Source organism: Kaistia sp. UC242_56, from assembly GCF_044452255.1.
GTDB classification, from domain to species: Bacteria; Pseudomonadota; Alphaproteobacteria; order Rhizobiales; family Kaistiaceae; genus Kaistia; species Kaistia defluvii_A.
Genome location: NZ_JBIOAN010000002.1, coordinates 302,741 through 414,181, shown reverse-complemented (window position 1 = coordinate 414,181; position 111,441 = coordinate 302,741). Strand labels below are relative to the sequence as shown.

Below are 111,441 nucleotides of genomic sequence, written 5' to 3'. Positions count from 1 at the left end.
GACGAGTTCATCGTCGAATGGCGGGCGCTGACGGTCGCCCTGCTCGACCGCACGGCGGCGCTGATCCGCGAGACGCTCGGAAGCGATGCCGAGACGCTGCCGCTGGCCAAGGTGCTGGAAGGCGGCACCTGGGCGGCCGGGCGGCGGATCGCGCGGGAAAAGCGCGCCGATGGCGGCCCGCCGCTGATGATCGAGAGCGACGGGACGGTGTTTTAGGGGAGACTTCACCTCTCCCATGGGGAGAGGTCGACGGCCGCAGGCCGGCGGGTGAGGGGTTCAGGCTCACCTTGGAGATCGCAACCCCTCACCCGGAGCTCCGCTCCGACCTCTCCCTGTGGGAGAGGTGAAAGGCACTGCCGTTTGGCCGAACTCAGCCCTTCTTGCCCGGCTGCAGCAGATAGACCCAGGCGAGCAGGATCGGGCCGAGGGTCAGGGCCACGTCGGCGAGGTTGAAGACGAAGAAGCCGCGCTCGTTCCAGTGCAGATACAGGAAATCGATGACGTGGCCGTGCCAGATGCGGTCGATCAGATTGCCGATCGCGCCGCCGGCGATCAGCGCGAAGCCGGTGGCGGCGGTGCGGCCGCCCTCGGTCGAGCCGCGCCAGACCCAGAACACCACCCCCGTCACGATCGCGGTCAGGACGATCAGAACCAGGCTGTCGGCGCTGTTGCCGAGCGAGAAGGCGATGCCGGTATTGTTGATGCGGTAGAGCGCCAGGACCGGCAGCACCGCGATGCCCTGCTGGTAGACCAGATAGGCGTCGGCGATCCACTTCGAGAGCTGGTCGACGAGGATGGTCAGCGCCATGATCGAAAGACCCAGCGCCGAGAACGGGCCGGGAATGCGGGCCGCCGCCGGGGCGGCCGTGGTGTCCGTCTCTGGCGTCATCGCATCCATGCCTAGAGCTTCAGCTTGTCGCGGCGGATCTCGTAGAGCATCACGCCGGTGGCAATCGCGAGGTTCAGCGAGTCCGCCCGGCCCGCCTGCGGGATCTTGACGAGGTGGTCGCAGATCCCGGCGAGATCGTCCGGCAGGCCGGATTGCTCATTGCCCATGAACAGCATGACCGGCCGGTCGTAATCGATGGTGCGATAATCCGACTTGCCGGAAAGATGCGTGCCGACGACGATGCCGGGCCAGCCTTTCCGCCAGGACTTGAATTCTTCGACGCTCATGCGGGCGAGCTTCATGTGGAAGATCGAGCCCATTGTGGCGCGCACCGCCTCGACCCCGAACGGATCGACCGTGTCGCCAACCAGGATCACTCCCTCGGCGCCGACGGCATCGGCGGTGCGGATGATGGTGCCGAGATTGCCGGGGTCCTTGATGCCTTCGAGCGCCACCCAGACGCCGGCGGGGCCGGGCTGGATCTCGCTCTTCGGCGTCAGCTTCTGCTCGAACACGCCGACGACCATCTGCGGATTGTCGCGGCGCGTTATTTTTGAAAGCACGGCCTCGGAGACTTCGAGAACGTCGCCGCCGCGCGCATGCGCCGTCGTCGCGACGCGCTTGACCACCGGGTGGTCAGCGACCTTCGCGCCGTAAACAAGAATCTTGATCGGCCAGTCTTCCTCGACCGCGTCGGCGACCAGCTTCATGCCCTCGGTGACGAACAGGCCGCTTTCCTTGCGGTTCTTCGGCAAAGCGAGGCCGCGAATGTCCTTGATCGTCGGATTGGTCAAGCTGGTGATGGTCTTGACCGCGCCGGGCGCGGCAATCGGGGAATGATCAGCCATCGCGGGACCACCGGGAAAAGAGCGACGTGGAAAGGGTGCGGCCTTCGCCTTCCTCGCGGATCAGCAACTCGCCGGATTCGAGCGTGCCCGGCAGGCCGGAAAGCGCCTCGGCCGAGGTCTCGTGGATCGCCATGAAGGAAGCGCGGATCGAATAGGCGGAAAGGCAGAGGAACAGCGCGTCGTCGGCGAGCAGCTGGCGGCAAAGCCCCATCATCTCGGGCAGGCGCTCGAAGATGTCCCAGACCTCGCCATTCGGGCCACGGCCGAATTTTGGCGGGTCGAGGATGATGCCGTCATATTTCGAGCCGCGGCGCACTTCGCGCTGCACGAACTTCATCGCGTCATCGACGATCCAGCGCACCGGCAGATCGGCGATGCCCGACATGGTCTGGTTATCGCGGGCCCAGCCGATCGCCTTCTTCGAGGCGTCGACATGCGTCACCTGCGCGCCGGCCATGGCCGCGACGAAGGAGGCGATGCCGGTATAGCCGAAGAGGTTCAGCACCTTGGGCTGGCGTTTCGGATCGGCATATTTCGCGTCGCGGATCTTTTGGCCGAACCAGGCCCAGTGCATTTCCTGCTCGGGGAAGAAGCCGACATGGCGGAAGGCGGTGAAGCGGCCGAGAAAGCGCACCTCGCCCTCGCCGACCGCGCGCGGCAGCGGCCAGGCCATCGGCCAGGTTTCGCCGAGCGGCTTCCTGTATTTCCAGCGGCCGTCCGAATCCTCGTCCTTGGCCCCGGTGAAGATCGCGTCGGCGCGATCCCATTCCTCGGCGGAGAGGCGCGGCGTCCACAGCGCCTGCGCCTCGGGCCGCACGATGCGGTAGGGACCATAGCGCTCGAGCTTCCGGCCATGGCCGGAATCGATCAGCGCATAATCGGGCCAGCCCTCTGTCGTCAGCATCACCGGCCAGCGGGAGGCCGGTGTCTGGGGAGCGCGGGCGGCGGGGGAAATCTCGGAAGCAGTCGTCATGGTCGGTTCATAGCGTTCGCCGCGCCGAAAGCCAATCGATGCCGGCAACGAAGGCGCCGCCCGTCTTGCCGACTCCGGGGCTCCATCCAAAATAAAACAGAGGAGACCGACCCGCGCGCCCTCGCGCGGAAGACGGCGACAGGCGGATTGGCCCGGCGCCGGCTGACGAGGACGACAGCCATGGAGATGACGGGCGAATACCGCATCCCCGCCCGTCGTGACGAAGTCTGGCGGGCCCTGAGCGATCCGGAGGTGCTGCGGGCCTGCATTCCCGGCTGCGAGACGCTGTCGCGAACGGCAAAGGATGCGATCAGCGCCACGATCGCCGCCAAGGTCGGGCCGATCCAGGCGCATTTCGTCATCCGCCTGGCTTTTGCCAATGTGCAGCCGCCCGAGCGCTGCACGATCCGCGGCGAAGCGAAGGGCGGCGTCGCCGGCTTTGCCACCGGCCGGGCCGATCTCAAGCTCGCCGAGGCTGGCGATGCGACGATCCTGACCTATGATGCGAGCGGCGACGTCGGCGGCAAGCTGGCGCAACTGGGCACAAGACTGATAGACAGCACAACCAAGAAGATAGCCGACGCCTTTGTCGGCGCTATTGCCAACCGCCTTTCTGGAGACGAGCCGACGATGGCCTCCCTCACGCCGACCACCCCGCCCGATGCCGAGCCCGTCAAGCTGGAGCCCGCCAATCTGGAGCCCGCCGATGCGGCGGCGACCGACGAGCTGACCGACCGCATCGAGCACAAGATCGACGACGAAGCGCTCGATCTCGGCGAAGTCGCGGAAGAGATCGAGGAAGAAGTCGAGGTCGCGGCGGCGCGCGGCTTCCTCGGCGGCCCCTATGTCTGGGGCCTGCTGGCGCTGATCGTCGTGATCCTGTTCCTCGCGGTCGTCAGCCGCTAGGCTCCAGCCAACGAATACGCTCTTCCGCTTCTGCGGCCTCTCCCGGCCGGCGGAGCGGAGGGGCCATACCTACTTCCGGGAAGCGGGCGGAGGATCGATGCGGTCATCGAAACGCCCCGTTTGCGGCAAAAGAAGCGATCGAAAGCGGCCCGGCAGCCCGCGCCATGCGCGGGCTCGCCCTCTCTCTCCGCCGGTCAGCCGGCTGGCGGGCGCGGACGCGAAGGCCTATCTCTGGTAAAACGGAAGCCCACGGAGGCAACCTCCCCTGCCATGATCGTCTGTTCCTGCAATTTCCTCACCAAGGCCCGCATTCTCGAAGCCGCCGAACGGCTGGCGCGCGAGACCCCCGGCCGACCGCTCACCCCCGCACGCGTCTATCGCGCCCTCGGCATGAAGGCGCAGTGCACCGTCTGCTTCATCCTGGTGCGCAAGCTGCTGGCGGAATCGGGCGCCATCGTCACCTGTCCGGAACCGCTCGGCAGCAGTTCCGAGGAATCCGACGACATCGCCGTCTACGGCTAAGTCCTTCCACAAGCCCGGAATCGGCGTTTGACGATCGCCGCGGCCCACCCTATTCTCGGATTAGAACAATTCCAGAAAAGGATGCCGCCATGAAGGGCGATGCCAAGGTCATCGAGTATCTCAACCGCGCGCTGCGTCTCGAGCTGACGGCAGTCAATCAATACTGGCTGCATTACCGGCTGACCGAGGATTGGGGCTACACCAAGCTCGCCAAGAAGGAGCGGGCCGAATCGATCGAGGAGATGCACCACGCCGACAAGCTGATCGCGCGCATCATCTTCCTCGACGGCTTCCCCAACCTGCAGGTGCTCGACCCGCTCGAAATCGGCCAGAACGTCAAGGAAGTGCTTGAGGCGGATCTGCGCGGCGAATACACGGCGCGGAACTACTACAAGGAAGGCCGCGACGTCTGCCACGCCGCCGGCGACTACGTCTCCATGGCCCTGTTCGAAGAGCTGATGAAGGACGAGGAAGGCCATATCGACTTCCTCGAGACCCAGCTCGGCCTGCTGAACGATCTCGGCAAGGAGTTCTACTACCAGCTCCAGGCCGCGCCCAGCAACGAAGCCGAATAGGCGCGAGCGCCAACAAGTTCGCACAGCCTCGGGGATCCCCCGGGGCTTTCCGGCGCCGCCGCGGGTCACCACACCGCGGCGGCGCCGGATTCATTTTGGGCCCCCTCAACGCGGGCCGCGCAAGCCCATTTCGCCGCCGCGACTGTCCTGATCCTGTCACACACCCTGCTCTATGCATGTCCTGCATGGCGCCGCGTGGCGCCTCCGGATGGCAGCGGGGGCCGGAGAATGGCAGAGCGGGACATCGCTTCACGCAACGGTGCAGCCCGGGACGGCACGGCCCCGGCCCGTGGCTCAGCCGACCCGCTTTCGCTGACGCCGCTCTATGGGGCGCTGGCCGGCCTCGCCGCGATCTCACTGCTCCTCACGGCCTTTCCCGCCCTCGACCTCCGCTTCGCCGCGCTGTTCCATGCCGATGGCGCCTTTCCCGCATCGCGCCTTCCCGGGCTCGTGACCTTGCGCCTGCTCGGCAGGGATCTGGTCGTGCTGGTATGCCTCGCCCTGCTCGCGAGCCTCGGCGCCAAGCTGGCACGCCCGCTGCGCCCCATGCCGATCCGAGCCAGCCACATCTGGTTCCTGTTCTCGACGTTGGCGCTCGGACCCGGCCTGATCGTCAATGGCGTGCTCAAGAGCTTTTGGGGCCGGCCCCGCCCGATCCAGGTCGATCTGTTTGGCGGCGCCGCGCCCTTCGAACCCGCCTGGAAGATCGGCGGGGCCTGCCTTTCCAATTGCTCCTTCGTTTCCGGCGAGGCGGCCTCGGCCATGTGGCTCCTCGCCCTCGCCATGCTGGCGCCGCCGCGCTACCGGCCCGCCCTTACCGGGGCCATCGGCGCGCTCGCCTTCGCCCTGTCGCTGAACCGGACCGCCTTTGGCGGCCATTTCCTTTCCGACGTGCTGATCGCCTGGGGCATCACGCTCGTCATCCTGCTTGGCCTGCATCGCGTCCTGGTTGCAGGCCCCTTCAGTGCTCGCATCGATGCTGCGACCGAAGGTGCGCTGGCGAAGATCGCGCTTGCAGCGGCTTTTATCCTCGGGCGTATTGCGCGGGGTGGCCCGTGGGACCACCGCAGCAACGGACTTGGCAGAGTTGACCGATCGAACTGAAACGGGGACGGCCGCGTCGCCCTTTGCAGACCAAAGCGCCGTGCTTCTGGTCGTCCTGCTCGCGGCCATCACGCTCGGGCGGCTGCTGGCGCTGCGATACTCGGTCACCGATCTGCAGGTCGACGAGGCGCAATACTGGGACTGGTCGCAGCATTTCGCCTTCGGCTATTTTTCCAAGCCGCCGCTGATTGCCTGGACCATCGCCGCCGCCAACGCGGTCTGCGGCACCGGCGTCGCCTGCGTACGGGCGCCTTCGCCGCTGTTCTATTTCGGCACCTCGCTGCTGATCTACGCGACGGGCCGCGCGCTCTATGGTCCGCGCATCGGCTTCTGGGCCGCGCTCGGCTTCGCGCTGGCGCCGGGCGTCGCCTTCTCCGCGGCGATCCTGTCGACAGACGTGCTGCTGCTGTTCTTCTGGGCGCTGTCGCTCTACGCCTTCGTGCGGCTGCGCGCCGGCGGCGGCTATCGCTGGAGCCTGCTGCTGGGCCTCGGGATTGGGTTCGGCCTGCTGGCGAAATACGCGATGGCCTATTTCATCGGCTGCGCACTGATCGCCGCCCTGATCGACCCGCTATCGCGCGCCGTCATCCGTTCCGGCCGGTTCTGGCTGGCGGTCGCGATCGGGCTGCTGCTGCTTTCGCCCAACATCGTCTGGAACCTCAACAACGGCCTGGTCACGCTGCGCCACACCAACGAGAACATCTCCGGCGATGGTCTGCGGATCAGCCTCGGCAACGCCATCGGATTCCTCGCCGCACAGTTCGGCATCATCGGGCCGTTCCTGATGGGCGGCGCCTTCGCCGCCGCGATCGCCGCCTGGCGCAAGGGCCTGCCCGGCGAGGACCGGATGCTGCTCGCCTTCGCGCTGCCGGTGATCCTGGTCGTCACGATCGCCAGCGTGCTGACGATCACCAACGCCAACTGGGCCGCCTCCGGCCTCGTCGCCACCGCCCTTGTCGGCACCTCGTTCCTGATCCGCAGCGACCGCTTCCGCCTGGTCCAGGCCGGGCTCGCCATCGGCATTGTCGCGCAGCTGGTGCTGTTCGTCGGTAACGCCGTCGCCGACCGGGTGACGCTGCCGCTGCTCAAGCATGGCGACATCTACAAGCAGGTGCTGGGCTGGAGCCGGCTCGGCGACGCGGTGCGGGCCGAGACGAAGACCTCCGGCGCGAGCATGGTGGTGGCGCTCAGCCGGGCCGACGCGGCCGCCCTCGTCTACAATCTTCGCGACGATCCCCTGGTCGTTACGGTGTGGCCGGACGATCCCGGCCCCGACAACCAGTTCGAACTGACACGCAGCCTCCTCGACCACGCGCCGACGGGCCCGGCGCTGCTGGTCGCCGGCTGCGCCGAGCCCGCGCGGCTCGCCCGCTTCTTCGGCGAGGTCGAGGACAAGGGCCGGCTGACGGTCGCCAGCGGTCCGAGTTCGAGCCGGCAATATCATCTGTTCCGGCTCGACCGGCCGATCGCGCCGCTCGCCCCGGTGCCGCTCTGCGGCGACGACACGGACTAACGCCCGCGCCGCTGCGGTTGCTGGCGGGGAACGCGCATACTATAAGCGCTGCCATCCTTCATCTTCGCGGAAACGGCCTCACAATGTCCGACGTCAAGAAGGTCGTCCTCGCCTATTCCGGCGGGCTCGACACCTCCATCATCCTGAAGTGGCTCCAGCTGGAATACGGCGCGGAAGTCGTCACCTTCACGGCCGATCTCGGCCAGGGCGAAGAGCTCGAGCCGGCCCGCAAGAAGGCCGAGATGATGGGGATCCAGCAGATCTACATCGAGGATGTGCGCGAGGAATTCGTCCGCGACTTCGTGTTCCCGATGTTCCGCGCCAATGCGCTGTACGAAGGCACCTACCTGCTCGGCACCTCGATCGCACGGCCGCTGATCGCCAAGCGCCTGGTCGAGATCGCGCGCGAAGTCGGCGCGGACGCCATCGCGCATGGCGCCACCGGCAAGGGCAACGACCAGGTCCGCTTCGAGCTTTCCGCCTATGCGCTGAACCCGAACATCAAGGTCATCGCTCCCTGGCGCGAGTGGGACTTCAAGTCGCGCACCGACCTGCTCGACTTCGCCGAGAAGAACCAGATCCCGGTTCCCAAGGACAAGCGCGGCGAGGCGCCGTTCTCCGTCGATGCCAACCTGCTGCACTCGTCTTCCGAGGGCAAGGTTCTGGAAGACCCGTCGCAGGAAGCCCCGCCCTACGTCTTCATGCGCACCGTGGCGCCGGAAGACGCGCCCGATGTCGCGACCTATGTCGAGATCGGCTTCGAGAAGGGTGACGCGGTTTCGATCGACGGCGTGCACATGTCGCCGGCCACCATCCTGACCAAGCTCAACGACCTTGGCCGCGACAACGGCATCGGCCGTCTCGACCTGGTCGAGAACCGCTTCGTCGGCATGAAGTCGCGCGGCATCTACGAGACGCCGGGCGGCACCATCCTGCTCGCCGGGCACCGCGCGATGGAAAGCCTGACGCTCGACCGCGAGGCCGCGCATTTGAAGGATTCGATCATGCCCCGCTATGCGGAGCTGATCTATTACGGCTTCTGGTTCTCGCCCGAGCGCGAGATGCTGCAGGCGCTGATCGACAAGAGCCAGGAGCATGTCGAAGGCACGGTGCGGCTGAAGCTCTACAAGGGCAACGCCATCGTCGTCGGCCGCTCGTCGCCGAAGTCGCTCTATTCCGACGCGCTCGTCACCTTCGAGGACGATCGCGGCGCCTATGACCAGAAGGACGCGGCCGGCTTCATCCGCCTGAACGCGCTCCGTCTGCGTACGCTGGCGGCGCGCGACCAGCGCGGCTGAGACTCTGGGAAGCGAGGCAACAGGCCGTTTTCATTGGTCTGTTGCTAAAGCTTCATTTTAGAGTTAGGTTATTCGGACTGACCCAGCCTTTCCGGGCGGGGTCAGTTTGTCGCTCGAACGCCAAGATACGGACAGACCGCAAATGCGTATGGATCTCGTCAGAAAAGCAACCCGCACAGCCGACAAGAAGGCTTCGGAAGTGCGCGTCATGCTGCGGACGGCGGGCCTGCGTCCGACGCGCCAGCGTCTGGCCCTGGCCGAGATCCTGTTCGAGCGCGGCAACCGCCACATCTCGGCCGAAGGGCTGCATGAAGAGGCGATGAGCCACCGCGTGCCGGTGTCGCTCGCCACCGTCTACAACACGCTGCACCAGTTCACCGAAGCCGGCCTGCTGCGCGAAGTCGCGGTCGACGGTTCGAAGACCTATTTCGACACCAATGTCGACGACCACCACCACTTCTTCGTCGAAGGCGAAAACCGCGTGCTCGACATTCCGATGTCGACCCTGCGCGTCGAGGACGTCCCCGTCCCGCCGGAAGGCATGGAAATCACCCGCGTCGACATCGTCGTGCGCCTCCGCCGCATCGGCAGCTGATTTCCGGTTTTTTTTGGGTTTCAAGAACGCCGCCCGGCCCAGCCGCGCGGCGTTTTTTTTGTTTTGGGGTCCAGAGGCGCGCCTGGTCGCCTGCCCCAAGAGAGAGGTGAAGCGAGGCGTCAAGTCCCGACTTCCCAAACTCGACCCTCATCCTGAGGTGCCCGGCGCAGCCGGGCCTCGAAGGAGGGTCCAGGGGATACGTCTGGCGAGCCGCGGGGATTTCGCCGAATCGAGTTCCGCTGGACCCCTCCTTCGAGGCTTCGCTTGCGCGAAGCGCCTCAGGATGATGGCGGCGCGAGGCGGAGGCCCGCTGAGGCAGGATGGTGGCGGTGCGGCGCGTACGCCTCCCGGAGGCGCGCCGAGCCCCCTCCCAAGAGAGAGGGGAAGCGAGGCCTTAAGTCCCGACATGCCCAACTCGACCCTCATCCTGAGGCGCCCGGCGAAGCCGGGCCTCGAAGGAGGGTCCAGGGAATACGCTGGCAGGCTGCGCGGAGCTTTTTTTGTTTTGGCGCGGGATGAAGGGAAAGCGCCGTCGCCTAAGCTCGTCGCCCCGGCGAAGGCCGGGGCCCATAGACGCCGATCAAGCGAGATATGGCCAGCCCTCCGTCCGCAGGACGGTGTGTCTGGATCCCGGCCTCCGCCGGGATGACGCCCGAGTGATCCCGGGCCTCGCATTCAACAAGGGCATGCGCAGGCCTTTGAGGGCAAACGGAAGGACCGAGTGCGGAAGTACAGCGAAGCAAGCCCTACCCTCCCGCGAGCGGGCGAGGGTTTCTGGCCGGCGGCCGTCATAGATATTCAGGCTCACCTGCAAGCGCAGGCGATCCCCTCTCCCGCCCGCAACAGAGGGTTGGGGGGAGCGTCTTGCTCCTTAACCCCCTCAAAGCCCCTCAGTCGATATCCTCGTCGGGATAGACGCCCCAGAGGTTGGTCTGCTTGATCCAGCCGCGGAAGCGCTTGTCGACCAGGCGGCACCAGCCGCCGGCGCAATTGGTCACCGACGAGACGACCTTGGGCTGCAGATAGGCGGTGATCTCGGCCGTATCGGTCGGATCGGCGCGGATCGGCAGCGGGTCGCCATCCTGCCAGGGCGCGACCACGGCGGTGCGCTTGCCGACGAGGAGGCTGTGGAAAACCCAACCCTCCGTGCCGTCGGAATCGCGGATGCGGCGCCAATTGTCGAATTCCTGCACGATCTCGACCGGCAGACCGGAGCGGGTGAACACCCAGGAAACCTTGTAGCCCTGGCCGGGACCGACGCGGACATTCACGCGGCCGGCCTTGAGCGAGACGAATCGGGGCAAGGGCAAGCCGCTCGGCCCGAGCTTCGGCGCAGCGCCGGCCGCGCCCTGGGCGCTGGCGGGAGCGGTGGGCTGGGCGACGAGGACGAGGGCGGCGACCGTGGCAATGGTCAGCGCCGAGGATAACAAGCGCCCGTCGCGCAGCCGACGGGACATTCCCAGGATCGCAGCCAAAACCATCGCGTAGACACCCCTCTTTACCGCCCGTTGCTGCGACCGGAGGTTCTTTCCCGACCGCCCGACTACCGAACCATTTGTGATCGCCGGACTGTCTGGTAGAGGATCGAGATACGCAGCGACGGGGTATACCAGCCGACGCGTATAGTTTGACGCTCCATGGTTAAGGAGCTCTCAACGGAGAGGCCGCCGCGATGAAGAAGAAGCCGCTTGTCATCGTCACACGCCGCCTGCCCGACGCGGTCGAGACGCGCATGCGCGAACTGTTCGACACGCAGCTCAACATCGACGACCGTCCGATGTCGCCGGCCCAGCTGGTCGAGGCGGTCAAGATCGCCGACGTGCTGGTGCCGACCGTCACCGACCGCATCGACGGCGCCATCCTGGCGGAAGCTGGCGAGCAGTTGAAGGTCATCGCCTCCTTCTCGAACGGCTTCGACCATATCGACGTCGAAAAGGCGCTGGCGCGCGGCATCACCGTCACCAACACGCCCGGCGTGCTGACCGAGGACACGGCCGACATGACGATGGCGCTGATCCTCGCCGTGCCGCGCCGGCTGGTCGAGGGCGCGCGCGTGCTGACGCCCGACCATGACTGGGCCGGCTGGTCGCCGACCTGGATGCTGGGCCGGCGCATGGCCGGCAAGCGGCTCGGCATCGTCGGCATGGGGCGCATCGGCCAGGCCGTGGCCCGCCGCGCCAAGGCGTTCGGCCTGTCGATCCACTATCACAACCGCCACCGCCTCTCGACGGAGATCGAGGAAGGGCTGGAAGCGACCTATTGGGACAGCCTGGACCAGATGCTGGCCCGGATGGACATCATCTCGGTCAATTGCCCGCGCACGCCCGGCACCTTCCATTTGCTTTCCGAACGCCGGCTGAAGCTGCTGCGGCCAGAGGCCTATGTGGTGAACACCTCGCGCGGCGACGTGATCGACGAGAATGCGCTGGCGAAGCTGCTCGAATCGGGCGCCATCGCCGGCGCCGGGCTCGACGTGTTCGAGCACGAGCCGACGGTCAACCCGAAGCTGCTCCGCCTCGCCGCCAAGGGCAAGGCGGTGCTGCTGCCGCATATGGGCTCGGCGACGATCGAGGGCCGCATCGCCATGGGCGAGAAGGTGCTGATCAACATCCGCGCCTATTTCGACGGCCACAAGCCGCCGGATCGCGTCCTACCCTCGATGCTCTGAGTCGGCTAAGCGCCGGAGCTAAGCCGGATTCGGATTTTTGGGAACTGCTCGAGACAGGCGCCTTCACCTCTCCCTGAGGGAGAGGTCGACGGCCGCAGGTCGGCGGGTGAGGGTTTACGGCGTTGCCGGTGTGTCTCCACCGTCCTGGCGTTCTGATCGGAGGGTTTCCTAAACCCTCACCCGGAGCTTCGCTCCGACCTCTCCCTCAGGGAGAGGTGAAGATGGAGTCGGCTCCGCAGGCGACGCAGCGCTCATAAGCAAGACCCTCACCCTACCCTCTCCCGCAAGCGGGCGAGGGTTCGGTCCGAGATCTTCATCGACTGTACGCCAATGCCTCCACTCGCTCGAAAGAGCCCCCTCGCCCGCTTGCGGGAGAGGGTTGGGGTGAGGGTGCTATCGCGGCGGGGCGGTGGACGAGCGCTCGATCAGTTCCACCTCGAGCCGTTCGCGGTGCGGCTTGACGATGCCCTTCAGGATCATTTCCGCCGCCTGGCGGCCCATCGCGGCGATCGGCTGGGCGACTGTGGTGAGCGGCGGCTCCGAGGTCTCGCCCTCTGGCACGCCGTCAAAGCCGATGACCGAGACGTCGCCCGGCACCGCAATGCCGCGCAGCCGCAGCCAGTCGAGCGCGATCAGCGCGACGCGGTCGGACATGCAAAGCAGGGCGGTCGGCGGATGGGCGGCGCCAAACAGGCTTTGCAGCGCATCGTGGATGCTGGCCGTGGTGTGGTCGGTCTCGTAGACCGGCACGGAGGCCGGATCGATCCCGAACTCGGCCAGCGCCGCGCGATAGCCGCCGATGCGCTCGACGGTGCCGGAATAAACACCGGCCTCGATCTGCGCCTCGCTGAGCAGGCCGACATGACCTTCGTCCAGCTCCAGCGCCAGGATGGCGACATGGCGATGGCCAAGCCCCAGCACATGGCGGCCGGCCGCGCGAGCACTCTCGAATTCGTCGATGCCGATGGCGGAGATCGTCTCGTCGACCCCCACCAGCTGCAGCGCGATGAAGGGCAGGCCGCGCTCGCGGGTCAATTCCACCAGCCGCTCGCCGCCCTCGACGCAGAACAGGATGAAGCCATCGACAATCGCGCTCTGGATGTTCCAGGCGAGCTTTTCGTCGCTGGCGGCCGAGACCAGCGAAATGCCGGCGCCATGCTCGTCGCAGGCCTCCGAAATGGCGGCCATCAGGCTGCGGGCATAGGGATCGTCGAAGAAATAGCCGAGCGGCGAGGTGGTGGCGACGCCGATGGCGTTGACCTTGCCGGCGCGCAGCAGCCGCCCCTTGGGATCGGGCCCGGCATAGCCGAGCTCGCGCGCCGCCGCCTCGACCTTTTCGCGGACTTCCGCCCGTACGATCTCCGGCCGGTTGAAGGCGTTCGACGCCGTGCCCTGCGACACACCGGCGGCCTTGGCGACGTCGGAAAGCTTGATGACCCGTTTCATGCGAGAGTCTTACGTGCCGGCTGCATGTTCGTCCACTCTCCTCGCCCGGGACCGGTTGCCGCCAACGAAATGCCGGCCCGGCTGGGCCGACCCGATGGTGCAAGGCCGGGGCCAATCTTCCGCCTCTCTTGTATCGGTTCAATTTTCACTTGACCAGTAGGGAAGCAGGGCCTATTCTTGAACCGGTTCAAGACGGATGTCATTTCTAACTTGAATCGATTCATATTGCTAACTGGAGGTCGGGCCATGATCCCTGCCAGCTATCTGTTCAAAACCCTGTACCAGGACCGCTTCGAGCGGGAGCGCGCGCCGGCAGAGACGCGCAACGCCGAGACGCCGCCGCAGGACGGCCTGAGCGGCGCGCATCACCCCACGGTTCCCTACCTGGCGCTGCTGGGCCTGTTCGGCCTCGCCCGCTAGCGCGTCATGCCTTGCGCTTGTAGCGGATCGTCTCGAAGCGCATCGACAGCGCGTCGACCAGCAGCAGGCGGCCGACCAGCGACTCGCCAATGCCGAGGATGAGCTTCAGCACCTCGGTCGCCTGCAGGCTGCCCAATATCCCCGTCAGCGCGCCCAGAATGCCGGCCTCGGCACAGCTTGGCACCAGGCCGGGTGGCGGCGGCGCCGGGAACAGGTCGCGATACCCAGGGTTCGGCACGCCCTGCGTCGTCTCCCATGGGAGCAGCGTGGTCAGCGAGCCGTCGAAGCGGCCGACGGCGGCGGTCACCAGCGGCCGGCGCAAAGCGGCGCAGCGATCGGCGGCGAGAAAGCGGGTCTCGAAATTGTCGGTGCCGTCCGCGACGATGTCATAGGCGGAAAGCAGTGCATCGGCATTCTCGGCGTCGAGTCGGACCGCATGCGTCTCGACGCCGACATGCGGATTGAGACGGGCAACCGCCTCCCGCGCGCTCTCGACCTTGAGCCGGCCGACGGTCGGCGTCGCGTGGATCACCTGGCGCTGCAGATTGGACAGCGCCACGACATCGTCATCGACGATGCCGATCGTGCCGACGCCCGCCGCCGCCAAATACTGGATCAAGGGCGCGCCGAGGCCGCCCGCCCCCAGCACCAGCACCCGCGCCGCCCGCAATTTCTGCTGTCCGGGCCCGCCCACCTCCGCCAGGAGCAAGTGGCGGGAATAGCGCTCGATTTCATCGGAGGTAAACGTCATGCCTCGATCCTATCCGCTGCGCTTTTACAAGGCGAGATCACCCGCGAAACTGCCTAAAATTCGGCCAAAACGCTACGGAACACTTTCCCGCACTGCGGCATTATGTGGTCAAATCCCTTTTCCGTGGAGTTAGCTGGCCATGCATATCCGCATCGGATTCGACATTGCTTTCGAATGCGCCCAACCCACTCCGATGCTGATGATGCTTCGGGCCCATCCGAGCCTCGGCAGCCGTCTGGTCCAGCAGGACTATCTGGTGTCGGATCCGGTCGTGGCGATCGACACCTACATCGACGGCTTCGGCAATCTGGCCAGCCGGACCGTGCTACCGGCAGGACGCACCCGCATCTGGACCGAGGGCGTGGTCTATAATGACGGCGAGCCTGATCCGGTCGTGCCGGATGCCCGCATCCTGCCGGTGCAGGAACTGCCGGAAGAATGCCTCGTCTACCTGCTGGGCAGCCGCTATTGCGAAACCGACCATCTGGGCTTCGTCGCCTGGCCGCTGTTCGGCCACCTGCCGGAAAACTGGTCGCGCGTGCAGGCGATCGTCGACTACGTCCACAATCACCTGACCTTCAGCTATCCGCTGGCCCGGCCGACGCGCACGGCGCTCGAGGCGCATAATGAGCGCTTCGCCGTCTGCCGCGACTTCGCCCATCTCGCCATCGCGCTCTGCCGCGCCATGAACATCCCGGCGCGTTATTGCACCGGCTATCTCGGCGATATCGGCGTGCCCTACGATCCCGCGCCGATGGATTTCTCGGCCTGGTTCGAGGCCTATATCGGCGATCGCTGGTACACGTTCGACGCGCGCCACAACAAGCCGCGCATCGGCCGCATCGTCATGGCCCGCGGCCGCGACGCCACCGACGTGGCGCTGACCAACGCCTTCGGCAACGCCATGCTGGTGAACTTCACCGTGCACACCGAGGAGATCGTGTGGCCACGGGCCGGCGAACAGGCGGGCGCGCAGGCCAACCCGAACCCCGGCCAGCAGGACCCGGCCTCACTTGGTGCCGTACATCCGGTCGCCGGCGTCGCCTAGGCCCGGCACGATGTAACCGTGATCGTCGATCTTCTTGTCGATCGAGGCGGTGTAGATCGGGATCGTCGGGTGAACGGCGTGGAAATTGGCGATGCCTTCGGGCGTCGCCAGCAGGCAGAGGAAGCGGATATCCTTGGCGCCGCGTTCCATCAGCCGGTCGACGGCGGCGACGGCCGAATTGCCGGTCGCCAGCATCGGATCGACGACGATGGTCAGCCGCTCGTCCAGGCTGTCGGGCGCCTTGAAGTAATATTCGACCGCCTGCAGCGTCTTGGGGTCGCGATAAAGCCCGACATGGGCGACGCGCGCCGCTGGCACGAGATCGAGCATGCCTTCCAGCAGGCCGTTGCCGGCGCGCAGCACCGAGGCGAAGACCAGCTTCTTGCCGGCGAGCGTCGGCGCTTCCATCTCGGTGATCGGCGTCTCGATCGTCGTCGTGGTCATTTCGAGGTCGCGCGTCACTTCATAGCAAAGCAGCGTCGAGATCTCGCGCAGCAGCCGGCGGAAACCCGCCGTCGACGTGTGCTTGTCGCGCATGATGGTGAGCTTGTGCTGCACCAGGGGGTGGTTGATCACCGTCACGCCGTTCATTCTTGGCCTCGCTTGTCTTCGGTTGCGCCTACCGTAGCCTGCCAGCTTCCCGCTGGAAACTGCGCCGCTGCGTCATGCGGCGATGGCGCCCTCGATTGTCCCCACGCAACGGCCTGCTTGTGACGAGAGGCCCGCCCGGCCTATCCTGTACCCCCTCGCACAGGTTGTCGCTCCATGCCGCGCGCCGCTCTGATTGTTCTCGATTCCGTCGGCATCGGCGGCGCTCCCGATGCGACAGCCTATGGCGACGCAGGCGCGAACACGCTCGGACACATCGCGCAGGCCTGCGCGACCGGTGACGGCGATCGCACGGGCCTGCGGTCGGGCCCGCTGCGCCTGCCGCATCTCGGGCGCCTGGGCCTCGGCGCGGCGGCGCAGGGCGCCAGCGGCGAATGGCCGGGCACCCTGCCCGCGCCGGGCGCGACCGCAATCCATGGCCATGCGGCCGAGGTTTCGAACGGCAAGGACACGCCGTCCGGCCATTGGGAAATCGCCGGCGTGCCGGTTCCGTTCGACTGGGGCTATTTTCCGGAAACCGAGCCCTGCTTCCCCAAGGAACTCACCGACGCGATCATCCGCGAGGCCGGGCTGCCGGGCATCCTCGGCAACAAGCACGCCTCCGGCACCACCATCCTGGCCGAGCTTGGCGAGGAGCATATCCGCACCGGCAAGCCGATCCTCTACACCTCGGCCGATTCCGTGCTGCAGATCGCCGCGCACGAAACCCATTTCGGCCTCGACCGGCTCTATGCGCTGTGCGAGACGGCGCGTCGCCTGCTCAAGCCCTACACGATCGGCCGCGTCATCGCCCGGCCCTTCCTGGGCGAGACGGCGGAGACCTTCGAGCGCACTGCCAACCGCCACGACTATGCCCTGCCGCCGCCGGAGCCGACGATCCTCGACCGGGTGATCGCCGCCGGCGGCCGCACGCACGCCATCGGCAAGATCGGCGACATCTTCGCGCATCAGGGCATCAGCGACCTCACCAAGGCCTCGGGTAATGCGGCGCTGACCGACGCAACGCTGGCGGCGATCGAAAGCGCCGGGGATGGCGACCTGGTGTTTGCCAATCTGGTCGACTTCGACATGCTCTATGGCCACCGCCGCGACGTCGCCGGCTATGCCGCCGCTCTGGAGGCATTCGACGCCCGCGTGCCGGAAATCGAGGCGGCGCTTCGGCCGGGCGATCTCGTCATCATCACCGCCGACCATGGCTGCGACCCGACCTGGCGCGGCACGGACCACACCCGCGAGCAGGTGCCGATCCTCGCCTTCGGCCCTGGCCTGCCGGGAAAAGACATTGGCGCGCGACGGAGTTTTGCCGATATCGGCGAAACCATCGCCGCCCATCTCGGGCTGGCGCCCGGACGACACGGACGGAGTTTTCTCTAATGGTTTCCCATATCCCCAAGGCCGAGCTGCATTGCCATGTCGAGGGCGCAGCCTCGCCCGACCTCGTGCGCAAGGTCGGCGCGCGGCACGGCGTCGACCTCACCGGCCTGTTCGACGCCAAAGGCGATTTCGCCTGGCACGACTTCACCTCGTTCCTCAATGCCTATGACCGCGCCGCCGCCGTCTTCCGCACGCCGGAGGACTATCGCGACCTGACCTTCAGCTATTTCTCCAGTCTGGCCGCCGAGGGCGCGATCTATGGCGAGGTGTTCATCTCGTCCGACCACGCGCTCGCCTCCGGCCTCAGCTATCGCGATTATGTCGAGGGACTGGCGCAGGGCATCCGCGATGCCGAAGCCGCGACCGGCATTGTCGGGCGCATGATCGCCACCGGCGTGCGCCATTACGGACCGGACCGCATCCTCGCCGCTGCCGAGACGGTCGCCAACGAGCCGCACCCGCTGGTGACGGGCTTCGGCGTCGCCGGCGACGAGCGCATGCACCACCCGCGCGATTTCGCCGACGCGTTCCGCATCGCCGGCGAGGCCGGACTGGGGCTCACCGTGCATGCCGGCGAATTCGGCGGGCCGCAGAGCGTGCGCGACGCGCTCGACCATCTCGGCGTCAGCCGCATCGGCCATGGCGTGCGCGCGATCGAGGATGCCGGCCTCGTCCAGCGCATCGTCGAGGAAGGCATCGTGCTGGAGCTCTGCCCGGGCTCGAACGTGGCGCTCGGGCTCTATCCGGACGTCGCCAGCCATCCGTTCCGCAAACTCGGCGATGCCGGGGTCCGCGTCACGGTCAGTTCCGACGATCCGCCCTATTTCGGCTCCTCGATCGGCGCGGAATATGGCTGGCTGTCCGAAGATCTCGGCCTTTCCGACGCCGCGCTGATCGCCACCACCCGCACCTCGCTCGAGGCGGCTTTCGTCGATGAGGCGACCCGTGCCCGCCTGCTCGCCAGCCTGCCCGCATAGGAGAAGACGATGCGCCGGATCGCCGCCTGCCTGGCCCTCCTGATCGCCCTCGCCTCGCCCGCCTGGGCGAGTTGGCGCGACGATATCGGCACGCTGCGCGTCGGCTTCATCGCCGGCGACAATCCGGCCTATGAGGTGGCGCGGCTGGAGAAATTCCGCTGGCGGCTGCAATACGCGCTCGCGGTCCCCGTCGAACTGTTCCCGGCCCGCACCTATGACGCGCTGATCGAGGCGCAGGCGACCGGCCGCGTCCAGTACACCGTGCTGTCGTCGCTGGCCTATTTGGCGCTCGACCAGCGCTGCGATTGCGCGGAGCCGCTTGTGCAGCCGACGACCGCCGATCACGCGCGCGGGTTCCGCGCGCTGCTGGTGGCGAAGAGCGACGGCCCCGTCGAGACCTTGGCCGATGCCCGCAACATGCGGCTTGCCGTCGGCGCCAAGGATTCGCTCTCCGGCCGCCGCGCCGCCTTTGCCGGACTGGCGAAGGAGGGCATTGACCCGCCGGGCTACTTCCTGCGCATCGTCGAAACGCCGGACAGCGAGGCGGCGCTGGGCGAACTGGCGGCCGGCGAGGCCGACCTCGCCACGGCCTGGTCCTCGGCGCCCGACCCGCTTTCGACGGCGATCGGTTCCGGACCGTTCGCCCGGCTTGCCAGCGACGGGGTGCTGTCGCCCTCGACGCTCCGGGTTGTGTGGCAATCCGAACTGATCCCGTTCGGGCCGCATGTCGTGCGCAAGGACTTGCCGGAGATGGCGAAATCGAACCTGCTGCAGGCGCTGATCGAGATGCAGCAAACCGCGCCGGAAGCCTATGACGCGATCGAGCGGGGCTATCCCGGCGGCTTCGTCGCCGCCGACCCCACGCTCTACCGCCGGCTGGCCGAGTTCCTGAACGTCGCGAAGCGGAAGGATTAGGGCCGTCGGCGCGGGTCTGACGGGCGCTGTTTTGGCTTGAGGCGGGACCGCGACCTCGCCTCTCGGCTGAAGAACAAGCAAGCCCCTCACCCCACCCTCTCCCGCAAGCGGGCGAGGGCTTTTCGGCCACGGCCTTCATCGAGCGGGAGGCCGCTACGGCGCTGGCCGGCGAGGTTTCCTCGGCCCATTGAGCCACTTCGAGGCGGGCTCCGATGGCCTGCGACAGGCGCGGTCGAGCCCCCTCTCCCGCCTGCGGGAGAAGGTTGGGGTGAGGATCTTTCCTAAGCCATCCCCAGCGAACCAACCTCAGGGCCCGTCCGCTACCGGCCTGCGAGCCCCGATCGATCCGGAAGAGCCGACGATCCCGCGCCCGCCCAACAAAAAAGCCCATGCCGGCGACGGCATGGGCTTTCGAAGCTGGAACCCGAAACGCGCCTCAGGCGACCATGTCTTCACTGGCCAGGATGTTGTCCTGCATCTTCAGCAGCGTCAGGCGCATCGTCTCGGTCAGGGCCGGATCGATGCCGCGCTCGGCCTCCTCGCGCACCGATTTGCCGATCGCGCGGATGCGCCGCACGATGCTGGCGGCATTCGGCGTCAGCCGGATCAGCTTGGCGCGGCGGTCGGCCGGATCCTGCATGCGCTCGACCAAAGTGGCGGCTTCCAGCCGGTCGAGGAACCCGACCAGCGTCATCGGCTCGACGCAGAGTTCCTCGGCGAGCGTCGATTGCCGGAGACCGGGATGACGACTGACAAAGGCGAGCGTTCGCGCTTCGGCAACCGTCAATCCGAGGCCAGCGTTTTCCAGCGCCTTCTCAAAGCGGCGCCGCAGCAAACGGGCCACATCGACGAGTACAAAGCCCAGCGGATCTTCGGTGGTGGCTGCCAAAAGCTGACTCTCCCATGTATAATAAGAATTCCATATTATAAACAAATCTTGCCGGGAAAGTCAAGGATCCCCTAGGTTAGCGCGGTTTCACGTGCAGACCTGCCGTTACGGCATATATCTTACATTCCGCTACGTCATTCGAGGTGTCGGATCGGAGGTTGCGTTTTGCGGCCTTTTCGATCATTTTGCGCCGCAAAACATGCTGGCCGTCTCGAGGCACCTGTCCGACGCCGCCGCGCCTTTTCGGATTCGCAAATGACACTTCGCAATATCGCCATCATCGCGCACGTCGATCATGGCAAGACAACACTCGTGGACAAGCTGCTTCAGCAGTCCGGTTCGTTCCGTGACAACCAGCGCGTGGCCGAACGTGTCATGGATTCGAACGACATCGAGAAAGAGCGCGGCATCACGATTCTGGCCAAGGCGACCTCGATCACCTGGCACGACGCCCGCATCAACATCGTCGATACCCCCGGCCACGCCGATTTCGGCGGCGAGGTCGAGCGCATCCTGAACATGGTCGATGGCGTGATCGTGCTGGTCGACGCCGCCGAAGGCCCGATGCCGCAGACCAAGTTCGTGGTCGGCAAGGCGCTGAAGCTCGGCCTGAAGCCGATCGTCGCGATCAACAAGGTCGACAAGGCCGACGCGCGCATCCAGGAAGTCGTGAACGAGGTGTTCGACCTCTTCGCCGCCCTCGACGCCACCGACGAGCAGCTCGACTTCCCGATCCTGTACGGATCCGGCAAGAATGGCTGGATGGGCAATTCGCCCGACGCCTCGCATGAAGAAGGCATGGCGCCGCTGTTCGACCTGGTGCTGAAGCATGTGCCGGCGCCGCATGTCGAGGACGGCCCGTTCCGCATGATCGGCACCCTGCTCGAGTCCAACCCCTATCTGGGCCGCCTGATCACTGGCCGCATCACGTCGGGCAACGTCAAGCCGAACCAGACGCTCAAGGTGCTGGCCCAGGACGGCTCGACCGTCGAGCAGTTCCGCGTCTCCAAGATCATGGCGTTCCGCGGCATCGAGCGCCAGCCGATCGAGGAAGGCGTCGCAGGCGACATCATCGCGCTGGCCGGCATGACCAAGGGCACCGTCGCCGACACGTTCTGCGATCCGGCCGTCACCGAGGCGATCAAGGCGCAGCCGATCGATCCGCCGACCGTGTCGATGACCTTCATGGTCAATGACAGCCCGCTCGCCGGCACCGAAGGCGACAAGGTCACCAGCCGCATGATCCGCGACCGCCTGATGAAGGAAGCGGAAGGCAATGTCGCGCTGAAGATCGAGGAGTCGGCCGGCAAGGACGCCTTCATCGTATCCGGCCGCGGCGAGCTTCTGCTGGCCATCCTGATCGAGAACATGCGCCGCGAAGGCTACGAGCTGGGCGTTTCGCGTCCGCGCGTGGTTTTCCAGAAGGACCTTTCGGGCCAGACGCTGGAGCCGATCGAGGAAGTCATCATCGACGTCGATGAGGAGCATTCCGGCATCGTCGTGCAGAAGATGTCCGAGCGGAAGGCCGACATGGTCGAGCTGCGCCCCTCCGGCGGCGACCGCCTGCGCCTGGTCTTCCACGCGCCGACGCGCGGACTGATCGGCTACCAGGGCGAACTGCTGACCGACACGCGCGGCACGGCGATCATGAACCGCCTGTTCCACTCCTATGCCCCGCACAAGGGCGAGATCGTCGGCCGCCGCAACGGCGTCATGATCTCGAACGAGTCGGGCGAGGCCGTCGCCTTCGCACTGTGGAACCTGGAAGATCGCGGCCCGATGATGATCGAGCCCGGCTGGAAGGTCTATGAGGGCATGATCGTCGGCGAGCACACGCGCGACAACGATCTCGAAGTGAACGTGCTCAAGGGCAAGAAGCTCTCGAACGTTCGTTCGGCCAACAAGGACGAAGCCGTCCGCCTGACGCCGCCGATCCGCATGACCTTGGAGCGTTCGCTCTCCTGGATCTCGGACGACGAGCTGGTGGAAGTGACGCCGAAGTCGATCCGCCTGCGCAAGGCGATCCTCGATCCCGTCGAGCGCAAGCGCGCCGACCGTTCGAGCAAGAGCGCCTAAGCAGCGCCGGCTTGGCCTGAGCGGCAGAATTCAACGGCGGCGCCCCAGGGCGCCGCCGTTTGCTTTTGCAGCCGGCCCGGCACTCTTTCCGCCGGGCGCCGCATCGCGTTTCTCGCCCCTCCGGCATTCGTCCCGGCGTGACCGCTTCGTCACGCTGTGGCGAACTCGCGCAGCCATGCGATAAACCCCCTTCCCCGATGCGATTGGCGGACATATCTTGGTCGGCATGAGCACTCTGTCGATCGGTGTCCGTCGCGCAGAAGCCAGTGACGCGGAAGCAATCACCGCGGTTCACGACAGCGCTTGGCGTCAGGCGTATGATGGGTTGATCCCGGCCCGGGAACTGGGCCGGATGATCACGCGGCGGGGTGCTGCGTGGTGGAGCCGCGCGATACGCCGCGGCACCGGCATCGTCGTCATCGATGTCGGCGGCACCGTGGTCGGCTATGCCACCTTCGGGCCCAACCGGGCGCGCAACCTGGTCCAGCGCGGCGAAATCTACGAGATCTACATGCGGCCGGAATATCAGGGCGTCGGCCTCGGCACCCGGCTGTTCCTCGCGGCCCGGCGCGAGCTTCTGCGCCACGGCTTCGATTCCGCCGTGGTCTGGGCGCTGGCCGAGAATGAAGGCGCCTGCCGCTTCTACAAGAATGCCGGCGGCCGCAAGGTGGCGCGCGGCAGCGAGCGCTTCGGCGACACGGTGCTGGCCAAGGTCGCCTTCGCCTTCGCGCGCGGCTGAGTCGCCCTTTCCTCCCGATCCGGATCGTCCTTCCCGGCGCGGCTTGCTGCGTTGCGGCGAATTCGGGCTTGCGGGCCGGGATGGCGCCCCGTAAAGGGAAGCGCCCATTTCACTCGAGGTACCGCCATGAACATCGATGCTGTTCCGATCGGCAAGAATCCCCCGCACGACGTCAATGTCATCATCGAAGTTCCGGTCGGCGGCGAGCCGATCAAGTACGAGATGGACAAGGAAGCCGGCGCGCTCTACGTCGACCGCTTCCTCTATACGCCGATGCGCTATCCCGGCAATTACGGCTTCGTCCCGCACACGCTCTGCGGCGACGGCGACCCGATCGACGTGCTGGTCGCCAACCAGCGCGCCATCGTCCCCGGCGCGATCATGAACTGCCGCCCGGTCGGCGTTCTCAAGATGCGCGATGAGGGCGGCGAGGACGAGAAGATCCTGGCCGTGCCGTCGACCAAGCTGACGCGCCGCTACGAGAACGTGAAGTCCTACAAGGACCTGCCCGAGATCACGCTGCAGCAGATCGAGCACTTCTTCCGCCACTACAAGGATCTCGAAAACGGCAAGTGGGTCGAGATCACCGGCTGGGGCGACCTCGACGAGGCGCAGCAGCTGATCGTCGACGCCATCGAACGCGCCAAGAAGGGCTGACCGCGATGTCGCCCACGCGGCGCGGCGTCGCGCAATTTCTGCTGGCGGCCGTGCTCGGCGTGGGCCTCGTCCCGACAAACATGGGAACGTCGGCTGCCGCCGACGATCCCGAGGCCTTCGTGGCGGCGATCTATGCGCGCTACGAGAACGGCGGCGAAGGCGTGCCGCTCGACAATGCCGAGACCGTACGCGCGCTGTTCGAGCCGCGCCTGGCCGAGCGGATGATCGCCGACAGCGACGAGGCCGCCGCCGCGGGCGAGGTCGGCAAGCTGGACGGCGACCCCTTCGTCAACGCGCAGGACTGGGACATTTCCGATCTTCGCGTCGATGTCGAAGCCGGGACGCCCGACACGGCCGAGGGCCATGTCACCTTCCTGAATTTTGGCGAGCCGAAGCGGATCGAGCTGCGGCTGGTCCAGATCGACCAGGGCTGGCGCATCCGCGACGTGTTCTGGGACGAAGGATCCCTGCGCGGGCTCTACACCCACTGAGCGGGAACGGGGTGGCGCGCGTATCGCGCGGACCGTCCGTTCAGCCGGTGAGCCGGCGCAGCCGCTCGATCAGGTCTGAAACCTCGCCATCGATGCGCAGGCCCTTCAGCCGCGCCGTATGGCCCGTGATCAGCGACACGGCCGAGCGGGGGACGCCGACGGCCTTGGCCAGCAGCGCCTCCAGCGCCGCATTGGCCGCGCCCTTGTCCGGCGCCGCCCGCACCCGCGCCAGCACGACCTTGCGACCATCCGCCAGTTCGCCGAGGCCGTCGATGCGATCGCTGCCGCCCTTGGGCGTCAGGCGCACCTGAACCACGACATGGCCATCGCCGGTGCGGACGAAGCCGTTATCGCTCAAAACACGTTCGGGTAGACGTAGCGGATGATGACCTGCTGGATCAGGATGATGCCGAGGAGCAGGATGATCGGCGAGATGTCGATGGCGCCGAGGCTCGGCATGAAGGCGCGGATGCGCCGCAGCGCCGGCTCGGTCGCCTGGTACAGGAACTTGCCGATGGAAGCCACGACCTGATTGCGCGGATTGACCACGCCGAAAGCGTAGAGCCAGCTGAACAGGGCGCTGGCGATCACGATCCACCAATAGAGGTTGAGGGCGATCATAACGACGTCAAGGATAGCGCGCATGGGTTTCCCGGAATGGTCGCGGAAGAAATCAGGACGTCCTGATGTAGCGATCGCCCGCCACGACCGCAACCCGCGCCTGCGGCGCGCGCCAAAGCGGCCCCTCCGCCCTCGTGCCAACCGAGCCGCCTGACCACCGCCCGAGAACAGCCCGGCGGGCAGGAAGGCGTGCCTTCGCAGGAATCCGGAGGAGCGCCCGTCCCATCGCGGCAGGCACGACGGCCTGTCGTTTCGGCCTTGCTGGCGCGACGTTCCGGAGGTGCTTGACAGCCTTCGGCGCCCCCCTCTAAATGGCCGCGTCGCGATGCGACGGGGCCGTAGCTCAGATGGGAGAGCGCTGCAATCGCACTGCAGAGGTCAGGGGTTCGATTCCCCTCGGCTCCACCAACTTTTCCGTTGGTCGGAATAGTTTAGTCCAGCTGCTAGCCTGCCTGCCGCCCCCCCCCCCCCCGGAGGCCGCGGATCCATGGCTCGCTCCAGCAAGATCCTGTCCGCCGACTGAACCGCTCTCGACACGGCTCGGGATCGCCACCGGCCTAAAGCGGGACGGACCGCGCAGCTTTCCCCTGGATCCAGATCGCGGAGTTGGCGGTCTCCCGCCGGCACCTCGCCGCGACGCCACGCGAAACTGCGCCAGCCCAGATCGCAGTGCAATTTCCCCGTGGCGGCGCCACCGCGTAGCCACCGAGATCATCGCCACAACGGATTGCCTTGCAGGACCAAATCCGATAGCTATCATTTCAATATCTCTTGAGAGGTTGAAATGGACGAGACACAGGCCCTGAACGCCTTTTCGGCACTGTCGCAGGAGACGAGGCTCCAGATTGTCCGGCTGCTGGTGAAGGCCGGGCCAGACGGTCTGGCGGCTGGCGTCATCGGCGAGGCGGTCGGCGCGTCGTCGTCCAAGGCCTCGTTCCATCTGAGCCATCTGGAACAGGCGGGACTGATCACCTCCCGGCGCGAATCCCGTTCGATCCTCTACAGCGCCGCCTATCCGGCCCTGGCCGGCCTGGTCGGCTTCCTGATGCGCGACTGCTGCCAGGGCCACCCCGAAGTGTGCGAGCCCGCCATGGCGGCGCTAGCCGCCTGCAACTGCTAGCCAGAAAGACGAAGAAATGATGGACCGGATCTACAATGTCCTGTTCCTCTGCACGGGCAACTCGGCGCGCTCGATCCTTGCTGAGTCCATTCTCAACAAGGACGGCGCAGGCCGCTTCAGGGCCTTCTCGGCCGGCAGTCAGCCCAAGGGCAGCGTCAATCCACTCGCGCTTCGTATATTGGAGAGCTTTGGATATCCCGCCGCGGGCTTCCGCTCAAAACCCTGGGATGAATTCGCCGCGCCCGGCGCGCCGACGATGGACTTCGTGTTCACCGTCTGTGACAGCGCCGCTGGCGAAGCCTGCCCGGTATGGCCGGGGCAGCCCATGACCGCGCATTGGGGCATCGAAGACCCTGCGGGCGTGGTTGGCAGCGACTACGAAATGGAGAGGGCGTTCGTCACAGCTTTCGGATTGCTGAAGACGCGCATCTCCCTGTTCACGGCGTTGCCGTTCAAGCGCCTCGATACCATCGCGCTGGGAGTGAAGCTCTCCGAAATCGGCCAGATCGAGGGTGCCAGCTCGCCCCGGAAGATTGGAGCCTAGGCGTCCATGACCTTCGTCCTCTACCACAACCCCGATTGCGGCACCTCGCGCAACACGCTCGCCTTGCTGCGCAGCGTGGGGGTCGAGCCGCGCGTCGTCGAATATCTCAAGACCCCGCCGAGCCGCGCGGAACTCGCCGATCTGATCGACCGGATGGGCCTCGCGGTGCGCGACGCGATCCGCCAGAAGGGCACGCCCTATGCCGCGCTCGGCCTCGACGATCCAGCCTTGGGCGACGACGCCCTGCTCGATGCGATGATCGCGCATCCCATCCTGATCAACCGGCCGATCGTGGTCGGCCCGCCCGGCGTAAGGCTATGCCGGCCGTCCGACATCGTGTTCGACCTGCTGCCGACCGGCGTCACGACCGCCCTTCTCAAGGAGGAGGGCGTGCCTTTCCTGGTCGACGCAGGGATAGCGGGGAACGACCCCGGGCTCGTCGGCGCCCTGCAATCCGCTGGCCTTCCCGTCGACGATCTCCTGGAGCCGGGACGAACCTTCTTCGCCTACCGGACGCCGGCCGGCGATCTCGTCGGCTTCGGCGGCTACGAGGCTCTCGGCGACAACGCGCTGCTGCGGTCCATCGTCGTCCTGCCCGCGTGGCGCGCCCAGGCGCTGGGCCGCAACCTCGTGGCGCTCCTGCAGCGGCGCGCCTTTGACGCGGGCGCCCGCCGCGCCTGGGTGCTCACAAGCTCGGCCGCACCCTTCTTCGAAAAAATCGGCTTCAAGCCTGTCGCGCGGGACGATGCGCCTTCCACCGTCCTCGCGACCCGTCAGGCCAGCAGCCTGTGCCCGGCCGACACCGCCCTTCTCGCCCGCACCATCCGCTTCTAGGGCCTTTCACCGTTTCTCCGAAACGGCGCAACGCTCTAACTCCTTGTGGGATCACGTTTCTTCACGCGAACCGGTACCCATTTCGCTCGAAAACGCTTCTAGAGGCCCGCCCGTGTCCATCTTCGAACGCTATCTCACCCTGTGGGTAGCCCTCTGCATCGTCGCCGGCATCGCCCTCGGCCATGTCATGCCGGGTGTCTTCCAGGCCATCGGCGCAGCCGAAATCGCCAAGGTCAATCTGCCGGTCGCCATCCTGATCTGGCTCATGGTCATTCCCATGCTGCTGCGGATCGACTTCTCGGCGCTCGGCCAGGTCGGCCGGCACTGGCGCGGCATCGGCGTTACCCTGTTCATCAACTGGGCCATCAAGCCCTTTTCCATGGCGCTGCTCGGCTGGCTGTTCATCGGCTGGCTGTTTCGCCCACTGCTGCCGGCCGACCAGATCGACAGCTACATCGCCGGCCTCATCATCCTCGCCGCCGCGCCCTGCACAGCCATGGTGTTCGTCTGGTCGAACCTGACCAAGGGCGAACCCCTCTTCACCCTGTCGCAGGTGGCGCTCAACGACGCCATCATGGTCGTGGCTTTCGCGCCCATCGTCGGCCTGCTGCTGGGACTGTCGGCCATCACCGTCCCCTGGGGCACGCTTCTGCTCTCGGTCGCGCTCTACATCGTCGTGCCGGTGCTGCTCGCCCAGATCGCCCGTCGCCGGCTGATCGCCACGGGCGGGCAAGCCGCGCTGGCGAAGGCCCTGCGACGGCTGGGTCCGGTCTCCCTGGTGGCGCTGCTCACCACGCTGGTGCTGCTGTTCGGCTTCCAGGGCGAACAGATCATCGCGCAGCCCCTGATCATCGGCCTGCTCGCGGTTCCGATCCTGATCCAGGTCTATTTCAACGCCGGCCTCGCCTACCTCCTGAACCGGGTCACGGGCGAAGCGCATTGCGTCGCCGGCCCCTCCGCCCTGATCGGCGCGTCCAACTTCTTCGAGCTCGCCGTCGCCGCCGCCATCAGCCTGTTCGGCTTTCACTCGGGCGCGGCGCTGGCAACCGTCGTCGGCGTGCTGATCGAGGTGCCGGTCATGCTCTCCGTGGTGTGGATCGTGAACCGGTCCAAGGGCTGGTACGAGCGCGGCCCTCTTGTCCGCCCCACTCTTGAGGAGACGCGGACATGATTCCCGCACTGCCCAACGTCGCCGCCGACCTGCTCCAAGCTCCCGAATCGGACAAGCTGCGGAAGACGGCCTCGACGCATCGTCCACGCATCCTGCTGCTCTACGGCTCGCTGCGCGAGCGCTCCTACAGCCGCTTCCTGACCCTGGAGGCCGAACGGCTGCTGCAGCATTTCGGCGCGGAAACGCGGGTGTTCGATCCGCACGGCCTGCCGCTGCCGGACGCAACGGCCGCCGACCACCCCAAGGTCCAGGAACTGCGCGAACTGGCGCTCTGGTCGGAGGGGCAGGTCTGGACCAGCCCCGAGCGCCACGGCGCGATGAGCGCGGTCATGAAGGCGCAGATCGACTGGATCCCGCTTTCGGTCGGTGCCGTGAGGCCAACGCAGGGACGGACGCTCGCGGTAATGCAGGTGTCGGGCGGCTCGCAATCGTTCAATGCCGTCAACCAGCTCCGCGTGCTCGGGCGCTGGATGCGCATGATCACCATTCCGAACCAGTCCTCGGTCGCCAAGGCGTTCCAGGAGTTCGACGAGGCCGGGCGCATGCGACCGTCGAGCTACTATGACCGGGTCGTCGACGTGATGGAGGAACTGGTCAAGTTCACGCTGCTGACGCGGGATGTCTCGCCCTACCTCACCGACCGCTACAGCGAGCGCAAGGAGGCCGCCGAGGCCCTCGAAGCCCGCCTCTCGCTTGCCGCAGCCGTGCGATGACCGCAACCGCTTCCGCTGACGAGGCTGCATACGCCGCTCGATGCTACGGCAAAAGCGTCTGGCTTCAGCCGATCGATGCACCCGTCATGGCCTCGGAAACCCGCCAAAGCCGCTCGGCCAGGTCGGGGTCAGCGGCCCATGGGGCAACGCCCTTGCGGCCGGCTTCGCCCGTGTGGATGGGGGCAACGTCACAGTCTTCCAGGTAAAGACCTCCAAGGTCCGCCAGCAGCGGACTGGTGGCGGCCCATACCGACGTCGCGGCCGCCTGAGGAACCGTCTTCATGCCGCGGGCGGGGTCGACCCGAGGCCTGCCCTGCTCATCCCGCGCGTCGAAGCTGGCAATCTCCGCCTCCGAAAGATGCCGCGCCAGACCGGTCAGGACCTGGCCGGGATGCAGGGAGAAGGCCCGCACGCCGCTTTCCCTGCCACGCTTGTCCAGCGCCATGGCGAAAAGGGCATTGGCGGTCTTGGACTGGCCATAGGCCACCCATTTGTCATAGGGGCGCGAGAGGAAGTCGATATCGTCGAAATCCACGCCCGCGATCTGGTGGCCCCGCGAGGACACGCTGATGACGCGGGCATCGCCGCTCCGGGTCAGCGCGGGCCACAGCGCCACGGTCAGCCGGAAATGGCCGAGATGGTTGGTGGCGAACTGGCTCTCATGGCCCTCGGCATCGCGCCACAGGGGCGCCGCCATGATGCCAGCGCTGTTGATAAGCATGTCGAGAGCCCGGCCGCCTGCCACCACATGCGCGCCAAAAGCCGCGATCGACGCAGGATCCGTCAGGTCGATCGGATCGACCTCGACATTGGCGATCCCAGCCAGGGCCGCTCTGGCCTGGTCCGGGTCGCGCGCCGGAACGAGAACCCGCGCACCCGCCTCGGCCAGGGCGCGGACCGTTTCGATGCCAAGGCCGGAGTGGCCGCCGGTGACGATGGCGTTCTTGCCGGACAGGTCGATGCCGCGGATCACGTCGGCAGCCGTGCTGGCAGCGGAAAAGGGCGAGCCGATCGGATGTTGCTGGGTCATGTCTTGTCTCCACTGGTGAGGTCTCCAGATATCGCCTATCTCGATGGACAATCCAGACACCCAAGTCCGAGATAGTATCGTGATCGTCCAAACCATGCCCGGCGACGCCCTGTCCGCGATTCTCACCACCATCCATGCCGTGGCGCAGTGCTCGATCAGCCTGCAGGCAGGCGGCGAATGGGGCGTCCGCTTCTCGGCGCCCGCCAACATCAAGTTCAACGTGGTGCGTCGCGGCACCTGCTGGCTGCTCGCCGAGGGCCAGACACCGGTGCAGCTCGCGGCCGGCGATTGCTTCGTCGTCGCCCACACGCCCTTCGACCTGGCCAGCACGCCAGACGCCCGGATGAAGGCGGCCCGCGACGTCTTCACAGACTCTGGCATGGCCGCCAAACTCGGGGATGGCGCCGATTTTGCCATTCTAGGCGGCAGCGTGCGGCTCGATACCATTGACGGCGTAGTGCTTTCCGGCGCGCTGCCGCCGATTCTGGTGATCCAGGGAGGTGCGGCGGCGCCGATCACATGGCTGCTCGACCAGCTCGATCGCGAATGGGATTCGGGCGCGCCCGGGGCCCAACTGATGTGCAACGACCTGTTGCGCCTCGCCTTTGTCCACGTGCTGCGCGCCCATCTGGCGCAGGGCGCCGCCGACGCGGCCGGCTGGCTGGGCGGGCTGACGGACCGGCACATTGCCCCCGTCCTGCAGGCGGTGCATTCCGAACCGGAGCGCAACTGGACCCTGGCCGAGCTGTCACGCCTTGCCGGCCAGTCCCGGTCCAGCTTTGCCGCGCGGTTCAAGCAGCGTGTCGGCGTCGCCCCGCTGGACTATCTGACACGCTGGCGCATGCGGGTGGCAGCCGGCAGATTGCGGCGCGGGAACGAGCCGGTGTCCAGCATCGGCGCGGCGCTCGGCTACCGCTCCGACAGCGCCTTCGGCGCCAGCTTTCGCCGCATCTACCGCACCTCGCCGGCGCGCTATCGCAGTGATCACCGGCAGAACGCGTCGACCCCGGGGCTCGACATGGCTTAAAGCCCGCAGCGCTGAGCGGCGGTCAGCGCCCGGTTCCGGGGCCCTCGTCGTCATCATCCAGGAGGATGCGCTGGGCGGCGCCGTCGAGGTCGTCATATTGGGCGCTGCGAAGCGACCAGAGGAAGACGACGAGCGCGACCAAGCCGAACAGCAGCGCGAGCGGCACCAGAAAGATCAGGCTGTCCATGGCTGCCCCTGCGCGACCGGGGGCCGGCGTGCTTCCGCCTCCGGGCGCCGCGCCGGGACGGCGGGCCGGGCTTCCGCCTCGTCCTTGCCGCTGCCGGCCTTGAGGCGGAGCGCATTGGCGACGACGAGGATCGACGACAGCGACATGGCCAGCGCCGCGATCAGCGGCGTGACGAACCCGGCGATCGCGACGGGAAGCGCGATCAAATTGTAGGCGATGGCGAGGCCGAAGTTCTGGCGGATGAGCCGCCCGGCCTCGATCGACACGCGATAGGCCAGCGGCACGGCCTTGAGGCTGTCGCGCAGGAAGACGAAGTCGGCGGCGTTGCGGCCGATGTCGGCGGCGCTCGCCGGCGCCATCGAAACATGGGCGGCCGTCAGGACCGGCGCGTCGTTGAGCCCGTCGCCCACCATCAGCGTCTTGCGTCCCTCGGCCGCCAGCGCGCGGACCCGGGCAACCTTGTCGGCGGGCAGCGCCGCCGCGGTGACGTCGTCGATACCCAGTTCGGCGGCGGTCGCTTGAACCGGCTCCATGCGGTCGCCGGAAAGGATCAGCGTGCGAAGGCCCGCCTGGCGCAAGGCCTGGACCGCGGGGCGCGCATCGGGCCGCAGTTCGTCCGTGCAGGCGAAGGCGGCGAGACAACGGCCATCGACGCTCAGGACGGTGCCGCTGGTCTCGCCGGGCTCGTCCAGCGCCCACTCGGCCCGGCCGAGCCGATAGGTCCGTCCGGAAAGCGCCGCCTCGACGCCATGGCCGGGAATTTCGGTCAGCCGTTCGAAGGGCACATCGCCGCCGCCAAACCGCGCCGCGATGGCGCGCGAGACGGGATGGTTCGAGAACGCGGCCATGGCGGCGGCGATCGCCGCATGGGCCGGCTCGATCCGTTCGGCATCGATGAGTTGCAGCTTGCCTCGCGTGAGGGTGCCGGTCTTGTCGAAGGCGACCGTGTCGATTTCGACCAGGCGCTCCATGGCGGAGCCGTCCTTGACCATGACGCCGTTCTCGAACAGCCGCCGGGCCGCCATCACCTGAACGATCGGCACAGCGAGGCCCAACGCGCAGGGACAGGTGATGATAAGAACGGCGATGGCGATGGTGATCGAGCGGTGCCAGTCGCCGGTCGCGGCGACCCAGCCGACCAGGGTCAGCAAAGCTGTCGCATGGACGACCGGCGAATAGAGCTGCGAGGCGCGGTCGGCAAGCCGCCGGTAGCGGGCCTTGCCGCCTTCCGCCGCTTCCATCAGCCGGACCATCTCGGCCAGGAACGAATCCTGCGCCCGGGCGGTCGCCGTGACGACGAGCCCGCCGGTCAGGTTCAGCATGCCGGCCTTGAGCGCCGACCCGGCCTCGACCGGCTGCGGCAGGCTCTCGCCGGACACGACCGAGCAATCCAGCTCCGACGCGCCGCTGGAGACGGTGCCATCGACCGGCACGCGGTCGCCCGCCGCGACGAGCAGGGTCATGCCCGGCTCGATTTCCGCGACCGGCAGATAGTCGCTTCTGCCGTCGGCGCCAAGCACGGTGGCGCCGCGCGGCGCGAGGCGTACCAGCCCGCTGACCGCCTGGCGCGCCCGCTCCCGCATCATGTGGTCGAGCGTGCGGCCGATCAGCAGGAAGAAGACCAGCGAGGTCGCCGCGTCGAAATAGGCGTGCGCGCCGTTCTGGAACGTCTCGTAGACGCTGATGCCGAAGGCGAGGCTGATGCCGATCGAGATCGGCACGTCCATGTTGGTGCGCCCGTGCTGGAGCGCGTTCCAGGCCGAGCGGAAGAAGACCAGACCGGAATAGAACAGCGCCGGCAGGGCAAGCAGGGCCGAAATCCAGTGGAACGCCTGCCGGGTCTCCGGCCCGGCGCCCGACCAGACCGACACCGACAGCAGCATGATGTTCATCGAGGAGAAGCCGGCGACGGCCAGCGCGCGGATCAGCTGGTTGAGCTGGGGATCGCTCGCCGCCTCGGCCGTGTCATAGAGATGCGAGGGATAACCAAGCCCCGACAGCGTCTCGATCAGAGGCGGCACCTCGCCGCGCCACGTCACACTGGCGCGGCGCGTCGAGAAATTGACGCGGGCCTGGGTGACGCCTGGAAGCGCGGCGAGCCCGCGCTCGACCTTGCGGATGCAATCGGCGCAATGCATGTCCGGTACGGCGAGATCGATCTGGCGCAGCCCGTCGCCGAGATCGCGGCTGGCGAGCCGCAGTTCCTCGTCGGAAGCGCTGGCCTGGACCGTCCGAGCCAGGTCGGCGGCCCCGCCAGCGCAGCAGCTCATTTCATCGCCTCGTAGCTATGCCAAGTCGCGTGGCCGAGCAGCGGAAACACGACGATCAGCCCGAGCAGGCCGGTTGCCACGCAGAGCGCGAAGAGGACGAGCACGATCGCGCCCCAGGCCAGCATCACCGGCAGGTTGTTCCAGACCAGCGAGATGCTGGTGCCCATGGCCGTGAACGCGTCGGTCTTCTCGTCGAGCAGCATCGGGATCGCGAAGGTGCTGATGGCGAAGGAGAACGCGGCGAACAGCGCGCCGACGACCGTTCCAACCAGCAGCATCGCAAGACCGACCGGCGTGGTGAACAGCATGGTCGCGACATTTTCGAGCCCTGGGAACGGCCGCAGGCCGAAGAACAGCGCATAGATGAGCACCGCGGCGCGCATCCAGACCAGCATGAGCAGGCAGAGGATGGCGCCCGTGAACCAGACCTGCGCGCCGGATTCCGACTTGACCAGGATCATGCGCGCCAGGGAAACCGGCCGGCGCTTTGCGATGTCGCGGCTCTTGGCATAGAGACCGATGGCGACGAACGGCCCGACCACCATGAAGCCGGCGAGCGCCGGAAACAGGATGTAATCAAGGCCGAGAGCAAACAGGCTCCAGATCACGACGCCCGAGATCGCGAAGACGACGAGGCCGTAGACGAGGCTGGTCGCCGGGCGGACGAGCAGGTCGCGCCAGCCGGCCGCGAGCCAGCCCAGCGCGGCGCTAGGCGCCAGATCGCGCCGGCGCGACGGCACCAGCGGCGGCTCGATGGCGGGGGATGCGTTTGTGGACGTGGCCATGATTGTCTCCTGCCTCAGCACGCCGACTTGGCGGCACGGAAGCCGTCACCGGTATCGGACGCATCGCGTGCATGCGGAACGCAGTCCGGCTGCGAGCGCAGCGCGACATAGACGAGATGCACATTGGCGCCGACCAGGACGGCGACGCCGATCGAGGCGATCGCGATCGAGATCCACTTCCAGTTGGGGCGCCTTGGCCGCGCCCCGGGCAGCGATGGAGCCAGGCTCATTTCGCCTCCCCCTCCAGCGTGTGGACGTAGAGCGCCAGGATCTTCATGTCGATCGGGCTCAGTCGCTCGCCCCAATGCGGCATGTGTCCCTGCCGCCCGCCATGCACCGTGCTGAAGATCGACTGGGCGTCGCCGCCATAGATCCAGGCGGCATCGGTCAGGTCGGGCGCGCCCACCTCGGGATTGCCCTTGCCGGCCTCGCCGTGACAGGCGACGCAATTGGCGGCGAAGACTTCCCTGCCCGCTGCGACGCGGGCGGGATCAAGCTGTCCCACCGGAGCCGTTCCCGACAGCGAGCGGACATAGGCGACGACATCGCTCACCTGCTTGCGATCGAGAATGCCATCGCGTCCGAAAGCCAGCATCTGCGATACGCGCGTATCGCCATGGGTCGAGTTGATGCCGACGCGGATGGTCGCGGCGATCGCTTCCGGCGTGCCGCCCCAGAGCCAGCTCTTGGCGCGAAGATTGGGGAAGCCGGGGCCGCCCCGCGCGTCGACGCCGTGGCAGGCGGCGCAATTGTCGACGAACAGCGTTCGCCCGGTTTCGCGGACCGACTGCATCAGCGGCGTATCGGCCTCGATCGCGGCATAGTCCATAGACGCGACGCGGTCGGTCCAGCCGGCGCGGGCGGTGGCGGCATCCGCCACTTCGCGGGTCACGATCTGGCGCTGGTCGATGCCGAGCAGGCCCTTGGTATAGGTCCAGCCCAGCGGCCAGGCCGGCATCAGCACCCAGTAGACGATCGAAAACAGGATGCCGGCGGCGAGGAAGAACAGAACGACGCGCGGTATCGGCGAGTCGAGTTCCTCGATGCCGTTCCATTCATGCCCGGTCGTCAGCCGTCCGGTGACGGGGTCGCGCTTGCCTAGTTCCACGGCTTGTCGTCCTTGTCGAGAATGCTCTTCTTCGCCTGGTCGAAGCCCTTCTTGTTCCGCGGCCAGAAGGTGTAGACCAGCACGCCGATGGAGAGCGCGATCAGGTAGAACAGGCCCCAGCTCTTGGAGAAGGCAACGACGGATTGATAGTCGAAGTCCATCGCGCTCAGCCTCCCCTGGCCACGGCGGCAGATGCATCCGCCTTGGTCGCTTCCGCCTTCGGGACTTCGACCTTGGGGGCTTCAGCTTTGGGCGCCTCAGCCTTGGGCGCGTCGGTGTTCGGCGCCTCGGTCGGGGGCAGCGTGGCCTCGGTCGAGGCGGCGTCGGTCAGCTTGCCCAGGATCTGCAGATAGGCGACCAGCGCATCCATCTCCGTCAGCCGCGAGGGATCGCCGTCAAAGGCGCGGATGTTCGTCGCCGCGCCATAGCGCTCGCCGACCCCGGTCGCGAAGGCCGTGTCGGGCGCCGCCTGGCCGTAGGCGTCGGCCGGCGCGTTGTCGATCATCGCCTGTGTATAGGGCACGCCGACGCGGCTCATCGCCAGCAGGTGATCGCCGAGGTCGTCGGTGCGCAGCGTCGTCTCTTCCAGCCAGCCATATCTCGGCATGACGGATTCGGGCACCACGTCGCGCGGATTGCGCAGATGCGCCGTCTGCCACATGTCGGAATACTTGCCGCCGATACGAGCCAGATCCGGCCCGGTGCGCTTCGAGCCCCAGAGCATGGGATGGTCGTATTGCGACTCGACCGCCAGCGAATAGGGACCGTAGCGCTCCACCTCGTCGCGCAGGGTGCGGATCATCTGCGAGTGGCAGGCATAGCAGCCTTCGCGCAGATAGATGTTGCGCCCCGCCAGTTCGAGCGGCGTGTAGACGCGCATGTCCGGCGCCTTCTCGACCGTCTCGTGGATGGTGAAGAGCGGCGCGATCTCGACGAACCCGCCAATCGCCGAGACGCCGACGATGGCCAGCACGAAGCCGATGGCGCTGCGTTCGAGCTTGCGATGAAAACTCGGCATGTCGGCTACTCTCCGGCCTGAAGGGCGGGTTGGGTCGCAAGGTGCGGCTCGTCCGCCTCCCCCGCCTTGGCGGCGAGCGCGGTTCCGGGCTGACGGATGGTCATCCAGATGTTGTAGGAGCCGAGGATCGCGCCGATCAGGAACAGCAGGCCGCCAAAGGCCCGGGCGATGTAATAGGGATGCATCGCGACCAGGGAATCGACGAAGGAATAGGCGAGCGTCCCGCTTTCATTGTAGGTCCGCCACATCAGCCCCTGGATGATGCCCGAATTCCACATCGCGAAGACGTAGACGACGGTTCCCGCCAACGCCAACCAGAAGTGCCACTCGATCAGCTTGGGCGAATACATGCGCTCGCGCTTCCACATCCACGGCACCAGCGCGTAGATCGAGCCGAAGGAGATCATCGCCACCCAGCCGAGCGCGCCGGCATGGACATGGCCGATGGTCCAGTCGGTGTAATGGCTGAGCGAATTGACGGCGCGGATCGCCATGAACGAGCCTTCGAAGGTCGAGAGGCCGTAGAAGACGGCGGCGACCATCATGAAGCGCAGCGTGGCGTCGTCGCGCACCTTGTGCCAGGCACCGTTCAGCGTCGCCAGCGCATTGCCGGCGGAGGCCCAGGACGGCACCAGCAGCACGATCGAGAAGGTCATGCCAAGTGTCTGCACCCATTGCGGCAGGGCCGTGTAGTGCAGGTGGTGCGAGCCCGCCCACATATACATGAAGGTGATGCCCCAGAAGCTGATGATCGACAGCCGGTAGGAGAAGATCGGCCGGCCGGCGCGCTTCGGGAGGTAGTAATACATCATGCCGAGGAAGCCGGCGGTCAGGAAGAACGCCACCGCATTGTGGCCGTACCACCACTGGGTCATCGCATCCTGCACGCCGGAGAACAGCGAATAGCTCTTGGCGTGGCCCAACGAGACCGGCACGGCGAGGTTGTTGACGATGTGCAGCACCGCCACGACCAGGATGAACGCCATGTAGTACCAGTTGGCGACGTAGATATGCGGTTCCTTGCGCCGCTGCAGGGTCCGTATGTAGATCAGGAAATACACGACCCAGACGATGACGAGCCAGATGTCGGCATACCATTCCGGTTCGGCATATTCCTTGGACTGGGTGATGCCGATGAAATAGCCGCTGACCGCGATGACGCAGAACAGGTTGTAGCCGAGCAGCACGAACCACGGGCTGATCTGGTCCGGCAGCCGCGCCCGCGTGGTGCGCTGGAGCACGTGGAAGGAGGTCGCGATCAGCGCGTTGCCGCCAAAGCCGAAGATGACGCTGGTCGTGTGCACCGGGCGGATGCGGCCGAAGCTCGCCCAGGCGGCGTTGAAGGTTAGGTCCGGCCAGGCCAGCAGCGCTGCGACCCACACGCCGAAGGCGAGGCCGAACACGGCCCAGGCCATGGCGAGCACGATGCCGACCTTGGTCGGGTCGTCGTAATAGCGCGAGAGCCGCGAGCTGTCCGGCTCGGGCCCATAATAGCCTGCGATCACGAAGAAGCTCACGCCGAGGGCGTAGAGCAGAATGACGAAACCATGGGTCCCGATCGGATCGCCGCGGCCTATGGCGGCGAGCGCCAAGCCGCAAAGCGCGACCATAATCGAGATCGCGAGCGCGACCTGCCGATCGCCCCTGCTTAGTCCCGCAACCATATCCGAGCCCTCAAATTCCAGAAACAAAGCCGCTGCGCCGCCTTGGCGAAAAGGTTGCGTGCGGCAGGACTTTCCCGGAATTCGGCGAGTTCGTATTTGTTCTAGATCAAAGAGAGCCGCGAAAAGCACGGCGGGGCGGGCTTCTCCCCCATATCCGGACTCCGCAGGGCGCAGATTGTCGCCATACCTTGCCGCCGCGCAACGAGCGGCACGCCGACATGGGCCCTAATCGCATCCGTTCGGCAAGGGAGCGATGACGATGAAGACGGCACTCGAGACGATGTCGATGGACTCGATCATGCGACGATGGCCGGAAACCATCCCCCTGATACTTCGGCATCACATGCTGTGCGTCGGGTGTCCGCTGGCCCCCTTCCAGACGGTCGCCGAAGCCTGCCGGGACCATGGCGTCGACGAGGCGCGCTTCGTCGAGGACATTCGGTCCGTGATCGGGACGAAGGACAGCCCCGGCTAGCTCAGTCCTTGCCGGCCTTGCCTTCGGCGAGCAGCATCAGGCGATGCGGCGCGACGACCGTCACGCGCTGGCGGCCGCTCTCGACCACGCCCTTGGCCTCCCACGCGGTGAGCAGCCGGCTGACCGTGTGCAGCGTCGTCCCGGTCATTTCGGCGATATCCTGGCGCGAGATCGGGAAATCGATCCGGATTCCCACCTCGGTCTTTTTTCCAGTCTGGTTCGCCAGCCGCAGCAAGGCATTGGCAACGCGCTGCTCGACCCGCTCGGTCGCCATTTCGACGAGACGGGTCTGCACCTCCTGCAGGCGGGTGCCGATGGTCTTGTAGGTGTTGGTGGCGAAGCCCGGAATCCGCTGGGTGAACTCGCTCCAGAGCCCGCCCGGCCAGGCCAGCACGACGCAATCGACCGCCGCGATCGCGCTGGCGGGATAGGTCGAGCGCCCCAAAGCGTGGGCGATGCCCAGCAATTCGCCGGGGCTGATATAGCGCACAATCACCTGGTCGCCATCCGGCGTCGTCTTGACGACGCGAACATGCCCATCCAGCAGCAGGAAGAAGGAATGCGCCGCCCCCTCCTGCTCGAAAACCACCGCATCCTTGGCAATGCGCAACGAACGGGCACTGGACAGGACGACGTCGAGGTCCGCCGACGAGGCAGTCTCGAAGGGCGGCAGCCCGATGATCAGGGAGCGATCCAGCTGGCTCATGGTTCCTCTCAGCGCGACGGCCGCTTCCGGGGGTCGTGCGAGCGCGGCGGCAATTTCCCATTCCACCGGGCAAATCGCAAGCGCCGTTGCCCTCCGTCGCCAAACCCGATCCTTCGCTTCTTTGCGCTGCAACAAATCCAGCCGTCGCAGGGGCGTCTATAGGGATGGCGACAACAACGATCATTCCCACCGGAACGAAGGAACGCATGATGAAACGGGCAATGGCATTCGCGGCGACAGTCCTTGCAATCGCCATGGCGAGCGGCGCGCATGCCGCGGACCATCAGGTCCAGATGCTGAACAAGGGCGAGAAGGGCGCCATGGTCTTCCAGCCGGATTTCATCACCGCGGCGCCCGGCGATACCGTCACCTTCCTGCCGACCGACAAGTCCCATGACGCCGAGTCCGTCAAGGGGATGCTTCCCGCCGGCGCAGAGCCCTTCAAGGGCAAGATGAGCGAGAAGATCACCGTGACCGTCGACGCAGAAGGCGTCTATGGCGTGAAGTGCACGCCCCACTACGGCATGGGAATGGTGGCGCTGATCGTCGTCGGCAAGCCGACTAACCTGGCCGAGGCCCAGGCGGTGAAGCACCCCGGCAAAGCCAAGAAGGCCTTTGATGCCCTGCTGGCGCAGGTTCCCGCCAACTGACCCTCGCCTGACCATCGGGCCGGACTCCCTCCGGCCCCCACCGGGACTTTTCTGAATGGCCATTCCCCGCACCCGGTCGGGTCGCTATCCCGCCATTCTTTCCTATGGCTTCCGGCCGTTCTTCGGACTCGGCGCCGTCTTTGCCGGCCTGTCCATCCTGTTCTGGTTGCCGCTCCTGCATGGCCACCTAACCACGTCGAGCCTGTTCGTCCCGGTCGACCGGCATGCGCACGAACTGCTGTTCGGCTACCTGGCCGCGGTGCTGACCGGCTTTCTCCTGACCGCCATCCCAAACTGGACCGGGCGCCTGCCGGTGCAGGGTCGGCCACTGCTGGCGCTGGTGCTGCTCTGGATCGCCGGCCGAATTGCCGTGTTCTATTCGGCCGGGACGGGGTGGTGGGTGGCCGCGCTGGTTGATTGCGCCTTCCTGCTGGCCGTCGCCGGCGCCGCCGTCGTCGAAATCGTGGCGGGTCGCAACTGGCGCAATCTCAAGGTTCTTCTGCCGGTGCTGGTTCTCCTGGCAGCCAATGTCCTTTTCCATATCGAGGCGCATGTCGAAGGCCTATCGGACGTCGCCCGGAGGCTGGCGATCGGTGCGGCGATCGTGCTGGTAATGGTGATCGGCGGCCGCCTGATCCCGAGCTTTACCCGCAATTGGCTGGCGCGGGAAAATCCCGGCCGCCTTCCGGTGCCCCCCAACCGCTTCGACATGGCGGCCCTTCTGCTGACCGCATCCGCCTTAGCGGCATGGACCTTCTGGCCACAGCGCGCTGAGACCGGAGCAGCCCTGCTCATCGCTGCCGTCCTCAATGCCGTTCGCCTGGGCCGCTGGGCCGGCGACCGCACGCTGCGCGACCCGCTCGTCTGGATCCTGCACGTCGCCTACGCCTTCGTGCCGGTGGGCCTGCTGCTGGCGGCGCTCGCCATCCTCTTGCCGGATAAGGTCGCCCCGGTCGCCGGGCTTCACGCCCTGGGCGTCGGCGCCATCGGCACGATGACGCTCGCCGTCATGGTGCGCGCCACGCTCGGCCATACCGGCCATCCCCTGCGCGCCGGCAAGGCGGGCGCCTTCGTCTTCGCTTCCATCCTGATCGCGGCATCGGCCCGGATCGCCGCGGCGCTCGGCCTGCCCGGCAACGAACTCCTTCCCCTCTCCGCCGGCGCCTGGGCGGCCGCGTTCCTGGGCTTTGCCGTCCTCTATGGCGGCATGCTTTGCGGGCCGCGTCGATCGAAGGACGACACGCCGCGGAAATCGTAGTCGATCGCGCTTCTCCTTGCGTTTCGGCAAAGAAGGAAAGTACCGGCCCGCTATTTTCAACCTGTTCCTTTCCTTCTCTGAGCAACATTGGAGAGATCCATGCTCGATCTGCAGAAATCGACAGGCGAAATTCTTGTGAAGGCACCGAGAGGCGACCCGCCCCAAATTCCCTCAGGGTTTCGGCGCCTGTGGGTGGCAATGGCGGCGACCTTCGCCTTGATGTTGCTATCGCCGGCCTACGCGCAAAGCCACCAGCACGGCGCAGCAACGGCCGAAGTGGCACAGCCGCAGGCGAAGACGGCAGCCCCCGCCGCGGCCGAGAAGACGCCGCCGCCGGCATCGGGCGCCGTGGCGACGGCCTCGGTCAGCTATCACAACCCCACCACCTTCACGCTTCGCACCGGCATCGCCACGGGGCGCATGGTCTATATCGGGGTCGGCGGCGACATAGACGGCAAGATCAATCCGACCCTGATGGTGCATGAGGGCGAGCTAGTCCAGATCAACCTCATCAATGGCGAAGGCGCCGAGCATGACGTGGTCATCGACCAATATGCAGCGCGTTCTTCTGTCGTGGTTGGCAAGAACGCCTCCTCCACCTTCGCGTTCACGGCCAGCAAGGTCGGCGAATTTGCCTATTTCTGCTCGATCGCCGGACATCGCCAGGCCGGCATGGAGGGCTTGATCCAGGTCATGGCCGGCCCGCGCGAGGCGATGGCGTCGGATGCTGCCGATGTCGTTCGCGACCCCGCCGATCTGCCTGGCCCGATCGGACAGCGTGGCTCGAAGGTGGTCCGGGTGGATCTGGAGACGGTCGAACTTGTCGGCAGGCTCGATGACAGCTCGACCTATACCTACTGGACGTTCAACGCCAAGGTTCCCGGCCCATTCATCCGCGTGCGCGTCGGCGATACGGTCGAAGTCCACCTTAAGAATCCGGAAGGCAGCGTCATGGCCCATTCCGTCGATTTCCACGCGGCAACGGGCCCCGGCGGCGGCGCCCATGCGACCCAGACGGACCCGGGCAACGAGTCGGTCGTGACCTTCAAGGCGCTCAAGCCCGGCATCTTCGTCTATCATTGCGCGACGCCGAGCGTTGCCCACCACATCACCAGCGGCATGTACGGCATGATCCTGGTGGAGCCGGAGGGCGGCCTGCCGCAGGTCGATCGTGAATTCTACGTCATGCAGGGCGAACTCTATACCGTCGAACCCTTCGGCACGAACGGCGCGCTGGAGATGGACTATGACAAGCTGATCTCCGAGCGGCCGGAATACTTCCTGTTCAATGGCGCGGTCGGATCGCTGACCAAGACCCATCCGCTTTATGCCACCGTCGGCGAAACGGTGCGCATCTTCTTCGGCGTCGGCGGACCTAACTTCACCTCGTCGTTCCACGTCATCGGCGAGATCTTCGACAGCGTCTATGCCATGGGCAGCGTCGGCTCCCCGCCGCTGACGGGCGTGCAGACGGTCACCGTGCCGCCGGGCGGCGCCACCATCGTCGACTTCAAGATCGATCGCGGCGGCCACTACGTTCTGGTTGACCACGCCCTGTCCCGCGCCGAGCGCGGCCTGGCCGGCTATCTGATCGTCGACGGACCGGAGGACGACGACATCATGCATGCCGGTCCGGCCGACGCGCCGGCCCCGTAATTACGCGCAGCATGGGGGGCGCGGGGACCAGGCACCCGCGCCCCACCAATCTTGCGGATCGCGGTCCCGTTGCGATTTCGCGTCTTAGGCTTACTAGAATCGCTCGAGGAGGAGGCTCACCAGCGCCATCAGGCCGAAGGCGATGAGGACCGCCCCGGAGGCCCAGCGGACCCAGCGCGCGAAGCCTTCCGGCAGACGGCGGTGCGCGATTGCCACCGAGCCGCTCAGCACGATCCACCAGGCGAGGGAGCCCAGAAACACGCCCGCCACCACGGTGAGCGCGTCCGCTCCTTCCTCCGCCAGGCCGAGCCCGGCGAACATCGCTGCGAAGGAGAGGATCGTCATCGGATTGGCGAGGGTCAGCGCGAAGGTCGCCACCGAGGTGCCGAGGAGGTCCCGCGCGCCGACACTGGCCACGCCCGGAGACGATTTCGATTGCAGGCTCTTCCAGCCGAGCCAGATCAGAAACAGGCCGCCGACCAGGCGCATCGGGCCGCTGATCTCGCTCAAAACAGCGGAAAAGGCGGCAAAGCCGAGCGCCGCGAGGCTCGCATAGAAGCCGTCAGCGAGCGCGGTGCCGAGCCCGCCGGCCATGCCGGCCCAAAAGCCCCGTTCGAGCGTGCGGCTGATGCAGAGCGCGCCGATAGGTCCGAGCGGGGCGGCGACCGCGAGACCGAGCAGCAGGCTTTTGCCGAACAGCGCGAGATCAATCACGCCGGACCTCCGTCGGGTCGAAAGGTCCATCGACGACGGAGGACAGCGCAATCACCGTTTCGCTGCGCGCGATGAACCGGGCGGCTTTCAGCTCCGAAAGAAAGGCCTCGAGATCGGCGAGCGAGCCGACATGCACCTTCACGAGATAGGACCAGGGTCCCGTCACATGGTGGCATTCGGCAATCGTCGGCTGCGACCGGGCATAGGCCCGGAACGCCGCCTCGTCGGCCTCGGCGGCCAGCGCGACCCATACAAAGGCCAGGACAGGCCGGCCGAAGGCGGCGGGATCAGCGTCGACCGTGAACTTGCGGATCGCGCCGCTGGCCGCGAGGCGCCGGATCCGCTCATTCACGGCGGAAGCCGAAAGCCCCACGACGGCGCCGATATCGGCGAGCGAGCGGCGCGCGTCTTCGGCGAGGAGATTTGATATTTTGCGGTCTATTTCATCCATGACCGCAAAATCGTCTGATTCAGCACTCTATGTCAACATATTATGCGAAGCTATGGACCGCGCCACGGGAGGCCATCACGCCGGATGCTCCACCCCGTCCTCGTCGCCGAAGCGCCGCAACGCCTCGGCGTTCAGGATCGTGATCGAACCATAGCGGGTCGTCAGCCATCCCTTGGCGGCAAACCGCTTCAGGGCGGCATTGACCTGGCGGCGGGATGCCGAGGCCATCGTGCCGACCTCGGCCTGCGTCAGCAGAACCTGCTTGCTGCTCCACGTCATGCGCTGCAGCACGGAGGCGATCCTGCGGTCGGGGTCCGGCTTCTGCAGATCGTGGATGATGCGGATCAGCACATCGACGCCATGCAGCAGGTTCTTGCAGAAGCGGCGGCTGACCGAGGGATCGGCGGCAGTCATCTGGGTCATCTGGTCCAGCGGCAGGTGCATCACCCACAGCTCGGTCAGGGCGCGCAGTTCCAGCCGGCGCGGCTGCCGTATCAGATAGCTGTCTTCCCCCGTCCAGGAACCCGGCACGCCCATATGGACCAGTTGCGGCGCATCGACCTGCGGGGCCGTATTGACGGCGACCACGCCGCTCACCAGGCCATAGATACCGCCGAGGTCATCGCCAAAGTGATAGATCACTTCATTCGGCGCATAACGCAGCAGGATGGAGCGTCGCAGCACCTCGTCCGCAAAGGCTTCCGGTTCCCTGGATAGCCATCCGTTCTCCCGAAGGATGGCTTCGGCGGTGGCTCGCTTGATCAAAGTCGCGCTCATGATTCCCCATGGGCCTGAAACCGGGAAGGGCTCCGCCGAAGCGGGCTGGCTCAGTCGTCCTGCGTTGAAAAGAGCCGCAGCTTCTCGGCGTTGAGGATGGTGATCGACCGATAGCGGGTCTTCACCCAGCCCTGATCCGCAAACCGCTTCAAGGCGGCATTGACCTGCCGGCGCGAAGCGCGGGCCATGGTGCCGATCTCGGCCTGGGTCAGTGGGAGAGGATGCTCGCCGATCCAGCGGGCCCGCTGGAGCACGGCGGCAATCCGGCGGTCGGGATCGATCCGCTGCAGATCATGGATCACGCGGATGAGCGCATCGACGCTGGCCATGATGATCTGGCCGAAATTGTGGGCGACCATCGGGTCGGCCTCGGCCATTTCATCCATCTGCTCGAGCGGCAGGTACATGGCCCAGGTCCCGACCAGCGCGCGCAGCTCGAAGCTCCGCGGCTGTCGTGTCAGGAAGCAGCCCTCTCCGGCCCAGGCGCCCGGCGCGCCGACATTGATCAGCTGCGGAATGTGGTTGGCCGGCGCGGTATTGATCATCACGCCGCCGCTCACCAGGCCATAGATGCCGGCCGGCTCGTCGCCAGAGCCGAAGATCCGCTCGCCCGGCGCAAAGTGCACGAGAATCGAGCGTCGCAGGACTTCCTTCTGGAAGGCCTCCGGCTGATGGAACAGCCAGCCATTCTGCAGGAGAATGGCCTCGGCCTCGTCGCGTTTGATCAGGTTCGGGCTCATATTGAGCGGATAGCACATTCAAAATTCCAAATTGTTCCCACGGAACAGTCTGGCTCCGCGTTTCTCCGCATTTCTTGTCGCGAGAGAATCAACCATCGGAGCCTGTCCCTTGCGATCCGCCCTTGCCGTCGCGGCCTTCCTGCTCACCTGTGCGTCGCCCCTGGCCGCCGATCTCGCCTCCAAGCCGCCGGTACCGCCGCTGCCATCGGTCGGACCGAGCTTTTCCTTCACCGGCTATGGATGGGCGTCGGCGATCGACGGACGGGGCTCGACCTTGCCGCCGCTGCCGGCGGCCGACCTCGATCTCAGCTTCGGCGATATCCTCAAGAACATGAACGGCGCCCTGATGGGTTCCGCCGAGATGCGCATGGGGAACTGGAGCTTCCTGGCCGACGCAATGTTCTCGCAGGTGACGCCCGGCGGTTCCCTGCCGGGTCCGTACTTCTCGTCGGCAGAGGTCCGTACGCGCACGCTGACGCTGCAGAGCGGGGTGCTCTACCGCCTCCATAGCGACGAGACCTTCGATCTCGATGTCGGCGCGGGCCTTCGCTTCTGGAACCTCGACAACGAACTGAAGATCTCGCCGGGATCGCTCAACCGCGAGATCGACTACAGCCACTCCGAGAACTGGCTCGACCCGGTGCTCGCGGCCCGCATGACCGCGAGGCTCAGCGGCCCCTGGAGCGTCACGGTCGCCGGCGATATTGGCGGCTTCAACATCGGGTCCAAGCTGACCTGGCAGGCGGTCGGCACGGTCAACTACCAGTGGAACCAGAACTGGGAGTTCCGGACGGGCTACCGCGCCCTCTATGTCGACTATCGCAAGGACGATTTCCTCTACGACACGACGATGCACGGCCCGATCCTCGCCGCGACCTATCGGTTCTGAATCACCCGATTGCGCGATCCGGACAGTCTTCCTCGCCATACCCGCTATGGCTGTGTTCGAATCGCGAACGCACTCGCGATCCGGACACGGGGATGGAAAGGCAGGCGATGCAGGCCGAGGCGGCGCAGAGGGAAGGGTCCGGGGAGCGAGGACGCGAGGGCATGGTGTTCGTGCCGGGCGGAAGCTTCTGGATGGGATCCGATCATCATTATCCGGAAGAGAAGCCGGCCCATCGCGTCCAAGTCGACGGCTTTTTGATCGACGAGACCCCCGTCACCAATGCCGAGTTCGCCGCTTTCGTCGCCGCCACCGGCCATCGGACCTTCGCCGAATTCGCGCCGGACCCGCGCGACTATCCCGGCATCCTGCCGGAAATGCTCTATGCCGGCTCGCTCGTCTTCCGCGAGCCGACCGGGCGGGTCGATCTGCGCGACTGGTCGCAATGGTGGACCTTCCTGAAGGGCGCCAACTGGCGCCAGCCCTATGGGCCACGCAGCAGCCTGGCCGGCATGGACGATCATCCCGTCGTCCATGTCACCTATGACGACGCCATGGCCTATGCCCGCTGGAAGGGAAAGGATCTGCCGACCGAGGCGGAATGGGAATTCGCCGCCCGCGGGGGACTCGACCGGGCGGAATATGCTTGGGGCTCGGAACTGACCCCCGAGGGCCGCTACATGGCCAATACCTGGCAAGGATCGTTTCCGACGGTCAATCGCCAGCTCGACGGATACGCCCGCACTTCCCCGGCGCGGGCGTATCCTCCCAATGGTTACGGCCTCCACGACATGATCGGGAACGTCTGGGAGTGGACCTCCGACTGGTTCGCCTCGAAGCACGAGGCGGATACCGGGAAGGCCTGCTGCATCCCCCGGAACCCGCGCGGCGGGCTCGAGTCCGCCAGCTACGACCCCTGCCTCCCCGACATAAAAATCCCGCGGAAGGTGCTGAAGGGCGGGTCGCATCTCTGCGCGCCGAACTACTGCCGCCGCTACCGACCTGCAGCGCGACATGCCGAGGCGATCGATACGTCGACCAGCCATGTCGGGTTCAGATGTGTTGTTCGAAATGAAGTTTAGAGGAAATCCGGTTCTGGACAGCGCGAAAACTGTCGGCACCGAGTGGAAATCGTTGGCTCTGAGGAAAACAGGTCGGATGCGTAGATCCTTGAATTTAATGGCCGCGTTTATAACGAGCTTCGCATTGCTGGCTGGCTCAGCGGTGGCGCAAGAAAATCCCGTCACGGCCATAGACATCGCGCTGGAACCAGACGCAGCTATGCTTCAACACGCGGAGGCGACCAATGCCCGCCTGCGCGCGGCTTTCCCAGAGGGCTACGCTCTGGATGCAACACACCGCCCGCATATCACGATCCTGCAGCGGTTCGTCGACACGGCAGCGCTCGACGAGGTCTACGCCGCGGTCGGTGCGGTCCTTGCCGCCGAAAACCCGGCCGAATGGACGCTGAAGACGCTCAAATACGACTTCATTGTCTCGGACCAGACCGGCGTGACAGCGCTTCTCGTCGAGCCGACGGACCAACTCATCCGGTTCCAGCAAAAACTCATCGACGCAGTTGCTCCCTTTACCGTGGAGACGGGAACGACGGCTGCGTTCTTCACCACGGCGGAAGAACCCGACATCAACCAGCCAACAATTGACTATGTGAATCGCTACGTGCCGCACTCGAGTGGCAAGAAGTTCATGCCACACGTCACAGTCGGTGTGGCCCCCCCAGATTATCTCCAGAAGATGATCGCCGAACCGTTCGACGCATTCACATTCTCGCCCGCAGCGCTGTCAGTTTACCAGCTCGGAAACTTCGGAACGGCGCGGAATAAACTGCAGGCGTGGCAGCTGAAACCATAATTACGACCCTCCCGTCTAGCTCGTGCCCCATGTTGACCACGAGAACGGCGCCGGGAGGAAGGTTGAGATGCCCACGGCAAAGGAGCCGTCCCGCAAGGGCTGCGGGAGGGGCGCTAAAGAGTTTCACGAAACGGAGAATCGCATGAAACGGCTTCCTAGACACCCGTTCAGAGCTCGCTGGCTGGGGGTCGGCACGACGCTCCTAATGCTGGGATCCCCCGTGGTAGCCCAGGAGGCGCTGCCGTTTCCGCCAAAGCCCTCGGGCAGCAAGGCCGGACCGACGATCGCGGAATCGACCTACAGCCCCCTGCCTGCGCAGTCCCATCTCCCCGCCGACGCGCCGAACATCGTCGTGATCATGCTCGACGACGTCGGTCCGGCGCTTCCGAGCACCTTTGGCGGCGTCATCGAGACGCGCACGCTGAGCCGCGTCGCCGGCGACGGCATCACCTATAACCGCTTCCACAATGCCGCGATGTGCTCCCCGACCCGGGCGGCGCTGCTGACCGGGCGCAACCACCACCGCGTCGGCTATGGCCAGATCGCGGAGCTTGCAAACGACTGGGACGGCTATTCCGGCCTGATCCCCCGCACCTCGGCCACCGCAGCCAAGGTGCTCGGCTACTATGGCTACGCGACCGGAGCGTTTGGCAAATGGCACAACACGCCGGCCAACGAGACCACGGCCGTCGGTCCCTATACAAACTGGCCGGCGGGACAGGGAGTCGGATTCGACTATTTCTACGGCTTCCTGGCGGGTGAATCCTCGCAATGGGAGCCTGCGGTCGTCGAAAACACGGTCCGGCTGAATCCATCCGAAGGGAAGGACGAGTATCACTTCACTGAGGACATGACCGACAAGGCCGTCTCATGGATGAAGCAGGTCCATGCGCTGACGCCGGATCGGCCCTTCTTCATGTACTGGGCCCCCGGCGCTTCGCATGGTCCCCATCACATCTTCAAGGACTGGGCGGACAAGTATAACGGGAAGTTCGACGACGGCTGGGACGTCATGCGCGAGCGCGTCTTCGCCCGCCAGAAGGAACTCGGCTGGATCCCGCAGGATACGGAGCTCACGCCGCGGCCGAAGACGCTCGCTGCATGGGCCGACATTCCCGAGGACGAAAAGCCGTTCCAGCGCCGCCTCATGGAAGTGTTCGCCGGATATACCGAACACGCGGACGCGCAGGCTGGCCGGCTGATCGATGCATTGGACGAGCTCGGCATCCGCGACAACACGCTCGTCTTCTATATCTGGGGCGATAACGGCTCGAGTGCTGAAGGCCAGAACGGCACGATCAGCGAGCTCCTGGCGCAGAATAACATTCCTTCCGACATCAAGGACCATATCCGAACCATGAACGAGCTGGGCGGCCTGGATGTTCTGGGCTCGTCCAAGGTCGACAACATGTACCATGCCGGCTGGGCCTGGGCCGGCTCGACGCCCTACCGTTCGACGAAGCTGATCGCCGCGCATTTCGGCGGAACGCGCACGCCGCTCGCGGTGTCCTGGCCAACAAAGATTAAGGCGGACAAAACGCCACGTCCGCAGTTCCATCACGTCAACGATATTGTGCCGACGATCTACGACATCCTGGACATCACGCCGCCCAAGCTCGTCGATGGCATCAGCCAGGATCAGTTCGACGGCACCAGCATGACCTATTCCTTCGCCTCGCCGACGGCGCCGGATACCAAGAAGGAGCAGTATTTTGAGGTCATGGGCAGCCGCTCCTACTACAAGGACGGATGGATCGCCTCGGCATTTGGGCCGCGAGTGCCCTGGCAGACGGGCGTCGATCCCGCGATCCTGAAATGGTCGCCGAAGGACGATGTCTGGGAGCTCTATGATCTCTCCAAGGACTTCTCGCAGGCGATGGACGTCGCCGCCGCCAATCCCGAAAAGCTCAAGGAGCTGAAGAGCGCGTTCGACGCAAGCGCGACCGACAACAAGGTCAACCCGGTCGGCGGCGGCCTCTGGTCCGCGGTCTTCCACCCGGAAGACGCGCCGTCCAATCCCGCCAGGACGTTCAACTACACGCAGGACGTCGTCGGCGTTCCCGAGTTCACCGCACCGCGGCTCGGATCTCGCAGCAGCCTTGTCACCATCGATGTGGATTTGCAGCCTGACTCGAAGGGTGTGCTCTACGCGCTCGGCGCGGTCTCGGGCGGTGTCGCGCTGTGGGTCGAGAACGGTAAGCTCAACTTCGAGTACAATCTGTTCGAGATCGAACGGACGCAGCTGGCAACCTCCGCCCCGCTCCCGACCGGACAGGTCAAGATCGAGGTAGAGACGCGCAAGGTCGACGGCGCCCGCCCTGCGCCGCTAGACATTGTCATCCGCGTGGATGGCCAGGAGGTCAGCAAGGGGCGGGTTCCACGCTCGACGTCGCTTGCCTTCACCGCCAATGACGCCTTCGACGTCGGCCGGGACAGCTATTCCCCTGTCTCGCTCGCGTATTTCGACCGCAAGCCCTTCGCCTTCAACGGCAAGATCCGCCACCTGAAGGTCGATTACCTGGACTAAGCGCCGATCCGTCGGGGCGGCGGGCGAGACCCTCGCCGCCCCGACGAGCCCGGGCCGGAGCTTTCCAATCCGGCCCTCCTTTTTCTCAGGGTCGGCCGATCGCCGGCCCGGATTCCCCACCCTGCGGCAAGCCCCCTAGACGCGTCGCGCATAAGGGGTGGACGACGGTGGTTTTGAGATTGGTGTCGAGCGCCGCGCGGGTGTACTAGGCGGAAGCTTCAACCGACCTTGGCCGGCACCAATTTCCGGCCCCAAGACCTTCTGCGACATGAGCAACACGTTCACGACGATCGCGGTGGTGCTGGCACTCGCCTTCGTCCTCTACCGTCTCCGACGGGGCTATCTGCGGGCGCATCGCTGCCGGGTTCGGCTGCGCGCCGAAAAGATCGGCTGGCCGCTCGTGGTGGCGAGCCTGTTCGGCATGTGGCTCGGGATCACAGCCCATCTGCCGTCGATGCTGACGCAGGAACTGCTGGTCGCGCTCGGCGCCGCTTCGCTCGCCGTCGCCGCGACCATCGATCTCTGCTGCCGGCAATATCTGGGCGCCGCGCCGCTGACGATCTGGCGCTATATCCCGGTTTCGAGCGCCGGCCTCTCCGCCCCCGCGCTGGCCTCGACCTATCTCCGGGCCTTCCTACCCAGGGGCTTCGTGCTGGCGATGACCGCGCTGTTCGGGGCGACCGCGGCGCTCGCGCACGGGCTGGCCGGCACCGGCGCGCTCTCCCTGGGCACTGCCTTTCTTCTTCTCGTGGCGGCGCTGCTCGGCTGGGTCGTGCTGGAAAGGATGCAGGCCCGGCCGAGCCTGTCGAAGGACGCGCTGGCCTTCCTGCTCGCCGAACCCGACGTCGCGGGCAACGACCTCAGCCCGCAGGCGCTCTATGCCGCCGACCGTTCGAACGGCTTCCAGCTCGAGCGGTCCGCGCCGGCGATGCCGGAAACGATCCTCCTGATCCTCAATGAATCCGCCGGCAACTTTCTGCCCTCCAGCGACGGGGAAACGTCCCTCGCCCAGCGTATCCGCAGCCTCAGCGGCAATCCGGACGAATGGTTCGCGCCGCGCAACGTCGTCACCAATTCCTGCTGCACCGAGATCAGCTTCCCCTCGATCCTGACGGGCACGGGCTCGCATGAGGACATCGACACGCTGCACCGCCTGCCCTTCGTGTTCGACCTGGCCAAGGCGCGCGGCTATCGCACGGCGCTGCTGATGTCCTCGACGCTGCAGTGGCTGAATCTCGACCGCTTCTTTTCGGCAGCCCCGCTCGACGAGCTGAGCAGCGCCGAGACGAGCGGCCAGCCGCTTGTCAACGACCTCGGCATCGACGATGCCTTCACGGTCGAGCGGTTCGAGCGGATGATCGAGACCGCCCGAGGGCCGGTTTTCGCGGTCGTCTTCCTCAATGCGCTGCATGTGCCGTTCCAGTCGGAAAGCCGGCTTCCCGTCGCTCCAGGCTTGAAGGACAGGCGCTCCCGGGCGCTCGCGATCGCCGAAAGCGCGCATCAGCGCCTGTTCGAAGCCTTGAAGCGAGCGGGACGATATGACGACGCGCTGATCGCCTCGATCGGCGATCACGGCGAACTGCCGGGCCACCGGGACACCCCGCGCGCGACCATTCCGCGGCAGGAGAATGTCAGCGACTGGGTGCTGCGGCCGCTGTTCCTGCTGAAGCCGCCGCGCGGCCTGCCGGGGCCGATGGCCGAGGCCCTGCATGGCAATGCCGACAGCCTGATCGCCAATGTCGATATCGCGCCGACGCTGGCCCATCTCCTGGGCACGACCCTGTCGGACGGTCTCGCCTATACCGGTCACAGCCTATTCGAACCCATCCCGCCGGAACGCATCGCCGTCGCCACCAGCGCCAATGCATGGCGCCCCTGGCACGGCGCGGCGGTTGCGCTGGCGCGCGGCCGGGAGCGGCTGACCTGCGACCGGTACGATTTCCTGCAATATGAGAGCGGCGACGGTGTGGATGCGGCAACGGCCTCGCTGCGGCGCCAGCAACTTCTCGACGCGGCCATGCAGGTCGAAACCGTGCGCCAGAACATCGCCCACATCTACCGTGCTGGCGCGGGCCGGTAGTCCGGGCGTCTTGATCTGGAACGGGGACGGCCGGCGCGGAGCCCTGTGCCCTTCAGTGTGAGGATGGCTAAATGTCGGGCCGCTTGCGGCACGCTGGCACCGCCCTCGCCTGTGAGTATGATCTTTTGTACTAGACATCATACGATACTTCCCCTTAGCCTCGCGCAACACAGGGTTGTCGAGAGGGGCGAGGGATGCGTGGCGTTTGGGTCGGAGTGCTGCTGGGAATCGCGGCGGCGTGCATGCCTCTCTCGGGCGCTCTCGCACAAACCCTGAACTTCTCCTGGCCGTCCAATGTCGGCCCGCTCGACCCGCACGGCTATGCGCCCAACCAGATGTTCGCGCAGGGCATGGTCTACGAATCCCTGGTCAAGTATCAGCCGGACGGAACCGTCGCGCCCTGGCTCGCGACCGCGTGGACCACCTCCGAGGACGGCCGCACCTACACGTTCACGCTCCGCGACGGGGTCACGTTCTCGAATGGCGAGCCGTTCGACGCCGCCGCCGTGGTCGCCAATCTGGAGTCGGTAATCGCCGACCGCCGGACCCATGACTGGCTCGAACTGATCAACCAGTTGCAATCAGCCAAGGCGCTCGACGGGAGGACCGTCGAGCTGCGGCTGAAGGACCCCTACTACCCGCTCCTGCAGGAATTGGCGCTGGTTCGCCCCGTGCGCTTCATTGCGCCGTCGCAACTCCAGGCCCCCGTCGGCGCCCGGGCGCCGATCGGCACGGGTCCCTGGAAGCTCGTCGAAACGCGGCTCGGCGAATATGACCTCTTCGAGCGCAATGACGGCTACTGGGGCGACAAGCCAGCCTATCAGAAGGTCGTCGTCAAGGTGATCGCGGACAGCAATACGCGGGCCGTCGCGCTGGAGACGGGCGACATCGACCTGATCTATGGCGACGAGGGACCGATCACGCCCGACACCTTCGCCCGCCTGAAGGCGCAGGGCTACGCGGCCGAGATCTCGCCGCCGCTGGGGACCCAGGTGCTTGCCCTCAACACCAACAAGGGGCCGACCCGCGACCTCGCCGTGCGACAGGCCATCAACCACGCCGTCGACAAGGACACGCTGATTTCAGCGATCTATCACGGCACGCAGACCAAGGCCGACACCCTGTTCGCGCCGTCCGCGCCCTATTCGGATGTCGGGCTGAAGCCCTATGGCTACGATCCGGCGCTGGCGGCGAGCCTGCTCGACAAGGCCGGCTGGCGTCTCGCGCCCGGCGCCCGCTTCCGCGCCAAGGACGGCCAGCCGCTGCAGGTGGAGCTCGCCTATATCGGCACCGACGCGGTGATGAAGTCGATGGCGGAGGTGCTGCAGGCGGATCTCGCCAGGGTCGGCATCGAGGTCCGGCTGCTCGGCGAGGAGGCCAATTCCTTCTATGCCCGCCAGACCGACGGCAATTTCGGTATGATCTTCGGCAACACGTGGGGCGCGCCCTACGATCCGCACGCCTTTGTCAGCTCGATGCGGGTACCGGCGCATGCCGATTACCAGGCCCAGCTCGGCCTCGCCGACAAGGCCGAGATCGACGCGAAGATCGGCCAGGCGCTGACAAGCACCGACGCGACGAAGCGCCAGGCGCTCTATGCCGACATCCTGACCCGCCTGCATGACGAGGCGGTCTACCTGCCCCTCACCTTCTCGACGGCCATGCTGGTGGCGCGCGACACGGTCGGCAATCTCGGCTTCGGCGCGACGCAGTTCGACTATCCCTTCGCCGCCCTGAAGCCGAAGGAGTGAGCGCGCCATGGCCGGCTTCATCCTGCGCAGGCTGCTGCTCCTGATCCCCATCCTGCTGGGCGTATCCATCCTGATGTTCGTGATCCTGCGGATGGCGCCCGGCGACCCGGCCGTGGCCTATCTCAAGCTCTCGAGCATCCCGCCCACGCCCAGCGCCGTGGCCGAGGCGCGGCAGACGCTCGGGCTGGACCGGCCGATCCTCGCCCAATATGTCAGCTGGCTCAGCAATGCAGTCCAGGGCGACTTCGGCGTCTCGCACGTCACGCGGCGGCCGGTGATCGACGACATCCTTCACTACCTGCCGGCGACGCTGCAGCTCGCGGGTGCGGCGCTGCTCTTCACGCTCATCGTCTCCGTTCCGCTCGGCATCTGGTCGGCGCGCTACAAGGATCGATGGCCCGATCAGCTGGTGCGCGCCTTCGCCTTTGTCGGCGTCTCCACGCCCAACTTCTGGCTCGGCTTCCTGCTGGTGCTGCTGTTCTCGCTGACGCTGAAATGGCTGCCGCCCATGGGCAAGGGCGGCTGGCAGCACATGATCATGCCGGTCCTCGCCGTCTCGTTCATGTCGCTCGCGATCAACGCCCGGCTGCTGCGCGCCAGCATGCTAGAGACGGCGAGCGCCCGGCACGTGCTCTATGCCCGGCTGCGCGGCCTCGGCGACCGGCAGGTGGAGCGGTCGCACATCCTGCGCAACGCGCTGCTGCCGATCGTGACGGCGACCGGCATGCATGTCGGCGAGCTGCTGGGCGGCACGCTGGTGATCGAAAGCGTATTCGGCTGGCCCGGCATCGGCCGCTATGCCGTCTCGGCGATCTACAGCCGGGATTTTCCCGTCATCCAGTGCTTCACGCTGTTCCTGGTCACCATTTTCGTCGTCTGCAATCTGCTCGTCGACATCCTCTATGCGTGGCTCGATCCGCGCATCCGCCTCAATGCGGAGGCCGCGATATGAGCGTCGCCAGCCTCGACGCGCGCGCCGCGCGACGCCGGATGTCGCGCCTGCCGATCCGCGACAGCTGGGCGGTGCGCATCGCCCTCCTCATCGTGGCCCTCCTGGCGATCGCCGCCATCGCGGCGCCGTGGATCGCGCCTTACGATCCCGATGCCGTGGACCTGGCCCAGCGGCTGCAAGGGCCGAGCCTCGCCCATTGGCTCGGCACCGACCATCTCGGGCGGGACGAGCTTTCGCGGCTGATCTACGGCACCCGCGTTTCGCTCGGCTCGGTCGCCCTCAGCATCGTGCTGATCCTGGCGCTGGCCATCGCCGTCGGCGGCCTCTCCGGCTATATGGGCGGTCGGGTCGATCAGGCGATCATGCGGTTCTGCGATTGCTTCCTCGCCTTTCCGACCATCGTGCTGGCGCTGTTCCTGATCGGCATCCTCGGCACCGGCATGGTCAACGTCATCATCGCCATCGCGCTGTCGCACTTCGCCTGGTATGCGCGCATGGTTCGCGGCCTTGTGCTGTCCTTCCGGCAGCGCGATTTCGTGCTGGGCTCGCGCGCCGCCGGCGCCAGCCGCGTGCGGGTGTTCTTCGAGCACCTGTTCCCGGCGATCATGGCGCAGATGATCGTGCTGGCGACCCTCGACATCGGCCACATGATGCTGCACGTGGCCGGGCTTTCCTTCCTCGGGCTCGGCGTGCAGCCGCCCACGGCGGAATGGGGCGTGATGATCGGCGACGCGCGCCAGTTCGTCTGGTCGATGCCGATGCTGATCCTATGGCCGGGCCTCGCGCTTCTCCTCAGCGTCATGGCCTTCAACATTCTGGGCGATGCGGTCCGCGACCGGCTCGACCCGAGCCTGCACGGGGACCACCAGCATTGAGCGAGACCCTGACGATCGAAAACCTGCATGTCGCGGCGCGGCACGGCCATCACGACCATGTGCTGGTCCACGGCGTCAGCCTGACGCTTCGCCGGGGCCGCATCCTCGCACTGGTGGGCGCCAGCGGCTGTGGCAAGTCGATGACCTGCAGCGGCGCGCAGGGCGTGCTGCCGCCGGGTGTACGGGTCACGCAGGGGCGCGTGCTGCATGACGGCAGGACCGTCACGCCGGAACAACTGCGCGGCCGGATCGTCGCGACGATCCTGCAGAACCCGCGCAGCGCCTTCAACCCGATCCGCACCATGGCGGATCATGCACGGGAAACGCTGCGCGCCGTCGGCAGGCTCGAGGGCGACTGGCGGAACCGGACGCTCGAGGCCTTCGCAACCGCGGGGCTCGAGGACGCCGAAAGCGTGCTGCCGCTGCACGCCTTCGAGATGAGCGGCGGCATGCTGCAACGGGCCATGATCGCGCTCGCCCTGCTTTCGGATGCGCCGTTCCTGTTCGCGGACGAGCCGACGACCGATCTCGACCTGATCGTGCAGGCCCGCATCCTCGACCTGCTCGACGAGCTGGCGCGGCAGCGCAATCTGGGCGTGCTCCTGATCACGCATGACATGGGCGTGGTCGCGCGCCTCGCCGATACGGTGGCGGTGATGGAGAATGGGCGGATCATCGAAACGGCAACCACCCGGGAGATCTTCGACAACCCGCAGCGCATTGCGACGCGCGAACTGGTCGAGGCGCACATGTCGCTCTATCCGGAGGTCGCATGAGCGTCATCCTCGCCGCCCGCTCGGTCTCGAAATCCTATTCCAGCTATTCCCTCACCGGCCGGTCTGCCCCGAAGACGGTGCTCCGGGACGTGTCGCTGGATATCGCAGCCGGCGAGAGCATCGCCCTGCTCGGCCGCAGCGGATCCGGCAAGAGCACGCTCGGCCGGCTGCTGCTGGGTTTCGAGCGGCCGGATGGGGGCAGCGTGGCGTTCGAAGGCGAAAGCGTGAGCGGCCTTTCGGGCGAGCGGTACCGGCACTATCGGCGTTCGGTGCAGGTGGTGTTCCAGGATTCGCTCGGCGCCGTGAACCCGCGCCATAGCATCGGCCGGATCATCGCCGAACCGCTTCGCCATCTCACCGATCTGACCGAGGACGCGCGAACCGAAAGGGTTCGCTCGCTGCTGGCGCAGGTGGGCCTGGGTCCCGACGACGCCCGCAAGCTGCCCTCGCAGATGAGCGGCGGCCAGCTGCAGCGCGTCTGCATCGCCCGCGCCATCGCGCCGGCGCCGCGGCTGCTGGTGCTGGACGAGGCGGTGTCCAATCTAGATCTCGTGCTGCAGATGCAGATGATCGCGCTGCTGAGGGATCTTCAGGCCCGGCTGAAAATGGCCGTGCTGTTCATCACGCACGACCTTCGGCTGGTGCAGCTGTTCTGCAGCCGCGTCATCGTGCTCGCGCAAGGCGTCATCCAGGAAGACGCTCCGGTGACGCGGGGGCTGGCGCTGCGCTCGGCCGAGGGTCGGCTGTTGCAGGACGCCATCCTGCCGGCCCGGCCCGTCCATCGGGCGCCGGCCTTCTGCGACTGAACTGACCGCGCGGCAGACAATAGAGTTGGGCCGGCCTCGCCCCACGGTGGGATAGGCCGGCCCCTTTGTTTCCGTCGCCGCCTCAGCGCGGCGCGAGATCCGGCGCGAGGAGGCCTTCTGCGACAAGGTCGGCCCAGAGTGCATCCGGGATCGCCACGTCCATCGCCGCCATGTTGCGATCGAGATTGCGCTTGCTGCTGACGCCGATCAGCACCGACGCCACGGCCGGATGGCTGAGCGGGAAGCGCTGCGCCGCGACCGCCAGCGGCACGCCGTGGCTGCGGCAGATGCGCTCCAGCCGGTTGACGCGCTCCACGATCTCCGCCGGCGGTTCGGCATAGTTGTAATGCGCGCCCGGCACGGCGCCGGTCGCCAGGATGCCGGAATTGAACACGCCGCCGATCACCAGGCTGGTGCCGCGCGCAACGCAAGCCTCGAGCAGCGGCCGCGCGCCCTCCTGCTCCAGCAGCGTGAAGCGGCCGGCGAGCAGGAACGCGTCGATCTCGGCATGATCGAGCGCCTGAAGGCAGACCTCGACCTCGTTGACGCCGAGGCCGATCGCCTTGACGTCGCCGCTGGCGCGCAATTCCTGCATCGCCTTCAGGCCGCCCGACATGGCGACGGGGAAATATTCCGCGTTCTGTTCGACGCCATGCGTGTCGACGCCGATATCGTGCATGTAGAGCACGTCGATGCGGTCGAGGCCCAGGCGATGCAGGCTCGCCTCATGCGAGCGCAGGATGCCGTCATAGGAATAGTCATATTCCTGCTCGAACGGCAGCACGTCGACGAAGCCATAGAACCCCATCTCGCGGCCGCGCAGCGGCGTCAGGATGCGGCCGGCCTTGGTCGAGAGCACATAGCTGTCGCGCGGCTTGGAGCGCAGGAAGTCGCCGAGGCGGCGTTCGCTCAGGCCGTGGCCATAGCGGGGCGCCGTATCGAAGAAGCGGATGCCGGCATCCCAGGCCGCCTGCAGCACCTCATGGGCGGCCTCGTCGGAGACCGCCTGGTAGAGATTTCCGATTCCGGCGCCGCCGAAGCTGATCGTCGTGACATCCAGTCCGCTCCGACCGAGCGGGCGCGTGGCGATGGTCATGTCAGCCTCCGAACTCGTTGGCGGCGATCGATTCCGCCTTCATCTCGATCGAGAAGCCGGGGAGCTTGGGCGGCATGTAGGCGGCGTTGCGGATGTCGCAGGGCTCGACGAAATGCTCGTGCAGATGGTCGACATACTCGATCACGCGGCCTTCCTTGGTGCCGGAAACGACCAGATAATCGATCATCGACAGGTGCTGGACATATTCGCAGAGGCCGACGCCGCCGGCATGCGGCCAGACCGGCAGCTTGTACTTCGCCGCCATCAGCAGCACCGCGAACACCTCGTTGAGGCCGCCGATGCGGCAGGCGTCGATCTGGACGATGTCGATCGCGCCTTCCATGATGAACTGCTTGAACAGGATGCGGTTCTGGCACATCTCGCCGGTCGCGACCTTCACCGGCGCCACACCGGCGCGGATCTTGCGGTGGCCGGCGACGTCATCGGGACTGGTGGGCTCCTCGATGAAGAAGGGGTTGGAGAACTTCAGCTTGCCGACCCAGTCGATCGCCTGGTCGACTTCCCAGACCTGGTTCGCGTCGATCATCAGGTAGCGGTCCGGCCCCATGACCTCGCGCACCGCCTTCAGGCGACGGATGTCGTCTTCCAGGTCGCGGCCAACCTTCATCTTGATATGGGTGAAGCCGGCATCGACCGCCTCCTGCGCCAGGCGGCGCAGCTTCTCGTCGGAATAGCCGAGCCAGCCGGCCGAGGTGGTGTAGCAGGGATAGCCTTCGGCCAGCAGCGTGGCGCGGCGCTCTTCCTTGCCCTTGGCGGCCTCGGTCAGCAGCGCCAGCGCTTCCTCCTTCGTGACGCAATCGGTCAGGTAGCGGAAGTCGATGATGTCGACGAGCTGTTCCGGCGTCATGTCGGCGACGAACTGCCAGACCGGCTTGCCGGCTTCCTTGGCCATCAGGTCCCACAGCGCATTGACAACGGCGCCGGTGGCGAGATGCATCGCGCCCTTGTCGGGGCCGATCCAGCGCAGCTGGCTGTCGGCCGTCAGGTGGCGCCAGGCGCGGCCGGGATTCTCCCGCACCCAGTCCATGTCGAGGCCGACGATCAAATGGCGCATCGCTCGGATGGCGGCGCAGCAGATGTCGTTGCCGCGGCCGATCGTGAAGGTCAGGCCGTGGCCGTCGAGCCCGTCCTTGTCGGTCTTCAGGATGACATAGGCGGCCGAGTAATCGGGATCGGGGTTCATCGCGTCCGACCCGTCGAGCGACTGCGAGGTCGGGAATCGAAGGTCGTGCACGGCGATGTCGACGATGCGGGTCATGGGCTTTCGGTCATCCATATGCAGGGGAAGTTCAGGTCGATGCGGTCGGCGTCCAGGCAGCGGGGGCAGCCTATCCTACGACCGGGGCACGGACCGTGTCAGCACGGCTTCCATCGGCCCATTGCGTCAGATTTGAATGTGCTATTCATATGTAAGCAATCTGGGCAGGACGGTCAATCGCGCTCCGCCCCGAAGGCAGCCAAGCGAAGGGTGGTCGCGCGACACGCCTGTCAGCCCCGACGCCGCTTGCGCTTGCGGCCCGTTTCAAAGGTTCGCGTAAAATCCAGCCAGCGTCGGCGCAGCGCCGCCTCGCCCTCCGTCAGCGTCACATGCTGCCGGGCAAGGACGATATCGGTCGCTCGCCGCGCCCCCGGCGACAGGCCTTCCTCAACGAGCTGGTTCAGCAATTCCGAGGCCCGGATCGCGTCGTTCAGCCGGCCAAGCTGATCCTGAAGACGCTTCAAGGTCGCCACGTGGCGGCGCGCCGCCTTGCGCTTCTGGACGATCGGCAGGAAAAGATCGGCCGCATAGGCGAGCGACTTCACGCGGATGCGCAGATGATGCCGCCCCTCGGCATCCAGTTGATCGAACTTACGGCCACGTTTCAGGACCTGGCGATGCAGGTCCGCGAGCGCCTTCCTCGCCAGGCCCTTGATCGGCTTTGCGAAGCGGGCCTCCCCGCCGGGCTCGGTGTCGCGCCAGCCATGCCGGCTGGTCCAGAGGCCGAGGCTGAGCAACAGGCGCCCGGCCCGGCCGCCCGTCATGGCCTCGGCTGCCTTGGCATGCGCCAGGTCGCGGTGCTGCTCGATCCGCTGCACCAGCGTGCGAAATCCGGCCCGCTCCAGGTCTGCCGCGGTCACGGCCGGCACGATTTCCTTGGCCAGCACATCCCAGTCGCGGGCCTCGCCGAGCTCTCCGGCCAGCCAGCGAACTTCATCCGCCAGCACGCCGGCCAGCAGGCCGCCCTCGCTTCGCTTCACCAGCCAGAGCCCCATGCGGATGTGCCGAAGCGCCACCCGCATGCCATGCACGCCCTCCGCATCGGCGAGATCGGCCACGCGCGGCACGTGATCGACGGCCTGCGCCAGGGCGGGGCCAAACAGGGCGCCAAGCGCCTGGTCGCGCGACATATCGCGGGTGAGGCGAACCTCGTTCGCCGTCTCCCGACCGGGACCGCCCAGAGCGAGCGCAAAGCCGCGATCGGATTTCGTTCGCCCGCTCGGCACCAGCGGCGCATGGTTCGACAGTTCCAGCGCCAGTTCGTAGAGCGCGGTCACCGAACCGCGCTTCAGCTCCAGCTCGACCTCGGCGACCGGCTCGATGCGTTCGCCGGCCAGGATCTGGCCCCGGTCCAAAGCGACCTCGATGGTGGAGCCGGCAAAGTCCAGCGTCACCTGCTGCCGCTCGATCCGGGCCGTGAACAGGGGCCGCAGCGGCACGGCGCCCAGAGCATCGGCAATGTCGGCCGGCAGGAGCCGGCTCAGGATCGCGCCGTCGATCGAGGACGAGGGCACTGCTTCCTCGCGCTCGAAGCGCGACAGCCCGGCGCCGCGCTGCGCCTTGACGGTCATCACGAAGCGCCCTCGGTCCTCGCGGACGCGCATCGTATAGCCGGACTGGCGCAGGAGCAGCGCGTCGGTGTCGTAATAGGTCGAGAGAAGCTGGCGCGTGCGCCATCCGCCGACGCCGGCGAGGATCGGCGCGGTGGCGATCGCGGCGAGCTGCGAGGGATCGCGGCAGGTCAGCTTGAGTTCGATTTCGCAGTCGGTGGCGATGTCCGCCGCGGGCACCGGCAAGAGTGCCGCTGCACCCATCTTCCCGCCCTGTGCGCTGCGCAAATCCGCCTCCCGGTTCAAGCGACGTCCGCGAAGGAACGCCGCCGTGGCAAGCCTCACACCACCTCCAGATGTACCGCAAATGGCCGCGCTTGACCAACGCCCTCGGAGGGAGGGCTCGCCCAGGGACATCGCACCCTCGGCGCGTCCAGGCCGCGGCGGCAAAGCCACTCCGAAAGGCCGTGGACACGACGGACCACTCCGGAAGGCCGCGGACACGACGGCATCATATGATGATTTTACGGACAATATTATGCGTTGATATTTGATAGTAGCCTGCTGCCTGCGATGTTGGGGATCGCAAGCCGAAAGGCGAAGGCTTCGCTCCAAACTCCCCCTCGGGGGAGCGGGGGAAAGTGGGAGCCCGGTTTCTGGGGCCGGAAATTTGATCTAGGCTTCGGCCAAGGCAGACATTCGATCGGGGAGACCAAACATGTCGGACTTCAAGCTCGCGGCCGGCGAGGCGCTGTTCGTCGCCTCGCGCGGCGTCTTCGAACTGCACGGCCTCACCCGATGGGTCGAAAAGGACGGCGCCTGGACGGGCGAAACGCTGGGGCGCGCCGAGCAGCTTTCCGCGCTCGCCTCCCACCCGACGCTGCCGGTCATCTACGGCACGTCGCGGGCCGGCATGGATGGCGAGATCCATGCGTGGCGGATCACGGGCGACAAGGCCGAAACCATCGGCGAGAAGAAGAGCGGCGGCGCCGAGCCCTGCCACCTCACCGTCGATCCCACGGGCACGCTGCTGGTCTTCACCAACTACACCACCAGCACGCTCGGCCTGCAGCGGCTCGCCGCCGATGGCAGCTTCGACGGCGAGATCGCGCTGGTGAAGCTTTCCGGCAGCGGTCCGGAGCTCGACCGGCAGGATGACGCGCATCCGCACCAGGCCTTCTTCGTCGGCGAGACGTTGTTCATCATCGATCTCGGCGACGATTCCATCCGCGAGTTCCGGGTCGATCCGGCCAAGCCGGGATCGGCGGCGCTGACGGCGACGCGCGTCACCAAACTTCCCGCCGGTTGCGGACCGCGCCATGCCGTGGTCCTGCCGGACGGGCGCCTTGCCGTCAGCGGCGAGCTGGGCTCCAACCTGCTGGTGGGCAAGCCCGGCGCGCCGCTCGAAGACTGGGTGAGCGTCCCGAGCACGACGCGGCCGGGTCCCGCCCGCACGCGCCACCGCCGCAACTATCCCGGCGACATCCAGCGCTCGGCCGATGGCCGCTTCGTCTATTTCGCCAATCGCGGCAACGACACAATCTCGACCTTCGACGTGTCGGGAGAGACACCGAAGCTGGTCTCGGAGATCGATTCGAGCGTGTTCTGGCCGCAGCACCTGCTGGTGCATGGCGACCATCTGCTCGTGGCCGGCTGGGATTCGTCCCGCATTGCCGCGCTCAAGCTGGAAGACGGCGTGCCCGTGTCGGCGACGACCGCCTTCGAATGCGCCTTCCCCGGCTGGATCCTGCTGCAAAAGGCCTGACCGCCGACGGCTTGGCCCATTGGTCGGCATTCATCTGCCACGAGGAAAGGGATCGCGCTGTCTCGCGCGATCCGCCCAGGCAAGCGGTCTAGGGGGCGAGGCGCCTCTGGGCGGCTTCGTGCAGATCGCCCAGCAGCACGAGCTTCAGGAAGCTCTGGTCGTCATTGTCGAGGCCGACGCGCCGGAGTTCGAGGAATTCCAGCGATTCCGCAATGGAGAGCCCGCGAAAGCATTCGCGTCCGACGCCGTCGATGACGAGCGCGTTGGCCTGCTCCAGTTCCGCACGCTCTTCAGCCGTCAGATCGAGCAGCCGCACCGGCCGGCTCGCCGGCTCCGCGCCGCCAACCGCCGCCCGCCGCATGTCCGGGAACGCAGCCGGCGGGGGGGTCGGCTTGCGCGGCAGTCTGGTCTTTTTTCCTAGCGACATGGAGTTCTGCCCTATCGGTCCTACTGACGCGATAAGGCAGCCGCAGCCCTTGGCAAATTCACAAACCGATCCGCGCAATTTGAACGATCTGACGATTTTGCCGGGCAGCGGGACGGCACAGCAACAAACGCGAAGTTTCGCGGGAAAACCCTAGTGGCGGGATTCCGACATCGATTTGGAGTGCTTCTCCATCGACATCAGCGCGTCGGCATGGCTGAGCAGATCGTCCAGCGACTCGTTGCTACCCGGCTTTGCCTGAACGATGCCGATGCTGATCGACAAGGTGCACTGGGCCGGGGACAGGCGGTTGAAATAATCGAGCCGGTTGCGCAGGCTGTTGCGCAGGGTCTCGGCCGGGGCGAGCGGCGCCTGGACGAGGACGCAGAACTCGTCGCCGCCCATCCGGCCCACCACGTCGGACTGCCGCACGCTGTCGCGCAGCACGCTGGCGCAATCGGCGATCAGGCTGTCCCCGACCGTATGGCCGAACTTGTCGTTGACCTTCTTCAGCCCGTCGACGTCGATGAAGGCGATCTGGCAGCCGCTGCCGCTGGCGAGGATCGTCTCGGCGGCGCGACGAAAGCCACGGCGGTTGAGCAGGCCCGTCAGCTCGTCGGTGATCGAGAGTTCCTCGATATCGGCCTTGGCCTTGACCAGCTCGGCGGCGCGCAGGCGTACCCGCTCCTCCAGCTCGCCATGGATGCGGATGTTCTCGATCGCCAGCGAGGCGGCGTCGGCAAGCTTGATCAGCAGGCGCAGGTCGTCGTCGGTCGGAGCATTCGCCTCGGCCCAGTAGACGCCGATGGCGCCGACGGGCTCATGGGTGCGGATCGGCACCACGGCGAGGCTGCGGATGAAGGTCGGCTGATAGACGGAAGCATCGAGGCGCGGATCGGCGGCGAGGTCGTGGATCTGGACCGATTGCCGGTTCAGCATCGCCCAACCTTCGATGCGGCTCTCCTGCGGCACGCGAAGCCCCTTCCAGAGCGGAGCGATTGCGTCCTCGTCAACGAAGTGGCAGGCGGCGCCGTCGCGCAGCACGAAGCTGGCGCCTTCGCTGCGTGTCAGCTGGCGCGCCGCGGTCTTGACGATCCGCTGCACCTGGCCGGGTTCGCGCGTGAACGACAGGGCCTGCACGGCCGAAAGCAGGATTTCGACCGCGCGAAAATAGCGTTCGGGATCACGCGGCGGCGTGTACGCGATGGTGCCCGGTATGTCCGATCCCTGCCCTTGCATGTCCGTCTTCGATCGCCTCGTACAGATTGCTTCCTCGTAGCAGATGCAATCATTCCGACACAATCATAATGGCGGTCCGCAAGCGAACAAGGCGCGACAATATGAAAGAAACGATCCTCCCGCGAGATGAACCGCGGGAGGAGGACAGCCTAGCCGCTGACGGAGGCGAGGAACTTCTTGAACACGAAGCCGCGCTTGCCATCGACGACGACCTCGCACCAGCCCTTGCACTGGACGACCTGGACCCGGTCCCCGGTCTTGAGCAGGCCGACCGTGGGGGCGCCATTGTCCGGATTGCCGCGCAGCTTGACACCGCTGGTGATCCGGGCCGGCCCCGGCGTTGGCGATCCTGCCGCGACGCTCTTGGCCGGTGCGGCCGCAGCCGACGGAGCTGCGGAATCGGAGGCTGGCGGGAGGGCAGCATCGGTAGCCGCCACGTCGGGCTCGGCAGCCGCGATTGCGGGATCCGCCGTTGGTGCGGATTCATCGACCGGATCGGTCACAATCGCCACCGGCTTCGCCTCGGCCGGAGCTTGAGCCGCCGGCATCGCCGCGAGGGGATGCTCGGCAGCGGGCGCGGCATAGGCGGCGCGAACGCTCGGCATCACCGGCTGGCCGCTGACCGCAGAGCCCGGCAGCATGGCGGAGCTCAGTGTCGGCGCGGAACCGGGAACGGCGTCCAGCATGTCGGCGCCACGCAGCTGCGGCGATTCCGGCAGCGAGCGATCCTCCGGAGCGCGGTCATAGGACTGCTTTGCGGCGGGCGCGGGCAGCGCCGCCGGGGCGTCTGCCTTGACGATTCCGGCCGTCGACAGACCGTCCAGTTCGCTGGCGACCGGCGCATCCGTGCGGGCCGTGACCGAATGGATCGTCGCCAGTGCGCCACCGCCGACCAGGGCGAGCAGGGCAACGACGCCGAGCAATTGCCGGTTCAGCACGCGACGCCGGCGGGTCGCGTCGGCGAAATCGCTCCGCTCCGCGTCGAAGGTAGGCTCCTCGCCATCGGCGACGCGCAATTCATCGACCGCGATCGAGAGGCGCTGCGCCAGTTCGCCGGCAAGCCGGTCTTCCAGTTCCACGGCCGCAACGGCGGCAGCGGGCTTGGGCGCCACGTCGGGGCGCCGGCCGCGCGCCAGCAGCAGCTCGACGGCGAGCCGGTCCTGCTGCGGCAGCCCTGGCTGCGCCGACGGGTCAATCGTCGGCTCCGGCGCGGGATCTTCTTCTTCGAATTCGGCCTGGATCAGGGGAAGGGCTGCCGGCGCCGGGGGCGCGGCCTTGGCAACTTCCGACCTGTCAGGCTCCCAGGACGTCGCGACGTTGCGCAGATCGCCCATCAGCGCCGCCTCGAGTTCGGCGGCCAGATCTTCGAGCTGCGAGAGGGACGTGTCCGGCTCCGGCTCGGCACGATGCTGAACCAGTTTCGGGAATCCCCGAACCTTCAGATCGAAATTCTCTTGCAGACGGAGGTTTTCCAGGGACGAAACGCCTTCGGCGGCGGGAGTCGACGGATCGGAATCAGTCAGCTCAGCGAGACTGCGCACGCGCAAGGCGGCGCTCGATTTGCCCGAATGGATCATGGTACTCATCTCTACTTTGTTTCGACACGTAACCCCCGCTCCCGCCAAAACAGATCGCAAATTATTCTCGGTTAATATTTCCTATTGTCATAGACGTCTTAAATAGGAAGCGAATAACCGCCTCCAAGACTGAATCGCGATAAGGAACAACGATCCATCATCATCATGGACGAGAAATGCGGCGACTCTTTGCCATTGTTGAGGCCAGAGTCATAAGGGCCGCCAGCGGCTACAACTTCTGCGACGTTGCTTAGCGTGCCTGATGATCAGAGCGGGGGCGTAACGTTCGCAGCGTGAAGATGTAGACCGGAATGCCTGAAATCAGCACGAGCAACGCCGCGAAGGGCGCGGCGGCGGCATAGGCGCTGTCATTGGTGTGCGACCAGACCTCGGTCGCGAGCGTCACGACTCCGGTCGGGGCCAGGATCAGGGTCGCCGTCAGTTCGCGCATCAGTTCGAGCGCAACCAGCGCCAGAGCGGCGCCGAGCCCGGGGGCAAGCGAGGGCAGCGTGACGGAGAGGAACGCCTGCAGCGGGCTGCGGCCGAGCGTGCGGGCGACCTCCTCGATCTCGCGCGGCACCAGCTCGGCCGAAGCGCGGATGGCCGACTGCGCGAGCGGCAGGAACAGGATGGCGTAGGCCGCGAACAGCACGGCGCGGGTCTGGTAGATCGCCGGCAGCAGCCGGATCGACAGATAGACCAGCGCCAGGGCGACCACGAGACCCGGCAGGCCATGCACGACATAGGGCAGGCGGTCGGCGAAGCGCGCGAAGAAGCCCCGGCTGCGCAGAACCAGCAAGACCAGCGGTAGCGCGATCAGGGTCGTGACGACGGTTCCCGGCAGGGCCAGCGACAGCGAGCCGAACAGAGCGGGCCCGAGCGCGTCGAGGCCGCGACCGGCCGAGACGCCCTTGACCAGCCAGTAGCCGAGCCGGCCGAAGGGCACGCCGAGCGACACGATGGCCACGGCGATGAAGCCCAGCATGACGAGCGGCTGCGCGCGGCCGAGCCGGGCGGGCGAGCCGCGCCGCGCCGTGTTGCGGCCGACCTTCGAGAAGCGGACGCCGCGCCGGAGCCACATCTCGCCAAAGGCGACCGGCAGGCAGAGCAGCATCAGCAGCGCCGAGAGCACGGCGGCCGAGGCATTGTCGAACTGCAGCTCATATTGCTGGAAGATCGCTGTGGTGAAGGTCTGGACGCGCAGCAGCGCCAGCGCGCCGAACTCCGACAGCATGTGCGCGGCGACCAGCAGCGCGCCGCCGCCAAGCGCGGGCAGCGTCCGCGGCAGCGTCACCTTCCAGAACGTGCTGCCCGGCCCCTTGCCGAGCGAGCGCGACACTTCCTCCATGCCCGGATCCATGCTGCGCAGCGAGGCGGCGACGGGGAGGAAGATGAGCGGGAAGCTCTCCATGCTGAGGATAAGGATGGCGCCGGGCATGCCCTGGAAGGTGGGACCCAGCGACTTCCACGCGAAGCTGGCGACGAAGGCCGGCATGGCGAGCGGCAGGCAGCAGAGCACCCGCCACAGCCACTTGCCCTTGAGATCGGTGCGCTCGGTGAACCACGCCGCCGCATAGCCGAGCAGGCTGGCGAAGAACGTCACCGACAGGCAGAGCGTGACGGTATTGCCAAGCAGCATCAGCGTGCGCGGCCGGGCGAGCTCGCTCCAGATGGCCTGCCAGCCGGCGCCCCAGGAGCGCATCAGCACATAGATCACCGGCAGCGCGATCAGCGCGGTCGGGATCAGTGCCAGCGCGACGAGCCAGCGCGAGGCCGGCGCGGAACCTGCCGCGCCGCGCCGGGACGAGCCATCGGAAGCGCTGGCGGCGCTGGTCAAGCGAGATCTGCCTCGCGCAGCAGCGCGAGCGCTTCGGCGGCATCGCCGAGATCGGCCGGCGTGACCGGCGCCGGATCGAGCTGGTCGAAGGGCTTCAGCGGGAAGGGCGAGGCCACGCCGGGACGCAGCGGATATTCGGCGATCGCGCCGACGATCGCGGCCTGGCCTTCGGCGCTGACCATGAAGGCGACGAAACGCTGGGCAGCTTCCGCCTTCTTCGAGGTTTTCAGCACGCCGGCACCGGACACGGTGATCAGCGTGCCGGGATCGCCATGGCCCATGAAATAGAGCGCCGAGTTCATGTTGTCAGGGCCGAGCTCCTGCTCGAGCGCGTACCAGTAGTAGTTGTTGCTGAGCGCCACGGCGATATCGCCGCCCTCGACCGCCTCGACCGCGGCGGAATCGCTGTTGTAGACGCGGCCATACTGGCGCAGCCCCTTCAGCCAGGCGAGCGCGGCGTCCCGCCCCTTGAGCCGCGAGACGGCAACGACCTGCTGCTGGAAGGCGCCGCTGTTCGGCGCGAAGGCGACCTTGTCGGCCCATGCCTCGCCGGCGAAATCGAGCACGGTCTTCGGCAGCGCCGATTCCTCGATCATGGACTTGTTGTAGACGACGACCCGGCTGCGCGCGCCAGCGCCGATCCAGGACCCATCCTTGGCGGCATATTTGGCGGGAATCTGTTGCAGGGTGTCAGCCTGGAGCGGCGCCAGAAGACCCTTTTCGGCGATAGCGACGAGCGAGGGGCTTTCTTCCGACCAGAAGACGTCGGCCGGCGAATTGGCGCCTTCTTCGATCAGCTGGCTGGCGAGCTGGGCGCTGTTGCCGTTGCGGGTGACGACCGCGATGCCGGTGGCGGCGGTGAAGGCGGCGACCAGCGCCTCGACCGGCGGGCGGTGCTGGCCATTATAGAGCGCCAGCGTCTGGTCCTCGGCCCGCGCCGGAACCGGCAGGCCCGAAAGCATCGCGGCGCCGGCAGCGCCGACGCCCAAATGCATCAGCTGGCGCCGGGTGACGTCGTACATTGGAATAACTCTATGTTATTGATGTCGATTGCTTTTCGTACCAATACCCGTGCGACGGCCCTGTCAACTCCGTAGCCCCTGGCGGCGGCGGACGCCATTGTCACAGCCTGTCTGGAAAGCACCTAGGCGCGGATGCGTTGACCGGCCGGATCGTAGAGCGGATCGAGATGCGCCCGCGCCGCAACCCGCTCGCCGGCAACTTCCAGTTCGTAGTGTCCCGACAGCACGAAATCGCGGTCAACACCCGCGGCGCGACGCACATAGCCGTAGCCGATCGGCAGGCCGACCGTGTAGCCGTAGCCCCCGCTCGCCAGCCAGCCGACGCGCTCGCCATCGCGGTAGATGGTCTCGCGGCCAAGCAGGACGATCGACGGATCCTCGGTCGTGAAAGCCGCGAGCAGGCGCAGCAGCGGCTTTTCCGCCTGCGCCTCCAGCGCCTCGCGGCCGAGAAACGGGATCGGCTTCTTCAGCTTCACGAATGAGCTGAGGCCAGCGACGAGCGGCGAATGATCCGGACCGATCTCGGCGCCCCAGGCGCGATAGCCCTTTTCCAGCCGCAGCGTCTCGATGGCGCGATAGCCGGCGAGGCGCAGACCCGCCGGACGCCCCGCCTCGATCAGCGCGTCGTACAGCGTCAGCGCGAACTCCATCGGCACATGCAGTTCCCAGCCGAGTTCGCCGACATAGGTGACGCGCAGCGCGAGCACGGGGCAGCCGGCGATGGAAAGCCTACGCGCGCGGCCGAACGGGAAGGCGGCATGGGAAATGTCGGTATCCGCCAGCGGCTGCAGGATGTCGCGAGCGCGCGGCCCCATCAGCACCAGCACGGCGTTCTGCGAGGTTGTATCGGTCAGGCGCGCATCGAGGCCGGCAGGGATGTTCGACTGGATCCAGTGGAAGTCATGCGTGGCGAAGCCGGTGCCGGTGACGATGTAGTAGCGATCCTCGGCCAGCCGCGCGACGGTCAGGTCGCATTCGATGCCGCCCTTCCGGTTCAGCATCTGAGTATAGACGAGATGGCCGACCGGCTTGGCGACGTCGTTGGCGGCGATCCAGGAAAGCGCCTTCTCGGCGTCGCGCCCGGTCAGCTCAAACTTGGCAAACGAGGTCTGGTCGAACAGCACCGCCGCCTCGCGCGCCGCGCGATGCTCGCGGCCCACCGGCTCGAACCAGTTCGGTCGCTCATAGGTGTAGCGATCCTCCGCCACCTCGCCGGCGGCCACATCGGCAAACCAGTTGGCGCGTTCGAAACCGAGCTTTTCGCCAAACACCGCTCCCGCTGCGGCCAGCCGATCATAGAGCGGCGAGCGGCGCAGCGGCCGCCCGGAGAGGAACTCTTCCGAGGGCCAGGCCATGGTGTAATGGCGGGCATAGGCCTCCTGCGTCCGGCTGCGGATCCAGGAGAGGTCGTGGTGGTTGCGGCCGAAGCGGCGGATATCGACCGGCCAGAGATCGAAGGGCGGCGCGCCGTGCACGGCCCACTCGGCAAGCGCCATGCCGGCGCCGCCCCCCGACGCGATGCCAAAGGCGTTGAAGCCGGCGCCGACGAAGACGTTCCGCACCTCCGGCGCCTCGCCGAGGATGAAATTGCCGTCCGGCGTGAAGCTCTCGGGGCCGTTGATGAACTGCTTGATGCCGACCGTCTCCATCGCCGGCACGCGGCCGAGCGCCTGCTCCAGGATCGGCTCGAAATGGTCGAAATCGGATGGCAGCAGCTGGAACTCGAAATCGCGCGGCAGCGGATCGACATCCCAGAGCTTCGGGTTCGGCTCGTAGCCGCCCATCACCAGCCCGCCGACCTCCTCCTTCCAGTAGGTGAGCCGGTCGGGATCGCGCAGCGTTGGCAGGTTCGGCGTGACCCCGGGAATGGCGTCGGTGATCAGATATTGATGCTGCACCGAGACGAGCGGGATGTTGACGCCGGCAAGCCGGCCGATCTCGCGCGACCATTGCCCGGCTGCGATCACGACCTTCTCGCAGGCGATGCGACCCTGATCGGTCTCGACCGCCGTGACCGCGCCGTTATCGACGACGACACCGGTGACGCCAACGCCCTCGCGGATCGTCACGCCCCTCTGCCGCGCACCCTTGGCGAGCGAAGCGGAAATGTCGGAGGGCGACACCTGGCCGTCGGTCGGCAGGAAGGCGGCGCCGACGACATCGTCGACCTGCATCAGGGGCCACAATTCCTGCGCCTCGCGCGGCGTCAGCAACTGCATCTCCAGCCCGAAGGAACGCGCCGTGGTCGCCTGGCGGCGCACCTCGGTCCAGCGCTCGGCATTGCAGGCGAGGCGCAGGCCGCCATTGCGCTTCCAGCCCGTCGCCTGCCCGGTCTCGGCCTCGAGCCGGTCATAGAGCGCGACGGAGTAGCCGAGCAGCTGGGTGATGTTGGCCGAGGTGCGGAGCTGGCCAACGAGACCAGCGGCATGCCAGGTCGAGCCCGAGGTCAGCTTGCCGCGCTCCAGCAGGATCACGTCGGTCTGCCCCATGGCGCCGAGGTGATAGGCGACCGACGTGCCGACAATGCCGCCGCCGATGATGACGATGCGGGCCGAGGATGGAAGTTCGGTCATGCTTTCCCCTGTCACCGGTCGAGCGCGTCGAAAGCGAGCATCGCTGCCTTGAAGCGGCCGAGATACTCCGCCGTATAGGCCGGATAATCGAACACCAGCCGACTGTGCAGCTCGGAGACCATGCTCCACATCGTCTCGCGCAGCAGCGAGGCCGCGGTCATCGCCATCGCGCGGCGGCGCAACTCGTCGTTCAGCGGCCGGTCGAAATAGAGCTCCAGCGCCTGCTCGGTCTCCCGCGGCGACAGCAGGTTGTTGGAGGCAAGCCCGCCCAGGTCGAACAGCGGCGAGTTGAAGCCGGCATAGTCCCAGTCGACCAGCCAGAGCCGCTTGCCGTCATCGATCAGATTGGCGGCCAGCATATCATTATGGCCAAAGACCAGATCGATCGGGCCGACCGCCTTCTCCAGCCGATCCGCCGTGTCCAGCAGGCGCACCAGCATCGGCAGATGGTGGCTCTCGCCGGCTTCCAGCGTGTGGGTGTAGTCGCGGATGACCTGGAACACCCAGAACAGCGGCGCCGGGCCGCGGAAGTGGCGCGGAATGTCGCGATGCGCGCGCCGGAGCAATTCGACTATGCGGCCGAGATAGCGATCGTCGCGGACGTCCTGTGGCGTCAGGCTTCGGCCTTCGACGAAGTCGATGACCATGGCGCCCGGCTCGGCATGCACCACGATCGGCGAGATGCCGGCCTCCGCCGCCGCGTGGCTCGCCGCCAGCTCGGTGGTGCGGATGATGCCGTGCTCGATCATGTCGCCGCCGATGCGCACGACATATTTGCGGCCCCGGTCCTCGACCAGGCAATTGGTGTTGGTGAGTCCGCCGGCCAGGGGTTGGGGCGAGACGGGTCCGCTCCAGAACGAGAGCCGCGCCGCGCGCGCCAGCGAATCCTGCGTGTCCGTCATGACCGAAGGTTCCCCCCACGACGAAAGGACTCCGTCGCGCCGCTATAGGAAACCAGGGAGGGGCAAGGATGCAAGCGCCGCGTGCAGGGGCGAGAGCAAGCGGAGCGGAGAAGGGTTACCGGGGGTCATCGGTTCCACCCTTCTCCGTCCGATAAGAGCTGATTACGCACAACCGGAAGATCAGCTTGCCAAGATGTGTCGCAAGCCTCCTGCCACTCCCGAAGGCGCGTGCCACCACCAGATATGGTTACGATTTGAATCAAATTCGCCAGATCTGGGGAAGGTTAACGGCCGATTCACCTTCCGCGCATTGCAAATTGCGACGGCATTCGCAATTTGCAAGCGGGGCTTGGCCTCAGGCCAGTCCAACCGGCTCGCGGCGGGCGGCAGGGGCCTCCGTGGCGGCCGCTCCGCCTCGCGGCAGGCGCAGCCAGAAATCCAGGAAGCTGTCGAGGAACTGCGAGGTCTGCGCGTCATAGACGGCACGGCCTTCCATGTGCTGGGCACGCGGCTGCGCCCCGGGCAGCGCGAACCGGTCGGCGCCGGTGGTGGTCCAGCGATGCATCATCGCCAGCGTCAGCTCGATATGGAACTGGAAGCCGAACGCGGCCGGACCGTATTGAAAGGCCTGGTTCTGATAGAGCTGGCCTTCGGCGAGCAGCGCCGCGCCGTCCGGCAGGTCGAAGCCTTCGCCATGCCACTGATAGACCGTCTCCGGCCAGGTGCAGAGCCCCTGCCCCGCCTCGGTCGCCCGCAGCGGGTAATAGCCGATCTCGACCAGCCCGTCGGGCCGGGGGCCGACGCGGGCGCCGAGCTGGCGGGCCAGCATCTGCGCACCGAGGCAGATGCCAAGCAGCGGCGCCTGCTCGGCCAGAGGCACCGCCATCCAGTCGATCTCGCGACGGATGAAATCCTCGTCGTCATTGCTCGACATCGGCCCGCCGAAGACGATCGCCCCGGCGTGTCCGTCCAGGGTCGCCGGCAGCGGGTCGCCAAAGCGCGGGCGGCGGATATCCAGCGGATGACCGCGCTCGGCCAAGCGCAGGCCGACACGGCCGGGCGTCGAATGTTCCTGGTGCAGGACGATCAAGACGGGCTTCAGCGACTGCGGCACGACAGCAAGGGTCCTCAGATCCGGGAGCCGGTCGAAACCGGCCCCGCGGGGTCATTCCTTCGACGGCGCCAGCGTGTCCACGGCGCTGCCGCCCGACTGCACGATCTTCTTCAGCCGCAGCCGCGCACGCCCGGATACGCCAAGCAGATCGGCGACGCGCCAGATCGCATTGTCCTCGAATTCGGTCAGGCGGCCATCGGCATAGACGAGATCCCACATCATCGCGACGATCTGCTCGCGATCGATCTCATCCAGCTGCGACTTCAGCACGCTGGTGAAGCGATAAAAGTCGACGGCCTCGTCGTCGGCCTCGACGGCGGCGCGCACGAGATCGTCGGTCGCCTCCTCGTCGAGGCTGTAGCGGGCCTTGAGCAGTTCGTGCAGGCGGACGCGCTCGGCTTCGGCCACTTCGCCATCGACCGCGACGACGTGATAGAGCAGCGCCGCGGCGGCAAGGCGGTGGTCGTCATCGCCAAATTGCCGGGGAGCCGTCTCACCCGTCAGTTCGGCAATGAAATTACGAAGCACATTGAGCATTCGATCTCTCCGGGGCCGGCCGATTCGAACATCGATTCGACCGACGTGACGGCCTAAGCTGCATGACAATACGGCAAGGTTAGGAAACAGGCACGCGACAAGCGGTCGCCGGACCCAGATCATTCCGGCGCTGCCGCGGAAATGTCGGAATCTCGCCCGCCCAGGCGGGTCGCGTCGACGGGGCTTGCAAAAGCAAACCGCGCACAAAAACAAACCGCCGACCTTTTGGGCCGGCGGCTAAAACATAACTAAATAAGAACAACTCTTTGCCCGAACCAAAAAAAACTCGAGCTCATTAATTCTAACTACAACTGCGCGTCAAATAACCTTCGAATACACTTCTAACCGGGAACTTCCCGAAGCTGCCTTCAACGTCCGGACTTAAGATCTGGTGAATCGTCTGCCCCGCGACAAGAAAAAGAATATGGGCTTCCCTCGCGGGATGCAAGTGGGTTTTGCCCTCCGAGCGCCACATTTTCACAATCTGCCGGATTTCGGCCTAAAATAGCATTAATCCCGATAAACCATACCTGCCGTAGCGATGCCGTGGGCGGCCTGCTGTCCGGCGCCCTTGCCCTCACGCTGGATTCGGGCTTCCCGACCACGAAGCCGACCGGTCAAAAGAAAAGGGCCGGCGCGATAACTCGCGTCGGCCCCCTTGATCTTCACCTGGCGTCGGATGTCAGCGTCGACGCGCCGCGCCACCGCGGAAAGGCGGCCTGGGTGCTTGCGAGGCAAGCGGTTCGCCCTTGTGCCGGAAAACCAGTCGCGCACGATCGAGATCGTATGGCGTCATCTCGACGGTTACGCGGTCGCCCGCCAGCGTCTTGATCCGGTTCTTCTTCATCCGGCCCGCGGTGTAGGCGACGACGACATGCCCGTTCTCGAGTTCCACGCGGAACTTGGCGTCGGGCAGTACCTCGACGACCGTACCCTCGAATTCGAGCGCTTCTTCCTTCGCCATGTGTTGTTCCTTACGAGACCTTCAGTTCCGTCGCGGACGTCTTGCCGCGACGATCGGTCTCGAGTTCGTACGAGATCTTGGCGCCGTCGCGCAGCGTCGACAAACCAGCACGCTCAACCGCGCTGATGTGCACGAACACATCCTGACCACCCTGATCGGGCTGGATGAATCCATAGCCCTTCGTCGCATTGAACCACTTCACTGTACCCGTCGCCATGGAAATCTCCTTCAGTCTGGCGGTAGAGAACTTTGCTAACGACCGTCCCGTCGTCAAGCCGCTCGGCGGCGTTGTTGGCCACGCCACCGATTTTTCTTGCTCTTTTCTTCGTTCGGCAGGCTATCACGCACCGGCTTGTCGCCCCGCTGCGTATCTGCAACGGGCCGAGGCGCGGCGTGCGAGGCCTTGAATTGGGTCGCGACTTCAGGGATCGGACGGCGAATCAGCCGCTCGATGGCCTTCAGACGCGCCGATTCACCGGCGTCGAACAGAGAGAGGGCGAGCCCGCTGCGACCAGCGCGGGCCGTACGTCCAATGCGATGGACATACGATTCCGGCTCGTCGGGCAGGTCGAAATTCACAACATGGGTGATGCCGGAGACATCGATGCCGCGAGCGGCGATGTCGGTCGCGACGAGCACCCGGAGACTTCCATCCTTGAAGCCCTCCAGCGCCTTCTGACGGGCGCCCTGGGACTTATTGCCGTGCAGGGCCAGCGTCTCGACGCGAGCCTTCTGCAGGTGCTGCGCGACGCGGTCGGCGCCGTGCTTGGTGCGCGTGAAGACGATCACGCGCTCCATCTCCGGATTGGCGAGCAGATCCAGGAGGAAATTACGCTTTTCGGCCGTCGGCACGCGATAGAGCTTCTGGTCGATACGGTCGACGGTGACCGCTTCCGGCGTGACCTCGACCCGGACCGGGTCCTTGAGGATCTTGCGCGAAAGCGTCGCCACTTCGGCCGGCATGGTGGCCGAGAACAGCAGCGACTGGCGGTTTTCCGGCAGCAGCGCCACGATCTTCATGACGTCGCGGACGAAGCCCATGTCGAGCATGCGGTCGGCCTCGTCCAGCACCAGGTGGGAGACCTGGTCCAGACGGACGACGCGCGCCTGCAGATGGTCGAGCAGGCGGCCGGGGGTGGCGACGAGAATGTCGACGCCCTTTTCGAGCGCCCGGATCTGCGGCTGATGGCCGACGCCGCCGAAGACGAGCGCGTGCCGGATGCCGAGGAACTTCGAGAACTTGCGCAGCTCGGAATCGATCTGGATCGCAAGTTCGCGCGTCGGGGCGAGAATGAGGGAACGGGCACTCTTCGGCTGGAGACCATCAGCGCGGCGCGACAGATGCTGCAGGAGCGGCAGGCCGAACGCGGCGGTCTTGCCGGTTCCGGTCTGCGCAATGCCGAGCATATCGCGGCCTTCGAGAAGTGCGGGGATTGCCTGGGCCTGGATCGGCGTCGGCGTCGTAATGCCGGCCACGTCAAGCGCACGCACGAGCGGCTCGGCAAGTGCCAAAGCCGCAAAATTTGTCAATTGATTCAAGAAGAAAGCCTAATTATGCGAACACCATCCGGCATCCGACTTCTAGCCATGACCCACGCGCGACAGGATCAGAGGACGGGGTCGTGTCCTACCTTACCAGCAGGATAGAGCCACCGAAATCTCGTGTGGCACAGCGCGATCACGATGATCGTCGCCGCGTATATGCAGACTCGCGGCGGAAAAAGCAAACGAAAAGTCGCACGGTCCCAGAATAGACCGCGAGATTGCGGCGGAAGCGCCCGGATGTTCTTGTCTCTGCCGCGCTTCTGTGCAGAGTGCCCGTTCTAGCAGCCCCTTGTGTGAATTTCATGTCCGCCAGCAGCCCTACCGCCACCGCGCGCACGCTTTCCGGTCCTCTTCTCGGCATCGCGCTGATGATTCTGGGCATCCTGCTGTATTCGGTGAATGACACGCTGGGCAAATGGCTGGTCGGCACCTATTCGGTCGGCATGATCCTGCTGATCCGGTCGCTGGCGGCGCTTCTGGTCATGCTGCCGGTCATCTGCCGCGACAATGGCGTGCGCCAGCTCGCCCAGGCGCCGCGTCCCTGGATGCAGCTGCTGCGGGTGGGCGTGATCACCGGCGAGATCGGCTTCTTCTACTGGGCGGTGTCGCTACTGCCGCTCGCCGACGTCATGACCTATTACCTGGCCGGACCGATCTATGTGACCGCGCTGTCGGCGCTGCTGCTGAAGGAAAAGGTCGACGGTCCGCGCTGGGCGGCGATCGTCGCCGGCTTCATCGGCGTGCTGATCGTGCTGCAGCCCTCCTCCGACAGCCTGAGCTGGGGCGCCCTGATCGCCATTGGCGGCAGCCTTTTCTTCGCCGCGCTGATGATCGTCACCCGCCAGTTGCGCGGCACGCCGGACAAGACGCTGCTGACCTTCTCGACGGTGAGCACGCTGGTGGTCGGCGCCGTGATCGCACCGTTTGCCTGGGTGACGCCGACGGGGATCGATTTCGGGCTGCTGGGCTTGCTCGGCGTCGTCGCGCTGATGGCGCAGTTCTGCGTCACGCGCTCGCTCAAGCTGGCGCCGGCCTCGGTGGTCGTGCCCTATCAGTACACCATGCTGATCTGGGCCGTGGTGTTCGGCTATTTCGTATTCGGTGACCAGCCGAAGCCTTCCATGCTGATCGGCGCCGCCATCATCATCGCCTCCGGACTGTTCATCTTCATGCGCGAGCAACGCGAGGCGCGCACCAAGGCCGGCCAGAGCATCGCCGAGGAAGTCGGCGACAACGTTCCCGGCTAGTCCCGGAAGAGGGCCTGCCGAAGCCGGCCTGAGCGGCCGCCGCGCTCACGATTGCGTGTGGGAAAAGGCCATAGCCGCGCCGCAATTGAGGCCCGAGATCCCGCCACCGGATGGCGCGTCGATCCCGATACGCCGGCTCTTGCGGATCGGTCGAAATGGGCGTTCCATCGCGCCTTGTGAATGCAGTCGACGCCCCCTCGCCTCCCTTGTTCACCGTGCGGCCGGCCCTGGTCGCCGATCTCGATGGGCTGGTCGCGATCGAGGCCGCCTCGTTCCAGACCGACAAGATGGCGCGACGCAGTTTCCGCAAGCTCGTCGAAGCGCCGACCGCCGCCCTCACCGTCGCCGCCCTCCCCGATGGCCGCCTCGTCGGCTATGCGCTGCTGCTGTTCCGGGCCGGCACCGGCATGGCGCGGCTCTATTCCATCGCCGTGCTGGCGGACATGCGCGGCAGCGGGGTCGGCGCGGCGCTGGTGACCGAATCCGAGCGGGTCGCCTTCGAGCGGGACCGCTTCCTGCTCCGGCTTGAAGTGCGCGAGGACAATGCGGCCGGCATCCGCCTCTACGAGCGGCTCGGCTATCGCCGCATCGGCCGCTATCTCGACTATTACGAAGATCACGCCAACGCGCTGCGCTACGAAAAGCGGCTGCGCGGCGACGCGCTCTCGACCTCGGTGCGCTATTACGAGCAGACCACCGATTTCACCTGCGGCCCCTGCTGCGTGATGATGGCGCTCCGCCATCTCCGTCGCAATTACGCCATGAGCCCGGTCGAGGAGATCAAGCTCTGGCGGCAGGCGACGACGGTGTTCATGATGGCGGGGCTGGGCGGCTGCGATCCGCATGGGCTGGCCGTCTCGGCCGCCCGCAACGGCCTTTCGGCCTCGATCCACGTCAGCCGCGAGGGCTCGCTGTTCCTGGAATCGGTGCGCGATCCCGAGAAGCGCCGGGTCATGGAACTGGCGCAGGAGGATTTCCGCCACCAGACCATCGCCTTCGACATCCCGATCCACCACCGGCCGCTTGACGTCGCCGCGATCCGCGAGGCCTTGGCGCAGGGCGCCCTGGTCATCGTGCTGATCTCGGCCTACCGGATGTTCGGCAAGAAGGTGCCGCACTGGGTGCTGGTGGTGGGCGATGACGGGCGCCATCTCTTCATTCACGACCCCTGGGTCGAGGACCGTGAGCACGAGACTCATTCGGACGCGGCCAACCTGCCCATTCCCTATGCCGATTTCGAGCATATGGCGCGCTGGGGCCGGGAACCGTTGCGCGCGGCTGTCGTTCTCAGACCGAGGTGAACCATGGCTGATTGGGTTATCCTGGTCGATACGGCGAAGGACTTTCCAAACGAGGATACGCCGCACAAGGTCATCACGACGAAGGACTACCTGGCCAGGGCCAATCTCTTTCGCGGTTCCCGCCCCAAGATCATCAACCTGTCGCGCTCCTTCGCCTATCAGAGCCGGGGCTATTACGCCTCGCTGCTGGCCGGCGCGCGCGGCCACCGCGTCGTGCCGAACGTTGAGACGATGATCGATCTCGCCAGCCGCACGCTCTATGCCCAGGCGTTGCCGGAGCTCGAGGACCAGCTGGCCAAGGCGATTTCTGCCTCGGACGACAAGGACCTGCCCGGCCGGTTGCTGGTGATGTTCGGCATCAGCGAGGACCATCGCTTCGATCGGTTCTCCCGCCTGCTCTTCGACTGGTTCCGCTGCCCCGTGCTGGAGGTGACGATCGACCAGAACAGCCGGGCCGAGATCCGCAAGCTCGCTCCCGTACCGATCAACAAGCTGACGTCGCACGAGCTCGCCTTCTTCCATGAGGCGCTGCACGACCACACCCGGCGCGAATGGCGCTCGAAAAAGGCGACCCGCTCGGCGCCGCGCTATTCCTTCGCCGTGCTACACGACCCGACCGAGGCCATGCCGCCCTCCAACCTCGTCTCGCTGAAACACTGGGCCCGCACGGCGGAAAAGCTCGGTGTCGAAGTCGAGCCGATCACCAAGAAGGACCTGGCGCGGCTGGCGGAGTTCGACGCGCTGTTCATCCGCGAGACCACCTCGATCGACAACCACACCTATCGTTTCGCCCGGCGCGCCGTCCAGGAAGGCATGCCGGTGATCGACGACCCCGTTTCGATGATCCGCTGCACCAACAAGGTCTATCTGCAGGAGCTGATGACCGGCAACGGCATCGCGGTGCCGCCGACGATCATCCTCGGCGGCAATGGCGATCTCGAACGCGCCGCCGACGAGCTTGGCTTTCCGCTGGTCATGAAGATCCCGGATTCCTCCTTCTCGCGCGGCGTCAAGAAGGTCGACAACCATCGTCAGATGGACGAGCTGGCGCGGGCCTGGTTCAAGGACACGGACCTGCTGCTGGCGCAGAAGTTCATGCCGACCGAGTTCGACTGGCGCGTCGGGGTGCTGGGCGGCAAGCCGCTCTTCGTCTGCCAGTACACCATGGCCAAGAAGCACTGGCAGATCGTCAAGCACCAGCCCAACGGCAAGGCGCTGGAGGGCGGCCTGCGCTCAATGACCATCGGCCAGGCGCCGCCCGAGGTGATCGACATCGGCCTGCGCGCTGCGCAGCTGATCGGCAACGGGCTCTATGGCGTCGACATCAAGCAGACCGAAGACGGGTTCTTCGTCATCGAGGTCAACGACAATCCCAACATCGAGCACGGCATTGAGGACGCGGCCGAAAAGGACCAGGTCTGGATCGAGCTGACCCGCTGGTTCGTCAACCGGCTGGAGCGGTAGGGCATTCCATGCCGCCCTTCCCCTTTACCCAACAAGAGCCTCGCATAGCACCATCCTCAACTTGCTGAGGAGGCCCAGAGGGCCGTCTCGAAGCACGAAGAGCGGCTTTCCGCTATCCGGATTTGCCCTCAGGCGGTGCGTCCTTCGAGGCTTCGCTGCGCGAAGCGCCTCAGGGTGTCGGTGATCGCAGCGTTGCAGAACGTCCGTCTTGCGTTGCGCGAAGGTCGCCTCCGTAAGAGGTGACAAGCGTAGCGCCTAGTGATCCCAGGCCTGGATGTTGGTTTGGCGGCGGATCTTGCCGTCGGCGAGTTCCAGCATCGCGCTCATGTAGACCTTGACGCCATCGGGATAGGTGCAGGTCTCGGCAAAGGCGAGATGGCTGCCCTCCATCAGTCCGTCGTCGAGGTGATGCTTCATGGCGCGGCTGCAGACGTCGTCGAGCATGGCGCGGATCGCCGGCTTGCCCTTGAGCACCAGCGGCCGGCTCGGCGGATGGTCCTGGTCGATGACGCGGAGTTCCGCGTCGTCGGCATAGAAGGCCGCCAGGGCCTTGGCGTCATTGCCTTCCACCGCCTTGCGAAGTTCGGAGAGAGTGACCGTGTTCGGCATGGTTTCCTCCTGCGAAAGCGCCGGGAGGCGGGCGAAGCGTTGCGTCCTGTCCCGCCTCGTCCATGACAACAAACCCGGGCGCGAGGAGACAATCTATCCCAACGCGGCCCGGGTGATGCAGGATCTGGCGGCAAGGCGGATCACATTCGAGCGATCCGCCGCCTCAAACGGGAGATGGCGCGTCAGCGACGCTCTTCGTCGGGATCCACGACGCGATATTCGGCGTCGATGATCACCTCGTCCGGCCGGCCACGCGGGGGGGCGCGGAACGGATTCGGCTCTTCATACGCGGTCTGGGCGGCGGGATCGGGACGCGTCCCCGGCCGGGCCGCGCCGGGCGGCATAGCGCGGGCCAGGAAGCTCCGCAGGATGCGCCGGCGGAACAGGTAGACGACGGCCAGCACCGGAATGAGGATCAGCGCGATCGACAAGGACACGACCAGCGCCGCGAAGACCACGCCGGCGCCGACGACGAGCGCCAGCCCGAGCCGAAGCTTGTCCTTCCAGCTCGTGGTGCCGCGGGGGCCTGAAATCGTGAAGGTCCGGTAGGTCGTCATCGTCTCCGCCTGTTTCAATCGCGCACCACATGTGGGTGCACTGCCATCTTCGCGCAACGGCTAGGCCGCAAGAAGAAGACGCAGCGTCAGGATCGATGGCGAATGCGCCCGGAATTTGGCCGACCCGCAAGGAAACATTGCGGGCCGGTATCGTTTTGTTGCTCAGGCGTCGATCTCGGAGCCATCCTGGCTCCAGCGCGTGTGGAACTTGCCCGGCTTGTCGAGGCGGCCATAGGTGTGCGCGCCGAAATAATCGCGCAGGCCCTGCAGCAGGTTGGCCGGGCCGCGCGCGCGGCGCAGGCCATCATAATAGGCGATCGACGACGAGAAGGCGGGAACCGGAATGCCCTGCTCGATCGCCAGGCCCACGACCTTGCGCCAGTTCGGCTCGGCCTTCGAAACCGCATCGCGGAAATAGTCCTGCAGTAGCAGGTTCGGACCAGCGACGCCCGCGTCATAGGCATCGCGGATGCGGTTGAGGAAGCGGGCGCGGATGATGCAGCCGCCGCGCCAGAGCGAGGCGACCTCGCCGAGCTTCAGATCCCAGCCGAACTGCTCGGAGGCGACCGTCAGATGCTCGAAGCCCTGGGCATAGGCGACGATCTTGGAGGCATAGAGCGCATCCTTGACGGCGTCGATGTCGGCCTGGGTGATCTGGCGCTTGGCGGGAGCCTCGTGCGGGAACAGCTTTTCGGCTTCGGCGCGCTGGGCCCGACGGCCGGAAAGGGCGCGCGCGAACACCGCCTCGGTGATCGAGGTCAGCGGCACGCCGAGATCCAGCGCCGACTGCGCCGTCCAGCGTCCGGTGCCCTTCTGCTCGGCTTCGTCGACAATCGAATCGACCAGCGGCTTGCCGGTGCTGTCGATCTTGCGCAGCACGGCCGAGGTGATGTCGATCAGGTAGGAATCGAGATCGCCCTTCATCCATTCGGCGAAGATGTCGGCGATCGCAGGCGCCTCGAGGCCATAGACCGTCTTGAACAGGTCATAGGCTTCGGTGATCAGCTGCATGTCGGCATATTCGATGCCGTTATGGACCATCTTGACGTAATGGCCGGAGCCTTCGGTGCCGATATAGGCGCAGCAGGGCTCGCCATCGACCTGGGCCGCCATCTTGGTGACGATCGGCTCGATGCGGGCATAGGCCTCGCGCGTGCCGCCCGGCATCATGCTCGGACCTTCGAGCGCACCCTCTTCACCGCCGGACACGCCCATGCCGATGAACTTGATGTCGCGGTCTTTCAGATAGTGGAAGCGCCGGTTCGTATCGGTGTAGAGGGAGTTGCCGCCATCAATGATGATGTCACCCGTCTCCAGATGCGGCAGCAGCTCCTCGATCACCTGGTCGACCGGCTGACCGGCCTTGACCATGATGATGATGGCGCGCGGCTTGGCGATCGAAGCGACAAAATCCGGAATCGTCTTCGACGGCGTGAAACGGCCCTCGGAGCCGTGCTCGCCGATCAGTTCGTCGGTGCGGGCACCATTGCGGTTGAACACGGCGACGCCGAATCCCTTGCGGGCCGCGTTGCGGGCGAGGTTCGCGCCCATGACGGCGAGACCAAGCACGCCAATATCAGCGAGTTGCTGCAAAGTGTTTCATCCCTGATGCGTGTTAGACTTTGGGACCATCGCGGGGAACTACGTTGGCCTGCGAGTTTGACATCAGCCGAGCGGCTGAGCGGACGGGTGCACAGACAGACGGTATGGACCGAGGACGGGACGAGGGCAATATCCCGCCCGAAAATTGCTGCGACACACGAAACATCGACGACTTGCCGGAAAGCCGGATTCCGACTCTACTCGGGCCGCACAACCTTCAGGAGAAATCCATGCGCCGTCTCCTCCTCATCGCCGCCATGACGCTCGCAGGTACATCGGCCGCTCCTGCGATGGATTGCGACAACGCCCCGGACCAATCGACGATGAACGTCTGCGCGGACATGGCGCTCAAGGCCACCGACAAGCGGCTCAACATGGTCTACCGGGCGATCACCCGGCGCCTCGCCGACGACCCCGACGCGACGCGGCTGCTGGTGACGACGCAGCGCGCCTGGATCGCGTTCCGCGATGCCGAATGCAGCTTCCGCAGCTCCGGCGTCAGCGGCGGCAGCGCCTATCCGATGGTCTACAGCACCTGCCTGGACGGCATGACCCGCACCCGGCTGGACGAGCTCAAGGCGATGCTGGCCTGCCGGGAAGGCGACATGAGCTGCCCCGTGCCGGCGGAGTGAACCCGCCGGCGGGAAGCCAGATCCTCAGACGTCGAGATTGACCACGCTGAGGGCGTTGTCCTGGATGAACTCGCGGCGCGGCTCGACTTCGTCGCCCATCAGCTTGGTGAAGAGATCGTCGGCGGCGTCCGCCTCCTTGATCTTCACCTGCAGAAGCGAACGGACGTTGGGATCGAGCGTCGTTTCCCAGAGCTGGCTGGCGTTCATCTCGCCAAGGCCCTTGTAGCGCTGCATTTGGATGCCCTTGCGGCCCTGCAGGAAGACGGCTTCCAGCAGCGAGCGCGGGCCGAAGATCGGCGTGCTCATTTCCTTGCGACGCAGCGTCGACGGCTTGGCGAAGACGTCGGAGATCCGCGACGAGATGGCATGCAGCTTGCGGGCATCGGCCGAATCGATCAGCGCCAGGTCGATGGTGTGCACCTCGCGCACGCCACGAACCTCGCGCTCGAAGCGGTAACCGCCTTGCGGGTCGAGCGTGCCCTGCCAGCCGCGCTCGGTTTCCTCGGCGATCAGGTCGAGGCGGGTGGCGATCGCGTTGGCGGCGGCCGTGGCGCGGTCCTTGTCTTCGAGCAGCGCCGGGTCGAGACCGCCGGCCATCGCCGCCTGCTCGACCATGCCGCGGTCGTAGCGGGTATGGATGCCGCTCAGGATCGAGGCGATCTGGCGCGCGTCCTGGATCAGGTGATCGAGATCCGCGCCGGCGCGGACTTCGCCATCTTCCTGCTGCAGCGCGGCCTCATCGAGGCCCTGCTGGATCAGGTAATCCTCCAGCGCGCGCTCGTTCTTCAGGTACTGCTCGGAACGGCCCTTGGTGACCTTATAGAGCGGCGGCTGGGCGATGTAGATGTGCCCGCGCTCGATCAGCTCCGGCATCTGGCGGAAGAAGAAGGTCAGCAGCAGGGTGCGAATATGGGCGCCGTCGACGTCGGCGTCCGTCATGATGATGATCTTGTGGTAGCGCAGCTTGTCCGGCGCGAACTCGTCCTTGCCGATCGAGGTGCCGAGCGCGATGATCAGCATGCCGATCTGCTCGGACGACAGCATCTTGTCGAAGCGTGCACGCTCGACGTTCAGGATCTTGCCGCGCAGCGGAAGCACGGCCTGGTTCTCGCGGTTGCGGCCCTGCTTGGCCGAGCCACCTGCCGAGTCACCCTCGACGATGAAGATTTCGGACTTGGCCGGGTCGCGTTCCTGGCAGTCGGCGAGCTTGCCGGGCAGCGAGGCGATGTCGAGCGCGCCCTTGCGCCGCGTCAGGTCGCGCGCCTTGCGCGCCGCTTCGCGGGCGGTGGCAGCCTCGACGACCTTGGCGAGGATGATCTTCGATTCCGCCGGATGCTCCTCGAACCACATGCCGAGCATCTCGTTGACGGCGTTCTCGACGATCGGACGCACTTCCGACGAGACCAGCTTGTCCTTGGTCTGGGACGAGAACTTCGGATCCGGCACCTTGACCGAAAGCACCGCCGTCAGGCCTTCGCGGCAATCATCGGCAGACAGCGTCACCTTCTCGCGCTTCGAGATGCCCTGGCTGTCGGCATAGCCGGTGACCTGGCGCGTCAGCGCGCCGCGGAAACCGGCCAGATGCGTGCCGCCATCGCGCTGCGGGATGTTGTTGGTGAAGCAGTGGACGTTCTCGTGGTAGCTGTCGTTCCACCACATCGAGACCTCGACGGTGATGCCGTCGCGCTCGCTGGTCATGTAGATCGGCGCCGTCATCAGCGGCTTCTTGGTGCGGTCGAGATAGCGCACGAAAGCATCGAGGCCGCCGTCATAGACCAGCTCTTCGCGCCGGACTTCGACGCCGCGCTTGTCGGTCAGCACGATGCGCACGCCCGAATTCAGGAAGGCGAGCTCGCGCAGGCGGTGTTCCAGCGTGTCAAAATCGAATTCGACCTGGGTGAAGGTGTCCGTCGAGGGCAGGAAGGTGACTTCGGTGCCGTTGCGGCCGTCCCAGTCGCCGATGATCTTAAGCGGCGACACGGCGTTGCCATGCGCGAACTCGATCTGATGCACCTTGCCGTTGCGCCAGATCGTCAGCCTCAGCATGCTCGACAGCGCATTCACGACCGAGACACCGACGCCGTGCAGACCGCCGGAGACCTTGTAGGAATTCTGGTCGAACTTACCGCCAGCATGCAGCTGGGTCATGATGACCTCGGCCGCCGAAACGCCCTCCTCGGCATGCAGATCCGTCGGAATGCCGCGGCCATTGTCGCGAACCGTGACGGACCCGTCCGCATTCAGGGTGACATTGACCTCGTCAGCATGGCCGGCGAGCGCCTCGTCGATGGCGTTGTCGACCACCTCATACACCATGTGGTGGAGGCCGGAGCCGTCGTCCGTGTCGCCGATATACATGCCCGGGCGCTTGCGGACGGCATCCAAGCCCTTGAGCACCTTGATAGAATCGGCGCCGTAGGCATCAGAGGCTTGATCGCGGGCGGTATCGGACATTCAGGCTTCCTTGAAAGCGTCGCGCGCCTGCGCGCGCGATACGTCGAATCGAGAGGCTAATATATTGCTTCGACAAGCAAATTACACCCTTAGCCTTACACGGAAACGCGGCGCTTCGGTGGCAAATCGCCACTGACGGGTTCCGGCGACCGCCGAGCTTGCAAGCCGGGCGACGGCACCGGATGCTGTCAGCGAACCACCGTGCCGCCGGCGACGCCAGAGAAAGCCCGATCCATGTCCGCGATCCACGCCTTCCTCGTCCAGTACGGACTGATCGTCGTCTATCTCGGCGTCATCGTCGAGGGCGAGAGCGTGGTCATCGCCGCCGGCTTCCTGGCGCATCAGCATGTGATGAACCCCTACGCCGTCTTCCTCGCCGCCTTCGCCGGTTCGGTCACCGGCGACCAGGCCTGGTTCTTGGTCGGACGCTATCTGGGCGGCAGCCGCTATGCGCAGAAGCAGATGGCCCGCCCCGCCTTCGCCAAGGTGCTCGACCAGATCCACCGCAACAAGGTGCCATTCATCCTGGGCTTCCGCTTCATCTACGGCATCCGCACGATCAGCCCGATCGCGATCGGCGTGGCCCGAGTCAGTCCGCTGCTGTTCACAGGCCTCAATCTCATCTCGGCCGCCGTCTGGGCGGCGGTGATGACCACGATCGGCTACCTGTTCAGCCAGACGCTGGAGCGCTTTGCCGGCCGCCTGCATCAGGACCACAAACTGATCGTCGCCGGCCTGCTGCTGGTCGGCGTGCTGGCGGCCGTGGCGCTCGCGCGGGCCTGGTATGCCCACGGGCAGGCGCGTCGGCAGGCGGACGCCTGAGGCGCGCCGTCAGCGGGCGGAATGCAGCGCCTCGAGGAAGGCCTCGCCATAGAGGGAGAGCTTGCGCTCGCCGACCCCCTGCACACCGCGCATCTCGTCCAGCGTGCCGGGCATCGCCTCGGCCATCTCGATCAGCGTGCGATCGGGGAAGACCATGTAGGCCGGCACGCCTTCGCCGCGGGCGATCTCGCGCCGGAGCGCGCGCAACTGCTCGAACATGGTCGCGGTCGCCTCGTCGAGGCCGTCGGCGCGGTCGTCCTTCTCGCTCCGCCTGGCGCGGCCCTTGGGCGCCGCCTCGCGGATCGAGCGCAGCGCGATCCGCTCATGCCCGAACAGCACCGCCTCGCCTTCCGGCGTGATGCGGAAGCCGCCATGCTCCTCGCTCGCCTCGGCCAGCGCGCCGGCCGCGAAAAGCTGGCGCACCAGCGTTCGCCAGACATGCGCGCTGCGATCCGTGCCGACACCGAACGTCTTGATCTTGTCGTGGCCCTGGCGCTGCACGGCGTCCGTCGCCTCGCCGCGCAGGACATCGACCAGATGCGCCGCGCCATAGCGCTGCCCGGTGCGCACGACGGCGGAGAGCACCTTCTGCGCGTCGACCGTCGCATCGACCAGTTCCGCGCCACCCTGGCAGAGGTCGCAATGGCCGCAGCGGCCCATCGGCTCGCCGAAATAGGCGAGCAGCGCCTGCCGCCGGCAGGTCGCGGACTCCGCAAGATCGGTCATCGCCGCGAGCCGCTTCTGCTCGACCCGGCGCTGCGCCTCGCTGATCGCCTTCTCGTCGATCTGGCGACGGCGGAAGGCCATGTCGTCGAGCCCGTACAGCGTCAGCGTGTCGGCCGGAAGCCCATCGCGGCCGGCGCGGCCGATCTCCTGGTAATAGGCCTCGACACCCGCCGGCATGTCGGCATGGATGACGAAGCGGACGTCCGGCTTGTTGATGCCCATGCCGAAGGCGACGGTGGCGACGACAACGACGCCATCCTCCTGCAGGAAGATATCCTGGTGCTTGGAACGGATGCCGGCGTCGAGTCCGGCATGATAGGGCACCGAGCGGATGCCCTTGCCGACCAGCCATTCCGACAGCTTCTCGGTCTTGTCGCGCGACGAGGCGTAGATGATGCCGCTGCCGCCCTTGTGGCGGGCGAGGAAGTCGGCGATCTGCGTGCGCGGCCGGTCCTTGGCCTCGAAGCGGAGATGGATGTTGGGCCGGTCGAAGGAATGGACGACCACCCGGGGCGGCGCCGGGAAGAGCTGGGCTGCGATATCGTTGCGGGTCGCCTGGTCGGCGGTCGCCGTCAGCGCCACCACCTGCACGCCGCCCAGCGCCTCGCGCACGGAGGCGAGCTGGCGATATTCGGGACGGAAGTCATGGCCCCATTGCGAGACGCAATGCGCCTCGTCGATCGCCAGCCGGCGCACATCGCAGGCGGCCAGCAGCGAGACCAGCCCGTCGCCGGCCAGCCGCTCGGGCGAGACGAACAGAAGCGAGATTTCGCCGGCGCGCAGGCGGCGCAGCGTCTCGCGATTGGCATCGTCGCCATTGGTCGAGTTCAGCGTCGCCGCCGCCACGCCGACATGCTGCATCTGCTGCACCTGGTCGCGCATCAGCGCGATCAGCGGCGAGACGACGACCGTCAGGCCGCCGTCAACGATCGCCGGCAACTGGTAGCACATCGACTTGCCGGAACCGGTCGGCATGACCGCGAGCACATGCTCGCCGCTCATCACCGCCGCGATGACCTCGTCCTGGCCGGGGCGGAAATCATCGTATCCAAAGACAGTTTTGAGCGCTGCGCGGGCGCGCGATAGCGGCATGGAGCATCCGGGGGAAAGTGATTCGGGTTCCGGCGATGCTAGCCGCTCGGCAGCCGGCTTACACGCGCGAAAGCCGGCCCGCGTCGATCCGTCTGGCCGGGCGCGCTATCGCGTGGCGATGGCGATGGCCGCTCCCGCCATGACCACGCTGCTGCCGCGATTGACCCGCTGCACCGCTTTCGCGCTGGTGATCAGGCGGCGTGCGCGCAGCGTCACGCCGACATAGAAGGCGAAAACCATGCCGACCACGGACAGCGTCACCATCGAGAGCTCGAGGAAGGCCAGCCCGTCAATGCGGGTGACGTCGAGGATCGAGGGCAGCAGGGCCAGATAGAACACCATCGTCTTCGGATTGCCCATGCAGACGGCAAGGCCCGCCAGGAACAGCCGAAGGCGGCTCTCCCGCAAGCCGACCGGCGCGATGTCGGGGGCGGCGGCCGGGGCCTTCCACATCTTCCAGGCGACATAGAGCAGATAGGCGGCGCCAGCATATTTGAGCAGCGCGAACACTTCATGGAAGGTCTGCGCCACCATGGCGAGGCCCAGCACGGCCAGCGTCAGCCAGACGATATCGCCGATCGCCATGCCGGCGGTGAAGGCAAAGGCGCCGTGACGGCCACGCCCCAGGACGCGGGCGACGATGGCCGCGATGCCGGGGCCGGGCGAAAAAGCAGCAACCGCGAGGGCGGCGGCGAACAGCGCCAATCCGGAAAGCGAAAGTCCTGTCATCCCACCCTCTTCGGCCGTGCCTAGTCAGCCCGGCGCGTCACAATGTTTCGACGCGTCCCGGCGTCACCGTGAAAATCTGCGCCGAATCCGGCAATTCGGCAAACAGGGCCGGATCGGCCCCCGTCATGAACACCTGTCCGCCGAGCCTGTCCAGTGCCTCGAACAGGGCCGCGCGGCGGCGCTGGTCGAGATGGGCGGCGATCTCGTCGAGCAGGACGATCGGCGCGAGCCCACTCATCCGCGCCACCAGCCTGGCATGCGCCAGCACGATGCCGACGAGCAGCGCCTTCTGCTCGCCGGTCGAGGCACGGCCGGCGGGCACGTCCTTCGGTCCGTGGCGAACGACGAGGTCGCTCGCCTGCGGCCCGATCAGCGTGCGGCCGGCGGCGCGGTCGCGCGCCCGGCCGTTGCGGAGGGCGGCGCGATAGCGATCCTCGGCCTCGACCGCCGGCCCCTGGCCGATCCAGCCCTCGACATCGCCTTCGAGCGCCAGCACGGCGAAGGGAAAGGGCGAACTGTCGTCGCGCTCCTCGGCGATCAGGCCCGCAAGCCGTTCCGCCGTCTCCTTGCGGGCGGCGGCGACCGCGACGCCGATCTCGGCGATCTCGGCTTCCAGCCCGTCGAGCCAGGCCCTGTCGGGCGACGGATCTTCGAGCAGGCGATTGCGGCCCCGCACCGCCTTCTCGAAGGAATTGACCCGGGTGCCATGCTGCGCATCGACCGCCAGGACCAGGCGATCGAGAAAGCGGCGACGGTCACCGGCGGGGCCTGTAAACAGGCCATCCAGCGCCGGCGTCAGCCAGACCATGCGCAGATATTCGGCGAAAGCGGTGGCGGAGGAAACCGGCGCGCCATCGATGCGGCAGCGGCGCGACGGCGGCTGGCCGTCCAACGCCGTGCCCAGGCGGACGGGGCCATTCGCCGTGTCGAGATCAACCGCCACGACGAAGCCGCCGCCCCCGCCGATCCGCGCCATCTCGGCCATGTCGGCGCGGCGCAGGCCGCGGCCCGGCGACAGCAGCGAGATCGCTTCGAGCAGATTGGTCTTGCCGGCGCCATTTTCGCCCGAAAGGGCGACCAGGCGACCGGAGATGGCGACATCGAGACGGCTATAGGAGCGGAAGTCGGCCAGCGTCAGCCGCGTGATGCGCGGCTGGCCGGCCTCGGCCGTGAGGCTCACACGCGCATCGGCATCAGGACGTAGAGCGCGTCCTCGTCGCCGTCATCCTGGATCAACGTCGGCGAGCCGGGATCGGCCAGCTTGAACAGCGCCGTGCCGGTCTTGAGCTGGCCGGCAATGTCGAGCAGGTAGCGCGAATTGAAGCCGATATCGATCGGGTCGGCGGCGTAGTCGACGTCGAGCTCTTCCGTCGCCGAACCCGAATCCGGATTGTTGACGGTGAGCGCCAGGCGGCCTTCCGACGACAGCGACAGCTTGACAGCGCGGCCGCGCTCGCTGGCGATGGTCGAGACGCGGTCGACGGCGTTGGAGAAGGTGCCACGATCGACCTTGAGGAGCTTGTCATTGCCCTGCGGAATGACGCGGGCATAGTCCGGGAAGGTCCCGTCGATCAGCTTCGAGGTCAGGACCACCGCGCCGAAGGAGACGCGGATCTTGGTCTCGGACAGTTCGATGGTCGCGACTTCTTCCGAGCTTTCCAGCAGCTTCTGGATCTCGCCGACCGCCTTGCGCGGCACGATCACGCCCGGCATGCCTTCGGAGCCGATCGGCGCATTGGTCTGCGCCCGGGCCAGGCGGTGGCCATCGGTCGCGACCGCGCGCAGCACCGTGCGGCCTTCGATCGTCGGCGTGTGCAGGTAGATGCCGTTCAGATAATAGCGGGTCTCTTCCGTCGAGATCGCGAACTGGGTGCGATCAATCAACGTCTTGAAGGCCGAGGCCGGCATTTCGAAGCGGATCGGGAACTCGCCCGTGGTCAGGTCCGGGAAATCGGTCTCCGGCAGCATCTGCAGCGAGAAGTTGGAGCGGCCCGAGCGAACCGTCAGCGTCTGGCCATCGGCCGACGTCTCCAGCACCACTTCCGAGCCATCCGGCAACTTGCGCACGATGTCGTAGAGCATGTGCGCCGGCACGGTGGTCGCGCCCGGACGGCCGACATCGGCGGCAATGGTTTCCAGGATCTCGAGATCGAGATCGGTCGCCTTCAGCGTCAGTTCCGAGCCAGAGGCGCGGAGCAGGACGTTGGAGAGGATCGGGATCGTGTTCCGCCGTTCGACCACGCGATGAACGTGGTTGAGGGACTTCAGGAGGTTGGATCGCTCGAGGGTCGCTCTCATGAAACGCAGGAACCTTGATAGAAAAGCCGCGCAGATGGCGCGGCACCGACATAAGGCGGACAGAGCGTCCGGTACGGACCGTGGAAATTGGCTTGTTCGAGCCCGGAACGCAAGGCCCCCTCGACAATCGGCCGGAGGCGGCGCGGCAGGCTGGAATAAGAAAAGGCCGGCGGAGATCCCCGCCGGCCCCTGGGCAGACCGACTATTCGTCGATCATGCGCTTCAGCAACTCGATCTCTTCCTTCAGATGCTGGTCTCCCTGCATCATCTCCTCGACCTTGCGCACGGCGTGCAGCACCGTGGTGTGGTCGCGACCTCCGAAGCGGCGGCCGATTTCCGGCAGCGAGCGCGGGGTCAGCGTCTTGGACAAATACATAGCGATTTGACGAGGACGCACGATGGTGCGGGTGCGGCGGCTCGAGAGCAGGTCGGCCTTCGACACGTTGTAGTGGCGCGAGACGACCTTCTGGATGTCCTCGATCTTGACCCGGCGCGGCTCGGAGGCGCCGACGAGATCGCGAAGCGTGATCTCGGCCGAATTCATCGTCACCGGCTGGTTGGTGAACTGCCACTGCGCCACGAGGCGGTTCAGCGCGCCTTCCAGGTCGCGGCCGTTCGAGACGACCGACTGGGCGACATATTCGATGACCGTCTCGGGAACGTCGACGCCCGGATTCTGCGACTGCGCGATCGCATAGCGTGACTTCAGTATATCGCGGCGCAGATCCAGATCCGGCGAGCCGATCTCGAAGGCGACGCCGCCGCGAAGGCGCGAGCGAACGCGCTCGTCCAGCGTCTCCAGCTCGGCCGCGGGACGGTCCGCCGCCACCACCACCTGGCGCGCGCCGTCGATCAGCGCATTCAGCATGTGGCAGAATTCCTGCTGCACCGACTTGCCCTGCAGGAACTGCAGATCGTCGATCAGCAGCAGATCGATGTCGCGCAGGTTTTCCTTGAAGGCGATTGCCGACTGGTTCTTCAGCGCCGCGACGAAGCGGAACATGAAGTGCTCGGCGGTCAGGTAGACGACCTTGCGGCTCGGATCGGCGCGGCGCGCCGCCTGGGCGACGGCATGCAGCAGATGCGTCTTGCCGCGGCCGACACCGGCGTGAAGGTAGAGCGGGTTATAGGGTGTCGGCCGGCCGGCCGGCGTCTCGGCGACGGCGCGGGCGGCGGCATAGGCAACGCGGTTGGCGCCGCCCTCGCAGAAGGTCTCGAAGGTGAAGCGCGGATCGACCGGCGAGCCGGCGCCATCGGCCTCGATGCGGGCGGGGCTTGCCTGCATCAGGACCGGGGCAGCACTGGCCGCGGGAATGAAGGTCGGCGTCGGATTGGCGGCGACGCTCGCCACGGACGGCTTGTCGACCTTGGCGGGAGCGCGCGCCCGGACGGCGCCGCGCACGATCAGTTCGACCCGGCGGACGCTGTCGACTTCCGCCGTCCAGAGACCGAGCAGCTTGTCGAAATAATGCGCCTGGATCCAGGATTTCAGAAACCGGGTCGGCACCGAAAGGTTGACGGATGCGCCATCGGCGCCTTCGAACTCAACACGCGCAAACCAGCTGGAGAAGACGTCCTCGCCCAGTTCCGTCCGGAGCCGCGTCTTGACGCGCTCCCACAGCACCGCATCGGCACGCCCGCTCATCGGCTGAACCTCGTCGACGGCGATAGCCCGCAAGGCCGAAGCCCCCGATCCGAATTCGCCAGTCCTGTCGTCGCGCATCTGAGCCCCTCTCGTAACGATTGGCATCTAATCATGATTGGACCCAAGGCAGTCCCGCGGCTTTCCAGCCATCCACGGAACCACGATGTCGGCCCTCGTCCAGCGGCCCTTCAAAGCCGCCGGCAATGTTGAAGCACCGGTCGAAACCGGCATCGGCCAGAGCGTTCGCTGCCGCGAGGCTGCGCGCGCCGGACCGGCACAGAAAATACAAGGCCGTCTCGCGACCGACGCCGCGTCGGTCCAGTTCGGCCGCGAGCACCTCGGCGAAGTCGGCGTTGACCGCCATCGTCGGGTAGCTCTGCCACTCCACCAGCAGCGTCTCCTTGCCGATGGCGCTCAGGTCGACAATGCCGACATAAGCCCACTCGGCCCGGGTCCGCACATCGATGAGCATCGATTGCGGCTCGCTGGAAAGACCTTCCCAAGCCTCATCGGCCGAAACGTCGCCGGCAAAGCTGCCGGCAGGCGAACGAGACATACTGCCCCCTCACGCACATGACCGGCGGGTCACGCACTATGTAAAACGCTCGTTGATACAGGGTGGTGGAGGTTCTTCCAGAACGCGGAAGCAGTTAAATACGCAAAAACACTACATATAGAGCAAACTTAATGTTCGCGATTTCACTGCCTTAGCGCCCCTAAACTCTCAGAGGCGAGAAACGCCTGCTTGAATAAATGCCGGATCACCCCTCCGGCGGACGACGACTTTTGTTGTCGTGTCCATGAAGGGGAAAATACACAGCGGGTTGGTGGCTCGCAACGGCGCAACGCCAAGATTCGCCCGCGCCCCGGCGCCGCACCCCCTGGCTCCCACCCCATACCCCCCTCCAGCCCGTCCGAATCCCTTACGACTCAAAGGGTTCAGATGGCGGCGGCGGGGCCGGAGAAAAGATCCGAAGCAGGCGAAAAATATTCGACCCGCGGCCCTTGACTCGACTGGAATCCCGCCGAGTCGATGACGGCCATGCCGACCGCCCGATAAGCCTTTGATTTTGCTCACTAAATGATGCGAAGCAGTCTGGCTTGCCGCGCTTCCGCAATGGCTATAACGGCATTTCTGAGGCAGGGCAGACACTTACCCGCATAACAAAAAAGCCCGGCCGAAGCCGAGCTTTTGTCAATCCCCAGAAGTCTGCAGATCAGGCAGAAATCGCCTTCACGCGCGCTGCGAGGCGCGAAACCTTGCGGGAAGCGGTGTTCTTGTGCAGCACGCCCTTCTGGGCAGCGCGCATCAGTTCCGGCTGGGCGTTCTTGAGCGCCTCGGCGGCAGCGGCGGCGTTGCCGGACGCGATCGCCTCTTCAACCTTGCGCACATGCGTGCGCATGCGGCTGCGGCGATTGCGGTTGACCTCGGCACGGCGAGCAATCTTGCGGGTCGCCTTCTTGGCGGACGGCGTATTGGCCATGAGGGGCCTTCCTGAAAAAGCGGTTCGTTGGACTTTCCGTGCCACGAACCCAGAGGAGTTCAGGCTAAACGGAAGAGGCAGCTTCGCGGCCGCCCCGGGTTCATGGGCGGCTTATAATCATCTGCCCGCGCGCCGTCAATCGGGAAGCGCAGGATTCAGCGGTTGCGGAACGCCGCGGGGCGCTTGTCGAGGAACGCCGCCATTCCCTCGCGCGCGTCCTCGGTCGCGAACAGCGAATGGAACAGCCGCCGCTCGGTGCGGACGCCCTCGGCAAGCGGGCCTTCGAAGGCGCGGTTGACAGCCTCCTTGGCCATCAGCACGGACGGCCGCGACAGGCCGGCGATCTTCTGCGCGGCGGCGATCGCCTGGTCGACCAGTTCCGCCGCCGGCACGACACGCGACACCAGGCCGATCCGCTCGGCCTCGGCCGCGTCGATCATTCTGCCGGTCAGCACCATGTCCATGGTCTTGGCCTTGCCGACCGAACGGGCGAGACGCTGGGTGCCGCCGGCGCCGGGCATCAGGCCGAGCGTGATCTCCGGCTGGCCGAACTTCGCGTTGTCAGCCGCGATGACAAGATCGCACATGAGCGCCAGTTCGCAGCCGCCGCCCAGCGCGAAGCCCGCAACCGCCGCCACGACCGGCTTGCGGACGGCCGCGAGGCGTTCCCAGCGGGCGACGAAATCATCCAGGAAGACGTCGACATAGCCGAGCGCCTGCATCTCCTTGATATCGGCGCCGGCGGCGAAGGCTTTTTCCGAGCCGGTCAATACGATGGCGCCGATGCCATCATCCGCCTCGAACGCGTCGAGCGCCGCGTTCAGGTCGGCGATCAGCTGACGGCTCAGCGCATTCAGCGCCTTCGGCCGGTTCAGCCGGATCAGGCCGACGCCGGCGTGGGTCTCGACCAGCACGGTCTCGTAGGTCGCGTCTTCGGACGGCGTGATCTTCGACGACATGGCGCGCTCCCGCATTCGGCTCGCCGCCCTCCCGCCAAGGGGCAAATCAGCAGGGCGACCGTGCCGCAGGCCTAACGGACCCAGGCCCGGCATTCAAGCGGCCCGCCGTGCGCCGCCGCCGTTCCGGCTTATTTCTGGCAGACAGGGCAATAGAAGGTGGAGCGGCCGGACTGCACCTTGCGGGCGATCACGCCGGAACAACCAGGCGTCGGGCAGGGTTCGCCTTCGCGGTCATAGACGCGGAACGAATGCTGGAAATAGCCGAGTTCGCCATTGGCCTGGCGATGATCGCGCAGCGACGAGCCGCCGGCGGCGATGGCGGCGGCCAGGACCTCGCGGATCGAAGTCGCGAGCCGCTCCGCCGATTTGGCCGTGAGCGACCCGGCGCTCTTCTCCGGCGACAGGCCGGACATATGCAGCGCCTCGCAGACATAGATATTGCCGAGGCCGGCGATCAGCCGCTGGTCGAGCAGTGCCGCCTTCAGCGGCGTCTTCTTGCCCTGGAACAAAGCGTGCAGCGCCTTGCCATCGAAGGCATTGCCGACCGGCTCGATGCCGAGGCCGACGAGATGACGGGCCGCCTCGATCTTCGCGCGGGCCACCAGATCCATGAAGCCGAAGCGGCGCGGGTCATTATAGATGACGCGCTTGCCGTTCGAGAGATGGAACACGACGTGGTCGTGCGCGGCGGCCTTTCCGCGCGGATGATGGAATTCGCCCGGCGTCTCGGGATCGTCGCCCGGCCCGTCCTCGATCCGGAACGAGCCCGACATGCCGAGATGCATGATCAGCACCGCGCCATCGTCGAGATTGGCGAGCAGGTATTTCGCGCGCCGGCCGAGCCCCTCGATCCGCCGTCCGGTCAGCCTTTCGGCGAAGCGTTCGGGAAAGGGAAAGCGCAGGTCGGGCCGGCGCTGCTCCAGCCGTTCGATCACGGCGCCCTCCATGGCGGGGGCGAGGCCCTGGCGGACGGTTTCTACCTCGGGAAGTTCTGGCATTTAGGCTGCGTCAACTCTGCGGGTATGGGGGCCGTGGCGCGCTGGATGCGCTTCAGGTATCAAGGACTTCAATTTTCCCAGATCGGGCGGTGGTCGCCGCATTCGCGGGCTTTCCCGCACCGCGATCGCTGGCTCACATGCGTAATATAAGGAGTGGGACGCCATGGCGACCGAATCTCGCAGCGAGACGCCCGAAAAGGGCCGCGCCTCCTTCGGATTTCGCGATGTCGACGTCGATGCCAAGCAGGGCATGGTCAACGACGTCTTCCACAAGGTGGCCTCGCGCTACGATCTGATGAACGATCTGATGTCGGCCGGCCTGCACCGCATCTGGAAGGATGCGATGGTGTCGTGGCTGACGCCGCCGCGCAACCGGCCGTTCGAGGTGCTTGATGTCGCCGGCGGCACCGGCGACGTCTCGTTCCGCATCGTCGAGCGCTCGCAGAAATCGGCGACCGCGACGGTCTGCGACATCAACGCCTCGATGCTGGAAGTCGGCCGCGAGCGCGCGCAAAAGCGCGGCCTCGCCGACCATGTCAGCTTCGTCGAGGGCAATGCCGAGGAACTCCCCTTCGAGAGCAACCGCTTCGACGCCTATACGATCGCCTTCGGCATCCGCAACGTACCGCGCATCGACCAGGCACTGAAGGAAGCCTACCGGGTTCTGAAGCCCGGCGGCCGCTTCCTCTGCCTCGAATTTTCCGACGTCGACGTGCCCGGCCTCGACAAGGTCTATAATTTCTATTCGTTCAACGTCATTCCGGCGATGGGCAAGGCGGTTGCCGGCGACAGCGAGAGCTATCGCTACCTGGTCGAATCGATCCGCCGCTTCCCGCATCAGGAGCGCTTTGCCGAGATGATCCGCCAGGCCGGCTTCGCCAAGGTCTCCTATCGCAATCTGACGGGCGGCATCGCCGCCATTCACTCGGGCTGGAAAATCTGACGCGATGGCGCTCGGCATAGCCGCCCTTTTCCGCCTCGCCGCGGCCGGTTTCGTTCTGGCGCGCGAAGGCGCGTTCAGCCTCGTCGATATCGATGATCTGCCCTCCGGCGCGCGCCTCGGCGTCCGGCTCGGCCGGCTGGTCGAGCGCCGCTCGGCGCTCGTCGCCGATCGCGGCGAGCGGATCACCGCCGCCCTCAACAGGCTCGGCCCTTCCTATGTGAAGCTCGGCCAGTTCATGGCGACCCGGCCCGACTTCGTCGGCGAGGATGTCGCCGATGCGCTGGGACGACTCCGTGACGAGATCGAGCCCTTCGGCGAGCCGGCGGCGCGTGTGGTCATCGAGAAGAATTTCGGCAAGCCAGTCGAGGCGATCTTCGCCAATTTCTCGCCGCCGATCGCCGCCGCCTCCATCGCCCAGGTGCACAAGGCCGACGTGATCGAGGCCGACGGCACGTTGCGCGCCGTGGCCGTCAAGGTGCTGCGCCCCGGCGTGCGCAGCCGCTTCCGTCGCGATCTCGAGACCTTCTATGCCGGCGCGCATCTGGTCGAGCGGCTCGATCCGGCCATGCAGCGGCTGAAGCCGCTCGCCGTGGTCGACACGCTGGCGCGCTCCGTCTCGATGGAGATGGATTTGCGCCTTGAAGCAGCGGCGCTTTCCGAAATGGCTGAGCGCACCCAGGGCGACCCCGGCTTCCGCGTGCCCAAGGTCGACTGGGCCCGCACGGCGCGCGACGTGCTGACGCTGGAATGGATCGACGGCGTCAAGCTTTCCGATCCCGCCGGCATCGAGGCGGCCGGCCATGACCGCAAGGCGGTCGCGCGACGGCTGATGCAGGCCTTCCTGCGCCACGCCATGCGCGACGGATTCTTCCATGCCGACATGCACCAGGGCAATCTGTTCGTCGATGCGGCCGGCGACGTCGTCGCGGTCGATTTCGGCATCATGGGACGTCTCGGCCAAGCCGAGCGGCGCTTCCTCGCCGAAATCCTCTACGGCTTCATCCGCCGCGACTATCTGCGCATCGCCGAAGTGCACATGGAGGCTGGCTACGTGCCAGCCCGCCACGCGCCGGAAGATTTCGCCCAGGCGCTGCGCGCGATTGGCGAGCCGATCCACGGCCAGCCGGCCAGCGACATCTCGATGGCCAAGCTGCTGACGCTGCTGTTCGAGGTCACCGAACTGTTCGACATGCAGACGCGGCCGGAACTCCTGATGCTTCAGAAGACCATGGTCGTCGTCGAGGGCGTCGCCCGCTCGCTCGACCCCACCTTCGACATGTGGGCCGCTTCCGAGCCGGTGGTGCGCGAATGGATCGAGCGCAATCTCGGGCCGCTCGGCAAGCTTGAACAAGCCGGCACCGGCATCGCCGATCTCGGCCGCGCCGTCACCAGCCTGCCGACCATGCTGCAGCATGGCGCCCGGATTGCCGCGCAATTGAGCGACGCGACCCGCGACGGCATCACCCTTTCGCCGGAAACCGTCGAGGCGATCGGCCGGGCCGAGGGCCGGGGCAATCGCTGGCTGACCATCGGCGTCTGGGTGGCGGTTGTGCTGCTCGCCTGGAATATGTTCACGTAGCTCTGGCCTTCGCGCACCGCGCGGAGACGACAGCGGGGAAGCATCATGGCGCATTCGGACGCGACGCTTCGGGACAAGCGGATCCTGCTCGTCATCGCCGGCGGCATCGCCGCCTATAAGAGCCTCGACCTGATCCGCCGCCTCAAGGAGCGCGGCGCCACGGTGCGTGTGGTGATGACACGCGGCGCGCAGGAATTCATCACCCCGCTCGCGGCCGGCGCGCTCGCCGGCGGCACCGTCTATACCGAGCTGTTCGACCGGGAATCCGAGCAGGATGTCGGCCATATAAGGCTGGCCCGCGAGGCCGACCTGATCGTCGTCGCCCCCGCCACCGCCGACCTGATGGCGAAGATGGCAGGCGGCCACGCCGACGACCTCGCCAGCGCGATCCTGCTCGCGACCAAGCGTCCCGTACTGGTCGCCCCGGCGATGAACCCGGCCATGTGGGCGCATCCGGCAACCCAGCGCAACATCGCAACCCTGATCGCCGACGGCATCCGGCTCGCCGGCCCCGAGCGCGGCGAGATGGCCGAGAGCGGTGAGGCCGGGACCGGGCGGATGTCCGAGCCGCTCGCCATCGTCGCCGCCGTCGAGGGACTTCTGGCGGGAGGCAAAGCTGCCGCATCCGAAAACCTCGCCGACGCCAAGCCCTTGTTGGGAAAGCATGTTCTGGTCACGGCCGGGCCGACGCACGAGCCGATCGATCCCGTCCGCTACATCGCCAATCGCTCTTCCGGCAAGCAGGGCTTTGCCATCGCGGCCGCGGCGGCCGCTGCCGGTGCCCGCGTGACGCTGGTCGCCGGCCCCGTCGGCTTGGCGGATCCCGAGGGCGTCTCGGTCCGCCGGGTCGAGACGGCGCGCGACATGCTCGCCGCCGTCGAGATCGCGCTTCCCGCCGATATCGCCATCTTCGCGGCTGCGGTCGCCGACTGGCGCCCAGCGCATGAGGCGGGCTCGAAGCTGAAGAAGGATGGCAGCGGCATCGTGCCGCCCCTGCACGTCACCGAGAATCCCGACATCCTCTCGACCATCGCGCACCGCCGGGATGGTCGGCCGGGCCTCGTCGTCGGCTTTGCCGCCGAGACCGACGATGTGCTTGAAAATGCGCGGAAAAAGCTGGGTCGCAAGGGTGCCGACATCATCGTCGCCAACGATGTTTCGCCGGCGAATAACGTCATGGGCGGCGCCGCCAACACCGTGCATCTGGTGACGCCGGAGGGGATCGAAAGCTGGCCGCAGCTGCCGAAGGATGAGGTCGCCCGCCGCCTGGTGCACTGGATCGCCGGCCGCCTGCCGCCGACCGCCTGAACGAGGCCCCATCATCCGCGCCCTCCTGACCCTCCTCCGCTGGATCGGACGTCTGCTTCTCTGGCTGCTGATCGCGCTGACCGCGGCGCTGGTCGGCATGGCGCTCTGGTACCAGCTTCCGCTGCCGCCAATTGCCGTGAAGATCGCCATCGGCGCCTGGGGCCTGTTCGCACTTGGCGTGCTTTTCCTTGATATTACAAGGCGTTCGTGGATCGTTCGCGGCGTCTATGGGCTGGCGCTGATCGCGGCGCTGCTCTGGTGGACGAGCATAAAGCCGAGCTTCGATCACGAATGGGCGCCCGACGTTGCGCACATCGTCACCGGCACCCGCGACGGCGACATCGTCACGCTGACGAACGTCCGCAACTTCGACTGGCAGACCGAGACCCAGTTCACGCCGCGCTGGGAAACGCGATCCTACGACCTGTCGAAAATCGAATCCGTCGACCTGTTCCTGTCCTATTGGGCGGGACCGGCGATTGCCCACACGCTGGTCTCCTTCGGTTTCGAAGACGGACAACATGTTGTTTTCTCGGCGGAAATCCGCAAGGAGAAGGGCGAGAGCTTCTCCTCCATCGGCGGCTTCTTCAAGGAATTCGACCTGGCGCTGATCGCCGCCGACGAGCGCGACATCATCCGCCTCAGAACCAACATCCGGGGAGAGGACGTCTATCTCTACCCCGTGCACATGCCGAAAGCCGGGATGCGGGAACTGTTCCTGTCCTATCTCGATACCGGCAATCACCTGGCCGAGGTGCCGACCTTCTACAATACGGTCACCACCAACTGCACGACGGTGGTTTTCCGGCTCCTGCGCGCGCTCGACCCGGCGCTGCCCTTCGATTACCGCATCCTGCTGTCCGGCTATCTGCCGAGCTATATCTATCAGAATCAAGGCTTTAAGTCGGGCCTGTCCGAGGCCGAGTTCCGCCGCCGCGCCGCCATCAGCGCGCTCGGCATCGCCGCCGGAGACAGCGAAAACTTCTCCCAAGCCATTCGGGTTAACAGCCTCCCCTCCCGTTAACCCCTCGTTAGCCTTCCGTTACCGTTGAGGACCTTGCCGTGCCGCACCAGCCGACCATCGAACTGAAGGTGCTCGATCCGCGCCTCGAGGCCTGGGGCATGCCCGCCTATCAGAGCGACATGGCGGCGGCGATCGACCTGCGCGCCGCGATCGACGCCCCCCTCTCGATCGAGCCCGGCTCGCCGGCCGTGCTGATCCCCAGCGGCCTGTCGCTGTTCATCCGCGATCCGTTCGTCGCCGCGATGATCCTGCCCCGCTCCGGCCTCGGCCATAAGACGGGCCTGGTGCTCGGCAATTCCACCGGGCTGATCGACGCCGACTATCTCGGCCCGATCCTGGTCAGCGTCTGGAACCGCAACGCGTCCGGCACACCGCCGATCACAATCCAGCCGGGCGACCGCATCGCCCAGATGATGTTCGTGCCGGTGGTGCGGCCGCGCTTCGAGGTGGTCAGCGAGTTCTCGGCCGAAACGACACGCGGCGCCGGCGGCTTCGGCTCGACCGGCGGGCAATAGCGAGGCTCGACCCGGCCGGCCGGCTGGACTAGGATTTCGCCCGCAAGAGCAACGGGTTGAGGAGACGACCAATGGCGGATGACAAGAAGCGCGGGCGCGGCAAGATCTATGCGTCGATCACCGACACGGTCGGCGACACGCCGATCGTCCGGCTCGACCGCCTCGCCAAGCAGAAAGGCGTGCAGGCCAATCTTCTGGCCAAGCTCGAATTCTTCAATCCGATCGCTTCCGTCAAGGACCGCATCGGCGTCGCCATGGTCGATGCGATGGAAGCCGCCGGCACGATCACCCCCGGCAAGACCACGCTGATCGAGCCGACCTCGGGCAATACCGGCATCGCGCTTGCCTTCGTCGCGGCGGCGCGCGGCTACCGGCTGATCCTCGTCATGCCGGAGACGATGTCGATCGAGCGGCGCAAGATGCTGAAGCTGCTCGGCGCCGAACTGGTCCTGACCGAGGGGCCGAAGGGCATGAAGGGCGCGATCGCCCGCGCCGAGGAACTGAAGGCGGAGATCGGCGACGCCGTCATCCCGCAGCAGTTCCAGAACCCGGCCAATCCGCAGATCCACCGCGAAACCACGGCGGAAGAGATTTGGAACGATACCGATGGCGGCATCGACATCCTGATCTCGGGCATCGGCACTGGCGGCACCATCACCGGCGTCGGCCAGGCGCTGAAGCCGCGCAAGCCGTCGCTCAAGGTGATCGCGGTCGAACCGGTCGAGAGCCCCGTGCTCTCCGGCGGCGCGCCCGGCCCGCACAAGATCCAGGGCATCGGCGCCGGCTTCATCCCCGGCGTGCTCGACACGACGATCTATGACGAGATCGTGCAGATCGCCAGCGCCGAGGCGCTGGAGACGGCGCGCGAAGTGGCGCGGGTCGAGGGCATCCCGGTCGGCATTTCTTCCGGCGCCGCGGTGGCCGCAGCCCTGAAGGTCGGCGCGCGTCCGGAAAATGCCGGCAAGAACATCGTCATCATCATCCCCTCCTTCGCCGAGCGCTATCTGTCGACCGCTCTGTTCGAAGGTCTGGAATAGGGCCCCGGCCTGCCGCTCTCGCCGCACGCGGCGGACGGGCAGGGCTGGATTTGCCCCTTCTGGCTTAGGGTTGAGGGTTTCCCCTCAGCCTGCAAGCAAGCCCCTCACCCAACCCTCTCCCGCACGCGGGCGAGGGCCTAGGACTGCGCGTTTGGATCGGGCGTGCAGTCTGAACGGAGATCGGTGCGGAAGGGGCGAGGCTCGACCTGTCCCCTCTCCCGTTCACGGGAGAGGGTTGGGGTGAGGGTCTTTCCCTCAGATCCTGCGCCAAACGCCTCATCTTTCTCATGGCAGAAAGCAAAACGGCGCCGTATCCAACTCCGGCGCGTCCCCGCGAAGTCGGGATCCATGCAGCTTCCCAAAGCAGTCGGCTGAATGGATCCCGGTCAAGCCCGGGATGACGGCGAGTGTGGGTGCCCAGGTCATTGCGAGGCGGAATCCTCACCTCTCCCGGAGGGAGAGGTCGACGGCCGGAGGCCGGCGGGTGAGGGGTTGAGGCCTCACCGGAGAGATCGCATCCCCTCACCCGGAGCTTCGCTCCGACCTCTCCCCATGGGAGAGGTGAAGCAAGGTCCCTCGCCATCAGCGCCATAAAAAAGGCCGGCGCGAAGGCCGGCCTCTCTGTTTTGGCGAAACAGAAAAGTCTCAGACCCAGCCGCCGTCGACGACGTAGCTCTGGTTGGTGCAGCCCGAGGCCTCGTCGGAGGCGAAGAACAGCACCGGCTTGGCGATGTCGTCCGGGTAAAGCTTGCGCTTCAGGCACTGCTTGTTCATCAGGTCGGCTTCGGCTTCCGGTGTCAGCCAGAGGTCGATCTGGCGCTGGGTCATGATCCAGCCGGGGACGACGCAGCAGACGCGGATGTTGAACGGGCCGAGATCACGCGCCAGGCCGCGGGTCAGGCCCTGCACGGCCGACTTCGCCGAGGTGTAGGCCGGCATGCCGCCTTGGCCGATCATCCAGGAGGTCGAGCCCATGTTGATGATGGCGCCGCCGCCGGCTGCCTTCATGTCCTCGGCCACGGCCTGGGCCGCGAAGAACTGGTGGCGGATGTTGACCTGGTAGCGCTCGTCCCAATATTCGGGCGTCACGTCTTCCAGCTTGTGCCGCTGGTCGTGCGCGGCGTTGTTGACCAGGATGGTGACCGGGCCGAGCTTCTGGCGCACATTCTCGATCGACTGGCGCAACGCCGCGATGTCGCGCAGGTCGCACTTCTCGAAATGCACGGTGCCGGTGGCGGAAAGCTCCTTCACCAGCGCCTCGGAGGCTTCGGCGTTGATATCGAGGAAGCCGACTTTCGAGCCTTGCGCGACGAAGTGGCGAACGATGGCTTCGCCGATTCCGCTGCCGCCGCCGGTGATGAGCACGGTCCGGCCCTTGAGGCTCGGATAAATGGCGCCGCTGGTCATGAGGTTTTCCGTCCCTGAAACGATCCGTCTTCGCCGGCTCTGCCGGCCCGCGCCTGTTTTAGGCCAAACCGGATAGGAGAGGAATCGAAATTTGAGGGGCGCACGTCAGAATGCGGCGCCCCTGCCCCGGTGGCCGCTCGGATCACAGCAGCGCGGCGCCCGGTGCGGCCTTGACCGGGACTTTCAGATACCGCACGCCATTGCTTTCGGCGGCGGGCATCCGGCCTGCGCGGATGTTGACCTGGATCGAGGGCAACAGCAGCGTCGGCGCCGACAGGGTCGCGTCGCGGCTCTCGCGCATGGCGACGAACTTTTCCTCGCTGGTCCCGGCGCCGACATGCACATTGCCGTCGCGCTGCGCCTGCACCGTGGTCTCCCAGGCATAGTGATCGCGGCCCGGCGCCTTGTAATCATGGCACATGAACAGCCGCGTCTCGCCCGGCAGATCCAGCAGGCGCTGGATCGACCGATACAGCGTGCGGGCGTCGCCGCCGGGAAAATCGGCCCGCGCCGTCCCATAATCCGGCATGAACAGCGTGTCGCCGACAAAGGCGGCATCGGCGATGCGATAGACGACATCCGCCGGCGTATGGCCGGGCGTATGCAGCACCGAGGCCTCGAGGTCGCCAATCCGGAAGCGCTCGCCATCCCTGAACAGATGATCGAAATCGCTGCCATCCGTCTTCAGGTCGGTCGCGTTGAAGACCGGCCGAAAGATGCGCTGCACGTCCTTGATGTGCTCGCCAATGCCGATCGTGGCGCCGGTCTCGGCCTTGATATAGGGCGCGCCCGAGAGATGGTCGGCATGGGCATGCGTCTCCAGCACCCAGACGATATCCCAATCCGCCTCGCGCGCGGCGGCGAGGATGGCGCGCACGGAGCGCAGATCGACCGTTCCGGAGCGCGGATCATAGTCCAGCACCGGATCGATGACGGCGGCCTTCCGGGTCGCCGGGTCGGCGACGAGATAGCTGATCGTGTGGGTCGGTTCATCGAAGAAGGCCCGGATGACGGGCGCGCTGTGGGACGACGACATGATGGTCTCCTTTATCGCTTATGGCTTGACATATATATTAGCGATGCCTAATTTAGCAATACCTAATATACAGGAAGATTTTCATGCCGCACGACCTCGCCCCCCCGGATCTCGCCGCCTTCGAAGCCAATGCGATGGAAGTCGCCGATCTGCTGCGGGCGCTGGGCAATGAGCGGCGGCTGATGGTGCTCTGCAAGCTCGTCGAGCATGGCGAGATGACCGTCGGCGCACTCGCGGAGACGGTTGGCCTCAGCCAGTCGGCGCTGTCGCAGCACCTCGCCAAGATGCGCGAGAGCGGCATCGTCACCTCCCGGCGCGACAGCCAGACCATCTGGTACCGCCTCGACGACCCCCGCATCGGCGAACTGATCGCCGTGCTGCACCGGCTCTATTGCCGGACCGAAACCACACCCCAGACCTGACACGAAGGAAAGACCCATGACCTTGAAGGCAATCCCGGCAGACCGGGCGAAGGAACTCGTCGAAGGCGGCGCGCTGCTGGTCGACATCCGCGAGGCGGACGAATTCCGCCGCGAACACATTGCCGGCGCCAGGCCCCGGCCGCTCTCGACGCTGCAGACGCTGGACGTGGAACCCGGTCGTCCCATCATCTTCACCTGCCGCTCCGGGGCGCGCACGACGGCGCATGCCGACCGGCTGGCCGCCGCCGCGCCAAGCGAGGCCTTTCGGCTCGAAGGCGGGCTCGACAGCTGGAAGAAGGCCGGCCATCCGGTCGTCGCCGACCGGCGCCAGCCGATCGAGATGATGCGCCAGGTGCAGATCGTGGCCGGCAGCCTGGTCGTGATCGGCGCGCTGCTCGGCGCCCTGGTGCATCCGGCCTTCTTCTGGCTTTCCGGCTTCGTCGGCGCCGGGCTGGTGTTCGCCGGCGTCTCCGGCACCTGCGCCATGGCGCGGATCCTGCGGCTCGCGCCGTGGAACCGCACGCCTTCGGCGATGGCGGGCTGAGTCTAGAGAGATGATCATGCCCAGCCTCTTCACAGACCTGCTCGGCGCCTTCTTCGGCTCGATCGTCGGCTTCGTGCTGGCGCTGGTCGGGGGAGGCGGATCGATCCTCGCCGTTCCGTTCCTCGTCTATGGCGTCGGCGTCGCGTCGCCGCATGTCGCGATCGGCACGGCCACGGTGGCGGTAGCGGCCAGCGCCTTCGCCAATCTCATGCCGCATTGGCGGGCGGGCCGGGTGAAGTGGCGCTGCGGCGCGGTGTTCGCGGCGGCCGGCGTGATTGGCGCGCTGGCTGGCGCGGAGCTCGCTAAGTCGGTCGACGGCCACAAGCTGCTGATGCTGTTCGGCGCGCTGATGATCGTCGTCGGCCTGATCATGCTGCGCCGGCGCGGCGCCGCCGGCCAGGAAGGGGTTCGCCTGACGGCGGAAACCGCCCGCCATCTGCTGCCGCGCCTGATTGCGACCGGCCTCGGCGTCGGCGGCCTCTCCGGCTTCTTCGGCATAGGCGGTGGCTTTCTCATCGTCCCCGGCCTGATGCTGGCGACAGGCATGCCGCTGACCTTCGCCATCGGCACGTCGCTGGTCGCCGTCAGCGCCTTTGGCGCGGCGACGGCGTCGAGCTATGCGATCAGCGGACTGGTCGACTGGCCGCTGGCCTTCGTCTTCGTGCTGGGCGGGGTCGCCGGAGGCCTCGTCGGCGCGGCGACGGGCCGGCATCTCTCCAGCCGCAAGTCATGGCTCGGCCCGATCTTCGCCGGCGTGGTGATCTCGGTCGGCAGCTATGTGCTGCTGCGCGGCCTGCTTGCCTGAAAGCGGGCGTGCATCGGAGCGCCCGGCTCGCTAAGGTCCCGCGCCGCCGGCGTCCGGCCGAAGTGGGCCAGGGAGAGACGATTGCTGACCGAACAGACCATCCTCCGCGCGTCGATCGCGATCACCTTTGTCGTCGCGGCGTTCGGCATCAGCTTTGGCCTGCTTTCGGGGTCGTTTTCCATCGCCTTTGACGGCGTCTATGCGCTGGCCGACGCCGCCATGACCACGGTGGCGCTCGGCGTGTCGCACCTGATCGTGCAATCGGCCCAGCGCGACGCGGTTTCGGGAAAACTGCGCAATCGCTTCAGCATGGGCTTCTGGCATCTCGAGCCGATCGTGCTGGGCCTCAACGGCACCATCCTGATCATCGTCGCCATCTATGCGCTGATCAACGCCATCCTCTCGATCCAGGGCGGCGGGCGCGAGCTCGAATTCGGCTATGCCATCATCTATGCCGCGGCGACGCTGGTCGTCTGCATCGTGATGACGGTGGTCGACTGGCGCGCCAACCAAAGGATCCAGTCGGATTTTCTCAAGCTCGACATCCATTCCTGGGTGATGTCGGGCGCGATCAGCGGCGCGCTGCTCATCGCCTTCGCCATCGGCTATGCCGTCGAGGGCACGGCGCATGAATGGATCTCGCCCTATATCGATCCCCTCGCGCTCGCCGTGATCAGCGCCGCCATCATCCCGATCCCGATTGGCACGGTGCGGCAAGCGGTCTCGGAGATGCTGCTGCTGGCGCCGGCCGATCTGAAGGAGCATGTAGACCAGGTGGCGATGGATACGGTCCGGCGGCATGGCTTTCTCGCCTATCGCGCCTATGTCGCCAAGGTGGGCCGCGCCAAGCAGATCGAGATCTATTTCATCGTCGCCAAGAACGAACCGGCGCGGCGGCTGGAGGAATGGGACCGGATCCGCGACGAGATCGGCGAGGCGATCGGCGACGAGAGCTATAATCGCTGGCTCACCATCGCCTTCACCACCGACAGCGAATGGGCCGAATAGGACTTTTTCGCCTTTTCCGTCTCCTCGCTGTCGATTCGCAGCCGGTCCGTTCGTCGGGGGCTTGAGGCGCGGCCGTTTGGCCCGCGCCAGCGCGAAGCAGCGAAAGGGATGAGACCATGCCGCATGACCAGATCGTTCCGCCGGAGACGCTCGTTCCGGCCCGGGAAATGGCGGCCCGCAACACCGCCCGCGTGCCGAACGAGAGCGAGGCCTATCGCCAGGCGCGGCAGGCGCTGCTGGCGGAGGAAATCGAGCTTCGCCGCCATATCGAACGGGTGGCGGCGCAGCGCCGCGCCTTGCCGCCGGGCGCCATCGTCGACAAGGATTACCGCTTCGAGGGCGAGCTGGGGCCGGTCGATTTCGCCGGCCTGTTCGGCGAGCACACCACGCTGGTCGTCTACAACTACATGTATGGGCCGCAACGCAAGCGGCCGTGCCCGATGTGCACGGCGCTGATGAGCGCCTGGGACGGCGAGGCGCGGGATATCGAGCAGCGCGTCGCCTTCGCCATGGTCGCCCGCTCGCCGATCGAGCGGCTCTGGGCGTTCAAGCAGGAGCGCGGCTGGAAGGCGCTGAAGCTCTATTCGGACATGAGCGGCGATTACACGCGGGATTATGCGAGCCCCGAGGACGCCGACATCCCGGCGCTCAACGTGTTCACGCGGCGGGACGGCGTCATCCGCCATTTCTGGCGCGACGAGATGGGCGAGAGCGCCGATCCCGGCCAGGATCCGCGCGGCGCCCCGGACGTGATGCCGCTCTGGACCGTGCTCGACCTGACGCCGGAAGGCCGCGGCACCGACTGGTATCCGGAGCTGGAATACCGCTAGAGCCCAAGCCTCGCTCGCCCCCGATCAAAGGAGCTTCCGATGCAGTTTGCCTGCCTGGTCTATATCGACGGCGACGCGATGGCAGCGTTGTCGAAGGAAGAGCAAGCCCGGCTCACCGACGCGACGATCGAGCAGGATTGGTCCCTGCGCCAGGCGGGGCAGCTGATCCTGGGGCGGCCGCTGCAACCGCCCGAGACCGCCGCCGTGGTGCGCGTCCGCGCGGGGCAGGCCAGCGTCACCGACGGCCCTTTCACCGAGGCCAAGGAGATGCTCGGCGGCTTCCTGATCATCGAGGCAGAAGACCGGGACGCGGCGATCGCGATCGCCAGGGCCTCGCCGATGGCGCGGATGGGCAGCATCGAGGTCCGGCCGATCCTCGACCACACCCACAGCGTGACGGGCGAAGCAAGGCCGCCGGCGCTGACGCCGGCCCGCAAAGAAGAGTTCAGCCCTCGACCCGCTCATACACGGTAGCTGTCGCTTCCGGGCGGGGGCCGAGGCGGTAGGCGGCGCGCAGCAGCGCCGAGGCGCGGTCGGCGTCGGCCTCCGATTTCGCATGCACCCGGCCGAGCGGCGTCTTCGCGTCCATCGGCGCGCCGATGCCGGCGAGGCC

110 protein-coding genes, 1 tRNA gene and 1 pseudogene (2 of these 112 only partly in view) are annotated in these 111,441 nt (G+C 66.4%); 57 read left to right on the top strand and 55 right to left on the bottom strand.

Annotated features, from left to right (window positions below):
• Positions 1–216 carry the 3' portion of a URC4/urg3 family protein gene (locus tag ACHMWQ_RS04725; RefSeq protein ID WP_396306570.1) on the top strand. Its footprint begins 1,008 nt before the window's first position, so the window shows 216 of its 1,224 coding nt (coding positions 1,009–1,224); the start codon falls outside the window, past its left edge; it ends in the stop codon at positions 214–216.
• A 154-nt stretch (positions 217–370) separates the two neighbouring features.
• Here the strand turns inward: ACHMWQ_RS04725 and lspA are convergent, their stop codons facing one another.
• The 3 genes from lspA to ACHMWQ_RS04710 are packed head-to-tail and all read right to left on the bottom strand — an operon-like array spanning position 371 to position 2,710.
• On the bottom strand, positions 371–889 hold the full coding sequence (lspA, locus tag ACHMWQ_RS04720) for a signal peptidase II (protein ID WP_396306569.1): 519 nt from the start codon (positions 887–889) through the stop codon (positions 371–373).
• A gap of 11 nt (positions 890–900) precedes the next feature.
• The gene (locus tag ACHMWQ_RS04715; RefSeq protein ID WP_396306568.1) at positions 901–1,737 is read right to left on the bottom strand and encodes a TrmH family RNA methyltransferase; all 837 of its coding nucleotides are present in this window, start codon (positions 1,735–1,737) and stop codon (positions 901–903) included.
• Complete coding sequence (locus ACHMWQ_RS04710) at positions 1,730–2,710, bottom strand: class I SAM-dependent methyltransferase (protein WP_396306567.1); 981 nt, start codon at positions 2,708–2,710, stop codon at positions 1,730–1,732. The genes ACHMWQ_RS04715 and ACHMWQ_RS04710 overlap by 8 nt, the downstream gene beginning before the upstream one ends.
• 180 nt (positions 2,711–2,890) lie before the next feature.
• On the opposite strand from ACHMWQ_RS04710, the gene ACHMWQ_RS04705 reads away from it, so the two are divergent.
• The 7 genes from ACHMWQ_RS04705 (at position 2,891) to irrA (ending at position 9,223) form a co-directional block, all read left to right on the top strand.
• Complete coding sequence (locus tag ACHMWQ_RS04705; RefSeq protein WP_396306566.1) at positions 2,891–3,616, top strand: CoxG family protein; 726 nt, start codon at positions 2,891–2,893, stop codon at positions 3,614–3,616.
• 270 nt (positions 3,617–3,886) lie between these two features.
• Positions 3,887–4,138, top strand: a complete 252-nt coding sequence (locus ACHMWQ_RS04700; protein ID WP_266333978.1) for a bacterioferritin-associated ferredoxin — start codon at positions 3,887–3,889, stop codon at positions 4,136–4,138.
• Between the two features lie 89 nt (positions 4,139–4,227).
• The gene (gene bfr, locus ACHMWQ_RS04695) at positions 4,228–4,713 is read left to right on the top strand and encodes a bacterioferritin (protein ID WP_266333976.1); all 486 of its coding nucleotides are present in this window, start codon (positions 4,228–4,230) and stop codon (positions 4,711–4,713) included.
• Between the two features lie 228 nt (positions 4,714–4,941).
• Entirely contained in the window at positions 4,942–5,817 is an 876-nt protein-coding gene (locus ACHMWQ_RS04690; RefSeq protein WP_396306565.1) for a phosphatase PAP2 family protein, read from the top strand.
• A 40-nt stretch (positions 5,818–5,857) separates the two neighbouring features.
• Positions 5,858–7,330: an ArnT family glycosyltransferase gene (locus ACHMWQ_RS04685; RefSeq protein WP_396306564.1), complete on the top strand. Its 1,473-nt coding sequence runs from the start codon at positions 5,858–5,860 to the stop codon at positions 7,328–7,330.
• Between the two features lie 83 nt (positions 7,331–7,413).
• Complete coding sequence (locus ACHMWQ_RS04680) at positions 7,414–8,628, top strand: argininosuccinate synthase (protein WP_396306563.1); 1,215 nt, start codon at positions 7,414–7,416, stop codon at positions 8,626–8,628.
• Between the two features lie 142 nt (positions 8,629–8,770).
• Complete coding sequence (irrA, locus tag ACHMWQ_RS04675) at positions 8,771–9,223, top strand: iron response transcriptional regulator IrrA (RefSeq protein ID WP_354553362.1); 453 nt, start codon at positions 8,771–8,773, stop codon at positions 9,221–9,223.
• A gap of 890 nt (positions 9,224–10,113) precedes the next feature.
• Here the strand turns inward: irrA and ACHMWQ_RS04670 are convergent.
• On the bottom strand, positions 10,114–10,680 hold the full coding sequence (locus ACHMWQ_RS04670) for an SH3 domain-containing protein (protein ID WP_354553361.1): 567 nt from the start codon (positions 10,678–10,680) through the stop codon (positions 10,114–10,116).
• A gap of 215 nt (positions 10,681–10,895) precedes the next feature.
• Between ACHMWQ_RS04670 and ACHMWQ_RS04665 the strand changes: the two genes are divergently transcribed.
• Positions 10,896–11,891, top strand: a complete 996-nt coding sequence (locus ACHMWQ_RS04665) for a D-glycerate dehydrogenase (RefSeq protein ID WP_354553360.1) — start codon at positions 10,896–10,898, stop codon at positions 11,889–11,891.
• A gap of 393 nt (positions 11,892–12,284) precedes the next feature.
• On the opposite strand, the gene ACHMWQ_RS04660 is transcribed toward ACHMWQ_RS04665, so the two are convergent.
• Positions 12,285–13,337 carry a LacI family DNA-binding transcriptional regulator gene (locus ACHMWQ_RS04660; protein ID WP_396306562.1) on the bottom strand — a complete coding sequence of 351 codons (1,053 nt, stop codon included), beginning with the start codon at positions 13,335–13,337 and terminating at the stop codon, positions 12,285–12,287.
• A gap of 246 nt (positions 13,338–13,583) precedes the next feature.
• Between ACHMWQ_RS04660 and ACHMWQ_RS04655 the strand changes: the two genes are divergently transcribed.
• Positions 13,584–13,757: a hypothetical protein gene (locus ACHMWQ_RS04655; RefSeq protein ID WP_396306561.1), complete on the top strand. Its 174-nt coding sequence runs from the start codon at positions 13,584–13,586 to the stop codon at positions 13,755–13,757.
• 4 nt (positions 13,758–13,761) lie between these two features.
• Here the strand turns inward: ACHMWQ_RS04655 and moeB are convergent, their stop codons facing one another.
• On the bottom strand, positions 13,762–14,508 hold the full coding sequence (gene moeB / locus ACHMWQ_RS04650) for a molybdopterin-synthase adenylyltransferase MoeB (RefSeq protein WP_396306560.1): 747 nt from the start codon (positions 14,506–14,508) through the stop codon (positions 13,762–13,764).
• Between the two features lie 139 nt (positions 14,509–14,647).
• On the opposite strand from moeB, the gene ACHMWQ_RS04645 reads away from it, so the two are divergent.
• Positions 14,648–15,556 carry a transglutaminase family protein gene (locus ACHMWQ_RS04645; protein WP_354553356.1) on the top strand — a complete coding sequence of 303 codons (909 nt, stop codon included), beginning with the start codon at positions 14,648–14,650 and terminating at the stop codon, positions 15,554–15,556.
• Here the strand turns inward: ACHMWQ_RS04645 and upp are convergent.
• On the bottom strand, positions 15,518–16,147 hold the full coding sequence (gene upp / locus ACHMWQ_RS04640; RefSeq protein ID WP_354553355.1) for a uracil phosphoribosyltransferase: 630 nt from the start codon (positions 16,145–16,147) through the stop codon (positions 15,518–15,520). The two genes, ACHMWQ_RS04645 and upp, sit on opposite strands and share 39 nt — an antisense overlap.
• Before the next feature lie 174 nt (positions 16,148–16,321).
• Between upp and ACHMWQ_RS04635 the strand changes: the two genes are divergently transcribed.
• From ACHMWQ_RS04635 to phnD, 3 genes are read left to right on the top strand one after another with little or no spacing between them, the layout of a single operon-like run.
• Positions 16,322–17,539, top strand: coding sequence for a phosphopentomutase (locus tag ACHMWQ_RS04635; RefSeq protein WP_396306559.1), 1,218 nt, complete (start codon positions 16,322–16,324; stop codon positions 17,537–17,539).
• A complete protein-coding gene (locus tag ACHMWQ_RS04630) occupies positions 17,539–18,516 on the top strand; it encodes an adenosine deaminase (RefSeq protein WP_396306558.1) in 978 nt (325 codons plus the stop codon). Before ACHMWQ_RS04635 ends, ACHMWQ_RS04630 begins: the two co-directional genes overlap by 1 nt.
• A 9-nt stretch (positions 18,517–18,525) precedes the next feature.
• Complete coding sequence (gene phnD / locus ACHMWQ_RS04625) at positions 18,526–19,431, top strand: phosphate/phosphite/phosphonate ABC transporter substrate-binding protein (protein ID WP_396306557.1); 906 nt, start codon at positions 18,526–18,528, stop codon at positions 19,429–19,431.
• Positions 19,432–19,867: 436 nt separating this feature from the next.
• On the opposite strand, the gene ACHMWQ_RS04620 is transcribed toward phnD, so the two are convergent.
• Positions 19,868–20,320, bottom strand: a complete 453-nt coding sequence (locus tag ACHMWQ_RS04620) for a MarR family transcriptional regulator (RefSeq protein WP_354553351.1) — start codon at positions 20,318–20,320, stop codon at positions 19,868–19,870.
• A 255-nt stretch (positions 20,321–20,575) separates the two neighbouring features.
• Here ACHMWQ_RS04620 and typA point away from each other — a divergent pair, with 255 nt between their 5' ends.
• The 4 genes from typA (at position 20,576) to ACHMWQ_RS04600 (ending at position 24,283) form a co-directional block, all read left to right on the top strand.
• Entirely contained in the window at positions 20,576–22,396 is a 1,821-nt protein-coding gene (gene typA / locus ACHMWQ_RS04615) for a translational GTPase TypA (protein WP_354553350.1), read from the top strand.
• A 226-nt stretch (positions 22,397–22,622) separates the two neighbouring features.
• The gene (locus ACHMWQ_RS04610) at positions 22,623–23,135 is read left to right on the top strand and encodes a GNAT family N-acetyltransferase (protein ID WP_266334258.1); all 513 of its coding nucleotides are present in this window, start codon (positions 22,623–22,625) and stop codon (positions 23,133–23,135) included.
• A 126-nt stretch (positions 23,136–23,261) separates the two neighbouring features.
• Positions 23,262–23,792 (top strand): inorganic diphosphatase, encoded by a 531-nt coding sequence (ppa, locus tag ACHMWQ_RS04605; RefSeq protein WP_354553349.1) that lies wholly within the window; start codon positions 23,262–23,264, stop codon positions 23,790–23,792.
• Positions 23,793–23,797: 5 nt separating this feature from the next.
• Entirely contained in the window at positions 23,798–24,283 is a 486-nt protein-coding gene (locus ACHMWQ_RS04600) for a DUF3828 domain-containing protein (protein WP_396306556.1), read from the top strand.
• 40 nt (positions 24,284–24,323) lie between these two features.
• On the opposite strand, the gene ACHMWQ_RS04595 is transcribed toward ACHMWQ_RS04600, so the two are convergent.
• Both ACHMWQ_RS04595 and ACHMWQ_RS04590 read right to left on the bottom strand, forming a co-directional pair.
• A complete protein-coding gene (locus ACHMWQ_RS04595; protein WP_396306555.1) occupies positions 24,324–24,641 on the bottom strand; it encodes a DUF167 family protein in 318 nt (105 codons plus the stop codon).
• Positions 24,638–24,928: a YggT family protein gene (locus ACHMWQ_RS04590; protein ID WP_354553346.1), complete on the bottom strand. Its 291-nt coding sequence runs from the start codon at positions 24,926–24,928 to the stop codon at positions 24,638–24,640. Before ACHMWQ_RS04590 ends, ACHMWQ_RS04595 begins: the two co-directional genes overlap by 4 nt.
• A 308-nt stretch (positions 24,929–25,236) precedes the next feature.
• On the opposite strand from ACHMWQ_RS04590, the gene ACHMWQ_RS04585 reads away from it, so the two are divergent.
• The 6 genes from ACHMWQ_RS04585 to arsH all read left to right on the top strand — a co-directional run bounded on the left by ACHMWQ_RS04585 (position 25,237) and on the right by arsH (position 29,286).
• Positions 25,237–25,312: transfer RNA gene (locus ACHMWQ_RS04585), tRNA-Ala, on the top strand.
• 376 nt (positions 25,313–25,688) lie between these two features.
• On the top strand, positions 25,689–26,024 hold the full coding sequence (locus ACHMWQ_RS04580) for an ArsR/SmtB family transcription factor (RefSeq protein ID WP_396306554.1): 336 nt from the start codon (positions 25,689–25,691) through the stop codon (positions 26,022–26,024).
• Between the two features lie 16 nt (positions 26,025–26,040).
• The gene (locus tag ACHMWQ_RS04575) at positions 26,041–26,568 is read left to right on the top strand and encodes an arsenate reductase ArsC (RefSeq protein ID WP_396306553.1); all 528 of its coding nucleotides are present in this window, start codon (positions 26,041–26,043) and stop codon (positions 26,566–26,568) included.
• Between the two features lie 6 nt (positions 26,569–26,574).
• The gene (gene arsC, locus ACHMWQ_RS04570) at positions 26,575–27,402 is read left to right on the top strand and encodes an arsenate reductase (glutaredoxin) (protein ID WP_396306552.1); all 828 of its coding nucleotides are present in this window, start codon (positions 26,575–26,577) and stop codon (positions 27,400–27,402) included.
• Between the two features lie 112 nt (positions 27,403–27,514).
• Complete coding sequence (gene arsB / locus ACHMWQ_RS04565) at positions 27,515–28,573, top strand: ACR3 family arsenite efflux transporter (protein ID WP_354553342.1); 1,059 nt, start codon at positions 27,515–27,517, stop codon at positions 28,571–28,573.
• Entirely contained in the window at positions 28,570–29,286 is a 717-nt protein-coding gene (gene arsH / locus ACHMWQ_RS04560) for an arsenical resistance protein ArsH (protein WP_354553341.1), read from the top strand. The genes arsB and arsH overlap by 4 nt, the downstream gene beginning before the upstream one ends.
• A 64-nt stretch (positions 29,287–29,350) precedes the next feature.
• Here the strand turns inward: arsH and ACHMWQ_RS04555 are convergent, their stop codons facing one another.
• Complete coding sequence (locus tag ACHMWQ_RS04555) at positions 29,351–30,316, bottom strand: oxidoreductase (RefSeq protein ID WP_396306551.1); 966 nt, start codon at positions 30,314–30,316, stop codon at positions 29,351–29,353.
• Between the two features lie 43 nt (positions 30,317–30,359).
• Here ACHMWQ_RS04555 and ACHMWQ_RS04550 point away from each other — a divergent pair, with 43 nt between their 5' ends.
• On the top strand, positions 30,360–31,343 hold the full coding sequence (locus tag ACHMWQ_RS04550; protein WP_396306550.1) for an AraC family transcriptional regulator: 984 nt from the start codon (positions 30,360–30,362) through the stop codon (positions 31,341–31,343).
• Positions 31,344–31,365: 22 nt separating this feature from the next.
• On the opposite strand, the gene ccoS is transcribed toward ACHMWQ_RS04550, so the two are convergent.
• The 8 genes and pseudogenes from ccoS to ccoN all read right to left on the bottom strand — a co-directional run bounded on the left by ccoS (position 31,366) and on the right by ccoN (position 38,375).
• Positions 31,366–31,530 carry a cbb3-type cytochrome oxidase assembly protein CcoS gene (gene ccoS / locus ACHMWQ_RS04545; RefSeq protein WP_396306549.1) on the bottom strand — a complete coding sequence of 55 codons (165 nt, stop codon included), beginning with the start codon at positions 31,528–31,530 and terminating at the stop codon, positions 31,366–31,368.
• On the bottom strand, positions 31,518–33,800 hold the full coding sequence (locus ACHMWQ_RS04540) for a cation-translocating P-type ATPase (RefSeq protein WP_396306548.1): 2,283 nt from the start codon (positions 33,798–33,800) through the stop codon (positions 31,518–31,520). Before ACHMWQ_RS04540 ends, ccoS begins: the two co-directional genes overlap by 13 nt.
• Complete coding sequence (locus ACHMWQ_RS04535; protein WP_396306547.1) at positions 33,797–34,585, bottom strand: DUF2189 domain-containing protein; 789 nt, start codon at positions 34,583–34,585, stop codon at positions 33,797–33,799. The genes ACHMWQ_RS04540 and ACHMWQ_RS04535 overlap by 4 nt, the downstream gene beginning before the upstream one ends.
• 14 nt (positions 34,586–34,599) lie before the next feature.
• Positions 34,600–34,815 carry a hypothetical protein gene (locus tag ACHMWQ_RS04530; RefSeq protein WP_396306546.1) on the bottom strand — a complete coding sequence of 72 codons (216 nt, stop codon included), beginning with the start codon at positions 34,813–34,815 and terminating at the stop codon, positions 34,600–34,602.
• Positions 34,812–35,693: a cytochrome-c oxidase, cbb3-type subunit III gene (gene ccoP / locus ACHMWQ_RS04525; RefSeq protein ID WP_396306545.1), complete on the bottom strand. Its 882-nt coding sequence runs from the start codon at positions 35,691–35,693 to the stop codon at positions 34,812–34,814. Before ccoP ends, ACHMWQ_RS04530 begins: the two co-directional genes overlap by 4 nt.
• Positions 35,684–35,854, bottom strand: a complete 171-nt coding sequence (locus ACHMWQ_RS04520) for a cbb3-type cytochrome c oxidase subunit 3 (RefSeq protein ID WP_354553333.1) — start codon at positions 35,852–35,854, stop codon at positions 35,684–35,686. Before ACHMWQ_RS04520 ends, ccoP begins: the two co-directional genes overlap by 10 nt.
• Positions 35,855–35,997: 143 nt before the next feature.
• Positions 35,998–36,711 (bottom strand): annotated as a pseudogene (ccoO, locus tag ACHMWQ_RS04515) (cytochrome-c oxidase, cbb3-type subunit II); the annotation flags it as partial.
• Positions 36,712–36,716: 5 nt separating this feature from the next.
• Positions 36,717–38,375 (bottom strand): cytochrome-c oxidase, cbb3-type subunit I, encoded by a 1,659-nt coding sequence (gene ccoN / locus ACHMWQ_RS04510; RefSeq protein WP_396306544.1) that lies wholly within the window; start codon positions 38,373–38,375, stop codon positions 36,717–36,719.
• Positions 38,376–38,628: 253 nt separating this feature from the next.
• Here ccoN and ACHMWQ_RS04505 point away from each other — a divergent pair, with 253 nt between their 5' ends.
• Positions 38,629–38,850 (top strand): DUF1858 domain-containing protein, encoded by a 222-nt coding sequence (locus ACHMWQ_RS04505; protein WP_396306543.1) that lies wholly within the window; start codon positions 38,629–38,631, stop codon positions 38,848–38,850.
• Between the two features lies 1 nt (position 38,851).
• Here ACHMWQ_RS04505 and ACHMWQ_RS04500 read toward each other — a convergent pair whose 3' ends face one another.
• Positions 38,852–39,556: a Crp/Fnr family transcriptional regulator gene (locus ACHMWQ_RS04500; RefSeq protein ID WP_396306542.1), complete on the bottom strand. Its 705-nt coding sequence runs from the start codon at positions 39,554–39,556 to the stop codon at positions 38,852–38,854.
• Between the two features lie 209 nt (positions 39,557–39,765).
• Between ACHMWQ_RS04500 and ACHMWQ_RS04495 the strand changes: the two genes are divergently transcribed.
• The 3 genes from ACHMWQ_RS04495 to nirK all read left to right on the top strand — a co-directional run bounded on the left by ACHMWQ_RS04495 (position 39,766) and on the right by nirK (position 43,120).
• Positions 39,766–40,206 (top strand): pseudoazurin, encoded by a 441-nt coding sequence (locus tag ACHMWQ_RS04495; RefSeq protein ID WP_396309387.1) that lies wholly within the window; start codon positions 39,766–39,768, stop codon positions 40,204–40,206.
• 55 nt (positions 40,207–40,261) lie between these two features.
• Positions 40,262–41,464, top strand: a complete 1,203-nt coding sequence (locus tag ACHMWQ_RS04490; protein WP_396306541.1) for an NnrS family protein — start codon at positions 40,262–40,264, stop codon at positions 41,462–41,464.
• Positions 41,465–41,683: 219 nt separating this feature from the next.
• Positions 41,684–43,120 carry a copper-containing nitrite reductase gene (gene nirK / locus ACHMWQ_RS04485; protein ID WP_396306540.1) on the top strand — a complete coding sequence of 479 codons (1,437 nt, stop codon included), beginning with the start codon at positions 41,684–41,686 and terminating at the stop codon, positions 43,118–43,120.
• A gap of 93 nt (positions 43,121–43,213) precedes the next feature.
• Here the strand turns inward: nirK and ACHMWQ_RS04480 are convergent, their stop codons facing one another.
• The 4 genes from ACHMWQ_RS04480 to ACHMWQ_RS04465 all read right to left on the bottom strand — a co-directional run bounded on the left by ACHMWQ_RS04480 (position 43,214) and on the right by ACHMWQ_RS04465 (position 45,820).
• Positions 43,214–43,831 (bottom strand): LysE family translocator, encoded by a 618-nt coding sequence (locus tag ACHMWQ_RS04480; RefSeq protein ID WP_396309386.1) that lies wholly within the window; start codon positions 43,829–43,831, stop codon positions 43,214–43,216.
• The gene (locus tag ACHMWQ_RS04475) at positions 43,827–44,285 is read right to left on the bottom strand and encodes an Lrp/AsnC family transcriptional regulator (protein WP_396306539.1); all 459 of its coding nucleotides are present in this window, start codon (positions 44,283–44,285) and stop codon (positions 43,827–43,829) included. The genes ACHMWQ_RS04480 and ACHMWQ_RS04475 overlap by 5 nt, the downstream gene beginning before the upstream one ends.
• A 75-nt stretch (positions 44,286–44,360) precedes the next feature.
• Positions 44,361–45,062, bottom strand: coding sequence for a Crp/Fnr family transcriptional regulator (locus ACHMWQ_RS04470; protein ID WP_396306538.1), 702 nt, complete (start codon positions 45,060–45,062; stop codon positions 44,361–44,363).
• A gap of 50 nt (positions 45,063–45,112) precedes the next feature.
• Positions 45,113–45,820, bottom strand: coding sequence for a Crp/Fnr family transcriptional regulator (locus tag ACHMWQ_RS04465; RefSeq protein ID WP_396306537.1), 708 nt, complete (start codon positions 45,818–45,820; stop codon positions 45,113–45,115).
• Positions 45,821–45,911: 91 nt separating this feature from the next.
• Between ACHMWQ_RS04465 and ACHMWQ_RS04460 the strand changes: the two genes are divergently transcribed.
• The 10 genes from ACHMWQ_RS04460 (at position 45,912) to nikE (ending at position 58,327) form a co-directional block, all read left to right on the top strand.
• Entirely contained in the window at positions 45,912–46,691 is a 780-nt protein-coding gene (locus ACHMWQ_RS04460; RefSeq protein WP_396306536.1) for a hypothetical protein, read from the top strand.
• Positions 46,692–46,798: 107 nt separating this feature from the next.
• Positions 46,799–47,770, top strand: a complete 972-nt coding sequence (locus ACHMWQ_RS04455; protein ID WP_396309385.1) for a formylglycine-generating enzyme family protein — start codon at positions 46,799–46,801, stop codon at positions 47,768–47,770.
• Entirely contained in the window at positions 47,733–48,560 is an 828-nt protein-coding gene (locus ACHMWQ_RS04450) for a 2'-5' RNA ligase family protein (RefSeq protein WP_396306535.1), read from the top strand. Before ACHMWQ_RS04455 ends, ACHMWQ_RS04450 begins: the two co-directional genes overlap by 38 nt.
• Before the next feature lie 142 nt (positions 48,561–48,702).
• Positions 48,703–51,087 (top strand): sulfatase-like hydrolase/transferase, encoded by a 2,385-nt coding sequence (locus ACHMWQ_RS04445; protein ID WP_396306534.1) that lies wholly within the window; start codon positions 48,703–48,705, stop codon positions 51,085–51,087.
• 268 nt (positions 51,088–51,355) lie between these two features.
• Positions 51,356–53,167 (top strand): sulfatase-like hydrolase/transferase, encoded by a 1,812-nt coding sequence (locus ACHMWQ_RS04440; RefSeq protein WP_396306533.1) that lies wholly within the window; start codon positions 51,356–51,358, stop codon positions 53,165–53,167.
• A gap of 194 nt (positions 53,168–53,361) precedes the next feature.
• Positions 53,362–54,918: a nickel ABC transporter substrate-binding protein gene (nikA, locus tag ACHMWQ_RS04435; RefSeq protein WP_396306532.1), complete on the top strand. Its 1,557-nt coding sequence runs from the start codon at positions 53,362–53,364 to the stop codon at positions 54,916–54,918.
• A gap of 7 nt (positions 54,919–54,925) precedes the next feature.
• Positions 54,926–55,870 (top strand): nickel ABC transporter permease subunit NikB, encoded by a 945-nt coding sequence (gene nikB / locus ACHMWQ_RS04430; protein ID WP_266334300.1) that lies wholly within the window; start codon positions 54,926–54,928, stop codon positions 55,868–55,870.
• Positions 55,867–56,745, top strand: a complete 879-nt coding sequence (gene nikC, locus ACHMWQ_RS04425) for a nickel ABC transporter permease subunit NikC (protein WP_396306531.1) — start codon at positions 55,867–55,869, stop codon at positions 56,743–56,745. The genes nikB and nikC overlap by 4 nt, the downstream gene beginning before the upstream one ends.
• Complete coding sequence (locus ACHMWQ_RS04420) at positions 56,742–57,521, top strand: nickel import ATP-binding protein NikD (RefSeq protein ID WP_396306530.1); 780 nt, start codon at positions 56,742–56,744, stop codon at positions 57,519–57,521. The genes nikC and ACHMWQ_RS04420 overlap by 4 nt, the downstream gene beginning before the upstream one ends.
• A complete protein-coding gene (gene nikE / locus ACHMWQ_RS04415) occupies positions 57,518–58,327 on the top strand; it encodes a nickel import ATP-binding protein NikE (protein WP_396306529.1) in 810 nt (269 codons plus the stop codon). The genes ACHMWQ_RS04420 and nikE overlap by 4 nt, the downstream gene beginning before the upstream one ends.
• 82 nt (positions 58,328–58,409) lie before the next feature.
• Here nikE and ACHMWQ_RS04410 read toward each other — a convergent pair whose 3' ends face one another.
• From ACHMWQ_RS04410 to ACHMWQ_RS04400, 3 genes are all read right to left on the bottom strand, one after another.
• On the bottom strand, positions 58,410–59,417 hold the full coding sequence (locus ACHMWQ_RS04410) for an aldo/keto reductase (RefSeq protein ID WP_396309384.1): 1,008 nt from the start codon (positions 59,415–59,417) through the stop codon (positions 58,410–58,412).
• 7 nt (positions 59,418–59,424) lie between these two features.
• The gene (locus ACHMWQ_RS04405; RefSeq protein ID WP_354553321.1) at positions 59,425–60,702 is read right to left on the bottom strand and encodes an L-fuconate dehydratase; all 1,278 of its coding nucleotides are present in this window, start codon (positions 60,700–60,702) and stop codon (positions 59,425–59,427) included.
• Positions 60,703–60,932: 230 nt separating this feature from the next.
• Positions 60,933–62,540, bottom strand: a complete 1,608-nt coding sequence (locus ACHMWQ_RS04400) for a CHAD domain-containing protein (RefSeq protein WP_396306528.1) — start codon at positions 62,538–62,540, stop codon at positions 60,933–60,935.
• A 430-nt stretch (positions 62,541–62,970) separates the two neighbouring features.
• Here ACHMWQ_RS04400 and ACHMWQ_RS04395 point away from each other — a divergent pair, with 430 nt between their 5' ends.
• The gene (locus ACHMWQ_RS04395; protein WP_396306527.1) at positions 62,971–64,017 is read left to right on the top strand and encodes a lactonase family protein; all 1,047 of its coding nucleotides are present in this window, start codon (positions 62,971–62,973) and stop codon (positions 64,015–64,017) included.
• 88 nt (positions 64,018–64,105) lie between these two features.
• Here the strand turns inward: ACHMWQ_RS04395 and ACHMWQ_RS04390 are convergent, their stop codons facing one another.
• From ACHMWQ_RS04390 to ACHMWQ_RS04335, 12 genes are all read right to left on the bottom strand, one after another.
• Complete coding sequence (locus tag ACHMWQ_RS04390; protein WP_396306526.1) at positions 64,106–64,444, bottom strand: hypothetical protein; 339 nt, start codon at positions 64,442–64,444, stop codon at positions 64,106–64,108.
• Between the two features lie 150 nt (positions 64,445–64,594).
• Positions 64,595–65,680 (bottom strand): diguanylate cyclase, encoded by a 1,086-nt coding sequence (locus tag ACHMWQ_RS04385; RefSeq protein WP_396306525.1) that lies wholly within the window; start codon positions 65,678–65,680, stop codon positions 64,595–64,597.
• Positions 65,681–65,829: 149 nt separating this feature from the next.
• Positions 65,830–67,266: an SH3 domain-containing protein gene (locus ACHMWQ_RS04380; RefSeq protein WP_396306524.1), complete on the bottom strand. Its 1,437-nt coding sequence runs from the start codon at positions 67,264–67,266 to the stop codon at positions 65,830–65,832.
• Positions 67,267–67,507: 241 nt separating this feature from the next.
• Positions 67,508–69,094 carry an ABC transporter permease gene (locus ACHMWQ_RS04375; RefSeq protein WP_396306523.1) on the bottom strand — a complete coding sequence of 529 codons (1,587 nt, stop codon included), beginning with the start codon at positions 69,092–69,094 and terminating at the stop codon, positions 67,508–67,510.
• Positions 69,091–70,116, bottom strand: a complete 1,026-nt coding sequence (locus ACHMWQ_RS04370) for an extracellular solute-binding protein (RefSeq protein ID WP_396306522.1) — start codon at positions 70,114–70,116, stop codon at positions 69,091–69,093. The genes ACHMWQ_RS04375 and ACHMWQ_RS04370 overlap by 4 nt, the downstream gene beginning before the upstream one ends.
• A 122-nt stretch (positions 70,117–70,238) precedes the next feature.
• Entirely contained in the window at positions 70,239–72,689 is a 2,451-nt protein-coding gene (locus ACHMWQ_RS04365) for an FAD-dependent oxidoreductase (RefSeq protein ID WP_396306521.1), read from the bottom strand.
• Between the two features lie 11 nt (positions 72,690–72,700).
• Complete coding sequence (locus tag ACHMWQ_RS04360) at positions 72,701–73,591, bottom strand: phosphotransferase (protein WP_396306520.1); 891 nt, start codon at positions 73,589–73,591, stop codon at positions 72,701–72,703.
• Positions 73,592–73,946: 355 nt separating this feature from the next.
• Positions 73,947–74,705: a glutamine amidotransferase gene (locus tag ACHMWQ_RS04355; RefSeq protein ID WP_396306519.1), complete on the bottom strand. Its 759-nt coding sequence runs from the start codon at positions 74,703–74,705 to the stop codon at positions 73,947–73,949.
• A 51-nt stretch (positions 74,706–74,756) separates the two neighbouring features.
• A complete protein-coding gene (locus ACHMWQ_RS04350; protein WP_396306518.1) occupies positions 74,757–75,242 on the bottom strand; it encodes a TerB family tellurite resistance protein in 486 nt (161 codons plus the stop codon).
• Positions 75,243–75,924: 682 nt separating this feature from the next.
• A complete protein-coding gene (gene infA / locus ACHMWQ_RS04345) occupies positions 75,925–76,206 on the bottom strand; it encodes a translation initiation factor IF-1 (RefSeq protein WP_018182468.1) in 282 nt (93 codons plus the stop codon).
• Positions 76,207–76,216: 10 nt separating this feature from the next.
• A complete protein-coding gene (locus ACHMWQ_RS04340) occupies positions 76,217–76,423 on the bottom strand; it encodes a cold-shock protein (RefSeq protein ID WP_018182467.1) in 207 nt (68 codons plus the stop codon).
• 53 nt (positions 76,424–76,476) lie between these two features.
• Entirely contained in the window at positions 76,477–77,697 is a 1,221-nt protein-coding gene (locus ACHMWQ_RS04335) for a DEAD/DEAH box helicase (RefSeq protein WP_396306517.1), read from the bottom strand.
• Between the two features lie 356 nt (positions 77,698–78,053).
• Between ACHMWQ_RS04335 and ACHMWQ_RS04330 the strand changes: the two genes are divergently transcribed.
• The 3 genes from ACHMWQ_RS04330 (at position 78,054) to ACHMWQ_RS04320 (ending at position 81,763) form a co-directional block, all read left to right on the top strand.
• Complete coding sequence (locus ACHMWQ_RS04330) at positions 78,054–78,998, top strand: DMT family transporter (RefSeq protein WP_354553302.1); 945 nt, start codon at positions 78,054–78,056, stop codon at positions 78,996–78,998.
• A gap of 155 nt (positions 78,999–79,153) precedes the next feature.
• Complete coding sequence (locus ACHMWQ_RS04325; RefSeq protein WP_396306516.1) at positions 79,154–80,299, top strand: GNAT family N-acetyltransferase/peptidase C39 family protein; 1,146 nt, start codon at positions 79,154–79,156, stop codon at positions 80,297–80,299.
• Positions 80,300–80,302: 3 nt separating this feature from the next.
• Positions 80,303–81,763, top strand: coding sequence for a RimK family protein (locus tag ACHMWQ_RS04320; RefSeq protein ID WP_354553300.1), 1,461 nt, complete (start codon positions 80,303–80,305; stop codon positions 81,761–81,763).
• A gap of 255 nt (positions 81,764–82,018) precedes the next feature.
• Here ACHMWQ_RS04320 and ACHMWQ_RS04315 read toward each other — a convergent pair whose 3' ends face one another.
• From ACHMWQ_RS04315 to gndA, 3 genes are all read right to left on the bottom strand, one after another.
• Complete coding sequence (locus tag ACHMWQ_RS04315) at positions 82,019–82,372, bottom strand: nuclear transport factor 2 family protein (RefSeq protein WP_354553299.1); 354 nt, start codon at positions 82,370–82,372, stop codon at positions 82,019–82,021.
• A 182-nt stretch (positions 82,373–82,554) separates the two neighbouring features.
• On the bottom strand, positions 82,555–82,929 hold the full coding sequence (locus ACHMWQ_RS04310; protein WP_396306515.1) for a hypothetical protein: 375 nt from the start codon (positions 82,927–82,929) through the stop codon (positions 82,555–82,557).
• Between the two features lie 162 nt (positions 82,930–83,091).
• On the bottom strand, positions 83,092–84,522 hold the full coding sequence (gene gndA / locus ACHMWQ_RS04305; RefSeq protein ID WP_354553297.1) for an NADP-dependent phosphogluconate dehydrogenase: 1,431 nt from the start codon (positions 84,520–84,522) through the stop codon (positions 83,092–83,094).
• A 239-nt stretch (positions 84,523–84,761) separates the two neighbouring features.
• On the opposite strand from gndA, the gene ACHMWQ_RS04300 reads away from it, so the two are divergent.
• Complete coding sequence (locus ACHMWQ_RS04300; RefSeq protein ID WP_396306514.1) at positions 84,762–85,163, top strand: lysozyme inhibitor LprI family protein; 402 nt, start codon at positions 84,762–84,764, stop codon at positions 85,161–85,163.
• Between the two features lie 24 nt (positions 85,164–85,187).
• On the opposite strand, the gene gyrB is transcribed toward ACHMWQ_RS04300, so the two are convergent.
• Positions 85,188–87,617, bottom strand: a complete 2,430-nt coding sequence (gene gyrB / locus ACHMWQ_RS04295) for a DNA topoisomerase (ATP-hydrolyzing) subunit B (protein WP_396306513.1) — start codon at positions 87,615–87,617, stop codon at positions 85,188–85,190.
• A 234-nt stretch (positions 87,618–87,851) separates the two neighbouring features.
• Between gyrB and ACHMWQ_RS04290 the strand changes: the two genes are divergently transcribed.
• On the top strand, positions 87,852–88,439 hold the full coding sequence (locus ACHMWQ_RS04290) for a DedA family protein (RefSeq protein ID WP_396306512.1): 588 nt from the start codon (positions 87,852–87,854) through the stop codon (positions 88,437–88,439).
• Between the two features lie 9 nt (positions 88,440–88,448).
• On the opposite strand, the gene recQ is transcribed toward ACHMWQ_RS04290, so the two are convergent.
• The 9 genes from recQ to mutM all read right to left on the bottom strand — a co-directional run bounded on the left by recQ (position 88,449) and on the right by mutM (position 98,370).
• Complete coding sequence (recQ, locus tag ACHMWQ_RS04285) at positions 88,449–90,257, bottom strand: DNA helicase RecQ (RefSeq protein ID WP_354553293.1); 1,809 nt, start codon at positions 90,255–90,257, stop codon at positions 88,449–88,451.
• A gap of 105 nt (positions 90,258–90,362) precedes the next feature.
• Complete coding sequence (locus tag ACHMWQ_RS04280) at positions 90,363–90,986, bottom strand: LysE family translocator (RefSeq protein ID WP_396306511.1); 624 nt, start codon at positions 90,984–90,986, stop codon at positions 90,363–90,365.
• A gap of 37 nt (positions 90,987–91,023) precedes the next feature.
• A complete protein-coding gene (gene recF / locus ACHMWQ_RS04275) occupies positions 91,024–92,166 on the bottom strand; it encodes a DNA replication/repair protein RecF (RefSeq protein ID WP_396306510.1) in 1,143 nt (380 codons plus the stop codon).
• On the bottom strand, positions 92,163–93,284 hold the full coding sequence (dnaN, locus tag ACHMWQ_RS04270) for a DNA polymerase III subunit beta (protein WP_396306509.1): 1,122 nt from the start codon (positions 93,282–93,284) through the stop codon (positions 92,163–92,165). The genes recF and dnaN overlap by 4 nt, the downstream gene beginning before the upstream one ends.
• 202 nt (positions 93,285–93,486) lie before the next feature.
• Complete coding sequence (dnaA, locus tag ACHMWQ_RS04265) at positions 93,487–94,929, bottom strand: chromosomal replication initiator protein DnaA (RefSeq protein ID WP_396309383.1); 1,443 nt, start codon at positions 94,927–94,929, stop codon at positions 93,487–93,489.
• Positions 94,930–95,038: 109 nt separating this feature from the next.
• Positions 95,039–95,485, bottom strand: coding sequence for a rhodanese-like domain-containing protein (locus tag ACHMWQ_RS04260; RefSeq protein WP_266334366.1), 447 nt, complete (start codon positions 95,483–95,485; stop codon positions 95,039–95,041).
• 661 nt (positions 95,486–96,146) lie between these two features.
• Positions 96,147–96,413, bottom strand: a complete 267-nt coding sequence (gene rpsT, locus ACHMWQ_RS04255) for a 30S ribosomal protein S20 (protein WP_018182451.1) — start codon at positions 96,411–96,413, stop codon at positions 96,147–96,149.
• Positions 96,414–96,568: 155 nt separating this feature from the next.
• On the bottom strand, positions 96,569–97,372 hold the full coding sequence (locus ACHMWQ_RS04250; RefSeq protein WP_396306508.1) for an enoyl-CoA hydratase: 804 nt from the start codon (positions 97,370–97,372) through the stop codon (positions 96,569–96,571).
• A 128-nt stretch (positions 97,373–97,500) separates the two neighbouring features.
• The gene (gene mutM / locus ACHMWQ_RS04245) at positions 97,501–98,370 is read right to left on the bottom strand and encodes a bifunctional DNA-formamidopyrimidine glycosylase/DNA-(apurinic or apyrimidinic site) lyase (RefSeq protein WP_396306507.1); all 870 of its coding nucleotides are present in this window, start codon (positions 98,368–98,370) and stop codon (positions 97,501–97,503) included.
• A gap of 163 nt (positions 98,371–98,533) precedes the next feature.
• Here mutM and ubiE point away from each other — a divergent pair, with 163 nt between their 5' ends.
• The 6 genes from ubiE to cysK all read left to right on the top strand — a co-directional run bounded on the left by ubiE (position 98,534) and on the right by cysK (position 104,776).
• A complete protein-coding gene (gene ubiE / locus ACHMWQ_RS04240; protein WP_396306506.1) occupies positions 98,534–99,313 on the top strand; it encodes a bifunctional demethylmenaquinone methyltransferase/2-methoxy-6-polyprenyl-1,4-benzoquinol methylase UbiE in 780 nt (259 codons plus the stop codon).
• A gap of 4 nt (positions 99,314–99,317) precedes the next feature.
• Complete coding sequence (gene ubiB, locus ACHMWQ_RS04235) at positions 99,318–100,892, top strand: 2-polyprenylphenol 6-hydroxylase (protein WP_396306505.1); 1,575 nt, start codon at positions 99,318–99,320, stop codon at positions 100,890–100,892.
• A 45-nt stretch (positions 100,893–100,937) separates the two neighbouring features.
• Entirely contained in the window at positions 100,938–102,200 is a 1,263-nt protein-coding gene (gene coaBC / locus ACHMWQ_RS04230) for a bifunctional phosphopantothenoylcysteine decarboxylase/phosphopantothenate--cysteine ligase CoaBC (protein WP_396306504.1), read from the top strand.
• Positions 102,142–103,224, top strand: a complete 1,083-nt coding sequence (locus ACHMWQ_RS04225; protein ID WP_396306503.1) for a DUF4105 domain-containing protein — start codon at positions 102,142–102,144, stop codon at positions 103,222–103,224. The genes coaBC and ACHMWQ_RS04225 overlap by 59 nt, the downstream gene beginning before the upstream one ends.
• A gap of 38 nt (positions 103,225–103,262) precedes the next feature.
• On the top strand, positions 103,263–103,739 hold the full coding sequence (gene dut / locus ACHMWQ_RS04220; RefSeq protein WP_396306502.1) for a dUTP diphosphatase: 477 nt from the start codon (positions 103,263–103,265) through the stop codon (positions 103,737–103,739).
• A 71-nt stretch (positions 103,740–103,810) separates the two neighbouring features.
• Positions 103,811–104,776 (top strand): cysteine synthase A, encoded by a 966-nt coding sequence (gene cysK / locus ACHMWQ_RS04215; RefSeq protein WP_396306501.1) that lies wholly within the window; start codon positions 103,811–103,813, stop codon positions 104,774–104,776.
• Between the two features lie 645 nt (positions 104,777–105,421).
• On the opposite strand, the gene ACHMWQ_RS04210 is transcribed toward cysK, so the two are convergent.
• Together ACHMWQ_RS04210 and ACHMWQ_RS04205 are read right to left on the bottom strand one after the other, a co-directional pair.
• Positions 105,422–106,183: an SDR family NAD(P)-dependent oxidoreductase gene (locus ACHMWQ_RS04210; RefSeq protein ID WP_396306500.1), complete on the bottom strand. Its 762-nt coding sequence runs from the start codon at positions 106,181–106,183 to the stop codon at positions 105,422–105,424.
• Between the two features lie 142 nt (positions 106,184–106,325).
• Positions 106,326–107,219, bottom strand: a complete 894-nt coding sequence (locus tag ACHMWQ_RS04205) for an MBL fold metallo-hydrolase (protein ID WP_396306499.1) — start codon at positions 107,217–107,219, stop codon at positions 106,326–106,328.
• Positions 107,220–107,302: 83 nt separating this feature from the next.
• Here ACHMWQ_RS04205 and ACHMWQ_RS04200 point away from each other — a divergent pair, with 83 nt between their 5' ends.
• From ACHMWQ_RS04200 to ACHMWQ_RS04175, 6 genes are all read left to right on the top strand, one after another.
• Positions 107,303–107,641 (top strand): ArsR/SmtB family transcription factor, encoded by a 339-nt coding sequence (locus tag ACHMWQ_RS04200; protein ID WP_396306498.1) that lies wholly within the window; start codon positions 107,303–107,305, stop codon positions 107,639–107,641.
• 16 nt (positions 107,642–107,657) lie between these two features.
• Entirely contained in the window at positions 107,658–108,185 is a 528-nt protein-coding gene (locus ACHMWQ_RS04195; protein ID WP_396306497.1) for a rhodanese family protein, read from the top strand.
• 16 nt (positions 108,186–108,201) lie between these two features.
• Positions 108,202–108,990 carry a sulfite exporter TauE/SafE family protein gene (locus ACHMWQ_RS04190; RefSeq protein WP_396306496.1) on the top strand — a complete coding sequence of 263 codons (789 nt, stop codon included), beginning with the start codon at positions 108,202–108,204 and terminating at the stop codon, positions 108,988–108,990.
• Between the two features lie 81 nt (positions 108,991–109,071).
• Positions 109,072–109,998 (top strand): cation diffusion facilitator family transporter, encoded by a 927-nt coding sequence (locus tag ACHMWQ_RS04185; protein ID WP_396306495.1) that lies wholly within the window; start codon positions 109,072–109,074, stop codon positions 109,996–109,998.
• Between the two features lie 116 nt (positions 109,999–110,114).
• The gene (locus ACHMWQ_RS04180; RefSeq protein WP_354553275.1) at positions 110,115–110,828 is read left to right on the top strand and encodes a DUF899 family protein; all 714 of its coding nucleotides are present in this window, start codon (positions 110,115–110,117) and stop codon (positions 110,826–110,828) included.
• A gap of 39 nt (positions 110,829–110,867) precedes the next feature.
• Entirely contained in the window at positions 110,868–111,302 is a 435-nt protein-coding gene (locus tag ACHMWQ_RS04175; protein ID WP_396306494.1) for a YciI family protein, read from the top strand.
• Here ACHMWQ_RS04175 and deoA read toward each other — a convergent pair.
• On the bottom strand, positions 111,274–111,441 hold the 3' end of the coding sequence (gene deoA, locus ACHMWQ_RS04170) for a thymidine phosphorylase (protein WP_396306493.1). The gene runs 1,143 nt beyond the window's last position; only the last 168 of its 1,311 coding nucleotides appear in the window; the start codon falls outside the window, past its right edge; it ends in the stop codon at positions 111,274–111,276. The two genes, ACHMWQ_RS04175 and deoA, sit on opposite strands and share 29 nt — an antisense overlap.

Coding starts and splice junctions, on each gene's coding strand:
- lspA (WP_396306569.1), bottom strand. CDS start 889: ATGACGCCAGAGACGGACACCACGGCCGCCCCGGCGGCGGCCCGCATT.
- ACHMWQ_RS04715 (WP_396306568.1), bottom strand. CDS start 1,737: ATGGCTGATCATTCCCCGATTGCCGCGCCCGGCGCGGTCAAGACCATC.
- ACHMWQ_RS04710 (WP_396306567.1), bottom strand. CDS start 2,710: ATGACGACTGCTTCCGAGATTTCCCCCGCCGCCCGCGCTCCCCAGACA.
- ACHMWQ_RS04705 (WP_396306566.1), top strand. CDS start 2,891: ATGGAGATGACGGGCGAATACCGCATCCCCGCCCGTCGTGACGAAGTC.
- ACHMWQ_RS04700 (WP_266333978.1), top strand. CDS start 3,887: ATGATCGTCTGTTCCTGCAATTTCCTCACCAAGGCCCGCATTCTCGAA.
- bfr (WP_266333976.1), top strand. CDS start 4,228: ATGAAGGGCGATGCCAAGGTCATCGAGTATCTCAACCGCGCGCTGCGT.
- ACHMWQ_RS04690 (WP_396306565.1), top strand. CDS start 4,942: ATGGCAGAGCGGGACATCGCTTCACGCAACGGTGCAGCCCGGGACGGC.
- ACHMWQ_RS04680 (WP_396306563.1), top strand. CDS start 7,414: ATGTCCGACGTCAAGAAGGTCGTCCTCGCCTATTCCGGCGGGCTCGAC.
- irrA (WP_354553362.1), top strand. CDS start 8,771: ATGCGTATGGATCTCGTCAGAAAAGCAACCCGCACAGCCGACAAGAAG.
- ACHMWQ_RS04670 (WP_354553361.1), bottom strand. CDS start 10,680: ATGTCCCGTCGGCTGCGCGACGGGCGCTTGTTATCCTCGGCGCTGACC.
- ACHMWQ_RS04665 (WP_354553360.1), top strand. CDS start 10,896: ATGAAGAAGAAGCCGCTTGTCATCGTCACACGCCGCCTGCCCGACGCG.
- ACHMWQ_RS04660 (WP_396306562.1), bottom strand. CDS start 13,337: ATGAAACGGGTCATCAAGCTTTCCGACGTCGCCAAGGCCGCCGGTGTG.
- ACHMWQ_RS04655 (WP_396306561.1), top strand. CDS start 13,584: ATGATCCCTGCCAGCTATCTGTTCAAAACCCTGTACCAGGACCGCTTC.
- moeB (WP_396306560.1), bottom strand. CDS start 14,508: ATGACGTTTACCTCCGATGAAATCGAGCGCTATTCCCGCCACTTGCTC.
- ACHMWQ_RS04645 (WP_354553356.1), top strand. CDS start 14,648: ATGCATATCCGCATCGGATTCGACATTGCTTTCGAATGCGCCCAACCC.
- upp (WP_354553355.1), bottom strand. CDS start 16,147: ATGAACGGCGTGACGGTGATCAACCACCCCCTGGTGCAGCACAAGCTC.
- ACHMWQ_RS04635 (WP_396306559.1), top strand. CDS start 16,322: ATGCCGCGCGCCGCTCTGATTGTTCTCGATTCCGTCGGCATCGGCGGC.
- ACHMWQ_RS04630 (WP_396306558.1), top strand. CDS start 17,539: ATGGTTTCCCATATCCCCAAGGCCGAGCTGCATTGCCATGTCGAGGGC.
- phnD (WP_396306557.1), top strand. CDS start 18,526: ATGCGCCGGATCGCCGCCTGCCTGGCCCTCCTGATCGCCCTCGCCTCG.
- typA (WP_354553350.1), top strand. CDS start 20,576: ATGACACTTCGCAATATCGCCATCATCGCGCACGTCGATCATGGCAAG.
- ACHMWQ_RS04610 (WP_266334258.1), top strand. CDS start 22,623: ATGAGCACTCTGTCGATCGGTGTCCGTCGCGCAGAAGCCAGTGACGCG.
- ppa (WP_354553349.1), top strand. CDS start 23,262: ATGAACATCGATGCTGTTCCGATCGGCAAGAATCCCCCGCACGACGTC.
- ACHMWQ_RS04600 (WP_396306556.1), top strand. CDS start 23,798: ATGTCGCCCACGCGGCGCGGCGTCGCGCAATTTCTGCTGGCGGCCGTG.
- ACHMWQ_RS04590 (WP_354553346.1), bottom strand. CDS start 24,928: ATGCGCGCTATCCTTGACGTCGTTATGATCGCCCTCAACCTCTATTGG.
- ACHMWQ_RS04580 (WP_396306554.1), top strand. CDS start 25,689: ATGGACGAGACACAGGCCCTGAACGCCTTTTCGGCACTGTCGCAGGAG.
- ACHMWQ_RS04575 (WP_396306553.1), top strand. CDS start 26,041: ATGATGGACCGGATCTACAATGTCCTGTTCCTCTGCACGGGCAACTCG.
- arsC (WP_396306552.1), top strand. CDS start 26,575: ATGACCTTCGTCCTCTACCACAACCCCGATTGCGGCACCTCGCGCAAC.
- arsH (WP_354553341.1), top strand. CDS start 28,570: ATGATTCCCGCACTGCCCAACGTCGCCGCCGACCTGCTCCAAGCTCCC.
- ACHMWQ_RS04555 (WP_396306551.1), bottom strand. CDS start 30,316: ATGACCCAGCAACATCCGATCGGCTCGCCCTTTTCCGCTGCCAGCACG.
- ACHMWQ_RS04550 (WP_396306550.1), top strand. CDS start 30,360: ATGGACAATCCAGACACCCAAGTCCGAGATAGTATCGTGATCGTCCAA.
- ccoS (WP_396306549.1), bottom strand. CDS start 31,530: ATGGACAGCCTGATCTTTCTGGTGCCGCTCGCGCTGCTGTTCGGCTTG.
- ACHMWQ_RS04540 (WP_396306548.1), bottom strand. CDS start 33,800: ATGAGCTGCTGCGCTGGCGGGGCCGCCGACCTGGCTCGGACGGTCCAG.
- ACHMWQ_RS04535 (WP_396306547.1), bottom strand. CDS start 34,585: ATGGCCACGTCCACAAACGCATCCCCCGCCATCGAGCCGCCGCTGGTG.
- ACHMWQ_RS04530 (WP_396306546.1), bottom strand. CDS start 34,815: ATGAGCCTGGCTCCATCGCTGCCCGGGGCGCGGCCAAGGCGCCCCAAC.
- ACHMWQ_RS04520 (WP_354553333.1), bottom strand. CDS start 35,854: ATGGACTTCGACTATCAATCCGTCGTTGCCTTCTCCAAGAGCTGGGGC.
- ccoN (WP_396306544.1), bottom strand. CDS start 38,375: ATGGTTGCGGGACTAAGCAGGGGCGATCGGCAGGTCGCGCTCGCGATC.
- ACHMWQ_RS04505 (WP_396306543.1), top strand. CDS start 38,629: ATGACGATGAAGACGGCACTCGAGACGATGTCGATGGACTCGATCATG.
- ACHMWQ_RS04500 (WP_396306542.1), bottom strand. CDS start 39,556: ATGAGCCAGCTGGATCGCTCCCTGATCATCGGGCTGCCGCCCTTCGAG.
- ACHMWQ_RS04495 (WP_396309387.1), top strand. CDS start 39,766: ATGAAACGGGCAATGGCATTCGCGGCGACAGTCCTTGCAATCGCCATG.
- ACHMWQ_RS04490 (WP_396306541.1), top strand. CDS start 40,262: ATGGCCATTCCCCGCACCCGGTCGGGTCGCTATCCCGCCATTCTTTCC.
- nirK (WP_396306540.1), top strand. CDS start 41,684: ATGTTGCTATCGCCGGCCTACGCGCAAAGCCACCAGCACGGCGCAGCA.
- ACHMWQ_RS04475 (WP_396306539.1), bottom strand. CDS start 44,285: ATGGATGAAATAGACCGCAAAATATCAAATCTCCTCGCCGAAGACGCG.
- ACHMWQ_RS04470 (WP_396306538.1), bottom strand. CDS start 45,062: ATGAGCGCGACTTTGATCAAGCGAGCCACCGCCGAAGCCATCCTTCGG.
- ACHMWQ_RS04465 (WP_396306537.1), bottom strand. CDS start 45,820: ATGTGCTATCCGCTCAATATGAGCCCGAACCTGATCAAACGCGACGAG.
- ACHMWQ_RS04455 (WP_396309385.1), top strand. CDS start 46,799: ATGCAGGCCGAGGCGGCGCAGAGGGAAGGGTCCGGGGAGCGAGGACGC.
- ACHMWQ_RS04450 (WP_396306535.1), top strand. CDS start 47,733: ATGTCGGGTTCAGATGTGTTGTTCGAAATGAAGTTTAGAGGAAATCCG.
- ACHMWQ_RS04445 (WP_396306534.1), top strand. CDS start 48,703: ATGAAACGGCTTCCTAGACACCCGTTCAGAGCTCGCTGGCTGGGGGTC.
- ACHMWQ_RS04440 (WP_396306533.1), top strand. CDS start 51,356: ATGAGCAACACGTTCACGACGATCGCGGTGGTGCTGGCACTCGCCTTC.
- nikA (WP_396306532.1), top strand. CDS start 53,362: ATGCGTGGCGTTTGGGTCGGAGTGCTGCTGGGAATCGCGGCGGCGTGC.
- nikB (WP_266334300.1), top strand. CDS start 54,926: ATGGCCGGCTTCATCCTGCGCAGGCTGCTGCTCCTGATCCCCATCCTG.
- nikC (WP_396306531.1), top strand. CDS start 55,867: ATGAGCGTCGCCAGCCTCGACGCGCGCGCCGCGCGACGCCGGATGTCG.
- nikE (WP_396306529.1), top strand. CDS start 57,518: ATGAGCGTCATCCTCGCCGCCCGCTCGGTCTCGAAATCCTATTCCAGC.
- ACHMWQ_RS04405 (WP_354553321.1), bottom strand. CDS start 60,702: ATGACCCGCATCGTCGACATCGCCGTGCACGACCTTCGATTCCCGACC.
- ACHMWQ_RS04395 (WP_396306527.1), top strand. CDS start 62,971: ATGTCGGACTTCAAGCTCGCGGCCGGCGAGGCGCTGTTCGTCGCCTCG.
- ACHMWQ_RS04390 (WP_396306526.1), bottom strand. CDS start 64,444: ATGTCGCTAGGAAAAAAGACCAGACTGCCGCGCAAGCCGACCCCCCCG.
- ACHMWQ_RS04385 (WP_396306525.1), bottom strand. CDS start 65,680: ATGCAAGGGCAGGGATCGGACATACCGGGCACCATCGCGTACACGCCG.
- ACHMWQ_RS04380 (WP_396306524.1), bottom strand. CDS start 67,266: ATGAGTACCATGATCCATTCGGGCAAATCGAGCGCCGCCTTGCGCGTG.
- ACHMWQ_RS04370 (WP_396306522.1), bottom strand. CDS start 70,116: ATGTACGACGTCACCCGGCGCCAGCTGATGCATTTGGGCGTCGGCGCT.
- ACHMWQ_RS04365 (WP_396306521.1), bottom strand. CDS start 72,689: ATGACCGAACTTCCATCCTCGGCCCGCATCGTCATCATCGGCGGCGGC.
- ACHMWQ_RS04360 (WP_396306520.1), bottom strand. CDS start 73,591: ATGACGGACACGCAGGATTCGCTGGCGCGCGCGGCGCGGCTCTCGTTC.
- ACHMWQ_RS04350 (WP_396306518.1), bottom strand. CDS start 75,242: ATGCTCAATGTGCTTCGTAATTTCATTGCCGAACTGACGGGTGAGACG.
- infA (WP_018182468.1), bottom strand. CDS start 76,206: ATGGCGAAGGAAGAAGCGCTCGAATTCGAGGGTACGGTCGTCGAGGTA.
- ACHMWQ_RS04340 (WP_018182467.1), bottom strand. CDS start 76,423: ATGGCGACGGGTACAGTGAAGTGGTTCAATGCGACGAAGGGCTATGGA.
- ACHMWQ_RS04330 (WP_354553302.1), top strand. CDS start 78,054: ATGTCCGCCAGCAGCCCTACCGCCACCGCGCGCACGCTTTCCGGTCCT.
- ACHMWQ_RS04325 (WP_396306516.1), top strand. CDS start 79,154: ATGGGCGTTCCATCGCGCCTTGTGAATGCAGTCGACGCCCCCTCGCCT.
- ACHMWQ_RS04320 (WP_354553300.1), top strand. CDS start 80,303: ATGGCTGATTGGGTTATCCTGGTCGATACGGCGAAGGACTTTCCAAAC.
- ACHMWQ_RS04315 (WP_354553299.1), bottom strand. CDS start 82,372: ATGCCGAACACGGTCACTCTCTCCGAACTTCGCAAGGCGGTGGAAGGC.
- ACHMWQ_RS04310 (WP_396306515.1), bottom strand. CDS start 82,929: ATGACGACCTACCGGACCTTCACGATTTCAGGCCCCCGCGGCACCACG.
- ACHMWQ_RS04300 (WP_396306514.1), top strand. CDS start 84,762: ATGCGCCGTCTCCTCCTCATCGCCGCCATGACGCTCGCAGGTACATCG.
- gyrB (WP_396306513.1), bottom strand. CDS start 87,617: ATGTCCGATACCGCCCGCGATCAAGCCTCTGATGCCTACGGCGCCGAT.
- ACHMWQ_RS04290 (WP_396306512.1), top strand. CDS start 87,852: ATGTCCGCGATCCACGCCTTCCTCGTCCAGTACGGACTGATCGTCGTC.
- recQ (WP_354553293.1), bottom strand. CDS start 90,257: ATGCCGCTATCGCGCGCCCGCGCAGCGCTCAAAACTGTCTTTGGATAC.
- ACHMWQ_RS04280 (WP_396306511.1), bottom strand. CDS start 90,986: ATGACAGGACTTTCGCTTTCCGGATTGGCGCTGTTCGCCGCCGCCCTC.
- dnaN (WP_396306509.1), bottom strand. CDS start 93,284: ATGAGAGCGACCCTCGAGCGATCCAACCTCCTGAAGTCCCTCAACCAC.
- dnaA (WP_396309383.1), bottom strand. CDS start 94,929: ATGAGCGGGCGTGCCGATGCGGTGCTGTGGGAGCGCGTCAAGACGCGG.
- ACHMWQ_RS04260 (WP_266334366.1), bottom strand. CDS start 95,485: ATGTCTCGTTCGCCTGCCGGCAGCTTTGCCGGCGACGTTTCGGCCGAT.
- rpsT (WP_018182451.1), bottom strand. CDS start 96,413: ATGGCCAATACGCCGTCCGCCAAGAAGGCGACCCGCAAGATTGCTCGC.
- ACHMWQ_RS04250 (WP_396306508.1), bottom strand. CDS start 97,372: ATGTCGTCGAAGATCACGCCGTCCGAAGACGCGACCTACGAGACCGTG.
- mutM (WP_396306507.1), bottom strand. CDS start 98,370: ATGCCAGAACTTCCCGAGGTAGAAACCGTCCGCCAGGGCCTCGCCCCC.
- ubiE (WP_396306506.1), top strand. CDS start 98,534: ATGGCGACCGAATCTCGCAGCGAGACGCCCGAAAAGGGCCGCGCCTCC.
- ubiB (WP_396306505.1), top strand. CDS start 99,318: ATGGCGCTCGGCATAGCCGCCCTTTTCCGCCTCGCCGCGGCCGGTTTC.
- coaBC (WP_396306504.1), top strand. CDS start 100,938: ATGGCGCATTCGGACGCGACGCTTCGGGACAAGCGGATCCTGCTCGTC.
- ACHMWQ_RS04225 (WP_396306503.1), top strand. CDS start 102,142: ATGAGGTCGCCCGCCGCCTGGTGCACTGGATCGCCGGCCGCCTGCCGC.
- cysK (WP_396306501.1), top strand. CDS start 103,811: ATGGCGGATGACAAGAAGCGCGGGCGCGGCAAGATCTATGCGTCGATC.
- ACHMWQ_RS04210 (WP_396306500.1), bottom strand. CDS start 106,183: ATGACCAGCGGCGCCATTTATCCGAGCCTCAAGGGCCGGACCGTGCTC.
- ACHMWQ_RS04205 (WP_396306499.1), bottom strand. CDS start 107,219: ATGTCGTCGTCCCACAGCGCGCCCGTCATCCGGGCCTTCTTCGATGAA.
- ACHMWQ_RS04200 (WP_396306498.1), top strand. CDS start 107,303: ATGCCGCACGACCTCGCCCCCCCGGATCTCGCCGCCTTCGAAGCCAAT.
- ACHMWQ_RS04195 (WP_396306497.1), top strand. CDS start 107,658: ATGACCTTGAAGGCAATCCCGGCAGACCGGGCGAAGGAACTCGTCGAA.
- ACHMWQ_RS04190 (WP_396306496.1), top strand. CDS start 108,202: ATGCCCAGCCTCTTCACAGACCTGCTCGGCGCCTTCTTCGGCTCGATC.
- ACHMWQ_RS04180 (WP_354553275.1), top strand. CDS start 110,115: ATGCCGCATGACCAGATCGTTCCGCCGGAGACGCTCGTTCCGGCCCGG.
- ACHMWQ_RS04175 (WP_396306494.1), top strand. CDS start 110,868: ATGCAGTTTGCCTGCCTGGTCTATATCGACGGCGACGCGATGGCAGCG.